We start from the raw sequence: 82,737 nt of genomic DNA on the forward strand, positions 1-82,737 counted from the left end.
CGCACTACAAAAGCCTCGGCCACCTGCTCGGCAGCATGAGCAAGCACACCCATCTCGAAGAATTGGCCGACTGCTACTTCAGCGACCTGATGACCGGCCTGAAAAAATGCGCCACCCGTGGCACCCACACCAACGTGCTGCAACACATCAGCGGCTACCTCAAGCAGGCCATCAGCGCCGACGACAAGCAGGAAATGCAAACCGTCATCGGCCAGTACCGCCATGGCATCGTGCCGCTGGTGGTGCCGCTGACCCTGCTCAAGCACCACTTTCGCCAACACCCGGACCGCTACATCGCGCAGCAGGCTTACCTGCAGCCGCACCCGGAAAATCTCAGCCTGCGAAACGCGATCTAACTATGAAACCTGCCCTGCAAGACGAACCCGGCGAAGACATTGCCAAAGCGCTCGAAGACGGCTGGTTGCCGATTCGCGAAGTGGCGCGCCAGACCGGCGTCAACGCCGTGACCCTGCGCGCCTGGGAACGCCGCTATGGCCTGATCGTGCCCCAGCGCACGCCCAAGGGCCATCGGCTGTTCAGCGCCGAGCATGTTCAACGTATCCACGCCATTCTGACGTGGCTCAATCGCGGCGTGCCGGTCAGCCAGGTGAAAGGCCTGATCGACTCCGCCCAAGCCAACCCCGACGCCGTCGAAAACGAATGGCACACCCTGCGCCAGAACCTGGTAACCGCCATCAGCGAACTGGCCGAGCGCCGGGTCGACGACGCTTTCAACCAGGCCATGGCGCTGTACCCGCCGCGCACCTTGTGCGAGCAATTGATGCTGCCGCTGCTCCAGGAACTGGAGCAACGCTGGCAAGGCCAGTTCGGCGCCCAGATGGAACGGGTGTTTTTCCTGTCCTGGCTGCGCAGCAAGTTCGGCGCACGCATCTACCACAACAACCGCCAGCTTCAAGGCGCGCCGCTGTTGCTGATCAATCATTCGGACCTGCCCCTGGAGCCCCACCTGTGGCTCAGCGCCTGGCTGGCGAGCAGCGCCGACTGCCCGGTGGAAGTCTTCGATTGGCCATTACCGGTGGGCGAGTTGGCCCTGGCGGTGGAGCACCTGCAACCCCGCGCAGTGTTGTTGTACTCAAGCAAGGCCCTCCACCTGTCGGCACTGGCCAAACTGTTCGGCGGCGTGAGTTGCCCAAAACTGATAACCGGACCAACGGTATGCATCCACAAGGCCGAGCTGGCCGTATTAACCCGTGACATCCCCGAATTGTTCGTGGCCGAAGACCCGTTGTCGGCTCATCAGTTACTGATCCAGCGTGGAATCGTTTAAATGCATTTGATCTGGCTGCGCACCGACCTGCGCCTACACGACAACACCGCCCTGGCCGCCGCGAGCCAGCGGGGCCCGATCGCGGCCGTGTACCTGATCACGCCCGAACAATGGCTGGCCCACGATGATGCCCCGTGCAAAGTCGACTTCTGGCTGCGCAACCTGGCGCACTTGAGCCAAGCGCTCGGTGCACTGAATATTCCGTTGCTGATCCGTACCTGCGCCACCTGGGACCAGGCGCCCGGCCTGCTGAGCACACTGTGCCGCGAGTTGTCGGTGGAGTCGGTCCATGTCAACGAGGAATACGGCATTCACGAGAGTCGCCGTGATGCCGCCGTGGCCAAGGCGCTGGAAGCCGACGGTGTGACGTTCCACAGCTACCTGGACCAACTGTTTTTCCAACCCGGCAGCGTGTTGACCAAAACAGGCACCTATTTCCAGGTGTTCAGCCAGTTCCGAAAAGTCTGCTACACCCGCTTGCACAGCGCCTTGCCACGCTTGGTGGCCACGCCAAAGGCCCAGGCAAAAACCGCCATGCACAGCGACCCGGTGCCTGAAACCGTCGACGGCTTCGAACCGCCCAGCGACACCTTGCGCGCCCTCTGGCCGGCCGGTGAAGACGAAGCCCGTCGCCGTCTCGACGCCTTCGCCGACCAGCAGATCAGCTACTACAAGGACGAACGCGACTTCCCGGCCAAGCCCGGCACCAGCCAGCTCTCGGCCTACCTGGCTGCCGGCGTGGTGTCGCCACGCCAATGCCTGCACGCTGCATTGCAGACCAATCAGGGTGAATTCGAAAGCGGCGACATGGGCGCCATCACCTGGATCAACGAACTGCTGTGGCGCGAGTTCTACAAACATATCCTCGTGGGCTACCCACGGGTATCGCGCCACCGTGCGTTCCGCCCCGAGACCGAAGCCGTGGCCTGGCGCAATGCACCCAAAGACCTCGCCGCCTGGCAGGAGGCGCGCACCGGCTTGCCGATCATCGACGCCGCCATGCGCCAGTTGCTCGAAACCGGCTGGATGCATAACCGCCTGCGCATGGTGGTGGCGATGTTCCTGACCAAGAACCTGCTGATCGACTGGCGCGAAGGTGAACGGTTCTTCATGCGCCATTTGATCGACGGCGACCTCGCGGCGAACAACGGCGGCTGGCAATGGAGCTCGTCCACCGGCACTGACTCGGCGCCTTACTTCCGCATCTTCAGCCCACTGAGCCAGTCGGAGAAATTCGACGGCGAAGGCGTGTTCATCAAGCGCTGGCTGCCGGAACTGGCCGCGCTGAATAAAAAGGAAGTGCACAACCCTGAGGCGGTCGGCGGCCTGTTCGGCGTGGCGGACTACCCGCGTGCGATCGTCGACCTGAAGAAATCCCGGGAGCGGGCATTGGCGGCCTTCCGCAGCCTGCCTTCACGTGAAGCGGTCGGAGGTGCACATGAGTGACTTCCTGCGCCGGTTCGCCCAGGCGTTTGCCACGCTGGACAAGTACAACCTGCACCTGCTCGACAGCCTGTACAGCAAGGACATCGCCTTCGCCGACCCGCTGCATGAAGTGCACGGCCTGCCCGCGATGCATCGCTATTTTGCTGACCTGTACAGCAACGTCAGCCAGTTGCGCTTCGACTTCCACGGCTTCGACCAGGTGGCGGAAGGCGAAGGCTACCTGCGCTGGAAAATGAGTTTTTGTCACCCGCGCCTGGCCAATGGCAAGGTGATCCGGGTGGAAGGTTGTTCGCACCTGATGTGGCGCGACAAGGTGTACCGCCATCGCGATTATTTCGATGCCGGCGCGATGCTCTACGAACACTTGCCCGTGCTGGGCAGTGTGGTCAGCTGGCTGAAAAGGAGAATGGGATGAGCCTTACACCGCCCCGTCGTTATTGGCTGACCGGCGCCAGCAGTGGCATCGGTGCCGCGCTGGCCGTGGAACTGCTCAACAGCGGCGCCCACGTGGCGCTCAGCTCGCGCACCAAAGGCCCGCTGGAAGCCCTCGCCCAACGCTACCCGGGGCAGGTGCTGGTGGTGGCCGGCGACCTGACAAACAGCCAGACCGTGCGCGAAATCGGCGAGCGCATCGGCGCGGCCTGGGGCTCGCTCGACACCGTGATCCTCAACGCCGGCACCTGTGAATACGTGGACGCCCGGCAGTTCGACTCATCGATCATCGAACACGTGGTGCGCACCAACTTGCTGGCCAGCAGTTACTGCATCGAAGCCGCGCTGCCGCTGTTGCGCGCCGGGCAAACGCCGCATTTGGTAGGCGTTGCCAGTGCCGTGACCTACCTGCCGATGCCGCGCGCCGAAGCCTATGGCGCGTCCAAGGCGGGGCTGCGTTACCTGTTTGAATCGCTGCGCATCAGCCTGTCGCCGGAAAATATCGACGTCACGGTGATCAGCCCAGGCTTCGTCGACACACCACTGACCGAGCGCAACGACTTCCCCATGCCCCTGAGCTGGCCCGCCGGCAAGGCCGCCAGGCACATCTTTGCCAAGTTGGAAAAACGTCCGCTGGAAATCGCCTTCCCGGCCCTTTTCATCGCCACGCTGTGGCCGCTGTCGAAATTGCCCAACCGCGCACAATTGATCATCGGCAAACGCATGCTGCGCAGCCCGCCGCCGCAGAAGGACGACCTGTGAAGATCGCGATTGTTGGCAGCGGGATTGCCGGGTTGACCAGTGCTTACCTGCTCAGCCGTAACCACGACATCACGCTGTTCGAAGCGGGCGAGCGCATCGGCGGGCATACCCACACGGTCAACGTGACCGTGGAGGATAAAAGCTACGCAGTGGACACCGGCTTTATCGTGTTCAACGACTGGACCTATCCCAACTTCATTCGCCTGTTGGGGCAGATCGGCGTGAAATTCAAACCCACCGAAATGAGCTTTTCGGTGAGTGATCAGGGTGAAGGCTTCGAGTACAACGGCAACAACCTCAACAGCCTGTTCGCCCAGCGCAGCAATATTTTGTCTCCGGGGTTCTGGGGCATGTTGCGCGACATCCTGCGCTTCAATCGCCAGGCGCCACTGGACCTGCAAGAGCAACGCATCAGTGCCGAGATGACCCTGGGCGATTACCTCCAGGCCGGGGGCTACGGCCCGCGGTTCATCCGGCATTACATCGTGCCGATGGGCGCGGCGATCTGGTCGATGTCCCTGGCCGACATGCTGGGGTTTCCCTTGCAGTTCTTCGTGCGTTTCTTCAAGAACCACGGCTTGCTCTCGGTGAACAACCGGCCGCAGTGGTGCGTGATCGACGGCGGCTCCAGCAGCTACATCGAACCGCTCACCCGCAGCTTTCGTGAACATGTTCGGCTCAATTGCCCTGTGCATAACGTGGAGCGCACAGAGGATGGCGTGGTTATCCACAGCCCGGCCGGCCGGGAGACCTTTGATCGGGTGGTGTTTGCCTGCCACAGCGACCAGGCCCTGGCGTTGCTCGCCGACCCAAGCCAGGCCGAACAGGAAATCCTGGGCGCCCTGCCCTACGCCGACAATGACGTGGTGCTGCACACCGACACCCGCCTACTGCCGGACCGCAAACTGGCCTGGGCCAGCTGGAACTACCGGCTGACCGGCAGCGAGCAGACCCAGGCGGCCGTGACCTACGACATGAACATCCTGCAAGGCATCGACAGCGCCACCACCTTTTGCGTCAGCCTCAACCAGACGCCAATGATCAACCCGCTGAAGATCCTTGCCCGCTACACCTACGCACACCCGCAATACAGCCTGGCGGCCGTGGCTGCCCAAGCGCGCTGGCAAGAGTTGCACGGCACGCGCAATACCTTTTATTGCGGTGCCTACTGGGCCAACGGTTTCCACGAAGACGGCGTGACCAGCGCCTTGCGTGTGGCCGAAGCCTTTGGAGAGCGCCTGTGAACAGCGCCCTGTACAGCGGCTGGATCGCCCATCGGCGGTTCGCGCCCAAGGCCCATGCGTTTCGTTACCGCATCGGCCTGCTGTACCTGGATTTGAGCGAACAAGACGAAGTGCTCGGGCTCTCGCCCCTGGCCGGCGCGAGTCGCCTTGCGCCCTTCGGCTTTCGCCAGCAGGACTACCTGCGTGAATTGACGCGCCACGGCATGAGCTTGACCGATGCCGTGCGCCACGAAGTCGGCAAGGCACTGGGGCGTACACCCCAGGGCGTAATCTGCCTACTGACCCAGGCCCGCAGTTGGGGCCTGGCTTTTAACCCTGTGAGTTTCTTCTACTGTTTCGAGGCCGACGGACAACTGGCCGCGATCCTGTGTGAAGTGACCAACACCCCCTGGCGCGAGCGCTATCACTACGTGCTGCCCGCCCAGGCGCTGGGTGCCGATGAGCACCAGCATTTTGCCGTGGCCAAGGCCTTTCATGTGTCACCGTTTTTGCCGCGCGAGCTGGAATACCGCATGAGCTTCAGCCCGCCCGCCGCCAGGCTCGGCGTGCACATGGCCGACTGGCAAGGCGACTTTAAAGTCTTCGACGCCACCCTGAACCTGCAAAAAGAAGCCCTGAGCCGCGCCAGCCTGCACCGCTACCTGTGGCGCTTTCCGTGGATGACCGCCAAGACGTGCCTGGCGATTTACTGGCAGGCCCTGCGCCTGTTGCTCAAACGCACACCGATTTTTTCCCACCGGGCCGCCGATGGCGCCTCTCGCACCGCAGTCGGGTATACCAAGGATCGCCGCCATGAAAACCCCTAGCTTATCGGTCAAGGCCAACCGCCTGAACGTCAACGGCATGACCACCGCGCTGCTGCGCAAGGCGGTACTGCGCCAACTCAGCCAGTTGCGCCATGGCCAGTTGGTGGTGATCGAGGACGGCGAACGCCAAGTGTTCGGTGCCCGGGAAGCGCACCTGTTGGGGGAAATCCAGATCCTCGATTCGGCCGTGTGGGGCCTGGTGGCGGCCAACGGTTCCATCGGTGCGGGCGAGGCGTTTATCCACGGTTATTGGAGCAGCCCGGACCTCACCGCCGTGGTGCGGGTGATGGTCAGCAACCTGGATGTTCTGGATGCGATGGAAGGCGGCCTGGCACGGCTGGCTCGCCCGTTCACCCAAGGCCTGCACTGGCTCAACCGCAACACGCGCAAGGGCTCACAGAAAAACATCGCCGCTCACTACGACCTGGGCAATGACCTGTTCGAAGAATTCCTCGACCCGACGATGATGTATTCGGCGGCGCAATTCCTGACCCCCGACGACACGTTGGAACAGGCGCAGTTGAACAAACTGGAACGCATCTGCCAGAAGCTCGCGCTCAAGCCGACTGACCACTTGCTGGAAATCGGCACCGGCTGGGGCAGCATGGCGCTGTATGCGGCCCAGCACTATGGCTGCAAGGTCACCACCACGACCTTGTCCAAGGAGCAGTTTGCCTACACCGAAAAACGCATCGACGCCCTGGGCCTGAACGACCAGGTGACCCTGTTGCTGCAAGACTATCGCGACCTCACCGGCCAATACGACAAGTTGGTTTCGATCGAGATGATCGAGGCCGTGGGCCACCGGTTTCTGCCGACCTACTTCAAGCAATGCGCGCACTTGCTCAAGGCCGACGGCCTGATGTTGCTGCAAGCCATCACCATTCGGGAACAGCGCTTCGAGCAGGCCAAGAACAGTGTCGACTTCATTCAGCGCTATATCTTCCCCGGTGGCGCCCTGCCGTGCGTGCAAAACATGCTGCACATCGTCAGTCGCGACACCGACATGAACCTGCTGCACATGGAGGATTTCGGCCTGCACTACGCGCGAACCCTGCGCCTGTGGCATGAGAACTTTCGCCGCGCCCACGGCCGCCTCGCCGAGTTGGGCTACGATGAGTACTTCCTGCGCTTGTGGGAGTTCTACTTGTGCTACTGCGAAGGGGGGTTCATGGAACGAACGATTGGTACCGCGCAGTTGCTGCTGGCCAAGCCTGCGGCGATCAACCCGCCGCTGCTCGGGCGCTTCAGTGCTTAAACCGCTGGTCAATGCCGCGCTGTTCCAGTGCGGCTGGTTTGCCTGCGTACTCGGTGGCGACAGCCGCTGGCTGCTGGTGGGGTTCGCCGCGCTGGCCCTTCATTTGCTGTGGACAAGTTCCTGGGCCGAGGAAGGCCAAGTGATCCTCGCGGTGACCTTGCTCGGCACGGTGATCGACACCTCGTTGCGCACCTTTGGTGTGTTTCATTTCAGCCTGCCCGGGCCGCTGATTCCGTTCTGGCTGGTGCTGCTGTGGGCATTGCTCGCGACCACGTTGCGCCATTGCCTGGCGTGGACCGCACGCCCCTGGTGGCGTGCCAGCGTGTTGGGCGCAGCGGCCGGGCCCTTGTCCTATTACGCAGGTAGCCAATTGGCCGGCGTGAGTTTCGGCTACGCCACGGCGCCTACGCTGATCGGCCTCGCGCTGCTGTGGGCCGTGGCGTTCCCGGTGCTGCATTGGGTTGCGCGGCAGCTGGGGCACTGACGTCTGTCAGAGCAATCACACGCGCCTGACGCGCTTGCCTTACACTGCGCGCCTATGACAGACATCCCCCACGTTCAGATCCCCGAACCCGCCGTCACCTGCTCGACGTGCGCGGCCTGCTGCTGCCAGCTGGAAGTGATGCTGATCACCGACACCGGCGTGCCGGAGCGCTATATCGATACGGACGATTGGGGCGGCGAGGTCATGCTGCGCCTAGACGATGGCTGGTGCGCGGCGCTGGATCGGGACACGATGATGTGCACGATCTATGAGCGACGGCCGCTGATTTGCAGGGAGTTCGAAATGGGGGCACCGGAGTGCCTGGAGGAACGGCAGGGGATTGCCACCGCTTACCGCTGATCGCGAATATGGCGATATTCAAATGTGGGAGCTGGCTTGCCTGCGATGGCGTCACCTCGGTATGACTGATACACCGAGGTGCCTGCATCGCCGGCAAGCCAGCTCCCACATAGGTTTGTGGTGCTCGGGGATTTACAGCGGCAAGGTGTAGTGCAGCGAGTAGCTCTCTACGCCGTCGTTGTTGCTGCTGATGCCCGCGTTGGAATAGTGCGTGGCGCGAATGCCCACTTCATGTCCACCGGCAAAGCGCAGGCCAAAGCCCAAACGGTCTTCGAACTGGAAGGCCTGGCCGATGTTGTTGTCCTCGACCCGCGTGCGGGAGAACACCGCCACACCAATCCCTGCCTCGATGTACGGCTTGACCTTTTCCCCGGCAAACTCATACACAAACACCGGCGAGAACGACAGGCTGCTGACACTGGCGCGCTTGTCGCCGTCCCAGTAGGTGTAGGCGCCGCTCCAGTAACCGGTCAACCGCCCGGTATCGCTCTGCCACCAGCTTTTATCCCAATCCGACGTCAACCCCAACCGGTAGGTCATGGTTGAATCGCTGGTACTCCCCACCCCGAATTCAAGGCCAGCGGCCTGTGCCGAAACCGAGTGTCCCACCACGACGGCCGCAATCGCGGCCAAACAGAACAAGCGCTTCATAAGAAACAATCCTTTGAGAACGACGTTATTTGGTTTTGTGCAGGCTAACTCGCTATAGAAGCTGGCGTGTAGACAGAAGTTCAGCTTCTAACCCCGGTATTTCACGAATTTTTCACGAGCCAAAACTACGCACAACGCCGGGAGATTTCCATAGTGTCGGTAGGATATTTCTGAGGTGGTCGGCGTCGCCGCTGGTCCAGAACTGCGCAGGCTGCGGATTGCCGTCGGCCAACAGGTCGCGCTCACTCAGCAGGCGCTTGAGTTGGCGAGCCACGGCGGCGCCGGTGTCGATCAGGATGATGCTGGGGGGCAGCATCTGCGCCAGCAGCGGCTTGAGGAAGGGGTAATGGGTGCAGCCAAGAATAATGGTGTCGCAACCGGCGCTGAGCAGCGGCTCGACATAACCCTGCAACATCTGGCGTAACGCGGGGCTGCACAAGTCGCCGGTTTCAATCAGCTCCACCAGGCCCGGGCAGGGTTGGGTGATCACCCGCACGTCGGTGGCGAAGCGGTCGAGCAACGCGGCGAACTTGGCGCTTTGCAGGGTGCCGGTGGTCGCCAGTACACCGACCACACCGCTGCGGGTAGCGGCAGCGGCCGGCTTGACCGCAGGCTCCATGCCCACCAACGGCCAGTCGGGATAGTCCAGGCGCAAATCCCCAACGGCGGCGACGGTCGCGGTGTTGCAGGCGATCACAAACGCCTTGGCACCGTGGCCGCGGAGAAACTCCGCCACCAATCGCGAGCGCTCAAGAATATAGCCTGGGGTTTTCTCGCCATAAGGAATGTGCCCGCAGTCGGCCACATACAACAGCGACTCATGGGGCAACAGCTGCTGGATTTCATCGAGCACCGTCAGCCCGCCGATGCCGGAATCGAACACACCGATGGGCGCGTCCTTAACCATGCTGCGCTCCACATACGCTGCAGCCGGGGTCGCGCTTGACCCGCAATTCGCGAAAACGCGTGGTCAATGCATCAATCAACAGCAGGCGACCCACCAGCGGCTCACCAAACCCGGCCAGCAGTTTCAACGCTTCCAGGGCTTGCAGGCTGCCGACCACACCCACCAGCGGGCCGACCACGCCGGCCTCGCTGCAGGTCAGTTCGGTGTCGCTGCCGTGCCCATATAAACAGTGGTAGCACGGACTCTCGGCGCGGCGCGGATCGAATACCGACAACTGGCCTTCAAGGCGAATGGCGGCGCCGCTGACCAAGGGTTTACCGGCTGCCACACACGCGGCATTCACGGCTTCGCGGGTGGAGAAGTTGTCACTGCAATCAAGCACCACATCCACCGCTGTTACGGCGGCGGCCAGGGAGTCGGCATCCAGTGCGCCGCGATGGGCGACCAACGTGATCTCGGGGTTGATGCCCGCCAGGCGTTGCAACGCCGAGTCGACCTTGGTCTGCCCCACGCTGTGGGTGTCATGGATGATCTGGCGTTGCAGGTTGGTCAGGTCGACGGTGTCGAAGTCCGCCAGGTGCAACTCACCCACGCCGGCGGCCGCCAAGTACAACGCCACCGGCGCGCCCAGGCCACCGAGGCCGATGATCAGGGCGCGGCCGTTTTTCAGGCGCAACTGGCCGTCGATGTCGACCTGCTGCAACAGGATCTGCCGGCTATAGCGCAACAGCTCCTGATCGGTCAGCACGGGCGGCGCCCCAGGGTGATGCGTTCGTGGCTGCCGAGGTCGATACGGCTGTGGACCTCCTCAAAGCCTTCACCCGACAACAGGTCACGCACGGCCGCAGCCTGGTCATAACCGTGTTCGAGCAACAACCAGCCACCGGCATTCAGGTGCGCTGGCGACTGCGCGATGATCAAACGCAGGTCGTCCAGGCCGTCATGGCCCGCGACCAGTGCACTGGCCGGCTCAAAGCGCACATCGCCCGCCACCAGGTGCGGGTCGTTGGCGGCAATGTACGGCGGGTTGCTGATGATCAGGTCGTAAGTACGGCCTTGCAGGGCACTGAACCAATGGCTGTTCAGCACCGTCGCGTTATTGAGGTGCAGCCGCTGGCGGTTGCGCTCGGCGAGGGCCACGGCTTCGAGCACGCGGTCGACCGCCGTTACCTGCCAGGCCGGACGCTCGCTGGCCAGGGCCAGGGCGATGGCGCCACTGCCGGTGCCCAGGTCAAGAACGTGGGTGGGCGTGGCCGGCAACAATTCCAGTGCCGCTTCCACCAGCAATTCGGTGTCCGGGCGCGGGATCAGGGTGTGGGGCGCGACTTCCAGGTCGAGCTTCCAGAAACCTTGCTGGCCGAGAATATAGGCCACCGGCTCACCACCACGGCGGCGCTGCAGGTAACCGGCGAAGGTCAAGGCATCTTCGCTGCTGACGATTTTTTCCGGCCAGGTGTGCAGATAGCTGCGAGGCTTGCCCAGGGCGGCGGCCAGCAACAACTCGGCATCCAGGCGCGCGGTAGGCGAGTCTGGCAGGTCGGCGGCGCGCAACAGGCTGGCGATGATGGTCATTTATTCACCGATCGCTGCGAGTTGGTCGGCCTGGTATTCGGCGAGCAACGGCTCGATCACCGCTTCGACGCCACCGGCGAGGATCTCGTCCAGGGAATAAAGGGTGAGGTTGACCCGGTGGTCGGTGACCCGGCCTTGGGCAAAGTTGTAGGTACGGATGCGTTCGGAGCGGTCGCCCGAACCCACCAGCAACTTGCGCTCGCTGGCAATCGCATTGGCGGCGGCGCTGGTCTGCTGGTCATTGAGTTTGGCCGACAACCACGACATCGCCCGCGCACGGTTCTTGTGCTGGGAACGTTCTTCCTGGCACTCCACCACAATGCCCGACGGCAAGTGAGTGATGCGGATGGCGGAGTCGGTCTTGTTCACGTGCTGACCACCGGCGCCCGACGAGCGGTAAGTGTCGATGCGCAGGTCGGCCGGGTTGATCTCGATGGCTTCCTGTTCATCCGGCTCGGGCAACACGGCCACGGTACACGCGGAGGTGTGGATGCGGCCCTGGGATTCAGTCGCCGGCACACGCTGTACGCGGTGTGCGCCGGATTCGAACTTCAGCTTGCCGTAGACGTTGTCGCCCTCGACCCGCGCGATGACTTCTTTATAGCCGCCGTGCTCACCCTCGTTTTCCGAGAGGATTTCCACGCGCCAGCCGCGACGCTCGGCGTAACGCGAATACATGCGGAACAGGTCGCCGGAGAAAATCGCCGCCTCGTCACCACCGGTGCCGGCGCGAATTTCGAGGAACACGTTGCGCCCGTCGTTAGGGTCCTTGGGCAACAGCATGCGCTGCAGGTCGCCTTCCAGCTCGGCGAGTTTTTCCTTGGCCTCGCGGACTTCTTCCACGGCCATTTCGCGCATGTCCGGGTCGCTGTCCTTGAGCAGCGCCTGGGCGCCTTCGAGGTCGGCCTGCACTTTCAGCAGGTTTTTGTAAGTGGCGACAACCGGTTCGACTTCGGCGTATTCCTTGGAATAGGCGCGGAACTTGGTCTGATCGGCAATGACTTCGCCGTCGCCGAGCAAGGCGGTCAGTTCTTCGAAACGGTCCTGGAGCACGTCCAGTTTATTGAGCAGTGACGCTTTCATTGCGGTTTTTTATCCGAAGAGCTATCTGACGCGCCCTCACCGAGGGCAAAGAGTTCCTGGGCCATGGCCAGCGCATCGAGGCGGCCTTCGGCGGTAAGCTTTTTCAACTGTACGCTGGGGGCGTGGAGCAACTTGTTGGTCAAGCCACGGGCCAGCTGCATCAACACCTCTTCGGCGCTGCTGCCGTTGGCCAGCAAGCGCTGGGCCTTGCTCAACTCCTCGTCGCGCAGGCGTTCGCCCTGCTGACGATACGCCTTGAGCACGTCCACCGCCGCCAGTTCACGCAGGCGCACCATGAAGTCTTCGGCGCCGGTGCTGACCATTTCCTCGGCGGCCTGGGCAGCGCCCTGGCGGCTCTTGAGGTTTTCGGCGACCACCTCGTGCAGGTCGTCGACGCTGTAGAGGTAAACGTCGTCCAACTCGCCGACTTCTGGCTCGATATCCCGGGGAACGGCAATGTCCACCATGAAGATCGGTTTGTGCTTGCGCAGCTTCAGCGCACTCTCCACCGCGCCTTTGCCCAGGATCGGCAACTGGCTGGCGGTGGAGCTGATCACGATATCGCTGCGCACCAGCTCGGCCGGGATGTCCGACAGCAACACCGCATGGGCACCGAACTGTTCGGCCAGGATGCTCGCGCGCTCCAATGTACGGTTGGCGACCACGATGCGCTTCACACCCAGGTCATGCAGGTGACGGGCGACCAGGGTGATGGTTTCACCGGCGCCGATCAGCAGGGCCTGGCTGCGCTGCAGGTCGCTGAAAATCTGTTTGGCCAGGCTGACGGCGGCAAACGCCACGGACACCGGGTTCTCACCGATGGCGGTGTCGGTGCGCACTTGCTTGGCGGAATTGAATGTGGCCTGGAACAGGCGGCCCAGCAACGGCCCCACGGTACCGGCCTCACGGGCCACGGCGTAGGCGGATTTCATCTGGCCCAGGATCTGCGGTTCGCCCAGCACCAGCGAGTCGAGCCCTGCGGCGACGCGCATCATGTGACGAACTGCCGCATCTTCTTCGTGCACATAAGCGCTGGCGCGCAGGTCGTCGAGGCTCAAATGGTGATAATCGGCCAGCCAGCGCAGCACCCCATCCGCTGAAAGATGTTCCTGCTCTATATAAAGCTCGCTGCGATTGCAGGTCGAAAGGATCGCAGCTTCGCGGCTGTCGGTGAGCCGGCAGAGCTGCTGCAAGGCCTCAACCAACTGCTCTGGCGTGAACGCAACGCGCTCGCGCACGTCTACGGTAGCAGTCTTGTGGTTAATACCGAGTGCGAGGAAGGCCATTCAATATCGCTGATGATGTCGGGAAGCCGACAATTGTCCTACTTCGAATGATTCAGAACAACCACCGTAGGCTATTGTCCTAATGCCTTGTGTCTATAAAGGCACCAACTGAGACTCGGTTATGTTTGGCCGAAGGCTTGTGTCATGATGATCCGACCGCAGGTTAGTCGTCCTCTTCCTATATGAATAGATCTTCCGCGTTGCTCCTTGCTTTTGTCTTCCTCAGCGGCTGCCAGGCCTTGGCCCCCGTGTCGCCGGACGGTACGCCGCCGGTCGAAGACAGCACCCCCGCCCCTGAAAAGCCCAAGGTTTATTCCTCGTTCAAGGAAGAAACGATCTACAGCCTGCTGACCGCGGAACTCGCCGGCCAGCGCAATCGTTTCGATATTGCCCTGGATAACTACGTGACCCAGGCCATCAATACCCAGGACCCGGGCATTTCGGAGCGCGCGTTTCGCATTGCCGAATACCTGGGAGCCGACCAGGCCGCGCTGGATACCTCGCTGATCTGGTCAAAAAACGCCCCGGACGACCTGGAAGCGCAGCGGGCGGCGGCGGTACAACTGGCACGTGCCGGGCGGTATGACGACTCCATGGTCTATATGGAGAAAGTCCTGCAGGGCAAGGGCGACACCCATTTCGATTTCCTCGCGCTGTCGGCCGCCGACACTGACCAGGACACACGCAATGGCCTGATGAAGAGTTTCGACCGCCTGCTGCAAAAGCATCCGAAGAACAGCCAGCTGATTTTCGGCAAAGCATTGCTGCTGCAACAGGATGACGAGGCCGACGCAGCACTGAAACTGTTGGAGCAGAACCCGCCGGAAGACGGCGAGATCGCGCCGATCCTGCTGCGTGCTCGCCTGCTGCAGAACCTCAATCGCGGCAAGGAAGCGGTGCCACTGCTGGAAAAAAGCATCAAGAAGTACCCCGATGACAAACGCCTGCGCCTGACGTACGCGCGCACGCTGGTCGAGCAGGACCGCATGGAGGACGCCAAAGTGCAGTTCGCCAACCTGGTCCAGCAATACCCGGACGACGACGAGCTGCGCTATTCCCTGGCACTGGTGTGCCTGGAAGCCAAGGCCTGGGACGAGGCCAAGGGGTACCTGGAAGAGTTGATCCAACGCGAAAGCCATGTGGACTCGGCGCACCTGAACCTCGGTCGTATCGCTGAAGAGCGTAATGACCCGCAGGCGGCCTTGCTCGAATACGCCCAGGTCGGCCCCGGCAATGACTATCTGCCGGCCCAGTTGCGTCAAGCCGACATTTTGATGAGCAACGGCCGCACCGACGAGGCGGAAAAACGCCTGGCCGCTGCACGCGATGCCGAACCGGATTACGCGATTCAGCTGTACCTGATCCAGGCCGAAACGTTGTCGGCCAATAATCAGGGCGAACGCGCCTGGAAATTGCTGCAACAAGCCTTGCTGCAATACCCGGACGATTTGAACCTGCTCTATACCCGTGCCATGCAGGCGGAAAAGCGCAATGACCTGGCGCAGATGGAAAAAGACCTGCGCCTGATCATCAAGCGCGACCCGGACAACGCCATGGCGCTCAATGCCCTGGGCTACACGCTGTCGGATCGCACGACGCGCTACGACGAAGCCAAGGTGCTGATCGAACAAGCCCACAAGCTGAACCCGGAAGACCCGGCCGTGCTCGACAGCCTGGGCTGGGTGAATTACCGCCTGGGCAACCTGGATGAAGCCGAACGTTTGCTGCGCCAGGCGCTGGAGCGCTTCCCCGACCAGGAAGTCGCCGCCCACCTGGGCGAAGTGCTGTGGGCCAACGGCAAGCAGCGCGAAGCACGCCAAATCTGGGAAAAATTCCTCAAGGAACAACCCGAAAGCCCCATCCTGCGCGGCACCATCAAGCGCTTGACCGGATCCGAGACCCTTTAAGCTTATGTTCTTGCGCCACGTTGTAGTCTTCAGTTTTATCGCCCTGCTCGCCGGTTGCGCGGGCATAGGCAGCCGTGAATCCGTTGAAGGCCAGGGCAACCCGGCGCAATGGAAACAGCACAAGGACCAGCTCAGCAGCATTGACGGCTGGCAGATCGAAGGCAAGGTCGGGGTTCGTGCGCCGAAGGATTCCGGCAGCGGCACCTTGTTCTGGCTGCAACGCCAGGACTACTACGACATTCGCCTGTCCGGCCCGCTGGGTCGGGGTGCAGCACGCCTGACCGGGCGCCCGGGGCAGGTGAGCCTTGAAGTGGCCAACCAGGGGCGCTACGAAGCGGCCTCGCCGGAAGCGTTGCTGGAAGAACAGATGGGCTGGAAGTTGCCGGTGTCTCACCTGGTCTGGTGGGTGCGCGGCTTGCCTGCGCCGGATAGCAAAAGTCGCCTTAGCCTCAACGGCGACAGTCGCCTGGCTACCCTGGAGCAGGATGGCTGGCAGGTCGAATACCTGAGCTACGTCGAGCAAGGCGGTTACTGGCTGCCCGAGCGTATCAAGCTGCATGGTACTGACCTTGACGTCACGCTGGTGATCAAGGACTGGCAACCACGCAAGCTGGGGCAATAACGTGACTGTAGAACGCCTGACCCTGCCCTCCCCCGCAAAACTCAATTTGATGCTGCACATTCTGGGTCGCCGTGAAGACGGCTACCACGAGTTGCAGACGCTGTTTCAGTTTCTCGACTACGGCGATGAATTGACCTTCGCCGTGCGCGACGACGGCGTCATCAAGCTGCACACCGAATTCGAAGGCGTGCCTCACGACAGTAATCTGATTGTGAGGGCGGCGAAAAAACTTCAGGCGCAATCCGGTTGCGCCCTCGGTATCGACATCTGGATCGATAAAATCTTGCCCATGGGCGGTGGCATCGGTGGTGGCAGCTCGAATGCCGCGACCACCTTGCTGGGTCTGAACCATCTGTGGAAGCTGGGCTGGGACGCTGATCGCCTTGCGGCGCTGGGCCTTACGCTAGGGGCGGACGTCCCGGTTTTCGTGCGTGGGCACGCGGCTTTCGCCGAGGGCGTTGGGGAGAAACTCACCCCCGAATACCCCGAAGAGCCTTGGTATGTCGTGCTTGTGCCGCAAGTCTCTGTAAGTACAGCAGAAATTTTTTCAGATCCGTTGTTGACACGTAACTCTTCTCCCATTAAAGTGCGCCCCGTTCCCAAGGGAAACAGTCGAAATGACTGCTTACCGGTTGTAGCAAGGCGTTATCCAGAGGTACGTAACGCATTGAATTTGTTAGGTAAATTTACCGAAGCAAAATTAACCGGAACTGGAAGTTGTGTGTTTGGGGGCTTCCCAAGCAAAGCTGAAGCTGATAAAGTCTCGGCCCTTCTTACAGAGACCCTTACAGGGTTTGTAGCAAAGGGAAGCAACGTTTCGATGTTGCATCGCAAGCTGCAAAGTCTGCTCTAAAAGGAACCGAGTGTTAGGCACTCGTTGCAACAGATACAGGGGCGTCGCCAAGCGGTAAGGCAGCAGGTTTTGATCCTGCCATGCGTTGGTTCGAATCCAGCCGCCCCTGCCATTTTCTAATACTCATCCAGGTTACCCTCAGCCTCTAGGTACTGCGCGTGTCCAAGATGATGGTCTTTACGGGGAATGCTAACCCCGATCTGGCTCGGCGTGTCGTACGTCAGCTGCATATCCCTCTCGGTGACATCTCTGTCGGTAAATTCTCCGACGGCGAAATTACAGCCGAGATCAATGAAAACGTCCGCGGTAAAGATGTCTTCATTATTCAGCCGACCTGCGCTCCGACCAACGATAACCTGATGGAACTCGTCGTGATGGCTGATGCCTTCCGCCGCTCCTCAGCGACTCGAATCACAGCTGTAATCCCTTACTTTGGTTATGCCCGTCAGGATCGCCGTCCGCGTTCCGCACGTGTGGCTATCAGCGCGAAAGTCGTTGCTGACATGCTGACCGTGGTAGGTATCGACCGTGTTCTCACGGTTGACCTGCACGCTGACCAAATCCAGGGATTCTTCGATATTCCGGTAGATAACATCTACGGCTCCCCAGTATTGGTGGATGACATCGAAGACCAGCGCTTTGAAAACCTGATGATCGTGTCCCCGGACATTGGTGGCGTCGTGCGTGCACGGGCTGTTGCCAAATCCCTGGGCGTGGACCTCGGGATCATCGACAAACGCCGTGAAAAAGCCAATCACTCTGAAGTGATGCATATCATCGGTGATGTCGAAGGGCGTACCTGTATTCTGGTTGATGACATGGTCGACACCGCCGGCACCCTGTGCCACGCGGCAAAAGCCTTGAAAGAGCACGGTGCAGCAAAAGTCTTCGCCTACTGCACACACCCTGTGCTGTCGGGCCGAGCGATCGAGAACATCGAGAACTCCATGCTGGACGAACTGGTGGTGACCAACACCATCCCGTTGTCCGCAGCCGCTCAAGCCTGTTCGCGTATCCGTCAACTGGATATCGCACCGGTAGTTGCCGAGGCGGTCCGCCGCATCAGCAATGAAGAATCGATCAGCGCGATGTTCCGTTAAGGGTCAAACCTTCGGTACACCTCACTGACGAAAAGCGCCCCGCCCCAGCATTCTGTTGGGGCGGGGCTTTTTTGCCCATGTCGAGTACGGCGCTGGTCGCAAACGCCCCTCGATGATGGCTATTTTGGAGATACAAAATGACTGACTTTACTCTGAACGCCCAAGCGCGTACTGACCTGGGGAAAGGTGCGAGCCGCCGCCTGCGTCACGCCGCCAACATCCCAGCCGTTGTTTACGGTGGTAACAAGCCTGCTGAGTCCGTGACCATCCTGGCCAAGGAAATCGCCAAGCTGTTCGAAAACGAAGCTGCCTACAGCCACGTTATCGAGCTGAACGTCGACGGCACCAAGCAGAACGTCATCGTTAAAGCGATGCAGCGCCACCCGTCCAAGCAGTTCATCATGCACGCTGACTTCGTTCGCGTTGTTGCTGGCCAGAAGCTGACCGCTATCGTCCCTGTACACTTCATCGGTGAAGAAGCACCGATCAAGAAAGGCGGCGAGATTTCTCACGTTGTGAACGAAATCGAAGTGACCTGCCTGCCGAAAGACCTGCCTGAGTTCATCGAAGTCGACCTGTCGGCCGCTGAAGTTGGCGCCATCATCCACCTGTCCGACCTCAAGGCCCCTAAAGGCGTTGAGTTTGTTGCACTGGCTCACGGTGATGACAAAGCTGTTGCAAACGTACACGCTCCACGCGTTGCACCAGAAGCTGAAGAAGGCGCTGCAGAGTAATTCACTCTGTATTGCCGGAGCTTGAGGAAACATCGCGGACCGGAACGTAGCGAGAAAGCGGGCGATAACGCGACGTTTACTCTTGAGTAAATGAGCTACTGTTGTCCACTTTCGCCGCACCAAGATCAGGCGATGTTATCCACAACTCCAAAGGAAGGGCCCCTGTCGTGACTGCCATTAAACTGATCGTTGGCCTGGGAAATCCAGGCGCCGAATACGAACAGACCCGGCATAACGCGGGGGCCCTTTTTGTTGAGCGTATCGCCCACGCGCAAGGTGTGAACCTTGCGGCCGATCGCAAATATTTTGGCCTGACCGGACGCTTCTCGCATCAGGGTCAGGATGTTCGTCTGCTGATTCCCACCACCTACATGAACCGCAGCGGCCAGGCTGTCGCGGCGCTTGCGGGCTTCTTCCGGATAAAGCCTGAAGAAATCCTGGTGGCCCATGACGAACTCGACCTGCCACCCGGTGTTGCCAAGCTCAAGCTCGGCGGCGGCCATGGTGGGCACAACGGATTGCGCGACATCATCGCGCAGCTGGGTAATCAGAATAATTTCTACCGTCTGCGGCTTGGCATTGGCCACCCGGGCGTTGCCAGTATGGTTTCAAATTTCGTCCTGGGTCGTGCGCCACGCGCCGAACAGGAAAAACTCGATGCCAGCATCGACTTTGCCCTCGGCGTGCTGCCGGATATCTTCGCCGGTGAATGGAACCGCGCGATGAAAAACCTGCACAGCCAGAAGGCCTGACTCTTACCGAGGGGAAACACCATGGGATTCAATTGCGGCATCGTCGGCCTGCCCAACGTCGGCAAATCCACCCTGTTCAACGCCCTGACCAAGTCCGGTATTGCGGCGGAGAACTTCCCCTTCTGCACCATCGAACCCAACAGCGGTATCGTGCCGATGCCGGATCCACGCCTGGACGCCCTGGCGGCCATCGTCAATCCGAAGCGCATCCTGCCGACCACCATGGAATTCGTCGACATCGCAGGCCTGGTCGCCGGCGCGTCCAAAGGTGAAGGCCTGGGCAACAAGTTCCTGGCCAACATCCGTGAGACCGATGCCATCGCTCACGTGGTCCGCTGCTTTGAAGACGAGAACGTGATTCACGTCTCCAACAGCGTCGACCCAAAACGCGACATCGAGATCATCGACCTGGAACTGATCTTCGCCGACCTCGACAGCTGCGAAAAACAACTGCAGAAAGTCGCGCGTAACGCCAAGGGCGGCGACAAGGACGCAGTGGTCCAGAAAGGCCTGCTGGAGCAACTGATCGCGCACTTCACCGAAGGCAAGCCTGCGCGCAGCCTGATGAAGAACATGGGCGCCGACGAGAAGGCCGTGATCAAGGGCTTCCACCTGCTGACCACCAAGCCGGTGATGTACATCGCCAACGTGGCCGAAGACGGCTTCGAGAACAATCCGCTGCTCGACGTGGTCAAGGCCATTGCCGATGAAGAAGGCGCGATCGTGGTGCCGGTGTGCAACAAAATCGAAGCGGAAATCGCCGAGCTCGAAGACGGCGAAGAAAAGGACATGTTCCTCGAAGCCCTGGGCCTGGAAGAGCCTGGCCTGAACCGTGTGATCCGCGCCGGTTACGAAATGCTCAACCTGCAGACCTACTTCACCGCCGGTGTGGAAGAAGTCCGTGCATGGACCGTCAAGGTCGGCGCAACCGCGCCACAAGCTGCCGGCGTAATCCACACCGACTTCGAAAAAGGCTTTATCCGTGCCGAAGTGATCGCATATAACGACTTCATTCAGTACAAGGGTGAAGCCGGTGCCAAGGAAGCCGGTAAATGGCGCTTGGAAGGTAAGGACTACATCGTTAAAGATGGCGATGTAATGCACTTCCGCTTCAACGTATAAGTGCCTTCTGCGGGTTTTCCGCAAACAAAAAGCCGATGCATTGCATCGGTTTTTTTGTGGGCGCTCGCCCCGCAAATAACCGTCAGCACAGCCATTACGACCATCACTTCAGATTAATCCTGTTTTCTTCCGCGCTTTTTTACGCCCCTCTTACATATACATCTCATCCCTCCGGGAATAACTCTTACTTTTCTTACAGAATACTGCTCATTCCTCTCTTACAACCTCAACGAGAAACTTGGTAAGTTACCTTTATCGGCTGATATTGACAGAGCATCAGGCCAACAATGAAGTGACAGCGACAGTGGAGCACCCGCACTATGTCGGCCTTGTTTCAAATAGACACGCCAGTAGATCCACTCTTTATTGAAGGATCTGACATTGAAGAAACCATCAATACTACTGCCGCCCTCAATATTGACATCCTCTTGATGGGCGAGACCGGTACCGGCAAGGACACCTTGGCGCAACGGGTTCATCATTTGTCGGGACGGCGCGGTAGCTTCATTGCTGTGAATTGCGCAGCCATCCCGGAAAGCCTTGCGGAAAGCCAACTGTTCGGCGTCAACAGCGGCGCCTTTACCGGTGCGATGCAATCACGGGCCGGTTTTGTGGAAGCTGCTCATCTGGGGACGCTGTACCTTGATGAAATCGACAGCATGCCGCTGACTCTGCAAGCCAAGCTATTGCGGGTGCTGGAATCCCGCGGCGTAGAGCGCCTGGGCTCAACCCGCTTTATCCCCGTCGATATGCGAGTCATTGCATCAGCCCAACACTCGTTGCACACGATGGTCGAACTAGGCACCTTCAGGCGCGATCTGTACTTTCGCCTGAATGTCGTCAACATCCAACTCCCGGCCTTGCGGGACCGGCGCGAACGCATCATTCCGTTATTCCTGGAAATGATCCGGCAAGAAGCTGCCCATTTCGGTTGTTCGACCCCGCCGCCGCCTAGCGGACTGCTGCAGCAATTGCTAAGCCATCCCTGGCAGGGCAACGTTCGCGAACTGCGTTCGACAGCCAAACGCTTCGTCCTGGGCTTACCGCTACTCTCCACCTCCTTGAACGTCAGGCAGGAATCCGTGATGAGCCTGAAAGGACGCCTGCGGCAGCTGGAAAAGGCACTGATCGAAGAGTCGTTGCTACGCCACGATTACTGTGTCGATAGCGCCGCAGCGGAGCTAAGCGTGGCCAAGCGCACGCTTTACTACAGAATGAAACAGCTGGATATATCCCTGGCTTAATGCGCTTTCAAACATTTAGAAACATCTGCCACTGAAACATTTGGAACGCCTTGTTGCTAAACACCACACAACTGGAGCCAGGCTCAAGGCGTTATTGAAATGCCAAGGCATAAATATGGCTTGGCCGACGGCGAACGTGTATCCCCTTCAAACATTGCAGCTGGAGTTTATTATGTCCATTCAAGGTTTATCCCCCCTCAATACCAACAGCTTCCTGCCCGGCTCTGGAACAAAACCTGGCACAGGAAATAGCAGTGATGATCTGCTGGATAAAGCGGAGGCCATTGCTCGGGAGGGTTTCGAGCTGAGCCTGAAAGCCAAACAAATCACCAACAAATATGCGGCAGCTAAAGAAGTTCGCTAATACAACCGCCTCCCCGATTTATCCGTCGGGGATGGCTTTCTTGTTCGCTGAAATAGCAACTTTTTATATCAGCCGCCCCAGGCAGGCTGCGTCAAATATCGACATAGCAGGCTTTACATGAAGATAGAAAAACTTGACTTTTCAGTGCGACAAAACGGCCTTGAAGAAGCCGTTAACACACCAAGTCATTCAGCGTCCAATACAGACGTCGACTTTTTCACCGCATCGCTGAACCGCTCAGGAGCGACTACCACTCGGGTAGACAATCCTCCAGGACCTTCGCTGCTGACAGAGGCCGGACAACACGTCAAGGCCTTGGAAACCCGTCTTGCGCACGCACTCAAGTCAACCAACAAAGGCTCCGATCCAGACGATTTCAAGCAGTACCCACGTGAACTATCCAACGTCATACTGACCTCCCAACTGCTGGTAAAAAGCCTGGGCAAAGCCACTCAATGCCTCGACAAAATCTGCAACTTGCAATAATGGCCATGAATAATTTCCTGCCTGTCGTGTTACTCCTGGCGGCTGCACTGATGTTGGGTGGCTGCAGCGATCGTGTCGAACTTCATCGCCAACTTTCCGAGCAAGAGGCCAATGAGGTCATCGCAGAGTTGGCCGACAAACACATTCGCGCGCAGAAAATCCCGGCCAAGGATGGCGTCACCGTCGCCGTCAATGCCGTCGACATCGGGCGCGCCGTACGCACGCTGGAAGCCGCCGGATTGCCTCGAGCGGCACGCACTACACTGGGTGACACGTTTCGCAAGGAGGGCGTCATTTCCACGCCGCTGGAAGAGCGCGCGCGCTACATCTATGCCCTGTCCCAAGAGCTTGAGGCCACCCTGTCCAATATTGACGGTGTGATCGTTGCGCGTGTGCACGTGGTGCTGCCGGAACGTATAGCACCGGGTGAACCGGTCCAACCCGCGTCCGCGTCGGTATTCATCAAACATGACCCGCGCCTGGACCCCGATAACATCCGTGCCCGCGTACGCAGGATGGTCGCGAGCAGTATCCCGGGCATGACCGCTGCGGTGGACAACCCGCAAAAGCTAAGCGTGATTTTCGTGACCGCCACTGCCTATCAGGAACAGCAACGCCTGACTTACTTCGGCCCGTTCCTGGTGCCCAACGATGACCTCCAGTTCTGGCGAACCAGCGCAACCCTTTTTCTGCTCAGCCTAGTGGCCGTCACCCTCGCGGCATCATTCCTGTTTGCACGACGCCAGCGCGCGCGGCAAGGGAGGCCTGTAGCAGGCGAATCAATCGGCCCTGCCCATGACGCCTAGCATCGATCAGTCGGCGAGCGAGCATTTGGCCTGGGCCCAATGGTGGGCGTTCCCCTGGAAGTACGCCCACGAAGACTGGCGAGATGACGCTCATCGTGCGATGGATGCGCTCCACTGTAGCGGGGGATGGGCCTCCTGCACGCTCCACGGTGTTGTCGCCTGCCTGCCTCCGGAGCCTCACACCACCGTGCTCCGTCTGGCCCTCGCGTCCACGGAACAACTCGATTTGGCGCTGACACTGGTTCACGACACCTTCAACCCGCAAGCCTCGTCAGTCTTGAGCGACAGTCATCAGCTGTGGTGCACACGACTTTCCAAGGCCCTGCCTCCTGCGCTGCCACTGCGCGATGCCGACCCGTTGCAATTGCTCTACAGCTGGGTAGCGACCTCCACCTGGCAGCGCCTGCGATTGCGCTTTCCCCGTGGGCGCGTGCAAGAAGCAGAAAAAAAAAATCTCCGTCGAGGGAGCAACCAGCCAACTGAACACACTCTGGCAAGCCGTCGTCTGGCGGGTGACGACAACGGCAACCGACGCCATCCCCCTCGGCTCGAACGTGTAAGGAGAACGCCGATGCTATGCCGACACTCCCTTGAATTGCCCAGCGGCGCCTCTGGTTTGCCACGCAACCTGATCCTCCGTGAAGAGCTTAAGGACTGGGACCAGGCCAACCATATTTTACGCCACGCCAGTGCCCAGGCCGGCGAGCTGATAAGCCAGGCCGAAAGAAAATGTGAAGCGCTGCAGCAAGAGGCCTCGCTGCAGATCTGGCAGCGCGCAGATACCCAACTCAAGCAGTGGGATCTCGACCGTCAGGCGATGTGTGACAGCCTCGAACACTATGCGACCCGCATCACCCAGCAAGCGATGCGCAGCCTGCTTGACGACATCGCGCCTCCTCAAAGGCTGGCAGCCTTGCTCAAGCAACTACTGGCCAGCCAAGTTCAGGAAATCAACGCGACGCTGCTGTGTCATCCCCATGACGTTGAAGAGATCAAACAGTGCCTCAGCCTTCGCAATGCCACGTATTGGAAGCTTCACACCGACGAAGCAGTCCGGCCTCAGACACTCGTTTTGCAAACCGACGAGGGCGACTTCCGAATCAGTTGGAACTCACTGCTCGAAGCGTTCTTCAACACCAGTAAAGAGTACTTGGATTACGACCTGAAAGTACGCGAGCCAGCGTTTTCATAACGTCTTGCAAGCGGAGCTATCGCGCATTCAAACCCACCGGCATGAAGGAAAAACCATGGATTTTTTTAATGATCTGTCTCGCCAGTTGTTAAGGAACAGCGACGTCGCCCATAAGGCCTACACAGCGAATATCGCTGAAGTTTCAGCCAATGGTTCAGACACAGAGTTCTTCGAACTGGCCATGAAAAAAGCCACGACACAGATGGCCTACCTGGAACACAACCGGGTGAATCACTTGCTGCTCAAAAGTGCCTTTGAGAGTTTCCAGTAAAAACGAAAACGCTGGTCGGTGAGTGGCTCAGAGCCTGCGCGGGTCGTGCGATCAGGCCACTCTCTTCGGTTGCCTCCAGGCGCTGCTCAACCAACGCGACACCTGGCGCTCCACTGCCGCGCGCCCTGTTCGGCCGGCCCTGAACCTCAAACCTATCTCGCTTCGCTCGCCGTCTTACTAATAAGAGAACCCCTCATGTTTAACCCCCCCTCCCAGCACACAGGCTTGCGCGTTGACTCAACGCGCTTATCGTCAAAACGAACGGGATGGCGGTGCCTGGTCGCACTGCCCTGCTTGCTGATGCCCGTAGTCAGTACCTACGCCGCCATTCCTTCCGAATGGAAAAATACCGCTTACGCCTACGAGGCCCAACATAAACCGCTGCGAGAAGTGCTCGAAGACTTTGCGCAGACCTTTGGCACGCAACTGCAAGTGGAGGGGCTACTGGAGGGCAACGTCAACGGAAAGATTCGCGCCAACACCCCACAGTCATTGCTTGATCGGCTGGGGGTCGAACATCGCTTCCAGTGGTATCTGTACAACAACACGCTCTATATCAGCTCTCTGGATCAACAGGAATCTGCACGTTTGGAGGTTTCTTCCGAAACCATCGCGGACCTCAAAAAAGCACTCACGGATATTGGCCTGCTCGACAGCCGCTTCGGCTGGGGCGAACTCCCCGAAGATGGCGTCGTCCTGGTCTCCGGCCCGAGGAGCTATATCGAACAGATCAGGCATTTCAGCAGCCAACGCCGCTCACCGGAAGAAAAGCAAAGCGTGCTCAGCTACCCGCTGAAGTTTGCCAACGCAACGGATCGCCAAGTGGAATATCGCGGTGAAAAGCATGCCATTCCCGGCGTTGCTAGCATTTTACGCGGGTTGTTGGAGCCCCGCTCCACCTCGGCCCTTTCGGGGCTTGGCCAACGGCCCCCTGCACAACCCTCCCCCCTTGCGCCAAACATTCCCCGACTGAACAACCCACTGCTCGGGCAGATGATTGGTGTAAACGGCAACCCTGCGCAATTGGAGACAGGCGGCACGCTCACCCCACGCGCACCAGCCCCCTCCAGCCGGATTCGCGTCGAAGCTGACGTGCGCAACAACGCGGTGCTGATCTACGATTTGCCGGAGCGCCAAGCCCTGTACCGCGAGTTGATCGCTCAGCTCGATGTCGCCAGCAAGCTGATAGAGATCGATGCCATTATCCTCGACATCGAGCGTACGCAATTACGCGAGTTCGGCGTGAACTGGGGTTTCCAGAACAGTCGTTTCCGTGGCCTCGGCACCAACCAGGCTCCCGGCACCAGCTCTCAGTTATCGATTGAAAATCGTGATCGCTTCTACGCGGATATACGCGCACTTGAAGCCAAGGGACTGGCAACCATGGTCTCCAACCCCTCGGTCCTCACCCTGGAAAACCAGCCGGCGGTCATCGACTTCAACCGCACTCAGTACCTGACGCCCGGCAGAGAAAACGCAACCATTCTGCCGGTCACCGTGGGGACCAGCTTCCAGGTCGTACCGCGTGTCATCACCAGTCGCGGTGGTCACCAGATCCACTTGGCGGTGGATATTGAAGATGGGAATTTCGACGAGACCAACCCCACGCCAGGCCAGCTGGATGTGCGCCGAGGCAAGGTCAGCACCCAGGCAGTAATAGCCGAAAAACGCTCGCTGGTGGTGGGTGGATTCCATGTCACCGAAAGCACCGACAAGCAGAACAAGGTGCCTCTGCTGGGGGACATTCCGCTGCTGGGCAAGGCGTTGTTTTCCTCGACCGAACGACAAAACAATCGACGTGAGCGCCTGTTTATCCTCACCCCGCGCGTCATCGGCGACCAGTCCGACCCCTCGCGCTATTTGCCCCAGGCCGACCAAGCCGATCTGCAAGCGGCGCTCACACCGCTCGCCAGGCGCTACAGCTCTCATCAGCCGGTGATCAATCGCAACGACGTTATCAGCACCCTGGCGCACCTGGTCAGCGGGCAAGTCCCCCAGGCCTTCAAAGCGGCACCGATGCCACTAGGGCTGCGGACATTATGCAACACGCGCGAATTGCTGGCGCTGAACGAAAATCGCAGCCAATGGTATGCCGGCCCCGAGTACAACGTGGCAGTCGTGGTGCTGCGTAACCAGTTCAACCGCAATGTGCGTATAGACGAAAAAGAATGCAGCAACTCGCAGACACTGGCAGTCAGCGCGTGGCCGCGTGCCTGGCTCAAGCCCGGTGAGGAAGCCGAAGTCTTTATCGCGATGCGCCCGGTGGTAAAGGACGAACACCTCAGCGTACCCCGTCCTTCCTTGATCACTCCAGCTCAGAAGGCCAAGCCATGAATCGCCGCTTGTTGTGCATCACACTGATCAGCGCAGCGTTGTTCGTCACCGGTTGTACCCCCACGTGCAAGGGCGACTCCTGCTCACGCCCACAATCGACCAAGGACCAAATGGTGATCTGGTGGCCGCCACAGATGCGCGTCGAACCCGGCCCCAGTGGTGAGCGGGCGGACTACCAGACCATCTCGCTGGAGCGCTGAGCGCTCGCCAATGCCCGATGATCAACGCCAGGTAATCTTGAAAACTCGGGTGAGCGGCGCGGCCGCTCACCTGTCACTCGCCCCCGCTATCACGGTGTGCGCACCTCACACCTCTCGCGCAGCCTTGCAAACCGGGTAATCACAACGCGTGTTGGAGCGGCGTTTCGCCCCTTGGCATTCGATGGCTGTTTTGCCTATCTGGATGCCCATGGCGCCCAGGTCAGCGCTGATCAAGCTCGGGGATTTCCAGCGTCTCACGCTTGGCCTCATCGTCCAGCTCACGCAAGGTGCGATAGATCAGCGCCACCGCCTGCAAGGTTTCGCGGGGAATGCTCGCACCCAACTCTTTTGTATAGATCGTGCGCGCCAGCCATATACACTGGATCACTGGCACCTCAGCGGCCTTGGCACGATCGATCAGCCTGCGAGCCTCGTCGTCCGTGCCCTTGCTCACCAGCAGCGGAAGCGGTGTTTTACCAGGGCGGTAATACAAGGCGACCGCATAGTGCGTCGGGTTGACCACCAGCATGTCCGCCTCCTCCAGCTTGGGCAGCTTTACCTTCGGTTCTTCCTGGGCCAATTGCTGCGCCAATGCGCGGCGCTGGCCCTTCACATGCGGGTCGCCCTCCATGTCCTTGTACTCTTTGACGACCTCAACCTGGGTCATACGCATGCGCTTGGCAAAAAAATGCCTCACCATCATCAGGTCGATAAGCGCCAGTATCAACAACAGGCCGAGGCAGGCATGCAGCAAGTGCCGAAACAGCACGATCAACGCCAGGATGTAACTTTGCAGGTCACTGTTGGCCAAGTTGATCAACGCCCCCAAAGAGGGCCAGACCACCAAATACACAGTCATCCCTATCAGAAACGCCTTGGCGATACTCATCAACAGGTTCATCAGCGACTGAGCAGAAAACATCTGCTTGATCTGGCTGACCGGGTTCAGGCGATTGAAGTCGGGCTTGAGGCTTTCTGGCGCAAACAATAATCCGAACTGCATCCAGCTGCTGATGAGCTTCACAGCAATCGCCACCCCTGCCATCAACACAGAGAATGAGAAAAACACAATCAGGCTTTCAACCAGCACCTCCTCCAGAGCCCGTGCAAACGGCTGATTCAGGTCCGAGATCGGCAATATCATCAACTGCTGGAACCGTTGCAGGCTGCTCTCGGCCGTGAACAGAGCGATTTCACTGATCGACGTCAGCACCAGTAACTTACCGACGTCCTGACTTTGGGCGACTTGGCCTTTCTTGCGTTGATCACGCAGCTTCTTGGCTGACGCCGGGTGCTTCTTTTCCCCTGAATCACTCACGGCAGTGACGCCTTGAAGAGCAGCCCCAGCGAATGCCTGAGGTCGCCCAGTTGGCTCATGCGCCCGACGATGAGGTCCTGCAACAACGCAAAGTACACCAGTAAAATGCCGATACCCGCCAGGCACTTGACGGGGGGCGCCAGCGTACTCACCTGTAGCTGCTGGCTGTAAACCCCCAGCAGCGCGATACCGAACTCCAGCAACAGCAGCACCGCGATAAAAGGCGCGGCGTAGAGCATCATGTGGGTGAAGGTGTCGCCCAGCAATCCGACGAATACGCCCATACCATTCGGTGCCGGCAGCGGAAACCATACGGTGGGCGGCCAGATCAGGTAGCTGTCCCAGATCACCTGAGTCAACGTCCCCAGTCCTAGCGTGACGATCAGAAGGAAAATCGCCAACTGCTTGAACAAGTGCCCGATCGGCGTCGCATCCGGGCCCAGTGAAGGATTAAGCTGCCCCCCCGCCAAGGCTCCACGCTGGTTATCGAGCAGCGCTCCCACCGATTCGAACATCCAGAACGGCATCGACAGCAGCACGCCCAACAGGAGACCCAGGGCCACTTCCTTGAGCACCAGTGCACCAAGCATCAAAGCGGAGTATTCCTCGACCGCCAATACGGCATGAATACCCGGCGCAGGCATCAACGCCATGACCATCACGATGGTGTGCCGGAGCATGCCGCGTATGTGTTGAAAGCAGAACGCTGCCACCAAAATGGCACAGGGGTAGATGCGCGCCATGCCGATCACCAGGCTGGGCAGGTACTCAAGATAAAGCAGCACAGGCAACGCCTCAGTTCAGGGCCGAGCGGCCAATCATGTCGAAGGTCAGGTTGATCAACTGGATCAACTCGACCCCAATCCAGCGACCGGTCAGGATCAGCGTGATGCCCACGGCAACCAACTTGATGCCAAAGGGCAGCGTCTGGTCCTGTATCTGCATCAACGCCTGCACCAGGGACGTCAGTACACCCACCACCACCGCCACAATCAGCGGCGGCGCCGACAGGACGACCACCAACAGCATGCCCTGCTTGAACAACACGATCGGTTCCATAGGGCACTCAGAGGTAGGAAAGGAACAGGCTGTCGAGCAAGCGCGACCACCCCGACACCAGCACGAACAACAGCAACTTGAGCGGCAGTGAAATGGTCATCGGCGAGACCATTTGCATCCCCAGCGCCAGCAGCAGATTGGAGACAATCAGATCAATTACGATGAAGGGAATGTAGATCAGAAAACCGATCTCAAATCCCGCCTGCAATTGTGACAACACAAACGCCGGCACCAACAGGATCAAGTCCTCGCGCTGCACGTCCTGCGCCATTTGTGCAGGCCACAGGCGTGCGGTGTTGTCCAGCAAGTGCGTCAACGTGTCCGGGTCCACATTGCGCAACATGAAGGCACGCAGCGGTTTGATGGCCTCGCTTCCCGTCTGCAAAAACGTTTGCACATTGCTCATGTCCAGGGGCGAGACCTTGATGCTTTCGGCAATCTCGTAGCCCACTGGAGCCATGATAAAGAGAGTTGCCGCAAGCGCGATGCCGTTGATGGCCATGCTCGGCGGCACCTGCTGCACACCGATGGCGTTGCGGGTAATCATCAGCACAATGACAATTTTCAAGAACGATGTGCAGACGATCAACAACAGGGGCATCAACGAAAGCGCCCCCAGAAACACCGCAAGAATGAGGGGATCCAGCCCCTGGATATTCATCGACCGAACATCACACGGGACAACTGCAACCCCAGGCGCCCATCAACTTCCACCAGTTGCCCCTGAGCAATCGAGCGGTCGCCATAATAGAGACCTGCCATGCCCGGGGCGTAGCCGGCAATACCCAGCACCGCACCGGGCGCAAGGTTACGCAGCTCACCCAAGGTGAGGTTGAGCGTTCCGCAGCGTACCGTCAGAGCCATGCTCAACTCATCGAAAGGCTCGTCACCGAATACATCCACCACCGGTTCATCCTTCTCATGCCCCGAGTAGTGGGGAGCAGTAAAATTGTCGTCCACGGACGTCTCCTCGATAGCAGTAAGGGTCATGCACACCGCGCCATTGGCATCGTCAATACACCCTCGCAAGCACCGTCTGCCGGCGCGTACATAGCCCGTCCCGCAGGCCTGAAAAAAGCGCTGTTCAAGCAACAACACATCACCGGTGCGTAGCGCTTGTGCCTGCCTTACCGGCAATTGCAAACGCCCGAGCGTCACGGCAATCGCCAACTGAAACGACGCCGTCATCGGCTCTGCAGTCGGGCGCCACGGGCCGGACGCGTGTAACGCCAGGAAGCTTTCGGCAGCAAGCCACAGGTAGCCCACGACGCGAGATGCCCCCAGGCTCACAGTGATCTGGCAGCCGAACCCGACCGGGCGATCAACCTCCAGCAGTCGCACTGTGCCCAGCAGCGTTCGTACCTGCGGGCTCAGGTGGTGCTGGAATAACGCCCAAAACCAGGGATTTGAATCGTTACCCGCCTGGGCCAACGTGACCGGGCATTCGCCCAGCAAGCTGAGCAGCGGTCCGGCCTGCGCAAGCGCGAGCACACCACACTGGGTTTCAAGGCAGACGACGTCGCCTCCGGTGGGCGGCCGCCCGGGTTCCAGGCGCAGCTCACCGTCTTGCCCAGCCACTTGAAAGGGCATGCACAAGCCACGGCCCAATCGACGGCGAGCAGCAACGATGTCGCTCTTAATCCAAGGCAACACCAGCGACGGCACTATCATGTCAACCTTATGCAAGGTAAATGCAGGCTGACCGGCAGCCCCAGCGCCGCTGCCAAGCGGCCTTCACATCGTTGCCGTACACCACTGAGCCAGCGTGCCGTTGCGTCTTGCTCAGGTTCCAGCTCAATGGCCCAGGCGCCTTGCTCACGACGCACGCTGGCGTTGATCCGCCCAAGCCTGGGCAGGTACAACACCGCCTGAAGCGGCCACTGCGCCCCCATTTGCATACGAGGGAGCAATAGGTCTGTGAGGGCGCCAATCAAGGTGGCATCGGCAATCGGTTTCGCCTTCAGCAGAGAGGGTCCCCTCCCTGCGCCATCGTCCCGGCCCGCGAACAGCTGGGCGAATAATCGCCCTTGCTCCCAAGGCACGACACCGGCGCCGATGGGCTCACGGTCCTCGCGTATTTCACGTAGCCGTGGGTACTCAGTGGGCTTATTGGAAATCTGTTTCACGTTGGCTCCTGCGCCAGTAAAAGGGACAGCTCCTGGAGTTTTTCAACCTGCCGCAGGCACTCGGTGACCTGCTTCTGGGCGCTGCCAACGCGGGTTGCCTTTTCTTCCTGCTGGCTTTGCAACGCTTCCAGCCGGGCTTTGTCTCGACGGGTATTGGCCGACAAAACGCGCTCCTGCGCGCCCCAGGTTTTCAGGGCTTGTAAGGTCATCACCTGGCCCTGGTATTGGCTGAGCAGTTGAGCACTTTCCCGGGCCTCGTCCTGCCGGCTTTCTTCAAGCGTGCCGTTGGCCTGCTCTATATGGGCAAGCAGCGTTTGCTGGGCTCGCTTCGCCTCACGCAGACTACGTTCGGCCCGGTCTGCCCGGTGCCTGCGCAGGCGTCGAAGTGTCTCCACATCGCCTGGCAGCACGTCAGAATGGGACATGTGCGGTCAGCTCCTGAATGTGCTCCAGCGTCATCGCCATGGGCGTGGGCTCACGCAAGTCCTGGCGCAGAAAAGCATCGACCGCCTGGCGGCTGTCCACCGCCAGGTCGGTCAGGGCATCAGTGCCAGGCTGGTATTCCCCCAGCTTGAGCATCAACTCGATCTGCTGGTAAGCCGACAACAAGCGTCGCAATGCGGTGCCGGCGCGAATATCTGCCGGTGAGACAACGTTACTCAAGATTCGCGACAGGCTCGCCAGCACGTCCACTGCCGGATAGTGCCCACGCTCGGCCAACTTGCGAGACAACACGATATGACCATCCAGCAGTGAGCGAACCTCATCGGCGACCGGATCGTTCATGGAGTCCTGTTCGATCAGTACCGTGTAGATCGCCGTGATCACCCCCTCACGGGTCAACCCGGCGCGCTCCACTAAACGGGGTAACAGGCTGTAGACTGACGGCGGAAGACCACCGCGGCCCAACGGTTCACCCGCCGCCAGACCGATTTCACGCTGCGCCCTGGCGAAACGGGTCAGTGAGTCGATCAGCAGCAACACCCGCAGCCCCTTGCGTCGAAAACCTTCAGCCAGGGCCGTAGCGGTGAATGCCGCACGCGCACGCTCCATGCTTGAGCGATCGGAGGTAGCGCACACCAATACCGCTTTGGCACGCAGTTGCTCATCCAACTCATGGTCCAGAAACTCACGCAACTCACGGCCCCGTTCACCGATCAGGCCGAACACGATCACATCGCACTCAACGTTACGGGCGATTTCGGCCAGCAAGGTGGTCTTCCCGCAACCCGCCCCGGCAAACAGCCCGACACGCTGGCCTTCACCCAACGTCAACAAGCCATCGATCGAACGGACTCCGGTGGCCAGCGCGCGGTGGATCCTCGGACGTTCAGTGGGCAACGGTGCTTCACACAGCACTGCACTCGTATCCGGCAAGTCCGTCTCGACAAAGGCACTGGCGCCCTCCCCCGTGATGGGCCGGCCGAAACCGTCCAACACCTGGCCCAGCAACGCATCGCTGACCTTTACCCGATGCGCCACACCCAGGCGTTCAACGCTGGCCCCCACCCGCACGCCTTCCAGGTTACCCAGGGCACTGAGCACCGCATCCTGCTGATCGAAGCCAATGATCTCGGCGAGCATGCAATCACCCGGGGTTTTCTCGACCTGGCACAAGTCTCCAATACGCGCCAGGGGCAGACGGCACTGCAGCAGCATGCCATTGACGCGCTGGATGCGACCGCGCATCGTCACCGGCGCAAAAGCCGCCAGTGACTGAGCCTGGCGTTGCTGCCAGGCCTCTAGACGCGCTTGCAGTTCCAGGCTCACCAGCGCACCTCATACCGCTGAGCACCGTCAAATATCACTTTGCTGTTATCGATCGACACCAGGCGCAGTCCTTCCACCTCATCGCCCACGAACAACCGGGTCCCCTCTTCCAGAACCACATGGCCATTCGGCCCGCCGACGATCTGAACGATCTTGAATGGCAACGCGCTGTCGCGCGCACGTACACGACTGAGTACCGGTACAGCGCTTTCGAACTGTTCTCCAAAACGGCTGAGCATCCGTGCCACCAGGTCCACATCGTCTTGGGAGACATCCCCACTGAGCGTCACCTGGCCATTGATGACTTGCAGGGAAACGCGCTGGCCCAGCTCACGCTCGCCCAGCATCTTCAACAACTGCTCGCGCACTTCAAACGGCGAGGCCAGCTCACGTTTCTGGACGGCCTGCGGCATCAGGGAAGCCTGGGCCTCGGGCTCCCCTGTAGAGGCCATGCCCACCAGAATGAAGATCACCGTTATCACCAGCACCACAGTAATCAGGCGCTTTTGTTGTGGAGGGGAAATGGACGATAAATTGAGGGTTGGCGTCGGCTCAGTGGCAGGAGCTGACGCCACGGGAGCCTGGGTAGGTGCCGGCGGCCAAGGCTCATCAGCCAAGGTGACACAGAGCCGTACACACCCCACGCAAAACACAGCGTTCGGTGCCAGGCTCGCAATCTGCGCCAAAACCTGCCCATCGGCGCCTTGCAACAGCCCCGCTTCAGCCTGTACCGACCAGTTCGCTCCGACCAGCAGCAGCCGAGCATGCTGCTGGGCAACACCAGGATCATTGAGCATCAGGTCGGCATCGGCATGGGCACCGATGCTCCACTGCTCACCGAACAGCGGCAGTGCAGCCCCTTGACACAAACCGTCCAAAACACGCAGTTCAAACATCACCGGCGCCTCGATCGATTAGTAAATACCCACCGGCTCATGCCTGTGCCCCACGCATCAAATCAACCTGAGCAAGGTCAAAACGCCCCAGTACTTTTACCTTGGAGCTGCTTCCCAGCTCCGCGAACGACAGCACCGGCACGTAGTTGAATTCTTCGAGCAGCAATGTCCGCAGCGGGCTGCGCAAGTCCTGGGCGACCAGCATCACACTTTTGAGTTTGGGCCGAACGGTAAAAGCCTGGTTGAGCAGGTTGATCAGGGCTGAGCTGTGCTCGTCGTCGAGCGCAAAGAAGACACCGGTCTGGGTCTGGCGCAGCGCGTCACGCAACGTGCTTTCGGTTTGAGGCGAGAGCAACCAGGCATGGAGGCCATCCGCTTCACTGTACTGATGCATGATCTGCGCTTTGAGGGCGATACGCGCGTAATCAGCCAGTGCCTCGGGTTCGCGCTCATGCTGGCCAAACTCGATCAGCGACTCCACGATCAGGCGCACGGCACGCAGTGGAACGCCTTCACTCGCCAGGCGTTGCAACACCGCCGAGAACCTCGAGAGAGGCATAATGCGCTGCAGCTCCTGAACGAGTTCCGGCTGGTTATGCTCCAGCCAACTGAGGATCGATTTGCTTTCCTGGATACCCAGGAACTGCGGCCCACTGAGCATCATGGCCTGCTTCATGCGTTGGAGTATCAGGTCCGTTGCAGTGAAGCGCTCCAACTGCGGGTCATCGAGCAGTGGATCATCCGGCGCCAGCCAGAGCCAGCCCTGCTCGTCACGTTCCGCCAGCCCAGGCACGCCGTGTTCGGGTACGACGGTGAACGCGTTACGGTCCACGGCCACCCGAGAAACGACCGAGGCTTTCACCATCGGCACCTCATGGACGCAAAAACGCATTTCATCATCCGCCAGCGCGGCATCGAGCTCGACCTCGAACGGGGGTAGCGTCAGACCAATGTTGGCCACTAGCGCGTTACGGGACTGGCGGATCCCGTGAATCAGGTCCGTCACCTCGGGGGTGCCTCGCAACACCGGCGAAAACTGCAACAGATAAGGCCGCGACGGATCGAACCCGCGCAAATCTTCGCTACCGTTCTCCTCGGGACGAACCGCCTCGGAAGCCTCGTTTGCCGGGCGCTCCTGGCGCTGACGTTGGCGTACCAGGTAATAGCCGAGCGTGCCGGTGATCAGCGAGATAAAGATGAACACTCCCGTTGGCATGCCAGGCACGGCCGCGAACGCGAGCATGCCCACCGAGGCGATGATCCAGCTCTTGGGCTCACTGGTCATTTGCCGGGCGATTTCGGCGCCCATGTTGGTAATGCCCTTGCGCCCATCCGGCGCCACGCGGGTGATGATCATGCCCGCAGTCAGGGAAATCAGCAGCGCCGGAATCTGGGCAATCAAGCTATCACCGATGGTCAGTACCGAGTACAAGGCCATAGACTCGCCAGCGCTCAGGCCGTGCTGGAACATGCCCGTGGAGAAGCCGCCCAGCAGGTTGACCACCACAATGATCAAGCCGGCGATGGCATCCCCTTTGACGAATTTCATAGCCCCGTCCATAGCCCCGAACAACTGGCTTTCCCGAGACAATTGCTCACGCTTGTCCCGCGCCTGAATGCCGTCGATCAGGCCGGCACGCAAGTCGCTGTCGATGGACATCTGCTTGCCGGGCATCGCATCGAGGCTGAAACGCGCCGCGACTTCCGCGACCCGCTCCGAGCCCTTGGTAATCACCAGAAAGTTGACCAGGGTGAGGATCAGAAAGATCACCATCCCTACCGCCAGATTGCCACCCACCACGAAATTGCCAAACGCTTCGACGATATCACCCGCGTCTTGCTCCAGCAGGATCAGGCGCGTGGTCGCAATCGAAAGCGCCAGGCGAAACATGGTGGTCAACAGCAGAATCGACGGAAACGACGAGAAAGCCAGCGGCCCGGGCAGGTACAACGCCAGCACGATCAACAGGCAGGAGATGCAGATGTTGAGCGCGATCAGGATATCCACCAGCCAGGTGGGCAACGGTACGATAAAAATGAAAACGATCGCCATGACCACCACGGCGCCCAAGACTTCGGCGCGCTGTGCGACTTTGAGCAGCACTGCATTGATGGTCGACAGCACGGTCACGCCAGCGCCCCTGCGCCGAAACGCTGGTTCTCCAAGCGCTCGCTCTGGGTCAGTTGGTCCATGACGATCAGCAGGAGTTTCACGCTGTCCTTACGCACGCCCTCATCTGGCCAAACAGCCAGGGGCAACTGTCGGAAAGCAGGGTAAAGACTATTGAGGACCATCAGCCTCTGCGAAGGTTGCTCGCATCGAAGCTCACTCAGCAGGTCCGGGATTTCGTTCCCACCGAGGCCGGTGCTGGTACAGGCCAACAAGCGCTTGAGCAGAGTGACGGGGTCAAACTCGTCATTCAAACGCTGGACCAGGGCCTGGCAACTGGAAAATACGCCGCCCAATTGACTGCAACTTCCCAACCCCTTCAACAGCGAGCGCAACGCCGCCGGGGAAATCGAAGAGGCGCGGGCGGCCATGTCGTCGGCCAATGCCCCGCGCATCACATTCAAGCCGTTCAGGAACCGCTCGCCACCATATGCGTCCAGCAGCGCATGCAACATCACGGTCAGGGATTGGCGATTGACCACGCTGTTGTAATACAACTCGCGCATCGCCTGACGCTCCTTCGGGTCATCGGTGGCAGCCAGCAACGCCACAGCAATGTTGAGGCCCGCCTGGATTTCGCCTTTGAAGCCTTTCTCCAGATCGGCGAGGATCGTCCGCGCCATTTTGGTCTCGGCGGTGTGCACCTGCGCATCCGCCTGTTCGATCACATGCTTGAGCACCACGAATGCACGCGCCGGATCCCCGTCGGTGAGGTCGATCAATTTGCCGACGCTCAATTGCTGCTTCAGCAATTCTGCCCAGATGCGTCGGGAAACAGAGGTCAGTGACGCGTTGGCCGGGTGCCCCAGCTGGTCATACAGCTGGGCAATATGCTGGACAGCCGGAATTTGCACGCCGTTCGACCGCCTGCTCAACTCCCGCGCGGTATCCGCCAACGCCTGGCCAAAGATCGGAATCGACTCATTGCCTCCCGCAGGGGCAGACGGCGCGTGAGCATCTCGAAGACCCGGCTGATCCAGGTGCTGGATCGGTTGCACATCGTTGGAAGATTCGATTTTCATCGGCAGACCCGAACAGGAAGAGTGTGTCCCTGTGTGGCAAGCCACTGTGACCTGGTTCCATCAAAACTTGATGACCCACCACAGTTGAAAAAACTTGCATGAGCCGTACGCGCCGATTGCAACGCCTTGCACAAATACGCGTCAATTCAAGATATATATGCATGTAAATCAATAGGTTATTCATTAATTCCGCTTGGCATAGCCAGTGCAAAAGGGGTTCCCGACGAAACCATTTCGTCAGCGTTCACCCAGAGGAATAAATCGTGAATATCCCTATTGAAGATTTAGCCCACCTTGTTGGCAGCTCGCCTCAATTCATGCTCCACCTGACAGACGACCAACAAAAAAAGCTGCGCCGCTTCATTCACAAACGCGTGCTCAACCCGGAAGATGCGGACGATCTTCTGCAACTGACCTACCTGGAAGCCTGGCGCAACCGCGAGCGCTTCTGCGGTAATGCCACCCTCAGCACCTGGATGTGCGGTATTGCGCAAAACTTGATCCGCAACCATTTCCGGCGCATGTATGCCAAACCCGTGCATTGCGAATTCGACGAAGCGTTGTGGCACGGCCAGGAGGACAGCCGGAATCTGGACTGGGAATTCGAGGTCAACCGACGCCTGGAAAAAACCCTGAGCGCCATCGACCATCTGCCGGCAGAGATGCGCAGGACGTTGTACGCCTCGCTGGAAACCGACGGCAGCTATCAGGACACTGCGGACGTACTGGACATTCCGATCGGCACCGTGCGCTCACGCCTGTCGCGGGCACGTGAACAACTTAAGCGCGCCACCCACAACACCATGAACCGATAAGCCGGACAACGCGCTGGGCGGCAGGGATATCTGCCCAAGCGCGTCACGCTATCGCAAACGTGCATAAAACCAATGCGAGAGCAGCGCCGCTCGTCGCTGTTTCGCCCGATTTTGCTTAAACAGTTGAAAGCGTAGATAAAAATTCAAAATAAACGCTTGACGCATTGTCGTTCTACGCGAATAATGCGCGCCACTTGGCTACATAGCTCAGTTGGTTAGAGCATAGCATTCATAATGCTGGGGTCCGGGGTTCAAGTCCCTGTGTAGCCACCAAGTACTAAAAACGGCTTACCGAAAGGTAAGCCGTTTTTTTATGCCTGGAGAAAAGTGCTGGGGCATACTCGCAGCGGTCCACTCCCCACGACGCTGACTTGAGTCCCACAGGAAACCCGATTCATGAGCCTTGATGTGTTCGCCGTCATCATGCTGGGCGCTTTACTTCACGCCACCTGGAACGCGGTGGTCAAGGGTGGCGGCGACAAGCTGCTGACCACCTGCATGATCACTTCCATCGCATCACTGATCGCTCTGACGGCCCTTCCGCTTCTGCCACTGCCGGCACGGGAAAGCTGGCCGTTCATTGGCGCCTCGGTGATCCTGCAAGTCGCGTACTTCGTCCTGGTCGCCGCGACCTACCGCATTGCCGACATGAGCCAGACCTACCCGATCATGCGAGGCACCGCGCCCTTGCTGGTGGCCATCATCAGTGTATTCCTGCTGGCGGAATCACTGTCAGTGCCGGCTTGGGTCGGCATCGCGATCATTTCCTCCGGCATCTTGAGCATGGCCGTCGCCCCTTCGGCCGGGCATGGCAAAGGGTTGATGCTGGCGCTGGTCAACGCCGGTGTAATTGCCGGCTACACCCTCATCGACGGCTTGGGCGTGCGCAAGTCCGGAGCGCCGGCGGCGTACACACTGTGGATCTTCCTGCTGACCGGCATCCCCCTCGCCGCCTGGGCCCTGGCCGCCAGGCGAACGGCGTTCTGCGAATATTGCGTGCGCCACTGGCGCCAAGGCGTGGTCGGCGGCCTGGGCACCGTGGCGTCCTATGGCCTGGCACTCTGGGCGATGACAGCGGCCCCCATCGCCACCGTCTCAGCCCTTCGGGAAACATCCATCCTGTTTGGCGTAGTGATCTCGGCCCTGGTGCTCAAGGAACACCTGACGCGGGTGCGCGTGATTGCGGCCTGCATCATCGCCGCCGGGGCGATGGTGTTGCGACTGGGCTGAGCCTGCGCACCTGCGCCCGAAAAAAGACCCCATCTGTACGGCGACGCTCCGGAGTACCGCTGTTAGTGTCCAACCTCCCCCTACACGGAGTGCCCCCGATGAAACTGGACATCTACCAAGTCGACGCTTTCAGCAGCCACGCTTTCGGCGGCAACCCGGCAGCCGTCTGCCCGCTCACCGAGTGGCTGCCCAACGAACAACTGCACAACATCGCCGCCGAGAACAATCTCTCGGAAACCGCCTTCTTTGTGCCTCGCGGTGACGTCTACGAACTGCGCTGGTTCACCCCGGAAGTGGAAGTGGACCTGTGCGGCCACGCCACGCTCGCCGCCGCCTGGGTGCTGATCCACAAGCTGGCCGATGCGCCCGAGGTGCTGCGCTTTGCCACCCGCAGCGGCGAACTTCGGGTCACGCGCAATGGCGACGAACTGGCCATGGATTTCCCGGCCAAGCAGCACCAACCGTGTGAACCACCCGCCGGCCTGTTGAGCGCACTGGGGATTGAGAACGCCGACGTCTTCGCCACCGATGACTACATCGTGCTGCTCGACGATGAAGCACAGGTCGCCGCGTTGACGCCGGACTTCGCCCGCCTCAAGGGCTTGCCCAAGCGCGGGATCGCCGTGACCGCCAAAAGCACGCGATTCGATTTCATTTCCCGCTGGTTCGGCCCGAACGTGGGTGTCAATGAAGACCCGGTGACGGGCTCGGCCCACACCTCCCTCGCGCCATTCTGGGCCGAGCGCCTGGGCAAGCAGCAACTCACGGCTGAACAAGGCGGCCGGCGCCGTGGTCAACTGCGTTGCGCGCTCCAGGGCGACCGCGTGATTATCTCGGGCCATGCCGTGCTCTTCCTGCAAGGCACGATTTACCTGTAAAAGGCAGTACCCCAAGGACAACAGATCATTCTCAAAATGAACGGAGTTCAGCGCGTGTTTTCGATTTCTCGCCGGCAGTTGTCGGTCATTGCAGCCGCCCTCACCCTGGTAGCCTGCCATACCCCTGTCAACGAACAGCCACCGGCACCGGAACTGGGTTCGGGCTATCGCACCGACCTCACCACCCGCCATGCCGAGCGCCACATGGCCGCCGCCGCCAACCCGCTGGCGGCCGAAGCCGGGCGTGAAATGCTGCGCCAGGGCGGCTCGGCGATTGACGCCGCCATCGCGATGCAGGCGGTGTTGACCCTGGTGGAGCCACAGTCGTCCGGTATCGGTGGTGGCGCGTTCATCATGCTGTGGGACGGGAAAGCCGTGCACGCCTACGACGGCCGCGAAACCGCACCCGCCGGCGCAACGGAACGTTTGTTCCTGAAGGCGGACGGCACGCCCATGGCGTTTCCCGACGCACAGATCGGCGGGCGTTCAGTGGGCACCCCCGGCGTACTGCGCGCGCTGGAAATGGCGCACCAGAAAACCGGGCACCTGCAATGGGCCAAACTGTTTGAGCCGGCGATTCGTTTGTCGGAACAGGGCTTTGCCATTTCGCCGCGCTTGCACGCGCTGATCGCCGCTGACCGCTACATTCCCCAGTCGCCAGAGATGGCGGCGTATTTTCTGAACGCCGATGGCACACCCAAGGCCACCGGTACGCTGCTGAAAAACCCGGCGCTGGCCGCCGTGTTCAGGCGCATTGCCGAAGAAGGACCGGACGCGCTGTACCACGGGCCGATTGCCGATGAGATCGCGCGCAAGGTCCAGGGCCATCGCAACGCGGGCAGCCTGTCCCAGGCGGACCTCAAGGGCTACACCGCCAAGGAACGCACGCCGCTGTGCACCGATTACAAACAGTGGAAGGTCTGCGGCATGCCGCCTCCGTCCTCCGGCGGGATCGCAGTCGCGCAAATCCTGGGCACCCTGCAGGCACTGGAAGCCCGCGACCCGCGCCTGGCCATCGCGCCGATGACGCCCGTCAAGAGCCCATCACCTGCCGGCCTTGAACCGACGCCTGAGGCCGTTCACCTGCTGGCCGAGGCCGGTCGCCTGGCGTTTGCCGACCGGGGCTTGTACGTGGCCGATGCTGACTTCGTGCCCGTGCCGGTCGCCGGACTCGTCGCACCGGGCTACCTGGCCCAGCGCGCCAGCCTGATCGGCGAACGCAGCATGGGTATCGCCAAGCCGGGCACACCTGCCGGCATCCAGGTGGCCTATGCACCCGACCGCTCGCCGCTGCGCATCTCCACCTCGCAAGTGGTGGCCGTGGATGACGAGGGCGGCGCCGTGTCGATGACCACCACAGTGGAAGCAGCGTTCGGCTCCCATGTGATGGTCCAGGGCTTTTTGCTCAACAACCAGATGACCGACTTTTCCTTCATCCCGCAAGAAAACGGCCAGCCGGTGGCCAACCGAGTCGAACCCGGCAAGCGCCCGCGTTCAGCCATGGCGCCGACGCTGGTGTTCGACCGCAAGAGTGGCGAGCTGCTGGCCACGGTGGGCTCACCCGGTGGTTCGCAGATCATCGAATACGTCAGCAAATCCCTGGTGGCGATGCTTGACTGGAAGCTCGACCCGCAAGCCGCCATCAGCCTGCCCAACTTCGGCAGTCGCAATGGGGCGACCGAGCTGGAACAAGGCCTGTTCAGTCCCGCACTGAAACAGACGCTCAAGGACAAGGGGCACGCGTTGAGCGAGATCGACATGACCAGTGGCATTCAGGCCATCGTTCGCACCCGTGATGCCCAGGGCAAGGCAACGCTGAGCGGCGGTGCCGACCCTCGGCGTGAAGGCGAAGCGGTCGGCGACTGACGGGTTAATCAACGGAGAACGTAACGTGCAGCACGCTACTAATCTCGGCGCCATCCCGGGTGTCGATCACGGTTTTTGTACGATCAATGACCCGCTGCGCCCGGAGGATGTGTTCATCTGCAAACAGATGCACAGTGCCTCGGTGATCGAGTGGCAGGCGGGCCTGGAGGCCAACACGGTGGAAGCCGACGGCGTGTTTACCCGCGAGCATCCTGCCATCGCGGTGATCACGGCCGACTGCCTGCCGATCCTGATCGCCTCGAACAACGGAGAAAGGGTTGCGGCGGTGCATGGCGGCTGGAAGGGCCTGCGGGCCGGGATCATCGCCAATGCCGTACAGCGTTTTGTCGCCGAGGGGATTGCCGCTGGCCAGTTGCAGGTGGCCATTGGGCCTTCGATCAAACCGTGTTGCTATGAGGTGAGCGAAGGGTTCATTGCACAGTTACAGGCGAACCAAGGGCATTTGTGGCAGGACCGGAAGGCGCCATGGTGCGTTGAGCAGCCGACACCATTACTGTCACCCGAAATCACTCCACCGTCGGCGCAACAGACGGGCAGTGCCTGGTTTGATTTGAGTGGGTATGGGTTGATCCTGCTGCAGGCAGCCGGGGTTTCCCGTGCGCAAATTGACGTGAGCGAGGTGTGTACCTACTGCACATCACCGGCATTCGCCAGCTACCGCCGAAGGACCCATCACCCGCAAGAGGCAAAGACATTGCTGTATTCGTGGATCGCTCGGACGGGCCGATGAAAGAGGGCTTACGGGCAACTGAGACAGGTCCTACTCATACCACCCGTACTCACGCGCCCTGTCATTTTTTGCGATGAAACGCCTCTTGAATACCTCCATCGCGCCTGCGACTTTCTAGCCCGCCCTTACTTGCCAGAGGCTACGTCATAGACGTAGAATTTCGCGTGCTAACGATCATCGAATCCCCGCTGTTCAGCAGACTATGGCCTGATTACTGGACAGAGGAGGAAAGAGGAATGTTCATGGCTTTTCTAGCCAATCATCCAGAGGCCGGAAAAGTCGTGCCAGGCTCCGGTGGTTGCCGAAAAGTACGCTGGAGCTTGGATGGCCGAGGCAAGAGCGGATCTGTGCGGGTGATCTATACCACACAGTTGGCATGCGGGGCCCTGGTGGTACTACTGATTTATGGCAAAGGCGCAGCCGAGACTATTCCAGCGCACATCCTGTACAGAATCGCGAAGGAAATGAACCATGCCACTCACTGAAAAACAACTTAAGGAACGAGACGCCAAACGCAATATCGGCGAAGAATTACTGGCGGCCGTTCAGGATGTCAAAGCAGGACATTTCGGTGCTGCACACAAGGTTGAGATCACACAAGCTGCAGAAGCGAGAAGCAAAACAGGGCTGTCGCAACCCAAGTTTGCCGAGCTTCTAGGGGTCTCGGTCAGAACGCTTCAAGAATGGGAACAAGGGCGCCGCTCTCCCTCTGGAGCGGCGCGCTCACTGCTGCACATTGCGGCCAGCAGGCCGGATATTTTTCGAGAAGTCCTCGGTAACCCCTGACGACATATCGGGACTTCGGAAAACTCAGCGGCTAATCTTCAGGCCCTTGCGCCCCGCATGTCGCTCCAGCGCCAGCTCGATCAACCGGCTGACCAACTCGCTGTAGCTCATCCCCGCTGCCTGCCACAGCTTGGGGTACATGCTGATGCGGGTGAAGCCGGGCAACGAGTTGATTTCGTTGATCAACACTTCACCGTCTTCGGTGAGGAACACGTCCACCCGCGCCAGGCCGGAACAGCCCAGCACTTCAAATGCCTCAATGGCGAGGCGACGGATTCGCTCACTGGCTTGCTGGCTGATGTCCGCCGGCACCACCACCTGGGCGGCCTGGGCGTCGATGTATTTACTGTCGTAGGAATAGAAACCGCTGCTCACCACGATCTCGCCGCAGCCACTGGCGATGGGGTTGTCGTTGCCCAGTACGGCGCATTCGATTTCACGGCCCTGCACGGCCGACTCCACCAGCACTTTTTCATCAAAGCCCAACGCCAGTTCAACGGCAGCGAGGTATTCGGTTTCGGTGCCGACTTTGCTCACGCCTACCGACGAACCCTGGTTGGCGGGTTTGACGAACATCGGCAAACCGAGCGTATCCACCGCCCTGTCAAAGGACGTGCGCGCCGCGTTGCCACGGGTCAGGGTGATGAACGGCGTGACGGCAATACCCGCATCGCGCAGCAGGCGCTTGCTGATGTCCTTGTCCATGCACACTGCCGAGCCCAGCACATCGGAGCCCACGAATGGCAGGTCGGCCATGCGCAGCAAACCTTGCAGGCAACCGTCTTCGCCCAGAGTGCCGTGGACGATCGGGAAGATCACGTCGATATGTTCGAGCAAGCCGTTGCCGGTGGTTTCCACCACCTGCTGGCTGGGCTTGCCGGGCACCACCGCCAATTCACGGTTGGACTGGTTGAGGGCGATCAAGGCCGGGTTTTCCTGGTTGATCAGGAAGTTCGAGGTGTCGTTGAGGTGCCAGTGGCCGGCCTTGTCGATACCGATCAGCACCGGCTCGAAACGTGTGCGGTCGAGGGCGTCGACAATGTTGCGCGCCGATTGCAGCGAGACTTCGTGCTCGGCCGAACGGCCACCAAAAATAATACCTACCCGCACCTTGCTCATGACCCGGCCTCACTGTTGAAAGTAAGGCTTCTTACCATGGCAGGTCAGCGGCTCGCTACCAGGTGTGCGCCGAACAACACGTAACAGCCACCGGCGAAGCGGTCGAGCCACTTGCGCGAACGGCTGTAGAGGCTGGCCATGCGCTCGCTGGAAAACACCAACGCCACGGCGCAGTACCAACTGAACGACAGGGTGGCCATGACGGTCACCGCCAGAGTCAACAACATCGGCGACGGCGAGGGCGGCATGGTCGATGCAAAAATTGTCGCGACAAACAACGCCGACTTGGGGTTGGACACGTTGCCGAGCAGCCCCAGGCGCCAGGCTGAAAACATCGAGCGCCGAGGCTCAACCGGCTGCTGGTCCGGGCCGGCGGCAGGCGCCGAGCGTTTGAAAAGCTTGAGTCCCAGGTAGATCAGGTAACAGCCGCCGACAATCTTGAAGGCCAGGTACAGCATGGGCGCGGCGGTGAACAGCGACTTGATCCCCAAGCCCCCTGCCAGCCCCCACAGGATCGTTCCAGAAGCCACGCCAGCCGAAGCCGCCACACCATGGCGACGCGAACCGTTGGCGGCCAGTTGGGCAATATTGAAAAAGTTCGGCCCGGGGGTGACGACGGCAACGATCCAGAGCAAGCCCAGTGAAACCAGTGGGGCCAGGTAGGCAAGCTTGAAAAAATCCATGGGGCAGCTCCGTCAACGCAACACATAAGCGGTGATCATAGGCCCCGCCCCCACCCTGCACAATCGTACAAGACCCCGGCAGACAAGGAATGCAGACTGGGTTAACGTGTTTCCACCTCTATTTTGTGACAAGCCACCATGGGCACTCCCACTCGCACCCTCGACTGGCTGCACCGCGCGCCGCATGCCAGCGGCCTGGACCGCATCGAGGCGTACTTTGCCGGCTTCGCCTTCGACCCGCATCGCCATGACACCTACGCCATTGGGCGAACCTTGTCCGGCGTGCAGAGCTTTCACTACCGTGGTGACATGATCCACAGCGTGCCGGGCACCACCATGGTGCTTCACCCGGATGAAACCCACGACGGCCACGCCGGCAGCGAGGACGGTTTCAAGTACCGGATGATTTACGTCGAGCCGTCGCTGATCCAGCAGATCCTCGGCGGAAAGCCGTTGCCGTTCATCCCCAATGGCTTGTCCACCGACCCGAGGCTGTTTCGCGCCAGCGAAGTGCTGCTGCAAAACCTGGACAGCCCCATCGACCCCTTGCAGGAACAGGACGCCCTGTTTGACCTGGCCCATGCACTGAGCAATGTCTCGGGAGGGATCGTCAGCCGCAAGAGTTTCGACTACGTGGCTGCCGAACGCGCCCGGGAATTTATCCACAGCGCCCTGGGCCGCAGCATCACCCTGGAAGAAATGGCCGACCACGCCGGCCGCGACCGCTGGGCCTTGTCGCGGGATTTTCGCCTGCTGTTCGGCACCAGCCCCTACCGTTACCTGACGATGCGTCGCCTGGACCTGGTGCGCAGCCTGTTGGCCCAAGGCCAATCGTTGGTGGATGCGGCGATGACGGCCGGCTTTACCGACCAGAGCCACATGACCCGGCAATTTCGCAGCACCTACGGCATGCCGCCGTCGCGCTGGGTAAAGATGCTCGGACGCTGAAACACGCCCTCGTAGGCGCCGGCTTGCCGGCGATGAGGCCCGCGAAATGAGCGCTTGTCTCAAAGCTGCTATCGCCGGCAAGCCGGCTCCTACAATTGCGCTATCGGGATGGGTTTGGGACTGCGGGTCTGGAGCCTCAACGCCAACACCGCTCCCGTCAGGGCAATCGCCGCACTCCACCACAACGCGTGCTCGATCCCACCGGCATTGGCCACCGACACCAGCACCGCCAGCCCCAGCGCGCCGCCGATCTGCTGACTGGTAGACGCCATCCCCGCCGCCACGCCCTGCTCTCCCGGGCGAATGCCCAAACCGGCTGCCACCCACATCGCCGTCCATGTCATGCCTTGGCCAATGCTCAGGATAAAAATCCCTGGCAGCAGCGACCAGAACCCTACCCCCGTCGGCAACGCCCAGCACACCCAGGCGATGCCCACCGCGCCAGCCAGCTGCCCGCTCACCAGTGTGTTACGCAACCCCAGCGTTGCCAGCGAACGCTCCGCCAGCCAGATCCCGAACGTGCACACCAAGGTGGCTGGCAAGAACGCCAAGCCCGCCTGCAACACGCTGTAGCCATAGACCTGCTGGTAGTACAGCGCCAGGAAGTAGTACTGCACGCCAAAACTGCTCATGAACACCGCCGTCAGCACCATCGCCATGCGCAGTTCGCGATAGGCGAGCAAACGCAGCGGCATCAACGGGTCGTGCCCACGATGTTCGATCCAGGCGAACAGCCCCAGCAGCGCTACCGCCAAGGCCATGCAGCCCAGCGTCGACGGCGACGTCCAGCCCCACTCCGGGCCTTGCACCAGAGAGAACACCAACAAGGTGCCACCGAGCGTGACCGTCAGCGCGCCGCTGATATCGAAGTTGCGCCCAGGGGCGCGCTCGCCATCTGCCGGGATCCAATAACGCGCCGCCCATGCGCAACCACCCGCCAACGGCACGTTCACCAGAAACACCGCCTCCCAGCCCCACACCTGAGTGAGCACGCCACCCAACAACGCACCCAACGCCAAGCCGGCCGCCGATGCCGCGCTCCACACCGCGAACGCACGGTTACGCACAGGCCCTTCGGCATAGTGCGTGTTGATCAACGCCAAGGTCGCCGGAAACAGCAACGCCCCGCCGACGCCCTGCACCGCCCGCGCCAGCACCAGCAACATCGCGCTGCCGCCGAGCACCGCTGCCAGGGATGACAGCGCGTACAACGACTGCCCAACACGGTACAGCCGGCGCTTGCCCAGCAAGTCGGTAGCCCTGCCACCCAGCAGCAGAAACCCGCCAAACGCGACGGTGTAGGCACTCACCACCCACTGCAATTGTTGAGAAGAAAAGCCCAAGTGCGTGCCGATCTGCGGCAAGGCGACAAACACGATGGTGGCGTCGAGGGCGATGATCAGTTGCGCAGTGGCCAACAGCATCAGCATCCAGCCAGAGGGTTTAGAGGGCGACATCACAGCGTCCTGCCAGTTAATTAAGTGCGGCCAGTGTCTTTTATGCACCTCAGATGATAAATAGCGCTTTCACTCTTTCAGTAATGACTTAAATCATGGATCTGAATGCTGTTCGCCTATTAATCCGCGTGGCCGAAACCCGCAGCTTCACGCGCGCGGCGGGTGACCTGGGGTTGACCCAGTCGGGTTTGTCCCGCGCCATTTCACGCCTGGAAAGCGAGCTGGGCGTGCGCTTGCTGCAACGCAACACCCGCAGCGTCAGCCTCACCCCCGACGGGCAACTGCTCTACGAGCGAAGCGCACCGCTATTGGCAGAACTGGCGGAAGCCGAGAAGCTGTTGCTCGACCGGCGCAGCAACCCGTCCGGCCTGTTGAAGATCAGCACGCCATCGTTGTTCGGGCGCAAGGTGGTGATGCCGGTGATCGGCGAGTTGACCTTGCGTTACCCCGAACTGCGCATCGAAGCGGTGATGACCGACCGCCTGGTCGACATCGTTGACGAAGGCTTCGACGCACTGTTGCGCACCGGCGAAATCCAGGACCAGCGCCTGATCGCCCGCACCCTGGCGCCGCTGCGTTGGATCACCGTCGCAGCCCCGTCCTACCTGGCGCGTTTTGGCACGCCGCACAGTGTTGGCGACCTGAAAGACCATCACTGCCTCACCGTGCGTAATTTACGCAGCGGGCGCATGGTGGACTGGCAGTTCATGCTGGAGAACAAGGTGCAGGACGTGAGCGTCGAAGGGCGTTTGATCTTTGATCTTGGTGACGCGCTGGTGGACGCTGCCGTAGGCGGTTTCGGTATCGCCCAAGTCATGGATTTCGCGGTGCGCGATGACCTGGACGCCGGCCGCCTGGTGCCCGTACTGGAAGACGTTGCCGGACGTAGCCGGGCCATATCACTGGTTTATCCGCCGTCGCGGCAATACTCGCCGAAGCTGATGGCATTTGCCGACGCCCTCAGCCAGGCACGCTGGTAACCCTGTAGGAGCCGGCTTGCCGGCGATGACGTCACTGGAGGGCACCTGATACACCGAGGTACCTGCATCGCCGGCAAGCCGGCTCCTACAAAATGGGGTTAGGCTAGGGTTTTGCCGGTGATGGGCTCACCGATGCTCAGGAAATTTCCGCCTGCGATGTGGTGCAAGGTGCGTAACGGGTCCTGCCCTTCGAAATGCCAATGCCCCTCGCTGAACACGCGCTCGTCGGCATAGGCCGCGACCACTTCGCCCAGGAACAAGTCATAGGTCTGCTGGTTGTGGGGTTCAGGCAGCAGGCGGCATTCCAGCCAGGCCACGCAGCCTTCCAACAATGGGGCTTCAATGTGTTCCCCCTGGAAGGTCTGCAAGCCGTAGGCGGCGAACTTGTCGAGCTCGGCCCCGTTGGTATTGCCGACCGTCTGCACCAGGTCGGCCTGGGCCACGCACGGCACTTGCAGCACAAAGGTGCCGGCGCCTTCGAGCAATTGGCGGGTCCAGGTGGACTTGTCCAGCACCACCGCGACTTTGGGCGGCTCGAAATCCAGCGGCATGGCCCAGGCGGCGGCCATGATATTGCGCCGGCCCTCGTGCGCAGCGCTCACCAGCACGGTCGGCCCGTGGTTGAGCAAGCGGTAGGCCTTGGACAGCGGAACGGGGCGACGGTGGGTAGGGCTCATGGACGGTCGGCTCTTCAAGCAGGAAAGAAACCTACGATACCTGAGCCCTACGCTCAGCTCGACAGCTGATTGGCGAATTGCCCCACGGCGCTGACCACCTTTTGCGCACCGTCCTGGATCTCCACGATCACCGTGCCCGCTTCGGCCGCCAGGGCCAGACCCTGCTCGGCTTGCAAGCGGCCATCGGTCATCAGGGCCACGGCATCGCGGGCCATGTCCTGGTTCTGGCGCACCACACCGACAATCTCCTCGGTGGCTTTGCTGGTGCGCGAGGCCAACTGGCGAACCTCATCGGCCACCACCGCAAAACCGCGCCCCTGTTCACCGGCGCGGGCCGCTTCGATGGCCGCGTTGAGCGCCAGCAGGTTGGTCTGCTCGGCGATGCCGCTGATGGTCTTGACGATGGTGCCGATCACCTGGGATTGGTCGTTGAGCGCCTCGATCCCTTCGCCCGCCTGTTGCATATGCTTGGCCAGGTCACGCATCACATCCACCGCCTGGGTCACCACGGTGGTGCCGCGCTGGGCGCTGTTGTCGGTTTGCAACGAGGTGCTGTAGGCGATATTGGCGGCCTCGGCAACCGCTTGTTCCCGGTTGACCTGGTCGGTGATCACCGTGGCGAACTTGACCACTTTGTACAACCGATCAGTCGCATCCATCACCGGGTTGTAGGTGGCTTCCAACCATACCGTGTGGCCACGGCTGTCGACACGCTTGAAACGCGCCGCCACGAACTCACCGGCGTTCAGGCGTTTCCAGAAGTTCTGGTACTCAACGCTGTTGGACTCTTCCGGATCGCAGAACATGCGGTGATGTTTGCCCTGGATCTGCGCCAGGCTGTAACCCATTCCGCCCAGGAAGCGATCATTGGCAGTCAGCACGTGACCACCCAGGTCGAACTCGATGACGGCGGTAGAGCGCACCAGCGCGGTGATCAGGTTTTCATGCTCGCGCGACGCCTCGATGGTGCGGGTCAGGTCGCTGGAGTAGATCGAGAAGTGCTTGATGCGCCCATCCGAGCTGCGCACCGGCTGTACGATCGAGCGTAACCAGGCTTCCTGGCCGTTGCCACGCATCAGGCGCACGGTGCCGGCGAAGTGTTCACCGCGCACCAGGGCATTCTTGAAGCGCTTCTGGAATTCGTCCTGGCGCACGTGCGCCGGCACGAGGTCTTCGATGGGGCGCCCCACAATGCTGCCGGACGGGTAAGCCAGCTCCTGCAGGAAATTGGCATTGGCCCACTCAACACGGCCATCGGCATCCAGCGTCAGGCACAGCATTTCGCTTTCCAGGCTCTCCTTGACCTGTTGCAAGCTGGACAACTCTTCGCGAAGAGCCGACAGCTCCTGCTTCAAACGGGTGTTGAACATGGGGCACCGATGGGTCTAATAGGGAGAAGGATCTGACCTGCATCGGCGCTGCCGGCGTTTTCTGAAGCGCTTTTTTTGCTGTATTCCACTGATTTTTTGGATCCATTAACCGCCGTTGTTTCGGCATACCCCCATCACTTGATATTCAAGGGTATTGAGCTTGCCGCTGGAGTCTTCGTAGGTCATGCGCGACGGCACTGGATTGCACGAACGGATCGGCGGCGTGACGTTGACCACCTTGGCAATGTCCAGTTTCATGCCGTAGCGATACGCCTGCACCTCGGGCGCAGGCTTGCCGACCCGGTTGGCATAGTCGGCCATCGCTTTTTCATTGCGCTCCATCATAAACGCAAAGGTGCGGTCCCCACCGCCCTCGGCCATTGCGCCAAATGACAACACTGCAGCCAGTACACCCAGGCCAAGTTTATAAAAGTTCATTGCTGGTTCCTCGTCTGAAAGTTCAGTGCCGAGCGTAACCAGCGAACCCTGACGCGATGTTCACCAGAACATTACTTATTTGTTAGATGGACGTTAGTTTCCAGAATTGTAATGTTCGCGCCACTTCGCCGTTATCTGCAGTTTGCAACTATCAGCCCGGGCCAGATCAATAAAAACGCCCACCTCAATAAGAAGCTGAACACTGCCACTACCGAGGAGCGAAACATGAGCACTGTGTATTACACCCTTCCCTTTTCATTGATTGCCGCACTGCCCCTGGCCGCCGTGGCTGTGGAAGGCAAGCCAGAAGGCTTTATCGAAGGCAGCAGCCTGAATGTGCTGGCGCGCAATTTTTACTTCAACCGCGATGACCGCAAGGGCCAGTCCAGCCCTACCGGCAATGGCTATTCCGAAGCCTGGGCGCAGGGGTTGATCGGCAAGTTCGAGTCCGGTTTTACCCAAGGCACCGTGGGGTTTGGCCTGGACGCATTTGCCATGTACGGCCTCAAACTCGATTCGGGTACCGGCCGCAGCGGCGGCAAGGGCTCGTTCGGCGTGTTACCGGTGGACAGCGAAGACCATCCGGAAACCGGCTACAGCAAGGTCGGCGGCGCCGCGAAACTGCGCGTGCTCGACACCGTGATCAAGGCTGGCGACGTGTTCCCAGTTACGCCGGTGGTGGCCTACGGCGACTCGCGCCTATTGCCCGAAAGCTTTCGTGGCGTGACCGCGCAAAACACCAGCATCGAAGGCTTGAGCCTGCAAGGCGGGCGTTTGAGCGGCATGAGCCAGCCCAATGAAAGTGGCATGAACAACGGCTTTGCAACGTTCTACGCAGGCAAGGTCGACTCGCCCTGGATCGGCTATTTCGGCGGCGATTACACGGTGAACAAGCACCTCAGCCTGAGCCTTTACAGCAGCCGTCTCAAGGACGCCTGGGATCAGTACTACCTGGGCAGCGCCGCCAACTACCCCCTGAACGAAGACATCTCGCTGTTCGGCGACATCAACTATTACAAGGCCGTGGATGAGGGCAAGAAGCGGCTGGGCGAGTTCGACAACAGCATCTGGAGCGCCAGGGTCGGGGTGAAGGTCGGTGCCCACAGCGTGGCCGTGTCGCACCAGCGCAACAACGGCGATGACGACTTCGATTACCTGCGCCAGTCCGACTCGATCTTCCTCAACAACTCGATCCAGTACAGCGACTTCAACTCGCCCAAGGAACGTTCGTGGATGGTGCGCTATGACCTGGACATGCAGGCATTCGGCATTCCCGGCCTGTCGTTCATGACCCGCTACGGCAAGGGCACCGGCGCCGACTACAGCAACGCCAACGCCGTGTACATGCGCCGCGACGGGGCGGGCAACCCGTTGACCGATCAACGTCGTTGGGAACGTGATATCGAAGCCAGGTACGTGGTGCAAAGTGGCAACTTGAAAGACTTGTCGCTGCGTTTGCGCCAGGCCACGGTGCGTTCCAGTGCATTCGAGTCAGACCTGGAAGAAGTGCGCGTGATTGCCGAATACCCCATGACTATTCTCTGAGTCATTACATTCGTTCGCGCTTGACTAACATCTGTTCACAAATAGCCAGTTATCAAAACTGTAATATTGGCCTCACCTTCTCGTTAAGTTGAACTTCGTAGACTGGCGTCAAGTTGCAACACCGAGCACATTCATCTCTGAAGCTTTTGTGTAGCTCCTTTGGAAAGAGATGGATTTTTAACGCCCCACTGGGGCGTTTTTTTTGGCTGTTCACTTTAGTTGCGACCGATGGTCGCAGTTGACCCTGAAGTGACTTCACGGTTCAGAGTCTGCGGCTCCCCGGCAACACCCTCCATAAGGAAATGGATCCCCCTTCTCATTGCGAAAAAGGTCAACCCCCATGCGTATCCTTGTGGTTGAGGACGAGCAAAAAACCGCTGCCTACCTGCAGCAGGGTCTCAGTGAAAGCGGCTACGTGGTCGACTGCGCCGCCAACGGTATCGACGGCCTGCACCTGGCCGGACAGCACGCTTACGAACTGGTGATTCTCGACGTCAACCTGCCCGGCAAGGATGGCTGGCACGTGCTGGAACAATTGCGCCGCAACGGCACCCAGCGCGTGATGATGCTCACCGCCCGTGGCCGCCTGGACGACAAGATCAAAGGCCTGGACATGGGCGCCGACGATTACCTGGTCAAGCCCTTCGAATTTCCCGAGTTGCTCGCGCGGGTGCGCACGCTGCTACGGCGCAGCGAACACATCCCGCAGCCGGAAGTGTTTTGCGTGTCGGACCTGGAACTGGACCCGCGCCGCCACCGCGCCTATCGCGGCACCCGGCGCATCGACCTGACCACCAAGGAGTTCGCCCTGCTCCAGGTGTTGATGCGCCAGGCCGGAGAAGTGCTGACCCGCACACAGATCATCTCGCTGGTGTGGGACATGAATTTCGACTGCGACACCAACGTGGTCGAAGTCTCCATCAGCCGCCTACGGGCCAAGGTGGACGACCAGAGCGAGGTCAAGCTGATCCACACCATCCGCGGCGTGGGTTACGTGCTGGAGGCGCGACCATGAGGACCGGCAGCCTGTCGATGCGCCTGGGGCTGACCGTCAGCGTGATGGGCGCAGGCCTGGTGTTGCTGTTGGCGACCCTGGCTTACCTGGCCCTCACCTTCGAGCTGGAAAAACTCGCGCGCAAGGGCCTGGAGAGCAAGATGGAGCAGATCCAGCACAGCCTCTCCCAGGGCCTGGACACCCGCGCCATCCGCGCCCGCCCCCATTCGCTGATGGACCTGGTGATGGGCCATGACAATTTTTACCTGACCATCGTCGGCACCGCGCCGGATAACAGCGTGCTGCTAAGCATCGGGGCCAAGCCCCAGGAGCCGTTGCTGACGGACTATGCGCACCGCGAAACCCTCGGCTATCTCAACTGGGAAGACAGTTACGGCAACCAGGTGCTCAGCGCCTCCAGCCTGATGCGCCTGGCCAGCGGTGAACGGGTGCGCGTGGTGCTGTCCCTGGACCGCATGGACGACCAGGCGTTGCTCAGTGCCTACCTGCGCGCCACGGTGATCGCCCTGCCGATGCTGCTAATCCTGATCGGCATGGGCGCCTGGTGGCTGGTACAACGGGGATTGGCGCCGTTGAAGCAATTCAGCCAGATCGCGGCCAAGGTCACCACCCAGGACCTGACCCATCGCCTGTCCGTCGACAACCTGCCGCAGGAGCTGGGTGAGTTGGCGCAAGGCTTCAACGTGATGCTCAAGCGCCTCGACGCCGGAGTGCAGCAACTCTCGCAATTCTCCGATGACCTCGCCCACGAATTGCGCGCGCCGCTGACCAACCTGATGGGCAAGGCCCAGGTGACCCTCTCACGCCAGCGGCCACCGGACGAATACAAAGCGGTGCTCGAATCCAACACCGAAGAGCTGGAGCGCTTGGCGCGCATCGTCTCCGACATGCTGTTCCTGGCCCAGGTGAGCCACCCCGCCGCGCGGGCTTCGTTCGCCACCGTGTCACTGGCCGACGAAGCCCACCGGGTGATGGAGTTGTTCGCCCTGAGCGCCGAGGACAAGCAGCTGACCCTGACCTTGAGCGGTGACGCCCAGGTGCAAGGCGACCGCCTGATGATCCAGCGCGCCCTTTCCAACCTGTTGTCCAATGCTATCCGCCACACTCCGCAAGGCTCGAACATTTCCTTGTTGGTGGAAGCCTATGGCAACCACGCGTCGGTGTCAGTGAGCAACCCGGGCCCGGGGATCGAAGCGCAACATTTGCCTCACCTGTTCGAGCGCTTCTACCGTGTCGACAGCAGCCGCGCCCGCACCGAAGGCGGTACCGGTCTGGGACTGGCCATCGTGCGTTCGATCATGAGCCTGCATCAGGGCCAGGCTGACGTGCGCAGCCTGCCCGGTGGCTTCACTTTGTTTCGGCTGGTCTTCCCCCTATAAATCAGACGCGCATCCTGTAGGAGCTGGCTTGCCAGCGATAGCATCACTGCGCTGCCACTGATACACCGAGGCGCCTGCATCGCCGGCAAGCCGGCTCCTACACAAGAACAACGCAATTCCCTGTGGGAGCTGGCTTGCCTGCGATGGCATCACTGCGCTGCCACTGATACACCGAGGCGCCTGCATCGCCGGCAAGCCAGCTCCTACATGTTGTCTGTGGTGTTTCATGACTCTTCTTTGCGATGGGCCCATTGGTAGAGGGCCGGCAGCACCAGCAAGGTCAGCAAGGTGGAGGAGATGATGCCGCCGATCACCACCGTCGCCAACGGGCGCTGCACTTCGGCGCCGGTGCCAGTGGCCAGTGCCATGGGGATGAAGCCGAGGGACGCCACCAGCGCGGTCATCAACACCGGGCGCAAGCGTGTCAGCGCGCCTTCGTGGATCGCGACCGACAACGAACGCCCCTCCTCGCGCAGGTTGCGGATAAACGCAATCATCACCAGCCCGTTGAGCACTGCCACACCAGACAACGCGATAAACCCCACTCCCGCCGAGATCGACAGCGGAATATCACGCAGCCACAGCGCCATGATCCCACCGGTCAACGCGAACGGAATCCCGGTGAACACCAGCAACCCATCCTTGAGGTTGTTGAACATCATGAACAGCAACCCGAACACCAGCAGCAAGGCCACCGGCACCACGATGCGCAAACGCTCGGAGGCTTCTTTCAATTGTTCGAACTGGCCACCCCAGGTGGTCCAGTAACCGGCTGGCACCTTGACTTGCGCGGTAATGGCCGCCTCGGCCTCATCCACAAACGAGCCAATGTCACGCCCACGCACATTGGCACTGACGATCACCAAGCGCTTGCCGTTCTCGCGGCTGATTTGATTGGGGCCAAGCACCAGGTCCAGGCTGGCCACCTGGGACAACGCAATAAACCCCAGTTGCCCCGAGGCATTGCTGGCCAACGCCGGCACCGGGATCAACAACCGTGACAAGCCGTCGATGTCGGTGCGCAACGCGTCGGACAAACGCACGACCATGTCAAAACGGCGGTCGCCTTCGTACAGCGTGCCGGCCTGGCGCCCGCCAACGGCGACGGCAATGGTGTCCTGCACATCGCCCACATTCAGGCCAAAACGCGCGGCCTTGTCGCGGTCGATATTGATGGTCAGTACCGGCAGGCCGGACGTCTGCTCCACCTTTACCTCCGAGGCACCGTTGAGGGTTTGCAAGGTCTCGGCGATTTCAGCGGCGGTCCTGTTCAGCACCGCCATGTCATCGCCAAACACCTTCACCGCCACATCGCTGCGCACGCCCGAAATCAGCTCGTTGAAGCGCAGCTGGATCGGTTGCGACAGTTCATACGCGCTGCCCGGCACAATCGCACTGGCACGCTGGATATCGGCGATCAGGGCTTCGCGGGACTTTTTCGGGTCCGGCCACTGGTCCTTCGGCTTGAGCATCACGTAGCTGTCGGAAATGTTCGGCGGCATGGGGTCTGAGGCGATTTCCGCCGTGCCGGTGCGTGCAAACACCCGCTCGATTTCCGGCACCTGGGCCATCAAGGTTTTTTCCAATTGCTGCTGCATCTGCACCGATTGCGTGAGGCTGGTGCCGGGTACGCGCAGGGCTTGCTGGGCGAAGTCGCCTTCGCTGAGGCTGGGGATAAACTCGCTGCCCATGCGGCTGGCGACCCAGCCCGAACCCACGATGGTCAACACCGCCAAGCCAAACACCAGCGGACGGCGCGCCATCACCCAATCGAGCACCGGCGCATAGGCGCGGCGTGCGGTGCGCATCACCAGGTTTTCTTCTTCCTTGACCTTGCCGGTGACGAACAGCGCGATGGCCGCCGGCACGAAGGTCACCGACAAGATCATCGCGCCGAACAAGGCGATCACTACGGTGAACGCCATCGGGTGGAACATCTTCCCGGCCACCCCGGTGAGGGCGAAGATCGGCAGGTACACCACCATGATGATCAACTGCCCGAAGATCAGCGCACGCCGCGCTTCCTTGGCGGCAGCGAACACTTCGTGCAGGCGTTCGCTGCGCGTGAGCAATCGCCCGTGACGCTGTTGCGCATGGGCCAGGCGGCGAATGGCGTTTTCGACAATCACCACCGCGCCGTCGACGATGATGCCGAAGTCCAGCGCGCCAAGGCTCATCAGGTTGGCGCTGACCTTGTTGGTGAACATCCCGGTAAAGGTGAACAGCATCGCCAGCGGAATCACCATCGCGGTGATCAGTGCCGCACGAATGTTGCCCAGGAACAGGAACAGCACGGCCACCACCAGCAGCGCCCCTTCGAAGAGGTTTTTCTTCACGGTGGCGATGGCTTTTTCCACCAGGTTGGTGCGGTCGTAGACCGTGGCCGCGACCACGCCTGCGGGCAACGAACGGTTGATCTCTTCAAGCTTTTTGGCCACTGACTGGGACACCGTACGGCTGTTCTCACCGATCAGCATGAACACCGTGCCCAGCACTACTTCCCGTCCGTTTTCGGTGGCCGCCCCCGTGCGCAACTCGCGGCCAATGTCGACCTGCGCCACGTTGCGCACGCGAATCGGCGTGCCGTCCGAGGTGGTGATCACGATATTGGCAATGTCGTCGACAGACGCCACCTGGCCCGGCGCGCGGATCAACAACTGCTCACCGCTGCGCTCGATGTACCCGGCGCCGACGTTGGCGTTGTTGCGCTCCAGCGCTGTGACCAGATCGCCCAAGGTCAGGTTGTAGGCGGCCAGGCGCTTAGGGTCGGGGGCGATCTGATACTCCTTGGCGAATCCACCGATGGTGTTGATCTCGGCCACACCCGGCACGTTGCGCAGTTGCGGCTTGATGATCCAGTCCTGGATCACCCGCAGGTCGGTCGGGGTGTAGGGCGTGCCGTCGTCCTTGAGTGCGCCGTCCTTGGCCTCCACGGTCCACAGGAAAATTTCCCCCAGGCCCGTAGAGATCGGCCCCATGGCGGTTTCGATACCGTCGGGCAACTGCTCGCGGGCCACTTGCAGGCGTTCGTTGACCAACTGACGGGCGAAGAACAGGTCGGTGCCGTCTTTGAAAATCACCGTCACCTGGGACAGCCCGGAGCGCGACAGCGAACGGGTCTGCTGCAACCCCGGCAGCCCGGCCATGGCGGTTTCGATGGGAAAGGTGATGCGCTGTTCGGTTTCCAGCGGCGAGTAACCGGCCGCTGCGGAGTTGATCTGCACCTGCACGTTGGTGATGTCGGGCACCGCGTCGATGGGCAACTTCTGATAGCTGGCGATGCCGACACCGGCCATCAACAGCACCGCCAGCAGCACGATGATGCGTTGCTCGATGGCGAATTGGATAAGGCGTTCAAACATGGGGAATCACTCGCAGGATCAATGGGCGTGTTCGGCCGAGCCTTTGCCCAGTTCGGACTTGAGGATGAAGCTGCCGACGGTGGCCACCTGCGCCCCGGCGTCGAGGCCCTGGCGCACTTCGACATAACCGTTTTCGCTGACGCCCAGTTCCAGATGGCGAGTGATAAAACCGTCGGGCGTGCGCACGAATACCGAGGGTTTGTCCTCCACGGTCTGGATCGCGGCCTGCGGCACGGTGACCTTGGCCTGGTAGGTGTCGGTCGCCACCTGCACCGACACAAACAGGCCCGGGCGCCAGGCGTCATCGGGGTTGGGCACGGTCACGCGCACGGTGGCGGTGCGGGTTTGCTCACCGAGCAGATTACCGACGTAGGCCACGGTGCCTTGCACGTCGGTGCCCATCTCCGTGGAGCTGACGGTCACCGGTTTACCGACACGCACCTTGTTCAAGTCCTTGGGAAACACGCCGAAGGTGACCCACACCTGGGACAGGTCCGAGAGGGTAAAGGCGTTGCTGGTTTCGCTGACCACCTCGCCCACGCCCAGGTGTTTTTCCACCACGGTGCCGGCGAACGGCGCACGCAACTCATAGCGATTGCCGCCCACCAACACCGCGCTGCCGCTGAGGGCGTTCATCTTCTGGCGCGCATTGTTCAGGGCGATTTCAGCTTCCTGCAGGGCCTGGCGCGCCAGCAGGTAATCCTGCTCGGCGGAGATTTTGTCCTGCCACAACTGGCGCTCACGCTGGAAGGTGGTGCGCGCCAGTTCGACACGACGCTCGCTGGCCGCCAACTCGCTGCGCTGATCGGAAATCTGCTGGCTGGCGATCACCGCCAACAGCTCGCCCTTCTTTACTGACTGGCCAAGATTGACTTTCACCGACTCCACCACGCCTGCCGCACGGGGCACGATGTGCGAGGTACGGTCTTCGTCGAAACGCACTTCGCCGGGCAGCGTGAGCATCGTGCTGATCGCACGGGGCTGCGCCTGAGCCAGCTGAATGCCGGCCGCCTGGATCTGCTGTTCGGTGAGTTCAAGTGCGCCTTCTTCTTCGTCGGCCTTGGCAAAACCGGACAGCATCAGGCCGAGGGCGACGGCAAGCGCCACGCCATGTTTAGGGTTCATAGAGGACTCCAGAAAATCAAAACCGGGCGAGGTCGCCGTAGATTCGTTCGATGCGCACCCAGGCGTCGGTGGCCTGGGCGGTGGCCGCGAGGTATTGGGTGCGGGCTGCGATCAAGGTGCGCTGGGCGTCGAGCACGTCGAGGAAGTTGAACTTGCCCATCTCGAAACCACGGGTGGCGCTGTCCACTGCGCTCTGGGCAGCGGGCAGGATCTGTTGGTTGAACGCACGCACTTCGGTGTTCGCGGTTTGCCACAGGTCCAGGGCCTGGCGGGTTTCGGTGCGCAGGCGCAGTTCAGTGGCGTTGCGCAGGTCGCGGGCCTGGTCGGCACGACGGCTGGCGGCGAGTACGTTGCCCTGGTTGCGGTTGAACAATGGGATCGGCATCGACACGCCGATCAGGTTCACCCGTTCGCGCACACTGGCGTCGTATTGGCTGCCGATGGACAGGTCGAGGTCGGGAATGCGCTGGGCTTTTTCCAGGCCGACGCTGGCTTCGCTTTGCAGGATCTGCAATTCGGCCAGGCGCAGTTCGGTGGTGTGTTCCAGGCGCGCCAGCAACTGCGCCGAGGCTGGTAATTGCGGCGCCACTTGGGTTGGCGCAGCAACGGCCTGGAAGTCGGTGGCGGCGCTGCCGGTGCTGGCGGCCAGGCGACGGTAGGCGTCAGTGAGGCCGACCTCGGCGCGGTTCAGTTCCAGGCGTATTTCCGACAATTGCACCTGGGCGCGGGTGGCTTCTACCGGCGACGATTTACCTGCGGTCACGCGCCCATTGGCGACCACCAGGCCGCGCTCGGCCAGGGCCAGCGAGCGCTGCGCCAGGTCAAGGCGTTCCTGAGCGCGCAGGGCGCTGTAATAGCTGTCGATCACCTCGGCGCGCAGGCCGTTGCGCCGCTGCTCCAGGGTCAGCGCCGCCGCGTCCTGGGCCCGCGTCGCCACGTCGATACGCGCGCCACGCTTGCCACCCAGTTCCAGGGTCTGGCTGAGCTTGAGGGTGGTGGTGCGGGTATCGCGACGGGTGTCTTCGGCATCCAGCGAAGCGACCGGGTTGGGGATCAATCCCGCTTGCTGGCGACCGCCCCTGGCGATGTCGATTTCCCATTGCGCCGCCGCCAGGTCCGGGTTGTTGGCGAAGGCGGTTTGCAGGGCCGAGTCGAGGGTGAGGGTTTGTGCCTGGACGGCACTGGCGGCGGCCCACAAGGCGGCCGCCCCCAACAGTGTTCTAAGCGAAAGTGCCATAACGAGAGTTCCACGCCCATGAAGTTGCTGAGGTTTCCCAGCGGGGGCAATGTAGCGTTCAGCACTTATCGCGGCGGTGGAGCAAAGATTACAAATCCGTCAGGCATGCACCTCGTCATGCTCATCGTGCTGAAACCCTTCGCCCTCGACCTGAATGGTGGCGTGGGAAATATCGAATTGTTCGTGCAGCAACTCCGTCACTCGACTGAGGATCTGTTGCTCGGAGCCTTGGGACGCATCGGCGACCAAGTGCGTGCTCAGCACATTCTTGCCGCTGGTCAGGGCCCAGATGTGCAAGTCGTGCACGTCCCTCACCCCAGGCACGCTACGAATGCCCTGCTCGACCTGATCGATATCAACGCCGTCCGGCACACCTTGCAGCAGCACGTTCATGCTTTCCTTGAGCAGCGTCCAGGTGCGTGGCAACACCCAGAAACCGATGGCGGCCGCCACCAGCGAGTCGACCCAGCCCCAGCCGGTGAGCATGATCACCACCGCCGCGATGATCACGCCGATGGAGCCGAGCATGTCACTCCACACTTCCAGGTAGGCGCCCTTGACGTTGAGACTCTCGCCGCTGGCGGCGCTGAGCAGGCGCATGGAGATCAGGTTGACGATCAGCCCCAGCACTGCAATCACCAACATGCCGGTGGACTGGATCTCGGCCGGCGCCTGCAACCGTTGGTACGCCTCATACAGGATGTAGAACGCCACGGCGAACAACAGCAACGCATTGAACGCCGCTGCCAGTATCTCGAAGCGCGCATAACCGAAAGTGCGCTTGCGGTCGGCCGGGCGCTTGGCGACCTGGATGGCCACCAGGGAGATCGCCAGGGCCAGGGCGTCGGTCATCATGTGCGCGGCGTCGGACAACAGTGCCAGGCTGCCGGTGACGAAGGCGCCGATCACTTCAGCGATCATGAAGCTGCCCGTCAGGCCCAGGGCCATCCATAACTTGCGCTCGTGGCCGGCGCGTACCTGGGCGTGGTTGTGTCCTGCGCTCATGGGGCGGTACTCCTGATTCGTCATGTAGGAGCCGGCTTGCCGGCGATAACGGTTTTGGCCGTTGCGCCGACCTTGCGGGCGTCATCGCCGGCAAGCCGGCTCCTACAAAGATAGAGTCCTGATGCAAAAAAGTGGCATGCCTTGCGGATTTATCATCCGGCCGCCAGTCCGGCGTTATTTTTTGGCGCACCAAAATCGCACACGGGCGCTCTGCCACGGTTCTATCAGGTATGCTTTTCGTGCAGGAAACAAAAAGAAACAAATTAGCCAACCTGTTCGATAAGGAGTCCCGTTTTGGAGTTATCGACTGCCGCGTGGATGGTTCACGACACCCGCCTCATGTTTTGTGTACTGCTGGCCATCGCCAGCATCATCGTGCTGATCAGCGCGACCAAGCTGCCGCCGTTCCTGTCGATCCTGATCGGCACCTTCATCGCCGGTGTCGGCGCCGGGCTGCCACCGGAGGAGGTCGCCAAGGCGTTCAGCAAGGGTGCCGGTGCAATCCTCGGTGAAGCCGGCATCATCATTGCCCTGGGCTCGATGCTCGGCGCGCTGATGGCGGAATCCGGCGCCGCCGACCGCATCGCCACCACCCTGCTTGGCCTGGGCAAGGGCAAGTCATTGCCCTGGGTGATGGCGCTGGTGGCCATGGTGATCGGCTTGCCGCTGTTCTTCGAAGTGGGCCTGGTGATGATGGTGCCGATCATCTTCGTGATGGCTAAACGTTCGAACCTGCCGCTGCTGAAAATCGCCATCCCGGCGCTGGCAGGCATGACCACCCTGCACGCCCTGATGCCACCGCACCCGGGCCCACTGATTGCAGTGGGTGCGTTGCACGCGGACCTGGGCCTGACCATGTTGCTGGGCTTCTGCCTGGCGGTGCCGGCGGTGATCCTCGCCGGCCCGATTTACGGCAACTGGCTGTCCAAGCGCCTGCACGTGGATGAACCGGCCGACATCGGCGCGCTGTTCAGCGCACCGCCCAAGGCGCCGCGTCAGCCGAGCTTCGGCGTGTCGTTGCTGATTATTTTGTTGCCGGTGATCCTGATGCTCGGCAGCACCCTGGCCAAGGTCGCCATGTCACCGGAGAGCCCGGTGGCGTTGACCTTGAAGTTCCTCGGTGAACCGCTGATCGCCCTCGGCCTGGCGGTGATTGCGGCCGTGATCTGCCTGGGCTGGGCGGCCGGCATGCCGCGTGCCGAAGTCGGCAACACCCTGCGCAAGGCCCTGGCGCCGATCGCCGTGTTGCTGCTGACCATCGGCGCCGGTGGCGGCCTCAAGCAAACCTTGCTGGACGCGGGCGTCAGCCAGACCATCAGCAAGGTCGCCGAAGGCGCGCACATGCCGTACCTGCTGCTGGCGTGGTTGATCGCCGTGGCCTTGCGCCAGGCCACCGGCTCGGCCACCGTCGCCACCACCACGACGGCGGGCATCCTCGCGCCGATGATGGCCGGGCTGGCGGCCACGCAAAGCTCACTGGTGGCCCTGGCGATTGGCGCCGGCTCGGTGTTCTTCTGCCACGTCAACGACGCCGGGTTCTGGATGGTGCGCGAGTATTTCGGCCTGCAGTTGAAGCAGACGATCTGGGTGTGGTCGGTGTTGCAGACCATCGTTTCAGTCGTCGGCTTGATCGGTACGTTGTTGCTCTGGCATTTCCTGACCTGAGCCCTAGGCGGCCAAGGTGTGGCGCTTGCCAAATAGCGCCACACTCACCACGCCCACCGCCCCCATCACCACGCAATAGCCCACGCAGATCCACGGGCTGGTCGGCATCAGCGCGATCAACAGCAACGGCGTGGTGCTCGCCCACAGTGCATAGGCAATGTTGTAGGTGAAGGAAATGCCCGACACCCGCACCTGCGCCGGAAACAGGCCGACCATCACCGACGGCACCGCGCCCACCACCCCGCAACTCAAGCCCGCCACGGCATACGCCGCGCCCAGCCAGACGCCACCGGCGATGAGGCTGGCGTACAGCACAGCAACCCCCACCGGTAACAGCAGGCTGTAGACCAGCACCGCGCGCCAGGCGCCGATGCGGTCCACCAACAGGCCGGCAAGCACACAGCCGATGTTCAGGAACACGATGCCCAAGGCGCTCAAGGCGAAGGTGTGGCTGGGGCTCATGCCGAAGGTTTTCTGCATCATGGTTGGGGTGATGACCACCAGCACTACCACGGCGGAGGTGAGCACGCAGGTGAGGATCATTGCCGGCAGCAGCACGGCGCGGTGGTCGCGCAATACGGTGCGCAGCGGCAGTTCGGCGGCGGCCTGGCGGCGGGCCTGCATTTCGAGGAACACCGGGGTTTCGCTGAGCCAGCGGCGCAGCCACACGCCGATCACGCCGAACACACCGCCGAGCAGGAAGGGGAAGCGCCAGGCGTAGTCGAGGATTTCGGCGGGGGTGAAGACTTGCGCCAGCAAGGTGGCGGTCAGCGCGCCGAGCAGGTAGCCAAAGGTCAGGCCGGCTTGCAGGAAGCCCAGGGCGTAGCCGCGATGGTTTCTCGGCGCGTGTTCGGCGACGAAGGTCCAGGCGCTCGGCACTTCACCGCCCACGGCGGCGCCTTGCAGCACGCGCAGCGCCAGCAGAATCAATGGGGCGAAATAGCCGATTTGCGCATAGGTTGGCATGACGCCAATCAGCAGGCAGGGCAACGCCATCATCAGGATGCTGAGGCTGAACACCCGTTTGCGCCCCAGATGATCGGCAAAATGTGCCATCAGGATGCCGCCCAGCGGCCGCGCCAGGTAGCCGGTGACGAAGATGCCGAAGCTTTGCAGCAGGCGCAGCCATTCGGGCATTTCCGGCGGGAAGAACAGTTGGCTGAGGGTCAGTGCGAAGAACACGAAGATGATGAAGTCGTAGATTTCCAGGGCGCCGCCCAGGGCGGCCAGGCCCAGGGTTTTGTAGTCGGAGCGGGAAAAACGCTGCGCCCGTGGGAAAGAGGTGGCAGTCATGACAAGGCTCGGCAGACAAACAAAATGGCGTGCAGGTTATGAGTTGGGCCGAGTGATGGCAATCACGACAGATATATTTGTTTTCCTCATTGATCGATGAAGATAACTGCATTCCCATATCAATGGCCGTAGCGGAACATGCCGTAAAACTGCCAACACCCATAATAAATACAAGAGGAATGACTCGTGGCCGATGCTATCGAAGAAAGCCGCTATGCCCGATTTGCCCTGCGTTGTTCCAACTTCGCCGAACGCTGGTTTCCTGACTCCTGGGTGTTCGCCGCCCTCGCCGTGATCATTGTCGCCGTGGCGACCCTGGGCATGGGCGCTGCGCCGGCCGAAGCCGCCAAGGCCTTTGGTGACGGGTTCTGGAGCCTGATTCCGTTCACCATGCAGATGGCCTTTGTGGTGATCGGCGGTTACGTAGTCGCCAGCTCCCCGCCTGCGGTGAAACTGATTGACCGCCTGGCGCGCATCCCGAAAAACGGCCGCACGGCCGTGGCGTGGGTGGCGTTGATCTCCATGGTTGCCTCCCTGCTGAACTGGGGCCTGTCCCTGGTGTTCGGCGGTTTGCTGGTGCGTGCGCTGGCCCGTCGCACCGATTTGCGCATGGATTACCGTGCTGCCGGCGCTGCGGCCTACTTGGGTCTTGGGGCCGTGTGGGCCTTGGGGCTGTCGTCGTCGGCCGCGCAACTGCAGGCCAACCCGGCCAGCCTGCCGCCGTCGATTTTGTCGATTACCGGGGTGATCCCGTTCACCGACACCATCTTCCTGTGGCAATCGGGCGTGCTGCTGTTGGCGCTGATTGTGGTCTCGCTGATTATTGCCTACGCCACCGCACCTGGGCCGAACAGCGCCCGTGATGCCAAGGCTTGCGGCGTCGACCCGGCGTTCAATCTGCCCAAGGTACAAGCACCGACTCGCCCGGGCGAATGGCTGGAACACAGCCCGTTGCTGACCATTCTGCTGGCGTTGCTGGCGGCCGGTTGGTTGTTCCACGAGTTTTCGACCAAGCCGGCGATCAGCGCCATCTCGGGGCTGAACACCTACAACTTCCTGTTCATCATGGTCGGTGCACTGCTGCACTGGCGCCCGCGCAGCTTCCTTGATGCCGTGGCCCGTGCGGTGCCGACCACCACGGGCGTGCTGATCCAGTTCCCGCTGTATGGCTCGATTGCGGCGCTGATGACCGTGGTCAAGGGCGGCGACGGCCAGACCCTTGCGCACCATATCTCGCTGTTCTTCACCTCCATTGCCTCCCACGACACCTATGCCTTGTTGATGGGCGTGTACTCGGCGGTGCTCGGCTTCTTTATCCCGTCGGGCGGCGGCAAGTGGATCATCGAAGCGCCTTACGTGATGCAAGTGGCCAATGACCTGCAATACCACCTGGGCTGGGCGGTGCAGATCTACAACGCTGCCGAGGCGCTGCCGAACCTGATCAACCCGTTCTATATGTTGCCGCTGCTGGGCGTACTGGGGTTGAAGGCACGGGACCTGATTGGGTTCTCATTTGTGCAGTTGCTGGTGCACACGCCGTTGGTGCTGTTCCTGTTGTGGGCACTGGGGACTACATTGAAATATCTGCCACCGGTTATGCCTTGATAGCAACATCTCATTGATCACGTGGGGTTGTCGTACACCCGGCAACGACAACCCCTGACTCCTTCCGCCAGGGCCTTTGATTAATCTGATTCGGATTCCTCCCTCACCCAACACCAAGGAAAATCCGATGACGCCCCTATCCAAATCACTGGAAGAGTTGATCACTGATATCTACCAGGACGACACCGTCTCGGTCACTGAGTACAGGGCCTTGCGTGACGACGCTGATCGCCGCATGGCCACCGTCATCAAGGAGTTTGGCCTGCATAACAACGTGACCGCGCTCCAGAAATCGATCGACGTGGCCATGCAGCTGTTGCAGACCAGTGTCATCGATGCAAAAAAAGCCAAGCTGACTGACACCGGCGAAGCCATCGTCAAGGATGCGGTGACGGCACAGGTGGAGTACTTGCGCGCTGGTGCCCAATTGGCCCTGCGCCTGCTCTGATCCTCTGATTCAAACCGCTGTCTTCTTTCCGTCACATTGCGTTGTTACCGTCCTGCGAAATATCTTGCAACACCTCGACAGGGACTCCCAACAATGAGTGATGAGCACGAAGACCGCCCTTCCCCCGATTCCGCAGACCAGGCGCCGGTAGACACCAGTCGCCGGCGCTTCCTGGGAGGCGCGGCAGTGCTGGGGGTCGGCGCAACCTTGAGTGCGTGCGGCAATACCAGCGAAGCACCGGGCAAGCCGGTGGCGCGACCGCTCACTCCGCAAGAGCTGGACAAGGCCCTGCACGACCAGGTGAAAACCGTGGTGGTGATCTACGCCGAGAACCGCAGTTTCAACAACCTGTTTGCTGACTTCCCTGGCGTCGAGAAGCCACTGTCCGCCCTCTCTGCGGCCGACGTGCAGCAACGCGACCGTGACGGCAGCCTGCTGACCACCCTGCCGCCCGCCTGGGGCGGTGTGCTGCAAGTCGGCACGCAAAGCGTTGACGGGGTGACCTACCCCAGCGAAGTGCAGTTCCAGGAAAACCTGCCCAACGCGCCTTTCGCCCTCAAGGGCCCGAACGCTGAAGACCTGCCCCTGAGCCTGGTGACCCGCGACTTGTGGCACGTGTTTTATCAGAACCAGATGCAGATCAACGGCGGCAAGAACGACAACTTTGTCGCCTGGGCTGACTCCGGTGGCCTGGTGATGGGGTATTACGCCCAGAGCCGGTACTCCCTGCGGTTGTGGGATGTGGCCAAGGAATTTGTGCTCTGCGATAACTTCTTCCAGGGTGCATTTGGTGGCTCGTTCCTCAACCACCAGTACCTGATCAGCGCCACGGCACCGTTTTATCCGAATGCCGCACAATCGGTGGCCAAGGCCCAGATCGCCACGCTGCAAAGCGATGACCCGACCGACCCGCGTCTCAAGCCCCTGGACAAATCCCCGGCCAGCGCCATGACCGGCCCGCCGCAGTTCGGCCCCAGCGCGCTGACCCCGGACGGCTACGGCGTAAATACCCTGGCCCCGCCTTACTGGCCAACGTGGATTCGCGACCCGGAAAACCCGGACTACTCCAAACCCGACCTGCCCAACGTGCTGGTGCCGCAAACCCACGAGCACATTGGCGACAAGCTGTCGAAAAAGAACGTCGACTGGGCGTGGTACGCCGGGGCATGGCAGGCCACGCTGGATCAGTTCAAGGACTCGGGCGGCATCCCCAAGATCCCGAACTTCCAGTACCACCACCAGCCGTTCAACTACTTCAAGAAACAGGGGCCGGAAAACCGCGCCGAGCGGGACAAGCGCCTGCGCGACGGCGGTTTGGGCGATGAGTCGAGCACCAACAAGTTCTTCGCCGATGCCCAGGCCGGCAAGCTGCCTGCCGTGAGCTTCTACAAGCCCCAGGGCAACCTGAACATGCACGCAGGCTACGCCGACGTGGCCTCGGGCGACCGCCATATCGCCCGCGCCCTGAAGGTGCTGCAAGAAAGCCCGCAGTGGAAAAACATGGTGGTGGTGGTGACCGTCGATGAAAACGGCGGCTGGTGGGACCACGTGGCACCGCCAAAAGGCGACCGTTGGGGCCCTGGCACCCGGATTCCGGCGCTGGTGGTGTCGCCATTCGCACGCAAAGGCACTGTGGACCACACGGTTTACGACACGGCGTCGATCCTGCGCCTGATCACCCGTGTGTTCCAGCTGGAGACCCTGGACGGCCTCAAACAGCGTGATGACGCGATGATCGCCCGTGGCCAGAAGCCGATGGGTGATCTGAGCAACGCATTGCAGTTCACCCTGTAGGTTTTCTTATCCAATAGCGACACAGCTGGCGATTTAGCACGCGGTTTTCCTGGTCAACCGCTACTGTGTGCACGTGGGCTTTCACCCCGCGCAGACGGGCTTTCGCTGACAAGGAACAGACAATGTTTAAACCGACCAGGTTGTCCTTCACCCTGGCCGCACTGATGGCCAGTGCGGTCGTACAGGCCGACATCGAAGTACCGCTGGGCAGCACGCAACGTGTGACCCAGCTGTTCGCTTTTCCCAATAACTGCAACGTGATCTGCTTCCGCCCGTGGACGCTGGAGCAGACCGCCGAGCATTATTTGAACCAGAGCCTGCAGCGAGACGGTTACAGCCGGGCCAAAGTCAGTGTGAAGACCCATGATGGGCAGGTGTCGGCCACCTTCAGTGGCGTGCCCGACAACTACGGCCAACCGCTGACCACGCTACTCAACACCGCCGACCTGGCCTACCAGGGCGCAAGCAAGCTCAATACCGACGGCAAGTGGGCCTATAACTGGTACCTGTTCCTGCCGCTGGGCATGGCCCTGGAAAACCGCAAAAGCATCGAGCTGCTGCACTTCCCACCGGATTATTCGCTGACCCAGGCCCAGGACTACCTGGAGTCGGCGACCACCGACCGCTGGGCGACACTGCTGACCGACAATGGCATCCCGGCCACCGAAACACCGGCGTACCAGACCATCATCGATATCGCCCCGATTGCCGCGCCGTCCAACGCCGGCAAGGACCTGGAAAACGTCTACAGCTACTTCGCTGACTACCAGACGCGCATGGTCAAGGAGTTGAGCCTGCAGCCCAACGGCTCATTGCCGATGGTGGCATTCGGCGCGCCGGTGCGCAGCTGGATCAAACAGCAATATGGCCAGACCGTGGGCGTGCTGGGCCTGGCGCAGATCAGCCCGGCGACAGGTAAAACCGTGTCGGTGCTGGGCGCCAACCACCCCAGTTACATCTGGTACGCGGCCGATCCGGCCACCTATGATGGCAACGAACAAAAGGCCGATGAAGCCGGTTTGAAAGTGATGGGCCAGGACCTGAGCGCAGCGTGCTGGCAGGCCGGGATGGGACAGAAACCGGCGAGCGATCCGAATGTATTGCTCAAAGCGTGCATGAATACCTGGCAGGTCACCCGCAAGGAACAGACCTGTGAACTGTTCTACACCTCGGTGCGCAACTTGCCGCCGGAGCAAGCCAACGCCAAATGCGCCACGCCGCCGGTCAAAGCCCAGCTTAAACAGCTGAAAAGCGCCGCTCCCGCCCCTTCCGTCACTGCCCCAGCGCTGTAGGGCGCACAAAAAAAACCAATTTCTACTGTCAGATTTGACAGTAGAAATTGGTTGTAACTTGAGCAAGTCTTGAAGTGCGCCCATTCGCTGCAAGACTGGCAGTCAGACACTCTCCGCAGGTCGATGCAGCCTAAGCCAGGAGAGTCATGAACACTCAAGCCAAGGACAAGGCCAAAAAAGCCAAGAGCAATTACCTTTATCCCTTCAAGCTGTTACTGGGCCTGGGTTACCCCACGACCGAGCATTTTGAAGTGATGCAAATGGCCAATGGCATGCAAACCGGTATCCGAACGCGCGTCGCCTTCGACAGCCGCGTGTGCATCGCCAAGATCTCCGGCTATGCACTGAGCGAACGACGCGTGCACACGTTGCGGTTATCCCCACGCATCCACCTGTACGACTGCTGGTTCACAGGCCTGGTCATGCATTCGTGCAATCCGAACGTGTTCCTCGACTTGCATTACCTGGAGGCCTGGACCGTACGTCATATCCCGGCAGGCGAACAGCTGACCATGGATTACGCCACCACCGAGGACGTGCTGTTCCGGCAATTCGCCTGCCAGTGCGGCGAGCCGAACTGCCGGGGCTGGATCACCGGCAACGCGGAAGCCCCGAACGCCGAAGGCAGGCAATGGTACGAACGTAACCGGCCTTAAGCTTCGCCCAGCGGGCGCAGACGATATTGCGGCGGTAGCTGCTCGAAACCACTGATGGTGGTGTTCAGACTCTTCCAGCGGCCGTCCTTGATGCCATAGATGCAGCCATGGATCGACAGGCTCTGCCCACGGTGCCAGGCGTTTTGCACAATGCTGGTATGCCCGACGTTGGCCACCTGCTGGATCACGTTCAGCTCGCACATCCGGTCGACGCGCTCTTCTTCGGTTGGCAGCTGGGCCAACAGATCACGGTTTTCGTAGTAGAGGTCACGAATGGTGCGCAACCAGCCGTCGATCAGGCCGAACTGACGGTCCTGCATCGAGGCACGTACGCCGCCGCAGCCATAGTGGCCAGTGACCAGGATGTGTTTGACCTTGAGCACGTCCACCGCGTACTGGATGACCGACAGGCAGTTGAGGTCGGTGTGCAGCACCACGTTGGCCACGTTGCGGTGCACGAACAGATCACCCGGCAGCATGCCGACGATCTCGTTGGCCGGTACCCGGGCGTCGGAGCAGCCGATCCACAGGTATTCCGGGGTTTGCTGGCGGGCAAGCTTGGCGAAGAATTCGGGATCTTCCTGTTTGATCGCGTCCGCCCAGCGTTCGTTGTTATCAAGCAGGTCTTGTAGTTCGTTCATCAGGGAAAGCCTCAGGAATGATGCGCAGTTTTGTGACTGACAACCCCACGTCCAGGTCACGCCCTGCCGGTGAATAACAAGCGTGAATCCGCTTGAATCTTTGGGGCGTGCAGCCTGTCCACACACTATAAGCCCCACAGTATGAGGATTGGCCATGACTGAATCACGACGTCCCTACGGTGCAACGCAGCCGGAACCCATCGATGACAATGAAGACCGCATGGGTTCGATGCGCGAACTGGACTTTGACGAAGAGGAACCCACGGCGGAGATCGGCGATGAGATCCCGCGGCGTGAACGTGAACACCGGATGCCCGACGAACGGGTGCGTGAGGCCGGGCTTACCGGCGCATCCACAGAGGATCACGAGCCGACGGACGATGACATGAGCCCGGAAACGCTGATCCATGAAGACGGTGCACGGGATGCCCGCGAGCTGGGCGAGGGTGACCAGGCGGATTGGGATTTGAGCATCGTGGGTGAAGATGAGATTGGCGGCGGGAATGGGTTGGATGAGGCGGAATTGGCTGATGTCGACCCGATAGACGGTAAGCCCTGACACGCCTTCATACCGACTATCCACCACGACCTGTAGGAGCCGGCTTGCCGGCGATGGCGATCTTGAGGGCGCTATCGCCGGCAAGCCGGGCTCCTACAGGGGTGTGTTGGTTAGTCGACCAGGGTGCAGGCCATGACGACGGCGTCTTCGCGGCCACCCACGGCGGGGTAGTAATCCCGGCGGCGGCCGATTTCGTTGAAGCCGTAGCGCTCGTACAGGCGGAAGGCGCCGGTGTTGCTGTCGCGCACTTCCAGGAAGCACTCCCGGGCACTGGCGGCGTAGGCGCGGGACATCAGGTGCTCCAGCAACGCCAGGCCAAGGCCACGGCCCTGGTTTTCGGGTTTGACGGTGATGTTCAGCAGATGCGCTTCATCGAGGATGATCTGCACTACGCCGTGGCCCACCTGCTGCTCGCCTTCGAACATCAGCCAGATCTGGTACTTGCCCAGCCCATCGAGAAAGATTCCGCGGGTCCAGGGGTGGCTGAACGCCGCGTATTCGATTTTCAGCACGGCGTCGAGGTCAGCCTCGGTCATCGGGCGGAAGGATAAAGCCTCACTCATCAGTTGTTTTCCAGCGCGCCATCAGCCGGCGCATGGCTTGCCAGACATCAGCCTTACGCTGTGGCTCTTCCATTAATAGTTCCAGGCCCGGCAGGGCCCATACCGAGCCCAGGCCTTCGACCTGCAGCTCGCGGTACCACGCTTCGGCATTGGCCTCGCCGGCGAAGCGTACGGCAGGCAGGCCGATCAGCCACAGGCACACGCAGGGTTCGTCTTCCAGGCGTGCCGACACAAAACCTTGCACAAAATCCCGTGCGGCTTCGGGGCCCTGGTCCATGTTGCCACGTACCAGGAGCGGCCAGCGCACCGGGTCGCCGACGATTTGCGGGCTGTCGGGCAGGCCGGCGGCGCGCAGCATGTCCTTGAGCAGCATGTAGGCCGGGTCGCGGGTCTGGAAGCGTTCGCCGGTGGGCAGTTCCACCAGCAGCAGGCAGCGCCCGGCGCGCAGCAATTGCAGGGCAAAACGCGGCGGTGGCACGACCGGGGCCTTGACCACTGGGGCAGCCTCCTCGGCTACCACGGGCGCCTTGGCCGCCGTCGAAGGGCGTGGCACTTCGATCTTGGCGCGTTCCACCACCGGACGTACGGGCGCAGGCGGCTTGGTCACAGCGACCGGCGCCGCTGCCTCCTCTCCCGACGCCTCGAATGCGTCATAGGGCTCAAGCGCTTCCAGCAGCTCGGGCCGCGACGGCGCGGCAAACGGCAGTTCGGTGCGGGGCAGCCAGTTGACCACCTGCATGGCGGTCAAGTAAGCGCGACGTCGGGACTCGATAAGCACAGCTCGGCCACTTGTGGATAACTAAAGAGCGGGGATTCTACCGCTGTTCGGCAACAATCGCCCACTGCGCACTGACCGGCTGTGGATAAATCCCCCGCCCGATGCAGTACAATCGCGACTTTTCATCGCCAACCAGCGGCCTTTCCCATGATCGAACCCAAGCGCGTCCTGCGCGCCCTCGCCGAACACTGGGCCTTACTTGAGCCACTGTGCGAACACTTCGACCAAGGCACCTTGAGCCTGGGCGAGCTGCGCGCACAATTGGCCGCCCAACAACTGGACAGCACGCCTCAGGACATTACCAGCCTGTTGGACGTGTGGATTCGCCTGGATATCCTGGTGCCTGTCGCCAAGAGCCCGAACCGTTTCGAGCTCAACGCGCAGATCCACGATTTCCTGGCCTATCTTCGCAAGGAGCACCGGCTTGGCCTGTGCCTGGAAATCGAAGCCTACCTGCGCCACCTTGAGCGCCTGGCGGGTTATATCCAGGACGCCTTCGACATCCGTGATGGCCACGACCTCGCCCGCCAGCTGCGCTTGCTCGACATGCGCGTGCGGGACGTGCTGAAAAAACTCGCCAACGACGAACAGGCCCTCGCTGCCGTGGCCGACCGCGCCAAGACCAGCGACCGGCAGATCCCGTTGCGCCAGCGTTACGCCGAGGTCCTGGCGACCTGGGACGAATACGTCGAACCGATGATCCAACTGGTAAACGCCGACGGCGCCTTCGAGCAAGGCGTGCGCAAGGTGGAAAACGTGTTGCTGCGCCTGCTCACCGAGCAACAGCGCCTGGGCCACCTGGTGGACGACGACATGTTGCTGCGCACCCACGCGCGCATCCTCGAAATGCAGACCAGCGCCCAGCTGACCTTGCGCCATGCGCGGGAACTGCTGCTGCCCCTGCGTGAAGAAGCACGCCGGCACAACGCCGTGACCCGTGGCGCGGCGCTGGCCCTGTCGGCGATCCGCCGCAAAGGCCTGGACGCGGTGCCGCAAGCGGCGATGCCGATGTTCACCCGGCCGCAAAGCACCTTCCTCGGCAGCGCGAGCCAGGTGGAAGCTTATGTATACGCACTGGCGAACTTCGAACCGAAACCGGCAAAGTTTCCAAAAGCGCACAAGTCCTACAAAGGCGACGCCCAGCGTGCACCGCGCACGGTCAAGGAAATGCTCGAGCGCTGCGAAGACGCGCTGCCGATGCCGGACCTGATGACCTGGCTGCTGGAGCAGGAACCGAACGGCGCCACCGACGAATTGCTGTACTGGTTCTCACGGCTGTCCCGCGAAAAACGCTTCAAGCGTGAACGCCTGGAACGCCGCGATTACCACACACACGAGCACCAGGTCAGCCTGCGCTCCTTCGCCCTGCTCCCGGCCGCTGTTGAAGCGACCGAGAATTCCGCGAGCACACCTCATGCATCTTGATCTTTCCGAACTGTCCCAGCTGGCGCCGATCTTTCGCGAGCTGTTCAAGGGTTATCACGTCAGCCGCCGCGACCCGGAGCTGTACGCGCAATTGTCGAATTTCCAGGACCAGTACCGCACGCTGTTCAAGGCCCTGGGCTTTGAACTGGTGTGCGACACCCGTGGTTTCTACTACTTCGTGCCGGACACCGCCGTGGCCGCCGCGCAGGTGAACAAGACCGCGCAACGCCTGGCGCTGTTCACCTTCATCATCGTCGAGCACCTGGCCGACCAGGGCCGCGACCCGATTGCCGTGCTCGACGGTGGCAGCCTGGGCCGCGATGAGCTGCCGTCGTTGCTGGAGAAGTACCGCGACCTGTTTATCCAGGCCGAGGTGCAGACCCAGGAAGAACTCGAAGAAAAGATCATGCGCCGCATGACCCAACTCGGGTTTGCCAGCGAAGACAACGGCGTGTACCGCTTCCTGCCGCCAATGCACCGTTTCCTCGACGTGTGCCTCTCGGTGCAGCAGGACCGCGACCTGGCGGCCAGCGTGCACAGCGTGTTGCCGTTGCCGGCACCGGTGATCATCGATGAAGACAGCGATGAGAAATTGCTGAAAACCGATGACCCGCTGGACTTGAGCGACTTTGCCGATGAAAGCGAAGAAGACGCCCTGGCCCGTGCCATTGCCGAAGAACAGGAGACCGACGCATGAGTAAGGAACGCTACGGCATCCGCCGCTTCGCCCTATTGAATACCGCCGGCTACAGCCTGGGCCTGTTCCCGCTGGAAGAGCCGCTGTCGGTGTATGGCGCGAACAACCTGGGTAAGTCCGCGTCGATCAACGCGTTGCAGTTCCCGATTTTGGCGCGCATGTCGGACATGAGTTTCGGCAAGTACACCCTGGAACAATCGCGCCGGTTCTACTTTGCCAGCGACACCAGCTACATCCTCGTGGAAGTGTCCCTGCCCCACGGCCCGCATGTGATCGGCGTGGTCGGTCGCGGCCCGGGTGGCGGTTTCGGTCACCAGTTCTTTGCCTATGCCGGCAAGCTGGATTTGGCGCACTACCAGAAGAACGACACTTGCCTGCGCCAGAAGGAGCTGTTCACCAACCTTGAGCGCGAAGGCCTGAAAGCTTACGAACTCAAGCCTGATGAACTGCGCCGTTTGCTGGTGGGCGGCCACACGTCGATCCCGCTGGACCTGACGTTGATTCCGCTGCGCTCCACCAGCGAGCAGAGCCTGAAGACCTTCCGCGCACTGTTTATCAACCTGCTGCACATGCGCGAAATCACCGCGGCCAAGCTCAAGCAACTGTTCCTCGATGCGTTCGAACACAGCCTGCGCTCCGGCAGCGTGGACTACATCGCCGCGTGCGAAGAAGCCTTCCGTGATGTACGACGCATGGAGCAGGACTACAACTCGCTGGTAGCCGCTGGCCCGCTGGTGGAAGCCCTGTCCAATGGCGTGAAACAGCGCGATGTCCTGCGCGGCAAACTGCATCGCCTGTCGCCGCTGCTGGATTCGCTGCTGGGCACCTGGTCGGACTACGCCAGTGCACGCAAGGAAGAACTGACCATTCAGGCCGAGCACTACCGCAACGAGCAGGACGCGCTGCAGAACGATCAGCGTGGCGGCACCCAGGAGCTGATGCGCCTGGAGCGTGAGATCAGCGGGATTCAGCGTTGGCTGGGTGAGCTGTCGGTGCTCAAACATCGCTTTGCGCTGGTCGATGACGTGAAGGTGCTGGAGCAGCAGTTGCTGGCGGCCAAGGATGCTCACGATGAACTGGCGGGTGCCCTGGCGCAGTCGCGGCAGTTCAGCGCCGAGGACCTGGACGAACGCTTGCGCGACCTGGAGAAGCGCCTGAAGTCGGTCAAGCAGCAGCTCGACCACGCGGACAACAACAGCTACGCCAAGCTGCGCGAAGAATTCTCGCAGCAGGACGTCGAGCGTCTGATGCGCCTGTTCAACAGTTCGTTGTTCAGCCTGCCGCTGGGCGAGCATGGCATCACGCTGGACGAGGACGGCCAGTGGGTCAAATCCCTGGAACAGATCCTCGATGGCTTCAAGGGTGAGCGCTTTGAAGTGCCGGGGCTGTCCATCGACATCTCCCACATCGAACCACCGGCCTTGCAGGCCCTGGCGGACCGCGCAGCATTGCGCGACCAGAAAGAGCGCCTGGAAAAAGAACTCAAGCAGCTCAAGACCCAGCAGGCCGTAGCCGCTGACCGCGCGGCGAGCAAGACCCAGACCGAAGCGCTGTACCAGCAGGTGCTGGATGCGCAAAAAGCGCTGGAAGACTTCCGCCGTGCACAGACCCTGAGCGCGGAAGAAGGCGAGAAGCTGGAAAACCTGGCGCAGATGGAAGCGGCGCAAGACGAGTTGAAGCGCTCCAGCGATGCGTTTACCGAGCGCGTCCAGCAGCTTTCGGCCAAGCTGCAACTGGTAGGCCGCCAGATCGGCGATATGGAAGCCAAGCAGCGCACCCTGGATGACGCCTTGCGTCGTCGTCAGTTGCTGCCGGCTGACTTGCCGTTTGGCACCCCGTTCATGGACCCGGTCGACGACTCCATGGACAACCTGCTGCCGTTGCTCAATGACTATCAGGACAGCTGGCAAGGTTTGCTGCGCGCTGACGGCCAGATCGAAGCGCTGTATGCCCAGGTCCGCCTCAAGGGCGTGGCCAAGTTCGACAGCGAGGATGACGTTGAGCGGCGCCTGCAACTGCTGATCAACGCCTATGCGCACCGTACCGACGAAGCCCTGACCCTGGGCAAGGCACGCCGGGCGGCGGTGACCGATATCGCGCGCACCCTGCGCAATATCCGCAGCGACTACGACAGCCTTGAGCATCAACTGGCGTTGTTCAACCGCGAGATCAACAAGCGTCAGGTGTCCAACCTGCAGAGCTTCCGCATCGTGCTGGCGCCGAACAAGGAAGCGCTCAAGCACATCGACCAGATCATCCACAGTGCCGGCCAGTATGAAGAAGGCGAAACGCTGTCGGTGTTCGACCTGAGCCAGAGCGCCGAGCAGGACAACAAGAACGAAGAGGCCAAGGAATACCTGGCCCGCCTGGTGGCCGCCAACCATAACCAGTTGGGCCTCAAGGACTTGTTCGAACTGGCGTTCGAGATTACCAAGGTGCACGGGCAGCCGGTGATTCACACCGACATCGACGGTGCGGCATCCAACGGCACCACCATGACCATCAAGGCGCTGACCAACATGTACTTGTTGCTGCACTTGATGGACCGCGACCAGGCCGGGCGCGTGCGCCTGCCTTACTACCTCGATGAGGCAGCGGACATCGACGAGAAGAACCAGGCGGCGTTGCTGGAAACCAGCTTGCAACTGGGCTTTGTGCCGATCCTGGCGAGTGTTAAGCCGCAGGTGTCAGCGCAGGTGGCGATCGACCTGGAAGGCGGTAGCGGGCCGAACGGGATCTATATCGATGAAGCGGATTGGAAGTACATTCGTCGTCATGATGTGGTGAAGGCGACGGTGAATGTGCAGGCGGATGAGCCGGAGTTGGATGAGGTCTGATTTTTTCGGCTGAAATGCAAAAGGCCCCTGGATGAGAATCCAGGGGCCTTTTTTGTTGTCTGTTCGGGCCTCATCGCGGGCAAGCCCGCTCCCACATTTGGAATGCATTGTTTCTGAAAATGCATTCCCCTGTGGGAGCCGGGCTTGCCCGCGAAGGCCGCGCCTCGGTCTACTTGCCGAGCGGAATCTTCGGCGCCCAGGTCAGCCATTCATCTTCAAACTTGTCGAACAGCGGGAAGGTTTGCTGTGGCCGTGCAGCGTTGCCCATGCGTTCACCGTCTGGTGTCGCAAAGGCGATGCCACCGGCCACCAGAGTTTCGAGAGACTCGGTGCGCACCGTCGCGCCTTTGAACAGGCCGAAGTCGAGGCCGAAACCGCTGGTGTTCCAGAAGCGGCTGCCACTGCGTACCAGCGGTGCGTATTTGGGCTCGATCAGGATGTGGATAAGCACACGGTCAGCCGTCTGGCCCAATTCGTAGCCAGTGACTTTGCCGACGGTCACTTCGCGATAGGTCACTGGAACGCCCTCTTTCAGCGAACCACGGCGGGCGGCGCTAAGCGTGAGGCTCAGGCCCTCTTCCTGATGGATGGCTTTCGGCGGTTCATCCAGTGCCACGAAGCTTTTTTGCGGCCCGGCGTTTTTGACGGCGGGCTGCACTTCGATGTATTGGCCGGTGACCAGCGTTTCCAGGTTCGAGGTTTTCATCAGGCCCAGCTCAGGCTTGACCACCCAGAACTGGCTGCCCGTGCGTGCAATGCGATCGGCCACTTGAGTGATGCGCGCGCTGAGCAGGACCGATTGCATGTCGGCACTGAGGTCGACGTTCTCGATCTTGCCCACGTCCAGCCCTTTGAAGCGGATGGGGGTGCCTGGGCGCAGGCCGTCGGCGCGATCGACCTTGATGGTCACTAGCGTGCCGTGTTGATTGGCCGCTTCGCGATCAGCGAACAGACGGAACCGTGGAATGCGCTTCTTCAACGGCACATTCGGCTCTGGGGTTTCGAAAGCGATACCACCGGCCATCAGGCTGGCCAGGGATTCGCTTTTCACCTGAATGCCGCCGGTGAGTCCACCGGTCAGGGTAACGCCGCTGGCGTTCCAGAAACGCGTCGAGCCGTTGACCAGGTTTTCGTATTCCTTCTCGATGTGCACACCGATCACCAGTTGCTTGTTCTTGCGCGAGAACTGGTAGCTCTGTACCGAGCCAACCTTGACCTGCTTGTAGAGGATCGGGCTGCCGACATCCAGCGAGCCGAGGTTGTCGGTAAACAGCACCATGTGCAGGCCTGGGGAGCGCAGGTCCAACGGTGGCGCTTTGGCGCGTGCGACGAATTCGCGCTGGGGCGCGCTGCCTTTGTCGCCGGGGCGGATAGCGATGTAGTTACCTTTGACCAAGGCTTCCAGGCCGGTGATGCCGGCCAGGGAGATCGACGGTTTGACCACCCAGAACTGGGTGTCTTGTACCAGGTAGTCTTCTGCCAATGGATCGAGCGTCAGCTCGGCGTTGGCGCTGGACAGGTCCGGGTCGATCTTCAGGGTTTTCAGGCTACCGACCTGGATGCCTTTGTACATCACCGGTGTGCGCCCGGCTTGCAGGCCTTCGAAGTCCGTCAGTTTGACCTTGACCTTGATGCCCGCTGCGGCAGCGTCGAAGTCTTCATACAGGCGGAACGGCAGGCTCGGGTCGGTGGGTGGGCTGTCCTTGCGGTTTTCCGGTGTGGCGAAGGCGATGCCGCCGGCGACAATACTGGACAGGGATTCGCTGCGCACTTTTACGCCCGAGAGGTTGGCGTCGATGCTGATGCCGCTAGCGTTCCAGAAACGTGTGTGTTTGCGCACCAGGCTGGCGTAGGTCGGCTCGATGTAGACCTTGATCTCGACGGTGCTCTGGTCTTCAGACAGCAGGTAGCTTTTGACTTGGCCAACCTGGATCTGCTTGTAGAACACCGGGCTGCCACGATTTAGGGAGCCTAGGCGATCGGCCTTGATGGTCAGGTGCAAGCCGGGCTTGGCATCGGACAACGGCGGCTCTTCGGAGAGCGCCTTGAACTTGCGCGCGGGCTCGCCATCGCCAGGGCTGGCGGCAATGTAGTTACCTGAGACCAGGGTTTCCAGGCCGGTGATACCGGCGAGGCTGACGCTCGGCTTGACCAGCCAGAAGCGGGTGTTGGTCTTGAGGTATTGCTCGACGTCCTTGTTCATCTCGATGGTGGCAATCACCCCGCGATTATTACCCTCATCGTCCAGGGCCAAGGCCTTGACCTTGCCTACGGGCATGCCTTTGTAGACCACTTCGGTTTTGTTGACCTGGATGCCTTCGCCGCTTTCAAAGCGAACCTGGATTTCGATGCCCTGCTGGTTATAGGCACGCCAGCCCAGCCAGCCGCCGATGATCAACGCAATCAGGGGCAGGACCCAAATGGCCGACCAGTTGGAGGCCGGGCGGGTTTTAGCTTTTGGCAAATCACTCATGGTCGTCGTCCGACTCCGTGTTATCCCAAATCAGTCGGGGATCAAAAGTTACTGCGGCAAGCATCGTCAAGATCACCACACTGGCGAACGCGGCAGCGCCGAGGTTGGCCTCGACACTGGCAAGTCGCCCAAAGTTTACAACCGCCACCAGGATGGCGATCACGAAGATATCCAGCATGGACCAGCGTCCAATGAACTCGATAAAACGGTACATCACAATACGTTGTTGCGCGGACAGCGGTTGATGGCGCTGCACCGAGAACAGTAGCAGACCTATGCCCACCAGCTTGAAGGTCGGCACCAGGATACTGGCAATGAACACCACGGCAGCGATGGGGAACATGCCATGCTGCATCAGCTGGATCACCCCGGCCATGATGGTACTGGGGTCACCCTGGCCGAGCGAGTTGATGGTCATGATGGGTAACAGGTTGGCTGGAATGTACAAGATGGCCGCGGTAATCAGCAGCGCCCAGGTACGGGTGAGACTGTTAGGACGACGGGCATGGATCAACGCACCGCAGCGGGTGCAGATCTGTTCATCGTTATCGGGGTCCTGCTTGTTCAACTCGTGGCATTCGGTACAAATCAGAATGCCTGCATCAATCGCCCGCATGTTCATCCTCTCCTGACAGGGCTTCCCAGATCTGGTGGGGCGACATCACCACCTCAAGCAGCACCTGCACCATCAATAGGCTGACAAAGCAGGCCAGTCCCAGGCCGATCGTGATGGCGGCCATGTCGGCGAGTTTTACGATCGCCACCAGTACGCCCATCAAGTAGACCTCCAACATCCCCCAATCCTTCATGTGATGGTAGATGCGGTACAGCAGCAGCCCATAGCTGCGGCCGATGTTCCAGCGAATGCTGAGCAACACAGCCAACTGGCACAGCAGTTTGAGCAGAGGGATCCCCATACTGCACAGGAACACTACGATGGAGACGCCTTGCATACCTGTATCGAACAAGCCCACGACACCGCTCCATACCGTGTCCTCGGACGTCTGCCCAAGTAAGTTGAGCTGCATAATGGGTAAAAAGTTCGCAGGGATGAACAACAGCAACGCGGCGATCACCAGCGCGAGGCTGCGTTCAACGACGTTGTGACGGTGGGCGTAGAGCTCGTAACCGCATCGCGGGCATTGGGCCTTTTCGCCGAGGGCGAGCGATGGTTTGCGCATCAGCAGATCGCACTCATGGCATGCCACCAGGTCGTCCAGTGGTAAATCCGACACCTCGAGGGCATCAACCGGATCCGGCATAGGTAGGGCTCAGACTCTAAAAAAGGTTAGGTGGCTATTCTAGTGGTCTGGTTCAGAAATAACTGTGCAAATTTGTCGGGGGATGTACGGTGATCTGGTTTTCGACCGCCCAAAACAAAACCCCTGTCTGCGTTAGCAAACAGGGGTTCTGGAATT

At 60.9% G+C, this 82,737-nt stretch carries 80 protein-coding genes, 2 tRNA genes and 1 pseudogene (1 of these 83 running past the window's edge); 48 read left to right on the plus strand and 35 right to left on the minus strand.

The genetic code is table 11. The features are described 5' to 3' along the window. The 10 genes in view from HX792_RS05890 to HX792_RS05935 are tightly spaced (at most 54 nt apart) and all read left to right on the plus strand, a layout consistent with a single transcriptional unit that may run on beyond the window. Positions 1–356: the end of a DUF523 and DUF1722 domain-containing protein gene (locus tag HX792_RS05890; protein ID WP_176995178.1), read on the plus strand. 604 nt of this gene lie to the left of the window's left edge; only the last 356 of its 960 coding nucleotides appear in the window; its start codon lies beyond the left edge, outside the window; it ends in the stop codon at positions 354–356. Between the two features lie 2 nt (positions 357–358). Further along, positions 359–1,288, plus strand: coding sequence for a MerR family transcriptional regulator (locus tag HX792_RS05895; RefSeq protein WP_176995179.1), 930 nt, complete (start codon positions 359–361; stop codon positions 1,286–1,288). Then, entirely contained in the window at positions 1,289–2,734 is a 1,446-nt protein-coding gene (phrB, locus tag HX792_RS05900; protein WP_176995180.1) for a deoxyribodipyrimidine photo-lyase, read from the plus strand. Next, positions 2,727–3,149, plus strand: coding sequence for a nuclear transport factor 2 family protein (locus tag HX792_RS05905; RefSeq protein WP_176995181.1), 423 nt, complete (start codon positions 2,727–2,729; stop codon positions 3,147–3,149). Before phrB ends, HX792_RS05905 begins: the two co-directional genes overlap by 8 nt. Next, the gene (locus HX792_RS05910; RefSeq protein WP_176995182.1) at positions 3,146–3,928 is read left to right on the plus strand and encodes an SDR family oxidoreductase; all 783 of its coding nucleotides are present in this window, start codon (positions 3,146–3,148) and stop codon (positions 3,926–3,928) included. Before HX792_RS05905 ends, HX792_RS05910 begins: the two co-directional genes overlap by 4 nt. After that, positions 3,925–5,172, plus strand: a complete 1,248-nt coding sequence (locus HX792_RS05915; RefSeq protein ID WP_176995183.1) for an FAD-dependent oxidoreductase — start codon at positions 3,925–3,927, stop codon at positions 5,170–5,172. The genes HX792_RS05910 and HX792_RS05915 overlap by 4 nt, the downstream gene beginning before the upstream one ends. After that, entirely contained in the window at positions 5,169–5,978 is an 810-nt protein-coding gene (locus tag HX792_RS05920) for a DUF1365 domain-containing protein (RefSeq protein ID WP_176995184.1), read from the plus strand. The genes HX792_RS05915 and HX792_RS05920 overlap by 4 nt, the downstream gene beginning before the upstream one ends. Continuing rightward, positions 5,965–7,236, plus strand: coding sequence for a cyclopropane-fatty-acyl-phospholipid synthase family protein (locus HX792_RS05925; protein ID WP_176995185.1), 1,272 nt, complete (start codon positions 5,965–5,967; stop codon positions 7,234–7,236). Before HX792_RS05920 ends, HX792_RS05925 begins: the two co-directional genes overlap by 14 nt. Beyond that, positions 7,229–7,720 carry a DUF2878 domain-containing protein gene (locus HX792_RS05930; protein ID WP_176995186.1) on the plus strand — a complete coding sequence of 164 codons (492 nt, stop codon included), beginning with the start codon at positions 7,229–7,231 and terminating at the stop codon, positions 7,718–7,720. The genes HX792_RS05925 and HX792_RS05930 overlap by 8 nt, the downstream gene beginning before the upstream one ends. Before the next feature lie 54 nt (positions 7,721–7,774). Beyond that, on the plus strand, positions 7,775–8,080 hold the full coding sequence (locus tag HX792_RS05935; protein WP_176995187.1) for a YkgJ family cysteine cluster protein: 306 nt from the start codon (positions 7,775–7,777) through the stop codon (positions 8,078–8,080). A gap of 132 nt (positions 8,081–8,212) precedes the next feature. Here HX792_RS05935 and HX792_RS05940 read toward each other — a convergent pair whose 3' ends face one another. The 6 genes from HX792_RS05940 to hemA form a co-directional block, all read right to left on the minus strand. Beyond that, positions 8,213–8,731 (minus strand): acyloxyacyl hydrolase, encoded by a 519-nt coding sequence (locus tag HX792_RS05940; RefSeq protein ID WP_176995188.1) that lies wholly within the window; start codon positions 8,729–8,731, stop codon positions 8,213–8,215. 112 nt (positions 8,732–8,843) lie between these two features. Continuing rightward, positions 8,844–9,638: a glutamate racemase gene (murI, locus tag HX792_RS05945; protein ID WP_176995189.1), complete on the minus strand. Its 795-nt coding sequence runs from the start codon at positions 9,636–9,638 to the stop codon at positions 8,844–8,846. Beyond that, on the minus strand, positions 9,631–10,386 hold the full coding sequence (locus HX792_RS05950) for a molybdopterin-synthase adenylyltransferase MoeB (RefSeq protein WP_176995190.1): 756 nt from the start codon (positions 10,384–10,386) through the stop codon (positions 9,631–9,633). Before HX792_RS05950 ends, murI begins: the two co-directional genes overlap by 8 nt. Beyond that, positions 10,380–11,210 (minus strand): peptide chain release factor N(5)-glutamine methyltransferase, encoded by an 831-nt coding sequence (gene prmC, locus HX792_RS05955; protein WP_176995191.1) that lies wholly within the window; start codon positions 11,208–11,210, stop codon positions 10,380–10,382. The genes HX792_RS05950 and prmC overlap by 7 nt, the downstream gene beginning before the upstream one ends. Next, entirely contained in the window at positions 11,211–12,293 is a 1,083-nt protein-coding gene (gene prfA / locus HX792_RS05960; RefSeq protein WP_176995192.1) for a peptide chain release factor 1, read from the minus strand. Then, on the minus strand, positions 12,290–13,579 hold the full coding sequence (hemA, locus tag HX792_RS05965; RefSeq protein WP_176995193.1) for a glutamyl-tRNA reductase: 1,290 nt from the start codon (positions 13,577–13,579) through the stop codon (positions 12,290–12,292). The genes prfA and hemA overlap by 4 nt, the downstream gene beginning before the upstream one ends. Positions 13,580–13,761: 182 nt before the next feature. On the opposite strand from hemA, the gene HX792_RS05970 reads away from it, so the two are divergent. The 16 genes from HX792_RS05970 (at position 13,762) to hrpT (ending at position 27,566) form a co-directional block, all read left to right on the plus strand. Further along, the gene (locus HX792_RS05970; RefSeq protein WP_176995194.1) at positions 13,762–15,486 is read left to right on the plus strand and encodes a tetratricopeptide repeat protein; all 1,725 of its coding nucleotides are present in this window, start codon (positions 13,762–13,764) and stop codon (positions 15,484–15,486) included. 4 nt (positions 15,487–15,490) lie between these two features. Next, entirely contained in the window at positions 15,491–16,108 is a 618-nt protein-coding gene (gene lolB, locus HX792_RS05975; protein ID WP_176995195.1) for a lipoprotein insertase outer membrane protein LolB, read from the plus strand. A 49-nt stretch (positions 16,109–16,157) separates the two neighbouring features. Beyond that, positions 16,158–16,961, plus strand: coding sequence for a 4-(cytidine 5'-diphospho)-2-C-methyl-D-erythritol kinase (gene ispE, locus HX792_RS05980; RefSeq protein ID WP_218172577.1), 804 nt, complete (start codon positions 16,158–16,160; stop codon positions 16,959–16,961). A 37-nt stretch (positions 16,962–16,998) separates the two neighbouring features. After that, positions 16,999–17,073: transfer RNA gene (locus tag HX792_RS05985), tRNA-Gln, on the plus strand. Positions 17,074–17,119: 46 nt separating this feature from the next. Beyond that, a complete protein-coding gene (locus tag HX792_RS05990) occupies positions 17,120–18,061 on the plus strand; it encodes a ribose-phosphate pyrophosphokinase (RefSeq protein ID WP_003208392.1) in 942 nt (313 codons plus the stop codon). Positions 18,062–18,198: 137 nt separating this feature from the next. Further along, positions 18,199–18,795 carry a 50S ribosomal protein L25/general stress protein Ctc gene (locus HX792_RS05995; protein WP_176995197.1) on the plus strand — a complete coding sequence of 199 codons (597 nt, stop codon included), beginning with the start codon at positions 18,199–18,201 and terminating at the stop codon, positions 18,793–18,795. A gap of 167 nt (positions 18,796–18,962) precedes the next feature. After that, entirely contained in the window at positions 18,963–19,547 is a 585-nt protein-coding gene (gene pth / locus HX792_RS06000; RefSeq protein ID WP_003171596.1) for an aminoacyl-tRNA hydrolase, read from the plus strand. 21 nt (positions 19,548–19,568) lie between these two features. Beyond that, positions 19,569–20,669 carry a redox-regulated ATPase YchF gene (gene ychF, locus HX792_RS06005; RefSeq protein ID WP_176995198.1) on the plus strand — a complete coding sequence of 367 codons (1,101 nt, stop codon included), beginning with the start codon at positions 19,569–19,571 and terminating at the stop codon, positions 20,667–20,669. 320 nt (positions 20,670–20,989) lie between these two features. Beyond that, on the plus strand, positions 20,990–21,913 hold the full coding sequence (locus HX792_RS06010; protein WP_176995199.1) for a sigma 54-interacting transcriptional regulator: 924 nt from the start codon (positions 20,990–20,992) through the stop codon (positions 21,911–21,913). 172 nt (positions 21,914–22,085) lie between these two features. Further along, on the plus strand, positions 22,086–22,277 hold the full coding sequence (locus HX792_RS06015) for a hypothetical protein (protein WP_176995200.1): 192 nt from the start codon (positions 22,086–22,088) through the stop codon (positions 22,275–22,277). A 117-nt stretch (positions 22,278–22,394) separates the two neighbouring features. After that, positions 22,395–22,763 (plus strand): EscI/YscI/HrpB family type III secretion system inner rod protein, encoded by a 369-nt coding sequence (locus HX792_RS06020; RefSeq protein ID WP_176995201.1) that lies wholly within the window; start codon positions 22,395–22,397, stop codon positions 22,761–22,763. Positions 22,764–22,768: 5 nt separating this feature from the next. Then, positions 22,769–23,569, plus strand: a complete 801-nt coding sequence (gene sctJ, locus HX792_RS06025) for a type III secretion system inner membrane ring lipoprotein SctJ (RefSeq protein ID WP_176995202.1) — start codon at positions 22,769–22,771, stop codon at positions 23,567–23,569. 187 nt (positions 23,570–23,756) lie between these two features. Further along, positions 23,757–24,761: a type III secretion system stator protein SctL gene (gene sctL / locus HX792_RS30555; protein ID WP_371319326.1), complete on the plus strand. Its 1,005-nt coding sequence runs from the start codon at positions 23,757–23,759 to the stop codon at positions 24,759–24,761. Positions 24,762–24,816: 55 nt separating this feature from the next. Next, positions 24,817–25,032, plus strand: a complete 216-nt coding sequence (locus HX792_RS06040; RefSeq protein ID WP_176995204.1) for a hypothetical protein — start codon at positions 24,817–24,819, stop codon at positions 25,030–25,032. A gap of 195 nt (positions 25,033–25,227) precedes the next feature. Then, complete coding sequence (sctC, locus tag HX792_RS06045; protein ID WP_176995205.1) at positions 25,228–27,366, plus strand: type III secretion system outer membrane ring subunit SctC; 2,139 nt, start codon at positions 25,228–25,230, stop codon at positions 27,364–27,366. Continuing rightward, complete coding sequence (gene hrpT / locus HX792_RS06050) at positions 27,363–27,566, plus strand: HrpT family type III secretion system protein (protein WP_176995206.1); 204 nt, start codon at positions 27,363–27,365, stop codon at positions 27,564–27,566. The genes sctC and hrpT overlap by 4 nt, the downstream gene beginning before the upstream one ends. Positions 27,567–27,786: 220 nt before the next feature. Here the strand turns inward: hrpT and sctU are convergent, their stop codons facing one another. From sctU to sctW, 11 genes are read right to left on the minus strand one after another with little or no spacing between them, the layout of a single operon-like run. After that, complete coding sequence (sctU, locus tag HX792_RS06055; protein WP_176995207.1) at positions 27,787–28,884, minus strand: type III secretion system export apparatus subunit SctU; 1,098 nt, start codon at positions 28,882–28,884, stop codon at positions 27,787–27,789. Beyond that, entirely contained in the window at positions 28,881–29,669 is a 789-nt protein-coding gene (sctT, locus tag HX792_RS06060) for a type III secretion system export apparatus subunit SctT (RefSeq protein ID WP_176995208.1), read from the minus strand. Before sctT ends, sctU begins: the two co-directional genes overlap by 4 nt. 10 nt (positions 29,670–29,679) lie before the next feature. After that, the gene (gene sctS / locus HX792_RS06065) at positions 29,680–29,943 is read right to left on the minus strand and encodes a type III secretion system export apparatus subunit SctS (protein WP_032886096.1); all 264 of its coding nucleotides are present in this window, start codon (positions 29,941–29,943) and stop codon (positions 29,680–29,682) included. A 7-nt stretch (positions 29,944–29,950) separates the two neighbouring features. After that, positions 29,951–30,604: a type III secretion system export apparatus subunit SctR gene (gene sctR, locus HX792_RS06070; RefSeq protein ID WP_176995209.1), complete on the minus strand. Its 654-nt coding sequence runs from the start codon at positions 30,602–30,604 to the stop codon at positions 29,951–29,953. Then, positions 30,601–31,614, minus strand: a complete 1,014-nt coding sequence (locus HX792_RS06075; RefSeq protein WP_176995210.1) for a FliM/FliN family flagellar motor switch protein — start codon at positions 31,612–31,614, stop codon at positions 30,601–30,603. Before HX792_RS06075 ends, sctR begins: the two co-directional genes overlap by 4 nt. Then, entirely contained in the window at positions 31,611–32,069 is a 459-nt protein-coding gene (locus tag HX792_RS06080) for a type III secretion system HrpP C-terminal domain-containing protein (RefSeq protein WP_176995211.1), read from the minus strand. Before HX792_RS06080 ends, HX792_RS06075 begins: the two co-directional genes overlap by 4 nt. Further along, positions 32,066–32,494 carry a YscO family type III secretion system apparatus protein gene (locus tag HX792_RS06085; RefSeq protein ID WP_176995212.1) on the minus strand — a complete coding sequence of 143 codons (429 nt, stop codon included), beginning with the start codon at positions 32,492–32,494 and terminating at the stop codon, positions 32,066–32,068. Before HX792_RS06085 ends, HX792_RS06080 begins: the two co-directional genes overlap by 4 nt. Then, positions 32,481–33,839 carry a FliI/YscN family ATPase gene (locus HX792_RS06090; protein ID WP_371319327.1) on the minus strand — a complete coding sequence of 453 codons (1,359 nt, stop codon included), beginning with the start codon at positions 33,837–33,839 and terminating at the stop codon, positions 32,481–32,483. The genes HX792_RS06085 and HX792_RS06090 overlap by 14 nt, the downstream gene beginning before the upstream one ends. Next, positions 33,836–34,735 carry an FHA domain-containing protein gene (locus HX792_RS06095; protein ID WP_176995213.1) on the minus strand — a complete coding sequence of 300 codons (900 nt, stop codon included), beginning with the start codon at positions 34,733–34,735 and terminating at the stop codon, positions 33,836–33,838. The genes HX792_RS06090 and HX792_RS06095 overlap by 4 nt, the downstream gene beginning before the upstream one ends. Before the next feature lie 37 nt (positions 34,736–34,772). Continuing rightward, on the minus strand, positions 34,773–36,866 hold the full coding sequence (gene sctV / locus HX792_RS06100) for a type III secretion system export apparatus subunit SctV (RefSeq protein ID WP_176995214.1): 2,094 nt from the start codon (positions 36,864–36,866) through the stop codon (positions 34,773–34,775). Beyond that, a complete protein-coding gene (gene sctW, locus HX792_RS06105) occupies positions 36,863–37,927 on the minus strand; it encodes a type III secretion system gatekeeper subunit SctW (RefSeq protein WP_176995215.1) in 1,065 nt (354 codons plus the stop codon). Before sctW ends, sctV begins: the two co-directional genes overlap by 4 nt. 263 nt (positions 37,928–38,190) lie before the next feature. On the opposite strand from sctW, the gene HX792_RS06110 reads away from it, so the two are divergent. From HX792_RS06110 to HX792_RS06140, 7 genes are all read left to right on the plus strand, one after another. Continuing rightward, positions 38,191–38,742, plus strand: a complete 552-nt coding sequence (locus HX792_RS06110; protein ID WP_176995216.1) for an RNA polymerase sigma factor — start codon at positions 38,191–38,193, stop codon at positions 38,740–38,742. 196 nt (positions 38,743–38,938) lie between these two features. Continuing rightward, a tRNA-Met gene (locus tag HX792_RS06115) sits at positions 38,939–39,015 on the plus strand. 123 nt (positions 39,016–39,138) lie between these two features. After that, on the plus strand, positions 39,139–39,972 hold the full coding sequence (locus HX792_RS06120) for an EamA family transporter (protein WP_176995217.1): 834 nt from the start codon (positions 39,139–39,141) through the stop codon (positions 39,970–39,972). Between the two features lie 98 nt (positions 39,973–40,070). Then, entirely contained in the window at positions 40,071–40,850 is a 780-nt protein-coding gene (locus HX792_RS06125) for a PhzF family phenazine biosynthesis protein (RefSeq protein WP_176995218.1), read from the plus strand. A gap of 36 nt (positions 40,851–40,886) precedes the next feature. Further along, positions 40,887–42,716, plus strand: coding sequence for a gamma-glutamyltransferase (ggt, locus tag HX792_RS06130; RefSeq protein WP_176995219.1), 1,830 nt, complete (start codon positions 40,887–40,889; stop codon positions 42,714–42,716). Positions 42,717–42,741: 25 nt separating this feature from the next. Further along, positions 42,742–43,467, plus strand: a complete 726-nt coding sequence (locus HX792_RS06135; RefSeq protein ID WP_176995261.1) for a polyphenol oxidase family protein — start codon at positions 42,742–42,744, stop codon at positions 43,465–43,467. A gap of 471 nt (positions 43,468–43,938) precedes the next feature. Beyond that, on the plus strand, positions 43,939–44,253 hold the full coding sequence (locus HX792_RS06140) for a DNA-binding transcriptional regulator (protein ID WP_176995220.1): 315 nt from the start codon (positions 43,939–43,941) through the stop codon (positions 44,251–44,253). Between the two features lie 24 nt (positions 44,254–44,277). On the opposite strand, the gene ddlA is transcribed toward HX792_RS06140, so the two are convergent. Both ddlA and HX792_RS06150 read right to left on the minus strand, forming a co-directional pair. Next, positions 44,278–45,372: a D-alanine--D-alanine ligase gene (gene ddlA / locus HX792_RS06145; protein WP_176995221.1), complete on the minus strand. Its 1,095-nt coding sequence runs from the start codon at positions 45,370–45,372 to the stop codon at positions 44,278–44,280. A gap of 44 nt (positions 45,373–45,416) precedes the next feature. After that, positions 45,417–46,055, minus strand: a complete 639-nt coding sequence (locus HX792_RS06150) for a LysE family translocator (RefSeq protein ID WP_176995222.1) — start codon at positions 46,053–46,055, stop codon at positions 45,417–45,419. 138 nt (positions 46,056–46,193) lie between these two features. Here HX792_RS06150 and HX792_RS06155 point away from each other — a divergent pair, with 138 nt between their 5' ends. Next, complete coding sequence (locus HX792_RS06155) at positions 46,194–47,003, plus strand: AraC family transcriptional regulator (RefSeq protein ID WP_176995223.1); 810 nt, start codon at positions 46,194–46,196, stop codon at positions 47,001–47,003. Between the two features lie 89 nt (positions 47,004–47,092). Here HX792_RS06155 and HX792_RS06160 read toward each other — a convergent pair whose 3' ends face one another. After that, positions 47,093–48,433, minus strand: a complete 1,341-nt coding sequence (locus HX792_RS06160; RefSeq protein WP_176995262.1) for an MFS transporter — start codon at positions 48,431–48,433, stop codon at positions 47,093–47,095. A 122-nt stretch (positions 48,434–48,555) separates the two neighbouring features. Between HX792_RS06160 and HX792_RS06165 the strand changes: the two genes are divergently transcribed. Next, a complete protein-coding gene (locus tag HX792_RS06165; RefSeq protein ID WP_176995224.1) occupies positions 48,556–49,440 on the plus strand; it encodes a LysR family transcriptional regulator in 885 nt (294 codons plus the stop codon). 98 nt (positions 49,441–49,538) lie between these two features. Here HX792_RS06165 and HX792_RS06170 read toward each other — a convergent pair whose 3' ends face one another. The 4 genes and pseudogenes from HX792_RS06170 to HX792_RS06180 all read right to left on the minus strand — a co-directional run bounded on the left by HX792_RS06170 (position 49,539) and on the right by HX792_RS06180 (position 51,925). Next, complete coding sequence (locus HX792_RS06170) at positions 49,539–50,117, minus strand: flavin reductase family protein (protein ID WP_176995225.1); 579 nt, start codon at positions 50,115–50,117, stop codon at positions 49,539–49,541. Positions 50,118–50,170: 53 nt separating this feature from the next. Continuing rightward, on the minus strand, positions 50,171–50,602 hold the full coding sequence (locus HX792_RS30560) for a methyl-accepting chemotaxis protein (protein WP_371319329.1): 432 nt from the start codon (positions 50,600–50,602) through the stop codon (positions 50,171–50,173). A 108-nt stretch (positions 50,603–50,710) separates the two neighbouring features. Further along, a pseudogene (locus HX792_RS30565) lies at positions 50,711–51,487 on the minus strand (PAS domain-containing protein); the annotation flags it as partial. Positions 51,488–51,592: 105 nt separating this feature from the next. Further along, positions 51,593–51,925: a DUF2790 domain-containing protein gene (locus tag HX792_RS06180; RefSeq protein ID WP_176995227.1), complete on the minus strand. Its 333-nt coding sequence runs from the start codon at positions 51,923–51,925 to the stop codon at positions 51,593–51,595. A 225-nt stretch (positions 51,926–52,150) separates the two neighbouring features. On the opposite strand from HX792_RS06180, the gene HX792_RS06185 reads away from it, so the two are divergent. The 3 genes from HX792_RS06185 (at position 52,151) to HX792_RS06195 (ending at position 55,864) form a co-directional block, all read left to right on the plus strand. Next, entirely contained in the window at positions 52,151–53,470 is a 1,320-nt protein-coding gene (locus HX792_RS06185) for an OprD family porin (RefSeq protein ID WP_176995228.1), read from the plus strand. 340 nt (positions 53,471–53,810) lie between these two features. After that, entirely contained in the window at positions 53,811–54,485 is a 675-nt protein-coding gene (locus HX792_RS06190) for a heavy metal response regulator transcription factor (RefSeq protein ID WP_176995229.1), read from the plus strand. After that, positions 54,482–55,864 carry a heavy metal sensor histidine kinase gene (locus HX792_RS06195; protein WP_176995230.1) on the plus strand — a complete coding sequence of 461 codons (1,383 nt, stop codon included), beginning with the start codon at positions 54,482–54,484 and terminating at the stop codon, positions 55,862–55,864. Before HX792_RS06190 ends, HX792_RS06195 begins: the two co-directional genes overlap by 4 nt. A 224-nt stretch (positions 55,865–56,088) precedes the next feature. On the opposite strand, the gene HX792_RS06200 is transcribed toward HX792_RS06195, so the two are convergent. The 4 genes from HX792_RS06200 to HX792_RS06215 form a co-directional block, all read right to left on the minus strand. Beyond that, positions 56,089–59,226 (minus strand): CusA/CzcA family heavy metal efflux RND transporter, encoded by a 3,138-nt coding sequence (locus HX792_RS06200; protein ID WP_176995231.1) that lies wholly within the window; start codon positions 59,224–59,226, stop codon positions 56,089–56,091. Positions 59,227–59,244: 18 nt separating this feature from the next. After that, the gene (locus tag HX792_RS06205; protein WP_176995232.1) at positions 59,245–60,351 is read right to left on the minus strand and encodes an efflux RND transporter periplasmic adaptor subunit; all 1,107 of its coding nucleotides are present in this window, start codon (positions 60,349–60,351) and stop codon (positions 59,245–59,247) included. 16 nt (positions 60,352–60,367) lie between these two features. Then, entirely contained in the window at positions 60,368–61,588 is a 1,221-nt protein-coding gene (locus HX792_RS06210; protein ID WP_176995233.1) for a TolC family protein, read from the minus strand. 99 nt (positions 61,589–61,687) lie between these two features. Then, on the minus strand, positions 61,688–62,593 hold the full coding sequence (locus HX792_RS06215) for a cation diffusion facilitator family transporter (protein WP_176995234.1): 906 nt from the start codon (positions 62,591–62,593) through the stop codon (positions 61,688–61,690). A gap of 294 nt (positions 62,594–62,887) precedes the next feature. On the opposite strand from HX792_RS06215, the gene HX792_RS06220 reads away from it, so the two are divergent. Further along, on the plus strand, positions 62,888–64,258 hold the full coding sequence (locus HX792_RS06220) for a gluconate:H+ symporter (RefSeq protein ID WP_176995235.1): 1,371 nt from the start codon (positions 62,888–62,890) through the stop codon (positions 64,256–64,258). Positions 64,259–64,261: 3 nt separating this feature from the next. Here the strand turns inward: HX792_RS06220 and HX792_RS06225 are convergent, their stop codons facing one another. After that, a complete protein-coding gene (locus tag HX792_RS06225) occupies positions 64,262–65,551 on the minus strand; it encodes an MFS transporter (RefSeq protein WP_176995236.1) in 1,290 nt (429 codons plus the stop codon). A 186-nt stretch (positions 65,552–65,737) separates the two neighbouring features. On the opposite strand from HX792_RS06225, the gene HX792_RS06230 reads away from it, so the two are divergent. The 5 genes from HX792_RS06230 (at position 65,738) to HX792_RS06250 (ending at position 71,346) form a co-directional block, all read left to right on the plus strand. Next, entirely contained in the window at positions 65,738–67,156 is a 1,419-nt protein-coding gene (locus tag HX792_RS06230) for a TIGR00366 family protein (protein ID WP_176995237.1), read from the plus strand. A gap of 127 nt (positions 67,157–67,283) precedes the next feature. Next, positions 67,284–67,604 (plus strand): hypothetical protein, encoded by a 321-nt coding sequence (locus HX792_RS06235; protein WP_176995238.1) that lies wholly within the window; start codon positions 67,284–67,286, stop codon positions 67,602–67,604. A 93-nt stretch (positions 67,605–67,697) separates the two neighbouring features. Next, positions 67,698–69,398 carry an acid phosphatase gene (gene acpA / locus HX792_RS06240; RefSeq protein WP_176995239.1) on the plus strand — a complete coding sequence of 567 codons (1,701 nt, stop codon included), beginning with the start codon at positions 67,698–67,700 and terminating at the stop codon, positions 69,396–69,398. A 122-nt stretch (positions 69,399–69,520) separates the two neighbouring features. Beyond that, the gene (locus HX792_RS06245) at positions 69,521–70,690 is read left to right on the plus strand and encodes a hypothetical protein (protein ID WP_176995240.1); all 1,170 of its coding nucleotides are present in this window, start codon (positions 69,521–69,523) and stop codon (positions 70,688–70,690) included. Between the two features lie 146 nt (positions 70,691–70,836). Beyond that, positions 70,837–71,346: an SET domain-containing protein-lysine N-methyltransferase gene (locus HX792_RS06250; RefSeq protein WP_176995241.1), complete on the plus strand. Its 510-nt coding sequence runs from the start codon at positions 70,837–70,839 to the stop codon at positions 71,344–71,346. Here the strand turns inward: HX792_RS06250 and can are convergent. Beyond that, a complete protein-coding gene (gene can, locus HX792_RS06255) occupies positions 71,343–71,987 on the minus strand; it encodes a carbonate dehydratase (protein WP_046070813.1) in 645 nt (214 codons plus the stop codon). The two genes, HX792_RS06250 and can, sit on opposite strands and share 4 nt — an antisense overlap. A 154-nt stretch (positions 71,988–72,141) precedes the next feature. On the opposite strand from can, the gene HX792_RS06260 reads away from it, so the two are divergent. Further along, a complete protein-coding gene (locus tag HX792_RS06260) occupies positions 72,142–72,546 on the plus strand; it encodes a serine kinase/phosphatase (RefSeq protein WP_176995242.1) in 405 nt (134 codons plus the stop codon). Between the two features lie 110 nt (positions 72,547–72,656). Here HX792_RS06260 and rimI read toward each other — a convergent pair whose 3' ends face one another. Then, positions 72,657–73,109, minus strand: coding sequence for a ribosomal protein S18-alanine N-acetyltransferase (gene rimI, locus HX792_RS06265; RefSeq protein ID WP_005784514.1), 453 nt, complete (start codon positions 73,107–73,109; stop codon positions 72,657–72,659). Continuing rightward, positions 73,102–73,848 (minus strand): energy transducer TonB, encoded by a 747-nt coding sequence (locus HX792_RS06270; RefSeq protein WP_176995263.1) that lies wholly within the window; start codon positions 73,846–73,848, stop codon positions 73,102–73,104. Before HX792_RS06270 ends, rimI begins: the two co-directional genes overlap by 8 nt. 186 nt (positions 73,849–74,034) lie before the next feature. Here HX792_RS06270 and mksB point away from each other — a divergent pair, with 186 nt between their 5' ends. From mksB to mksF, 3 genes are read left to right on the plus strand one after another with little or no spacing between them, the layout of a single operon-like run. After that, positions 74,035–75,312: an Mks condensin complex protein MksB gene (gene mksB, locus HX792_RS06275; protein ID WP_176995243.1), complete on the plus strand. Its 1,278-nt coding sequence runs from the start codon at positions 74,035–74,037 to the stop codon at positions 75,310–75,312. Further along, positions 75,302–76,009, plus strand: a complete 708-nt coding sequence (gene mksE, locus HX792_RS06280; RefSeq protein ID WP_135290752.1) for an Mks condensin complex protein MksE — start codon at positions 75,302–75,304, stop codon at positions 76,007–76,009. Before mksB ends, mksE begins: the two co-directional genes overlap by 11 nt. Further along, positions 76,006–78,846 (plus strand): Mks condensin complex protein MksF, encoded by a 2,841-nt coding sequence (gene mksF / locus HX792_RS06285; protein ID WP_176995244.1) that lies wholly within the window; start codon positions 76,006–76,008, stop codon positions 78,844–78,846. Before mksE ends, mksF begins: the two co-directional genes overlap by 4 nt. Before the next feature lie 169 nt (positions 78,847–79,015). Here the strand turns inward: mksF and HX792_RS06290 are convergent, their stop codons facing one another. From HX792_RS06290 to HX792_RS06300, 3 genes are read right to left on the minus strand one after another with little or no spacing between them, the layout of a single operon-like run. Then, a complete protein-coding gene (locus HX792_RS06290; protein ID WP_176995245.1) occupies positions 79,016–81,319 on the minus strand; it encodes a PqiB family protein in 2,304 nt (767 codons plus the stop codon). Next, entirely contained in the window at positions 81,312–81,935 is a 624-nt protein-coding gene (locus HX792_RS06295) for a paraquat-inducible protein A (RefSeq protein WP_176995246.1), read from the minus strand. Before HX792_RS06295 ends, HX792_RS06290 begins: the two co-directional genes overlap by 8 nt. Continuing rightward, positions 81,922–82,581: a paraquat-inducible protein A gene (locus tag HX792_RS06300; RefSeq protein WP_176995247.1), complete on the minus strand. Its 660-nt coding sequence runs from the start codon at positions 82,579–82,581 to the stop codon at positions 81,922–81,924. Before HX792_RS06300 ends, HX792_RS06295 begins: the two co-directional genes overlap by 14 nt. Positions 82,582–82,737: the final 156 nt, after the last annotated feature.

The organism is Pseudomonas sp. B6002 (genome assembly GCF_013385985.1).
Taxonomy (GTDB): Bacteria; Pseudomonadota; Gammaproteobacteria; order Pseudomonadales; family Pseudomonadaceae; genus Aquipseudomonas.

Excerpts from the sequence above, each read along its gene's own strand:
- HX792_RS05895 (WP_176995179.1), top strand. The coding sequence starts at position 359 with ATGAAACCTGCCCTGCAAGACGAACCCGGCGAAGACATTGCCAAAGCG.
- phrB (WP_176995180.1), top strand. The coding sequence starts at position 1,289 with ATGCATTTGATCTGGCTGCGCACCGACCTGCGCCTACACGACAACACC.
- HX792_RS05905 (WP_176995181.1), top strand. The coding sequence starts at position 2,727 with ATGAGTGACTTCCTGCGCCGGTTCGCCCAGGCGTTTGCCACGCTGGAC.
- HX792_RS05910 (WP_176995182.1), top strand. The coding sequence starts at position 3,146 with ATGAGCCTTACACCGCCCCGTCGTTATTGGCTGACCGGCGCCAGCAGT.
- HX792_RS05925 (WP_176995185.1), top strand. The coding sequence starts at position 5,965 with ATGAAAACCCCTAGCTTATCGGTCAAGGCCAACCGCCTGAACGTCAAC.
- HX792_RS05935 (WP_176995187.1), top strand. The coding sequence starts at position 7,775 with ATGACAGACATCCCCCACGTTCAGATCCCCGAACCCGCCGTCACCTGC.
- HX792_RS05940 (WP_176995188.1), bottom strand. The coding sequence starts at position 8,731 with ATGAAGCGCTTGTTCTGTTTGGCCGCGATTGCGGCCGTCGTGGTGGGA.
- murI (WP_176995189.1), bottom strand. The coding sequence starts at position 9,638 with ATGGTTAAGGACGCGCCCATCGGTGTGTTCGATTCCGGCATCGGCGGG.
- prmC (WP_176995191.1), bottom strand. The coding sequence starts at position 11,210 with ATGACCATCATCGCCAGCCTGTTGCGCGCCGCCGACCTGCCAGACTCG.
- prfA (WP_176995192.1), bottom strand. The coding sequence starts at position 12,293 with ATGAAAGCGTCACTGCTCAATAAACTGGACGTGCTCCAGGACCGTTTC.
- hemA (WP_176995193.1), bottom strand. The coding sequence starts at position 13,579 with ATGGCCTTCCTCGCACTCGGTATTAACCACAAGACTGCTACCGTAGAC.
- HX792_RS05970 (WP_176995194.1), top strand. The coding sequence starts at position 13,762 with ATGAATAGATCTTCCGCGTTGCTCCTTGCTTTTGTCTTCCTCAGCGGC.
- lolB (WP_176995195.1), top strand. The coding sequence starts at position 15,491 with ATGTTCTTGCGCCACGTTGTAGTCTTCAGTTTTATCGCCCTGCTCGCC.
- ispE (WP_218172577.1), top strand. The coding sequence starts at position 16,158 with ATGCTGCACATTCTGGGTCGCCGTGAAGACGGCTACCACGAGTTGCAG.
- HX792_RS05995 (WP_176995197.1), top strand. The coding sequence starts at position 18,199 with ATGACTGACTTTACTCTGAACGCCCAAGCGCGTACTGACCTGGGGAAA.
- ychF (WP_176995198.1), top strand. The coding sequence starts at position 19,569 with ATGGGATTCAATTGCGGCATCGTCGGCCTGCCCAACGTCGGCAAATCC.
- HX792_RS06010 (WP_176995199.1), top strand. The coding sequence starts at position 20,990 with ATGTCGGCCTTGTTTCAAATAGACACGCCAGTAGATCCACTCTTTATT.
- HX792_RS06015 (WP_176995200.1), top strand. The coding sequence starts at position 22,086 with ATGTCCATTCAAGGTTTATCCCCCCTCAATACCAACAGCTTCCTGCCC.
- HX792_RS06020 (WP_176995201.1), top strand. The coding sequence starts at position 22,395 with ATGAAGATAGAAAAACTTGACTTTTCAGTGCGACAAAACGGCCTTGAA.
- sctJ (WP_176995202.1), top strand. The coding sequence starts at position 22,769 with ATGAATAATTTCCTGCCTGTCGTGTTACTCCTGGCGGCTGCACTGATG.
- HX792_RS06040 (WP_176995204.1), top strand. The coding sequence starts at position 24,817 with ATGGATTTTTTTAATGATCTGTCTCGCCAGTTGTTAAGGAACAGCGAC.
- sctC (WP_176995205.1), top strand. The coding sequence starts at position 25,228 with ATGTTTAACCCCCCCTCCCAGCACACAGGCTTGCGCGTTGACTCAACG.
- hrpT (WP_176995206.1), top strand. The coding sequence starts at position 27,363 with ATGAATCGCCGCTTGTTGTGCATCACACTGATCAGCGCAGCGTTGTTC.
- sctS (WP_032886096.1), bottom strand. The coding sequence starts at position 29,943 with ATGGAACCGATCGTGTTGTTCAAGCAGGGCATGCTGTTGGTGGTCGTC.
- sctR (WP_176995209.1), bottom strand. The coding sequence starts at position 30,604 with ATGAATATCCAGGGGCTGGATCCCCTCATTCTTGCGGTGTTTCTGGGG.
- HX792_RS06075 (WP_176995210.1), bottom strand. The coding sequence starts at position 31,614 with ATGATAGTGCCGTCGCTGGTGTTGCCTTGGATTAAGAGCGACATCGTT.
- HX792_RS06085 (WP_176995212.1), bottom strand. The coding sequence starts at position 32,494 with ATGTCCCATTCTGACGTGCTGCCAGGCGATGTGGAGACACTTCGACGC.
- HX792_RS06095 (WP_176995213.1), bottom strand. The coding sequence starts at position 34,735 with ATGTTTGAACTGCGTGTTTTGGACGGTTTGTGTCAAGGGGCTGCACTG.
- sctW (WP_176995215.1), bottom strand. The coding sequence starts at position 37,927 with ATGAAAATCGAATCTTCCAACGATGTGCAACCGATCCAGCACCTGGAT.
- HX792_RS06120 (WP_176995217.1), top strand. The coding sequence starts at position 39,139 with ATGAGCCTTGATGTGTTCGCCGTCATCATGCTGGGCGCTTTACTTCAC.
- HX792_RS06125 (WP_176995218.1), top strand. The coding sequence starts at position 40,071 with ATGAAACTGGACATCTACCAAGTCGACGCTTTCAGCAGCCACGCTTTC.
- ggt (WP_176995219.1), top strand. The coding sequence starts at position 40,887 with ATGAACGGAGTTCAGCGCGTGTTTTCGATTTCTCGCCGGCAGTTGTCG.
- HX792_RS06140 (WP_176995220.1), top strand. The coding sequence starts at position 43,939 with ATGCCACTCACTGAAAAACAACTTAAGGAACGAGACGCCAAACGCAAT.
- ddlA (WP_176995221.1), bottom strand. The coding sequence starts at position 45,372 with ATGAGCAAGGTGCGGGTAGGTATTATTTTTGGTGGCCGTTCGGCCGAG.
- HX792_RS06150 (WP_176995222.1), bottom strand. The coding sequence starts at position 46,055 with ATGGATTTTTTCAAGCTTGCCTACCTGGCCCCACTGGTTTCACTGGGC.
- HX792_RS06155 (WP_176995223.1), top strand. The coding sequence starts at position 46,194 with ATGGGCACTCCCACTCGCACCCTCGACTGGCTGCACCGCGCGCCGCAT.
- HX792_RS06160 (WP_176995262.1), bottom strand. The coding sequence starts at position 48,433 with ATGCTGATGCTGTTGGCCACTGCGCAACTGATCATCGCCCTCGACGCC.
- HX792_RS06165 (WP_176995224.1), top strand. The coding sequence starts at position 48,556 with ATGGATCTGAATGCTGTTCGCCTATTAATCCGCGTGGCCGAAACCCGC.
- HX792_RS06170 (WP_176995225.1), bottom strand. The coding sequence starts at position 50,117 with ATGAGCCCTACCCACCGTCGCCCCGTTCCGCTGTCCAAGGCCTACCGC.
- HX792_RS30560 (WP_371319329.1), bottom strand. The coding sequence starts at position 50,602 with ATGCGTGACCTGGCCAAGCATATGCAACAGGCGGGCGAAGGGATCGAG.
- HX792_RS06180 (WP_176995227.1), bottom strand. The coding sequence starts at position 51,925 with ATGAACTTTTATAAACTTGGCCTGGGTGTACTGGCTGCAGTGTTGTCA.
- HX792_RS06185 (WP_176995228.1), top strand. The coding sequence starts at position 52,151 with ATGAGCACTGTGTATTACACCCTTCCCTTTTCATTGATTGCCGCACTG.
- HX792_RS06190 (WP_176995229.1), top strand. The coding sequence starts at position 53,811 with ATGCGTATCCTTGTGGTTGAGGACGAGCAAAAAACCGCTGCCTACCTG.
- HX792_RS06195 (WP_176995230.1), top strand. The coding sequence starts at position 54,482 with ATGAGGACCGGCAGCCTGTCGATGCGCCTGGGGCTGACCGTCAGCGTG.
- HX792_RS06200 (WP_176995231.1), bottom strand. The coding sequence starts at position 59,226 with ATGTTTGAACGCCTTATCCAATTCGCCATCGAGCAACGCATCATCGTG.
- HX792_RS06205 (WP_176995232.1), bottom strand. The coding sequence starts at position 60,351 with ATGAACCCTAAACATGGCGTGGCGCTTGCCGTCGCCCTCGGCCTGATG.
- HX792_RS06210 (WP_176995233.1), bottom strand. The coding sequence starts at position 61,588 with ATGGCACTTTCGCTTAGAACACTGTTGGGGGCGGCCGCCTTGTGGGCC.
- HX792_RS06215 (WP_176995234.1), bottom strand. The coding sequence starts at position 62,593 with ATGAGCGCAGGACACAACCACGCCCAGGTACGCGCCGGCCACGAGCGC.
- HX792_RS06225 (WP_176995236.1), bottom strand. The coding sequence starts at position 65,551 with ATGACTGCCACCTCTTTCCCACGGGCGCAGCGTTTTTCCCGCTCCGAC.
- HX792_RS06235 (WP_176995238.1), top strand. The coding sequence starts at position 67,284 with ATGACGCCCCTATCCAAATCACTGGAAGAGTTGATCACTGATATCTAC.
- acpA (WP_176995239.1), top strand. The coding sequence starts at position 67,698 with ATGAGTGATGAGCACGAAGACCGCCCTTCCCCCGATTCCGCAGACCAG.
- HX792_RS06245 (WP_176995240.1), top strand. The coding sequence starts at position 69,521 with ATGTTTAAACCGACCAGGTTGTCCTTCACCCTGGCCGCACTGATGGCC.
- HX792_RS06250 (WP_176995241.1), top strand. The coding sequence starts at position 70,837 with ATGAACACTCAAGCCAAGGACAAGGCCAAAAAAGCCAAGAGCAATTAC.
- can (WP_046070813.1), bottom strand. The coding sequence starts at position 71,987 with ATGAACGAACTACAAGACCTGCTTGATAACAACGAACGCTGGGCGGAC.
- HX792_RS06260 (WP_176995242.1), top strand. The coding sequence starts at position 72,142 with ATGACTGAATCACGACGTCCCTACGGTGCAACGCAGCCGGAACCCATC.
- rimI (WP_005784514.1), bottom strand. The coding sequence starts at position 73,109 with ATGAGTGAGGCTTTATCCTTCCGCCCGATGACCGAGGCTGACCTCGAC.
- HX792_RS06270 (WP_176995263.1), bottom strand. The coding sequence starts at position 73,848 with ATGCAGGTGGTCAACTGGCTGCCCCGCACCGAACTGCCGTTTGCCGCG.
- mksB (WP_176995243.1), top strand. The coding sequence starts at position 74,035 with ATGATCGAACCCAAGCGCGTCCTGCGCGCCCTCGCCGAACACTGGGCC.
- mksE (WP_135290752.1), top strand. The coding sequence starts at position 75,302 with ATGCATCTTGATCTTTCCGAACTGTCCCAGCTGGCGCCGATCTTTCGC.
- mksF (WP_176995244.1), top strand. The coding sequence starts at position 76,006 with ATGAGTAAGGAACGCTACGGCATCCGCCGCTTCGCCCTATTGAATACC.
- HX792_RS06290 (WP_176995245.1), bottom strand. The coding sequence starts at position 81,319 with ATGAGTGATTTGCCAAAAGCTAAAACCCGCCCGGCCTCCAACTGGTCG.
- HX792_RS06295 (WP_176995246.1), bottom strand. The coding sequence starts at position 81,935 with ATGCGGGCGATTGATGCAGGCATTCTGATTTGTACCGAATGCCACGAG.
- HX792_RS06300 (WP_176995247.1), bottom strand. The coding sequence starts at position 82,581 with ATGCCGGATCCGGTTGATGCCCTCGAGGTGTCGGATTTACCACTGGAC.